This window comes from Colwellia sp. 6_MG-2023, assembly GCF_030547765.1.
Lineage (GTDB): Bacteria > Pseudomonadota > Gammaproteobacteria > Enterobacterales > Alteromonadaceae > Colwellia.
The window spans coordinates 1-103,750 of record NZ_JAUOPP010000018.1 but is presented as its reverse complement, the minus strand read 5'-3'; the positions used below and the strand labels follow the sequence as shown (position 1 = coordinate 103,750).

Here is a 103,750-nt window from a genome sequence, read left to right as displayed (position 1 = left end):
GGGGTGGCTAAAGGGACTTGAACCCTCGACAACCGGAATCACAATCCGGGGCTCTACCAACTGAGCTATAGCCACCACTGATTTTTACTAATATTGTTTCTAGGTTTGAAACAATGCGCGGATTTTAATGAGTTATCGTGCTTTGTGCAAGTAAAAATAATAATTAATCGAAGAGATTTGCTATTATTTTTCTTCGATTAATCTTACTTGCTAAAAATAAGGGCCTATTCGCGCTTTTATTACGATAAATACAGGTATAATATTATGCTGTTGCTTGTTGATACGCCCACGTTAACCAAGGTAGTAAGGCAACTAAATCAGATTTTTCAACGGTTGCACCAGCCCAAATACGTAAACCTGCAGGGGCATCACGGTAAGCACCTATATCAAAAGCAACACCTTCATGCTCGAGTAAGTTAATAATTTTTTTCACTTGCTCAGCATTCGCTTTTAATTCAAAACATACACTGGTATTTGAACAAATTTCAGGTCTTTTAGCTAAGAAGTTTATCCAGTCATTCTGCGCCACAAAATCCGATAGTACTTTTAGGTTAGCTTCACTTTTTGCAACCGCCGCAGACAAACCGCCAATTTCATCAACCCAATTTAATGCATCAAGGTAATCTTCAACGCATAACATGGACGGTGTATTAATGGTGGCGCCTTTAAAAATGCCATCAATTAATTTATTATTTTTGGTTAAAGCAAAGATCTTAGGGATTGGCCAAGCTGGTGTATACGACTCTAATCTTGCTACCGCTCGAGGACTTAAAATTAACATGCCATGAGCCCCCTCACCACCGAGCACTTTTTGCCAGCTAAAGGTTGCCACGTCTATTTTGTTCCAATCAAGATCCATAGCAAATACAGCACTAGTGGCATCGCAAATGGTTAATCCCGTGCGTTGCTCACTGATCCAATCGGCATTTTCAACTTTCACGCCTGACGTTGTTCCGTTCCAAGTAAAAATAATATCGTGGTCAGGATTGGCTTGCGAAAAATCAGGTAAATCGCCATATTCACCAGTAAAGATACGAGTATCGTCTAATTTCAGCTGTTTAGCGATATCTGTGCCCCAACCCGAGCCAAATGACTCCCATGCAAAAACATCTACTGGCCGCTGACCTAGCAATGACCACATGGCCATTTCCATAGCTCCTGTATCTGAGCCTGGGACAATACCCACTTTATAACCTTCTGGTAAGTTTAATAAACGTAAGGTTTCAGTAATCGCTTTTTGTAAACGTGCTTTACCGATAGTACTACGATGTGAACGACCTAAACTATCAGTATTAAGTGCAGCAAGATCATAACCTGGACGTTTTGCACATGGGCCTGAAGAAAAGTTAGGGTTGGCCGGTTTAATGTTCGGCTTAGTGTTCGGTTTCATTAATGTTCCTTGATCAATTGATCATTATCGCTACGTAGCTTATATAAATAAACTGCACCACAGCGAGCTCTGTTTAAGTGGGTAAATAGTGCCTCAATTTGCATAAGTATTCAATAGAATTGATATGATTTTACACAACAGATAAATCACCTTACACCTTTATCAATTTATCAAAATTACTGCTAAGATTAATATCAGGCTAACCGCAGGAAAACCTTATGTCACTAGATAAAATTACCGCACAAATAAAAGCACAGGGAGATAAAATTCCACCTGTTGAGTTATGGAATCCTGATTATTGTGGTGAAATGGATCTACAAATAAAAGCTAATGGTGATTGGTTTTATGCAGGTAGCATTTTTAAACGTCCTGCCTTGGTAAAATTATTAGCTTCTGTGCTAAAAAAAGAGCAAAACGACTATTACCTTGTTACGCCAGTTGAAAAAATAAAAATTACCGTTGAAGATGTTCCTTTTGTACTAACGCAATGGCGCTGGCAAGATGACAGCAAATCAACCATGGTAGTAACTAATAATGTTGGTAATGAATTTATACTGGATGATAACCATCCAATAACAAGCAATGATAATGGTGAACTCTATGTCACTGTTCGACGTGAATTGTTGGCCAAGGTACATAGAAATGTTTATTACCAATGGGTAGACTTAGCCAAAGAAGTTAACACAGGCAAAGACACTGAATTAATCTTTAACAGTGCTGGGTATCAATTTAGTTTGGGAAAAATTTAAAATTGCGACTAAAATTGCGACTTAAGTTAAGCTGACGTCAGCTTAGGATACCGTGAATAACTTAAATAATATAACTTAAATTAATATGACTTAAATTAATATTTTATTCTATTTTAAGTCATACGCTAGTTGGATAGTTTTCCTACTTTAAGGACAACAACCATTATCTAAGTCCCCCCCATTTAAGGCTGACATTCTATCTCTAGAGATTATTAACATAAGGTAATTGATATTAAACGATAAATTATGCGTTATTAACATAAGTTCATTGTAAGTAGAGACATATATATGATAATAAAGTAATGGTATATATTATTTTAGGGCTTTTTGTGCGTTTTAACTTTTTTAACGTGGCTTGCTCCTTTTTTATGTACTATTCGCCCATCAGGTCTTAAACACCCGATCTTAATGGTAAAGTTTCAACTATAAGGAACAACTTATGAAGTTTCACATGCTCGCGTTAGCGGTATTATCAACCACTCTTTTAGGGTGCGGTTCGGCTGAAATACCAACAGAACAAAAAGCGGAGCAAAAAATAGAACAACCTAAGCCACAAGCTATGGTGGTAACAGCTAATCCTCATGCTACAGCAGCTGGACTAGAAGTGTTAAGAAGCGGTGGTTCGGCAGTAGATGCAGCTATCGCTATTGAGTCAGTATTGAGTCTTGTTGAACCTCAAAGCTCCGGTTTAGCTGGTGGTGCATTTATGGTGCATTACGACAATGAAACAAAAACATTAGCTGTGTATGACGGCCGTGAGTCAGCACCAAGTGGCGCTACACCAGATATGTTTATGTTAGAAAATGGTGATTCTATGCCATTTATTCAAGCGAAAACCAGTGGTTTATCTACCGGTGCACCAGGAGTTGTAGCTATGCTATCTATGGCTCATAAAGATCATGGTACATTAGAATGGGGCAGCTTATTTAGCTATGCAAGTAAACTAGCCACTGAAGGCTTTGAAATTTCTCCACGTTTATACGGTATGTTAGAGCGTTTTGGCAAATTTATCCCAAGTACGCCTGAAGAAGGCCCTACCGATGCTTTTGAATATTTTTATGACGATGCGGGAGCTCCTCACCCAACTGGCTATCTCTTAAAAAATCCTGAGTACGCAAAAACACTAGCAATTATTTCTAAAGACCCTACGGAGTTTTACCATGGCGATATTGCTCAAAAAATAGCGGCTATGGTTCAACGAGAGCCTAGAGCGGGTTCTTTAACTGCTGAAGATATTGCCGCCTATAAAGCTGTTAAGCGCACTGCATTGTGTCAAGATTATCGAGATGCTCAAATATGTGGCGCGCCGCCGCCGTCATCTTGGTTAGCTGTTGGCATGATTATGGGCATTTTAGAAAATGGTCCACGCCCAAGTGCGGCAGGTCCTGATGATCCAAAAAATTGGGCTGTTATGGCGCAAGCACAACAACTCGCCTATGCCGACAGAGATCAATTTATTGCCGATCCTAACTTTGTCGATATGCCTATTACGGGCATGTTAAATAAAGAATATTTAGCGAAACGCGCTCAACTTATTTCAGATAAAGCCACCCCCCTGACATATGCGGTAGGCAATCCTTGGGCATACAACGATTCAGCTAGTCAAACAACGGCCGGTATTGATGCTACACAAGATGTACATGGTACAACTCATTTTGTCATTGTAGATACAAAAGGTGATGTTGTGTCGATGACAGCAACGGTTGAAAGCATTTTTGGTACTACGCGTATGGTTGGCGGTATGTTTTTAAACAATCAACTTACTGACTTCTCTTTTCAACATCATGATAAAGACGGCAATGCCATTGTAAATGCGGTTGCGCCAAACAAGCGACCTCGTTCGTCAATGTCGCCATCAATTGTGTTAGATAAAGAAGGTGAATTCTTAATGGCAACAGGCTCTCCAGGTGGTAACAACATTATCGCCTATACCGTTAAAACCTTAGTAGGTGTGTTTGAATGGGGTTTAGATCCACAAGCTGCTGTTGACTTACCCAATATGGTTGCCCGAGGCAAAACCGTTCGTTTAGAAAAAGATGCTGCTCCAGAGTCATTAATTTCAGCAATGAAAGACATGGGCTTTGATGTTGATTCATCACGAGGAGAAAATTCAGGATTAAGTGTGATTATGCGCAAGCCTGATGGCACACTCAAAGGTGCAGCAGACAAGCGACGAGAAGGCGTAATAGGAACACTTTAAAGCTGCTTTCCTTAACTAACTTCGATTAACTAACTTAGAAACTAAATAAAGCGAATTATAGATAACGTTAGTTACCAAGCATTTGATTATATATGCACTCTCATTGCAAAGCCTGATTCTTTATCAGGCTTTTTCTTTCAGTTTTATACAAGTGTTAACTTTAAAACATGATACTTGGCTAAGTTAAATAACCCGAGAAAAACGTTGTTGGTTAATATGCTTTTTCATATAGGCATCAAAGCTCATACAAATATTACGGATAAGTAATCGAGCTTTTTGCTCAACTTTAATTTCTTTCACATTATTTTCAACTAAACCGTCTTCAATAAATGATGTTAATAACGGTAAATCTTCAGCAAAATAGTCATCAAAGTTGATATTATATTTTTCACTAATCTTTACTTTGCTAACATAAAGGTTACACATTAACTCTCGAATAACTTCACCACGTAAAATATCATCGTCAGTTAAACTAACGCCACGCTCAAGTGCATGTTGTTGGCTTTCAATCGCGTTATAATAGCTTTTTAAGTCTTTAGTATTTTGACCAAACGAACGTCCAATATTGCTGATCGATGACACGCCAAGCCCCAGTAAATCACAACCGCCTTTGGTAGTATAACCTTGAAAATTACGATGCAAAGTACCATCACGTTGAGCAACAGAAAGCTCATCATTCGATTTAGCGAAATGATCCATACCAATAAAATCGTAGCCATAACTACAAAGTGTTTCTATTGATAACTTCATTAAGGCAAATTTTAGTTTTACATCAGGCAGCCATTCATCACGTAACTTACGCTGTGCAGCAAAGCGACTTGGTAAATGGGCATAGCTGAACAATGAAATACGATCAACGTTCCACTCGTGCACTTTGTCTAAAGTATTTTTGAAGTTTTCTAAGGTTTGATGCGGTAAACCATAAATTAAATCGACATTAACAGACTGAAAACCTACCGCTTTTGCATGACCAATAAATTCACCAATAAACTCGGTTGACTGCACACGGTTTATTGCTTTTTGTACTTTTAAATCTAAATCTTGTACACCTAAGCTTAACCGGTTGAATCCTAATGAAAATAAGTGTTCGGCTAAATCCATCTGAATTTCGCGAGGATCAATCTCAATACTCATTTCTAATTCATCAGAAAAATCGAATTTTTCTTTTAATAGTGTCACCAAGGTTGTAATTTGTTTATGTGTTAAAAAGCTTGGTGTACCACCACCCCAGTGTAGCTGTTTAACTTTATACTCATTAAATAATGGGGCTTGTAGGGCAATTTCTTGCGCTAAATAATCAAGGTATATATCAGCTTTATCACGGTGGCGAGTAATTACTTTATTGCAACCACAGTAATAACAAAGGGTATGACAAAAAGGAATGTGCACATATAGCGATAATTCACGGTTAGATGAATCTTTTACCGCTTGAATAAAGTCATCATGCTTGAACTCATCATTAAACTCTAACGCAGTAGGATATGAGGTATATCTAGGGCCGCTGGTGTTATATTTACTGAGTAATTGATGATCGAAAAATTGACTTGCTTGCATGATGTTACCCGTAATTTATCTAAGCTAAAGCGATTAATAACGCGTATTATACTTAGATTAATTTCGAGTTTATTGATTCAACACAAGCAATGATCGAAATGTGTAAGTTATTTAAACTTGCTTCTTATGTTAAATAACCCACATTAATGTCTGTAGTTACGTAACTGAATTTGAAGCCTTTAAGGCACTGATTCTTTCTGTGACATACTGTTTCAATAAGCCAAGATCTGTCACAATATCATCATGTAATTTTGCTTCACTAGTCATACGTTGATAATCTTCTTTCATCCGCTGTTTTTTATCGAGTTTTTTTCTATCACCAAGAATTGAAAGGTGCTTTATTTCTTCATATTGTTGAAATATCGCAGGAAATTGTTGGGATAATTCACTGCTCAATTTTAAAGAATCAAGTAATACTGACAAACGCCAACATCCCTCACTAAAATCACACTGCTCTTCTTGCATAGCACGTACAATGATTTGCACACTAGCAAGTATTTTATCATCATGCTTAGCTAAGGCTTGCTGACGCAGTAGTTCATTTTGCTGTTGGGCGCGTTTTTGTACACTCAATTGTTTCAACAATTTACCTGCATAAAATGCTAAGCTTAAAACGATAATTACCGCAACAACAACGGCAATAAACCAGTAGGGATTCATATTCATTAACCTTAGCTATTATGTTATTTAGTTGAATCAGGTAAAGTGGAATTGTCTAACTTATCCCATAAATCTTCTTCAGAGCTAATGCTCGTGTTGATGATTTCGTCTTCTTCATCATCTAATTCAGCGCTTATTTCTTCATGACGTTCCATCATGTTGTTAAAGTAGTTAACTTCTTCGTGCGTTAAATCGATACCATCTTCTTGTTTAGCCAAAATAACTTGTAACTGCTCATCTTCTTCAATATTAGCTAATTCTTGCGCTAAACTAAGCTCCACATCAGTATCATCATTTACAGAACGTAATGCGGCAATAGGATCTTGTTTCGGTTTACTGGTTTTTACTTTAGCTTTAACTGGCTCATTTTTAGCTGGCTTAACAGGAGCGCCTAAATCGATAGCTTTTTTACTGCCAATGCGAGGATCTTTATTCAGATTAGCCTTTTGCTCTAAATTATTATCTAGCTGTGCTTCTTGTTGACGGTTACCCGGCTTTTTACCTGTTTTTTTACGCACTCTTTTTTCAATATTAGATAATTCAACTTTACTTAATTTGGCTTTCGCTGTTGGCGCGCCACCTGGTTTTCTAGATTTTTTTGTACGAGACATGAATATGATACTTTTTTAACGATTAATTGCGCTATTTTACGCCATTAACCGTTAAAAAGTAATGGATAGTTTCTAGTTTTGGATAACCGTATGAATGGTTTTGAATAATGTGCTTTTCTAACTGCTTTTATTCATGCAACCAAGCGGCATGTCGTGGTGCTTTTTTGGTTTTCGACCACTCTTCAACCATATCATAACCCACACGATTCAATTCTTTATATTGCTCTGGCGTACCTGTGTTAGCAGCTAACTCTAAACGATGCCCGTTAGGATCAAAAAAATAAATTGACTTAAACACCCCATGATTGACTGGCCCTAAAACATCGACACCTTTACTTTCCAATGTTTTTTTTGCTGAAATGAGTGCTTCAACACTTTCAATACGTAAGGCTAAATGTTGTACCCAAGCCGGTGTATTTTCATCTCGTCCCATATCAGGCGAGTTGGGAATTTCAAAAAAAGCGAGCACGTTTTCATTGCCAGCATCTAAAAAGATATGCATGTAGGGATCAGGCGCTTTAGTCGAAGGAACTTCATCTTCAGCAATTGCTAACACTAAATCCATGTTCAACTTATCTTTATACCAATCGGTTGTTTCTTTGGCATCTTTACAGCGATAAGCGACGTGGTGAATTTTTTCAATATTTATCATCATTAGGGCTTCTTAAACTTAGCTAAAGTATGATCTAATTTTAATCACACCTTAGTTAAGTTCGCTAATTTTAGCCCTATTTAAGTACTTATGAAACGTCAGCAATTCACTACGCTTGATTGTATAGAAATTATTACAACGCTAAGTTATGTTCGATTTGAATATCTAGACTCGAATAGCTAAATTCCATAGCTAAGTTTTAGAGCTAGGCAAGTATTACTGTTTTATCACCATTCAAACAGACGCGTTGCTCAGCATGGATCCTTACCGCATGACTTAAGGCTGTTGCTTCTAAATCATGGCCCATATGAACCATCTGTTCGATAGTGAAAGTATGATTAATTGGTTTCACTTCTTGCGCAATAATAGGTCCTTCGTCTAAATTAGCTGTTACATAATGCGCTGTTGCACCAATAACTTTTACACCACGCTTATGTGCTTGATGATATGGGCGAGCCCCTTTAAAGCTTGGTAAAAAAGAATGATGAATATTAATAGCACGACCCGCTAATTCTCGACATAAATCATCAGATAAAATTTGCATGTAACGTGCAAGTACCAGTAAATCCGCATCACATTTATTCATTAACGAGAGTATTTCGGCTTCTTGCTCTACTTTTGTCTCTTTCGTAATTGGTAAATAATGGAAAGGAACACCATGCCATTTAGCAAGTGGCTGGCAATCTTGGTGATTAGAAATGACGGCAACAATATTAATGGGTAAAACACCTGATTTCCATTTAGTTAATAATGATACTAAACAGTGATCATCCTTTGAAACAGCAATAACGACGTTAGGTACATCGTTTTTATTACGAAGCTTATATTCCATATTGAGTGGTTTAGCTAACTCATCTACAGCTTCTATAAACTCATTTGCTGATACCGTTAAATTTCGATCATCGAAGGCGATACGCGAAAAAAATGTTTCTGTATAAGGGTCACTATATTGCGAAGTTTCAGTAATAAAAGCGCCATGCTCAAATAAACTTTGTGAAACTTTTGCTAAAACGCCTGTATTATCCGGACATTGCCAAGTAAGAATATAATGATTAGGTGTGGTCATGATGATATTTTGCTACTGAAATAAAAAGAAGCGATATAATTGGCTATTTTGATGAATTATTCCAGTATTTTCATAGTCTTTTTGGCTATATCTTTTACTCTTGTGCTCCTTCACTAGATAAATGATGTCTTTTCAAAATATAAAGCTGCGCAATTATCTCTCTTGCCCAAGGAGTTTTACGTCAAAACTTTAAACTAGATTGAATATACGTGCTAACTAACAATAATTAATATTATAACAAAAATACATCAAAAAAAGGCACCACACTTTTAAACAAGTTAAAAGATATGATGCCTTTAGTTGACTGAATAAACAGAAATAACAAGCTAGGAGTTATTTAACGCTTATTGCTCAAACTATAGAGCTTAGTATTGCAAACAATGGATGCTTAAGAGAAATACTTCTCTAAATCATCTGCACCGCCAATATGTTTTCCGTCAATGAAAACTTGTGGCACAGTGTCAGCATTAGTGATTGCTCGCATAGCTGAAATACTAATTTCATCGCCTAAGGTTAATTCATCAAAAGCTAAACCTTGTTTAGCTAATAATGTTTTAGCTCTAGCACAGTGTGGACAACCTGGTTTTGTAAACAAACTAACTTTCGTTGTTTGAACTGCTTCAGGGTTAATGTAAGCAAGCATAGTGTCAGCATCAGAAACTTCAAACGGGTCGCCTGGTAAATCAGGTTCAATAAACATTTTTTCAATAACACCGTCTTTAACTAGCATAGAATAGCGCCAGCTACGATTACCGAAACCAATAGCATTTTTAGCAACAAGTAGACCCATACCATCAGTAAAGTCACCATTGCCATCGGGGATAAAACTAACATTTTCAGCATCTTGATCTGCAGCCCAAGCGTTCATCACAAAGGTATCATTGACTGATACACAAATAATTTCATCTACGCCATTTTGCGCAAATTTACTTGCTAGCTCATTGTAACGCGGTAAATGCGTTGACGAACAAGTTGGTGTAAAAGCGCCAGGTAATGAAAAAACAACAACGGTTTTTCCAGCAAAAATTTCTTGGGTATCGCGTTCACTCCAACTGCCATTAACGAACATTGGAAATGTTACTGAAGGAACTTTTTGACCTTCTTTATTTTCGAAATTTGCATTTTGAGCAGACATTTGTATTCCTTATTTGATACTAATTTATTTAAATTTACATGTTGGCATTTAATGAAGCTATTATTTAGTAAAAAGCATAATAATTAAAGTGATTTAAATAGATACTCTTAATCTAAAAAACAAATACACGATAATTATACTAATAACTATTGTAATAACACTCTGTATATTTACAAGGCTGATCGACCAGAGAATATCATTTGATATGTAACAGAAAAAATATTCAAGAGGAACAAGCTAAATTCTCTATTAACTTGCAATAGCAATAAAATATGCTTACTTGGCAAATAGCGATAAAGTTGCTATCAATAGTGCACAATAATATTAGCGTAAAGTAGACACTATAATGCAATTACCGGAAGACGGAGTTTATACTATTGAGCGGCAAAGTAATATTTTACTTATTGATATACAAGGCGCTTTTAATGACACTGTTTCTGAACAGTATCACCAAGATATAAAAATTATTACCGAAAAAATGAGTGATGAGCCTTGGGCTTCTTTAATTTCTTTTCAAGATAACAGCCTTTTTACCCCAGAAGCAGAACAAAAATTGGTTGAAACAACAGAATATCGTGTTGATAACGGCATGATTGCAATTGCTGCTGTTATTATTAATAGTGCACATGCTGATATTTTACAAATGCAATTACAACGCGTATATCAAAGCTGTTCTATTCAATTTAATTTTTTTAGTGATATAAAGCCTGCTCGAAATTGGCTAAATAGTTTTATAAACTAAAGACTTCACCTTTGTTAACAGCACTTTTTATCGTAAGCTTTATACTAAGTTGATTCCATTTATTAGATAACGTTTACCTATGCAATTATCCTTACAACCTGCTACCTTAATTAAGCGCTACAAGCGTTTCCTTGCTGATGTGACATTAGCAGATAACTCACCTATTACAATGCATGTTGCCAATACTGGTGCGATGACTGGTTGTGCTGAACCTGAAGATACGGTTTGGTATAGCACATCTACTAATCCTAAACGTAAATATCCCCACAGTTGGGAGCTAACACAAACTAAAAAAAATCACTTTATCTGTGTGAATACGATTCGAGCAAATGAACTAGCAGAAGAAGCAATTCTCAATGGTACGATTACAGAATTACAAGACTTTACAAAATTAGAAAGAGAAGTGAAATACGGGGAAGAAAATAGTCGTATAGATATTTTATTAAGTAATCCTAATAACGCTAATATTACTGGCACTATAAAAGCGAAAACCTATATTGAAGTAAAAAGTGTTACTCTACTTGATGGCGATCAAGGCTACTTTCCCGATGCCGTTACAGCTCGAGGACAAAAACATTTAAGAGAGCTAATGAGTATTGTAAAAAGTGGTCATCGAGCCGTATTATTATTTACCGTATTACACACAGGCATCACAAGTTTTAAAGTTGCCGCACATATTGACCAAAAATATGCTGACTTACTACAAGAAGCGATTGAATCAGGAGTTGAAGTATTGATCTATAAAGCAAAAATAGACTCTGAAAACATATCATTATCTGAACAACTTTTTTATAATCAAGCATTCGAATAATTACGTATTTTTATGAGCAATAAAATACTGTTAAGTTTGTAAATAGCCCTTTTACAGAACACTTAACAATATAAGATCAATAAACTTTAGGGCTATTTGTTTTTTTCAATCAAGCCATGGTTAACGGCGTATCGTACTAATTCTGCTAGCGTTTCGACTTTTAATTTCGTTTTTATATTTCGACGATGCGCATCAACGGTTCTAAAGCTAATATCTAGCTTACGGGCGACTTCTTTGCTTGATAAGCCACTCGCCACATGTGAAAGAATAACTTGCTCACGTGTGGTTAACCTTTCATTATCAGCTTGCATTGGATTTTCAATTAACATTTTTGAGATAGAGCTACTAAAATGAGTATTACCTTTAGCTACCGCTTTGATCGCAAAGTAAACTTCTTCAGACGAGGTATCTTTGAGCACATAACCACTAGCGCCAGCATCAATAGCACTTCGAACAAATTCTGGTCTATCATGCATACTAAAAATAAGTACACGCGTCTCTGGAAGTTGCTCTGATATGATCTCAGTCGCATCGATTCCGTTCATTTTCGGCATACTTACATCCATGATAATAACATCAGGCTTTAACTCTTTTGCTTTACTTAAAGCCTCAGCTCCGTCATCTGTTGCCCCCACAATTTCAATATCATCATAAAATGCTAAACATGCCGTTAAACCACCTTGTACCATAGGGTGATCATCAACAAGCATGACAGAAATTTTTGACTTATTATTATTATCTATCATCGTCTTTCGTTCTTATTGTTGCTGCGTTGAAATGATTTACAAAACTAGCCATTGGTATTTTGACGGTAATAAGTGTACCTTTTTTCGATGATTTTATGTCAAACTCACCTTTATGATATTGAACTCTCTCAGCTAAATTTCTTAAGCCAATGCCTTCATAGGAAGTATTATTATTTTCAATATCAAAGCCTTTACCGTCATCTTTTATTGTTAATATTAGCCAGTCATCCTGTATTGATAAACTTATAATAACACTTTTGGCCTCTGCGTGTTTTTGAATATTCGTTAAGGTTTCTTGCACCACTCTGAAAAGGGTGGTGTTGATAAAGTCAGGTAATAATTTTCTTAATGTAGGTTTGAATACTTGAATCGCTACACCAGTCCGTTTAGAAAAATCTTGCGCGATAGACTCGATGGCAACAGATAAGCCTAATTCGTCAAGTACTTGCGGGTGCATATGATGAGAAATTCTGCGTACTTCTTGAATAGCGAAAGCGAGATTTTTTTCCGCATGCGTAAGCGGCTCTGGTTTTTCTTGTTTATTTTTAAGTAGCGTCAACCGAGTTGCTTCTAAAGAATATTTTATGGAAACCAATATTTGAATAATACCGTCGTGTAACTCTCTCGATATATGACGATTTTCTTCTTCTTGAACATCAATAACTCTTTGGCCTAATTCATTTATTTTTTCTTCAGCCCTTTTCTTATGACTAAGGTTGACCGCAATACCAAAGAGAAAAATAAAGAAGATAGAGGATAGTGCGACCACTAAAATAATTTTTTTGGTTCTGTTGATATGTCGGCTAATTTCATTTTTAGTTTCATTGAGTTGTTTATATACGTCATCTAAATAAACGCCTGTTCCTATCATCCAATCCCAACGCTCTATCATGGTTGAATAACCCATTTTTTCTGAAGGTTGACCTTCCGATGGTTTTGACCAGTTGTAGCGATAAAAGTCGCCACCTTTTTGCGCATTTTTTATTAATACTTGAATGATCATTTCACCGTTGTCATCTCTTAAATCCCACCAGCTTTGACCAACTCGATTAGGCTGTTTGGGATGAACGACACTATTGCCATTGGTATCATAAATAAAGAAGTATCCATCGTCTCCGTTATAGAGCATATTTTCAACAATATCCGCCACTACGCCTTTTACTTTATCGTCATTATTTTTGTCTATAGGGTACATATGCTCTACAGAAGTAAGCGCAATAGAAGTGTAATTTTTTAGCTCTTGCTCTTTTTGTTTTATTAAAAAGATTTCAAGCTCTTTTACTGTTTTCACCGAAAGCTCTCGATACTCATTAGAAACCAAATAATAAGTAATGATTGAGGTCAAAATCACCTGAAAAATAGCAATATATAAAAGTCGTAGTGGTAGTGTCATAATTTACCTTTGTTATTTAATCAAGGAATCTTCTTGTTGATTATTATAAAAGAATGCAAATAACCATTTGTATTCGGCCGGTCAACTATCATCACAAATATTAGAAGACTTTACTATCAACTGATACTGAACACGTACTATTACCTACGTATTAATACCTAGTATAGATCGTATAACTAGGTAGGTAAGTAAGTGTTTATACGAATAGTTAACATGCCCCATTTTTGCGAGAGTATACGAACTTTAATAAGCGTATTAAACGCAAAATGGGGAAGATTACAATGTCAAAATCAATGATTATAAAAGCGTTGTTAGTTGCATCAGTTGCATTTTCTGGACTGGTAAATGCTGCTGGCGATGAGAAAGTTAGATGGCGATTAGCTGAAACATGGGGGCCTAATTTCCCTATCTTCGGTGATGCACCAAAAAATATGGCGAAGTTAGTAAAAGAATTATCTAACGGTCGTTTCACTATTCGAATCGATTCTGCTAATAAGCATAAAGCTGCTTTTGGTATATTCGATTTTGTTAAAAATGGCCAATACCAAATGGGTCATTCAGCATCATATTATTGGAAAGGTAAAGACTTTAACACTATGTTTTTTACCACGGTTCCTTTTGGTATGACAACGGCTGAACAATACGCCTGGTTCTACCATGGTGGCGGTATGGAGCTAATGAAGTCGGTTTACGACAAATACGGCATTATGTCGTTCCCTGGTGGTAACACAGGTAACCAAATGGGTGGTTGGTTCCGCAAAGAAATCAACACGGTTGAAGATCTTCAAGGTTTGAAAATGCGTATTCCAGGTTTTGCTGGTGAAGTATTAGCTAAGTTAGGTGCTAAACCTACTAATATTCCATCAGGTGAGCTATACACAGCATTAGAACGTAATACCATTGACGCGTTAGAATGGGTTGGACCTTCATTAGATTTACGTATGGGCTTCCATAAAATAGCACCATACTATTACACTGGCTGGCATGAGCCTGCAACTGAACTTCAGTTTATGGTAAACCAAAAAGCTTATGATAAATTACCTGAAGATTTACAAAAAATATTAGTTGCAGCAATGAAGTTAGCGGCATACGACATGTATACCCAATCAACGCATGAAAGTGGTAAAAACTTAGCAACAATCCAAAAAGATTTCCCTAATGTGAAAATGCGTACATTCCCTAAACCAGTAATGGACGCAATCCAAGTTGCTAACAGTGAATTACTTGCTGAATTTGCAAGTAAAGATCCTAAAACTCAAGAAATTTTAGACTCAATCAAAAGCTACCAAGAACAAGTACGTGCTTGGACAAACTTCTCTGACCGTGCCTACTTAGACAGCTTTAGCGCTAAGTAGAACGTCCCTCTAATCTATAGTTACTTACTTTGCTTAAGTAAGTAACTATGGAGGTTATTATTATGAAAACCTTATTAAATATCCTTGAAAAATTTATCAACGCTGTTGGCTCGCTCTGCAGTGTATTAATGATCTTGATGATTCTGAACGTCTTTTACGATGTGGTAATGCGTTACTTCTTTAATGATGTCAGTATTGCAATGCAAGAGCTTGAATGGCACCTTTATGCGGCTATGTTTATGTTCGGTATTGGCTATACATTGAAAGAAGATGGCCATGTCAGAGTTGATGTTATTTACGATCAACTGTCTAAAAAATCACAAGCTATCATTAATATCGCCGGCTCTTTATTATTTGCCTTACCATTTACATTATTAATTTTACATTTCAGCTGGGACTATGCACTAGAAGCCTACACTATGGCTGAAGGCAGTGCAGATCCGGGTGGATTACCTCATCGCTGGATTATCCGTAGTGTTATTCCTGTTTCATCTATTTATTTACTCGTTTGTCTTTTATATGTAGTGCTCACTCAAATTAAAAGCCTTTCAACTCTTGTTCCAGAAAAAGGAGAGAAATAATGACGGGTTTAATTTTATTTGTCGTCGCTTTACTATTTTTATTCTTTGGCTATTCAGTTGCTTTTACATTTGCTGGCGTATCAGTATTGGTGGGTGTACTTGCCTTAGGCTTAGATCTTTTTTCATTTATGCCGTACCGCATTATGAGTGTAATGGAGAATACCACCTTAATGGCAATTCCTATGTTCGTTTTCATGGGGATCGTTTTGCAAAAAACGGGCTTAGCTGAACGTTTACTAGAATCTTCAGCGAAGCTGTTTGGTAGTATTGCTGGTGGTGTTGCTATTTCAACGATTATTGTTGGTGCTTTATTAGCGGCTTCTACCGGTGTTGTTGGCGCGAGTGTTGTGGCAATGGGGGTTATATCTTTACCAGTAATGCTTAAGAATAAATATCATGAACCTACTGCGGCTGGTGTTATTTGCGCCTCAGGTACTTTGGGTCAAATTATTCCACCTTCAATTATTTTAATTATTCTTGGCGATGTGATGGGTGTTCCTGTTGGCGACTTATTTAAAGCTGCTGTACTTCCAGGTATGTTACTCATTGTTGTTTACACCATTTATATTTTAGTTTTAGGTAAAGTTAAACCTGAATATTGTCCTCCTATGGAGATCACTGAAAGTAAAGCTGAACTTTTAGTGCAAGCGACAAAAGATATTATTCCACCATTATTACTTATCGTAACGGTTTTAGGATCTATTTTTTCAGGTATTGCAACGCCAACAGAGTCTTCTGCCATTGGTGCTTTAGGCGCAGTTGTTTTAGCTGTTTTCTATCGTAGTTTTTCTTTCAAGAAATTAAACGATGTATCTAAAGAAACAGTAAAAGTAACATCGATGATCTTCGCTGTACTAATTGGTGCAACTGCATTTTCTATGGTATTTAGCTACTCGGGTAGTGAATATATTGTTGAAGAGTTCTTCTTAGACTTACCTGGCGATAAGTGGACATTTTTATTGATGTCTATGTTAGCGATATTAATTTTAGGTTTCTTTATCGATTTTATTGAAATAGCGTTTTTAGTTGTACCTATTTTGGTACCTGTCGCTATGGTTTTAGAAATAGATTTGGTGTGGTTTGCCATTTTAATTTCAATGAATTTACAGACATCCTTTTTAACACCACCATTTGGCTTTAGCCTTTTCTATCTAAAAGGTGTAGCGCCGCCCTCACTTAAAACAACAACAATATATAAAGGTGTAATTCCTTTTATCCTAATGCAGATAATGGTTCTAGCACTGGTCTTATTTTTGCCTGAATACTTTATCTTCACATAAGAAAAACATAATAAAAAACATAAAAAAAATTGGGGATATGATAATGAAAAAAACAGCACTCTTTTTAGCAATTGGCAGTTCTTTATTGGTGACAAATTCAGCTATAGCTGATGTATCAGTTTACGGACGAATTACTTACAATATGCTAAAAGATGATACCTCGAAGGATGTATATTTTGGTCGTCATGAATTTGCAGAATCAAATTTTGGCCTTAAAGGCACATTTGATTACGGTAATGTAAAGTTTGGTGCTCAGTTAGAGGTTGGTTTAGATGAAGGCGTTTCTAATGTCCTTCACACTGAGGGAAATTCACGTACACGTATCCAAGAACTATCTATAGCCGGTGATTTTGGTAAAGTAAAATTAGGTACAGGTGCGGGGATTACTTGGATTATTTCTGATGTTGATCAATCAGGTACTTGGTGGTCAGATCCATTAGGGATGAGTCAGCGTTTTGGTGCAAGTCGTCGCGGTCCAGCGGCTGAGAGTCAAACACCACTTGTACAAGCTCAGTCTATTTTTAATGAGCGTATTATTTATGAATCACCAACCTTTTTAGACGGTGCTAAATTCTACGCCCAAATGAGTGAAGCGAGCGGCTACGAGGTGGCAATTAAATATGTCGCTAATGGATGGCGAGTAAATATTTGGAATGTGGATTACGGTGATGTTGATCGTGATGATGACCCACAAGCAAATATAGATGAAAATTCTACAGCAGGCTTCTTAGGCGCAACAGAAGGCCGAGGTATACTTGCTGGTTATAAACATTCATCTGGTGTTAACTTTACTGCTACTTATGGCACAGCGGATCAGGTTGATGACAGTACAAGAGAGTATCTCAACTGGAAATTAGGCTACACCAAAGATAAACATGCCGTCAGTATTAGTATGGGTAATTACAGCTCTGAAGATGCTGCAGGCGTATCTGGTGCTGACCATACTCGTACAACATTAGCGTATAACTTTAAACCCTTAGCTGGTGTACAATTATGGGCACAAGCAACAAAAGGCGATACTGATGATCAAGAATCTTTTAACGCTTTAGTTTTAGGTGGTTTAGTTAAGTTTTAATCATTATTAATTAAAGGGTAGCATGGTATTTTACCTGCTATCCTTTACTCGTTATTTGGAGAAAAACGATGAAACATACGCTAGGTATCGCTATTACATTATTAACTATAAGTTCTGCTACATTAGCTGATAATGAAATGGAAAAAGAGCCAGGACTATTTACCGGTAAAAAAGGAGCATTTACCATACTAAAAACTGATAACCTTACCGCTGAAGCACAGCCTCAAAAGCACGCTGAACAACAAGGCAACACTTCTGTAGAAGATATCATCCCTACTGCACCGGCATTATCAAAGAAAGCTGAGTTCGCTTTATTCAAAAAATGGAAAGAACATAAAGAAAATAATACTGCACAATACCAAGAATTTTTATTGTGGTTAGAATATAAAGAAATTAGCCACTAATTATTATAGTGGCTACTCTTCATATAACTCATAGTAACGAGGTTTAGCGCTTAAAATGGGCCAGTAGTTAATTCCGGCGTTTGCCAAAAACTTTTCCAAATATTATTACCATGCAAATAATAAATATCATCACCATGGAATATTGCTCGGTCATCCCAACCAGAAATATATGTTGGCTCTAATGCCATAAGAGCATTCACACTGCCCTTATCAACTAATAAGGCATCGGTATCATCACCTGTAACCTCAATAAGTTGTAACGCATTATCTCTAGTCCAAATATCTATCTCATTACCTGTTTCAAGATTCACTACCGTTTCTGTCAACCATTTTTCAACGGGTAAACCAAAACGATGTGTGCCATTTGGCATTTTTAAGTAAGTCAGTGCATGATAATTATATTCAACAGGCGTATAACCATCCTTATAAACAATCGAATTAATCTCAAGAGGATTATTCATATTACTAACATCGAATAAACTAATTTTAGCTCCTTCGATAATAGGGATACTTTCTGCACTATCAATCGCGATAGCATCAATGAACACCATTCTATTAGGATCAACATTCTGCCCGATACCCACTAACAAGTTATCAGAGATCGGATGTAAATAAGAAGAGTAACCTGGAATTTCGAGCGCACCTGCTATCTTTAATTGTTCTGTGTCACTAAGATCAAGTACATATAGTGGATCAGTATCTAAAAAGGTAACAACAAAGGCTTTGTTTTCAAAAAAACGAACAGCTTTGATATCTTCTTGTACGATACCCTCATTATTTACTTTACCTATCTTATTTGGGTAGGTGTCATTCGGAAGTTGCGCAACAAGCTTTAACTGGTTGCCTGATGGACTAAGAATATTTAGGCGATGCTCATAACCAACACTTTGATTACCTTTAGTGGTAACAACCCTTAAATTATTGTCTTTTTCACTAAACCTAAGGTTTGATAACCCCCAATTAAAACGACCATCTAATGTACCAGAGGCAACATAATCAATATCCTGTTTCGCAATTGAAAATTTATGAATAATAGATGTTTCTGTCGTTTGGTTATTTTCATATTGATAATCCGTGCCATATAAATAGACAGACGTAGGCGTAGCATAAAGCCCTGATACTTGCGTGTTGATGCAAACTGAAGAGATGCTATCAGGTTGAGTTAAATCAACGGTTGTTAAGGTTACAATACCATTAAAACCGTCTTTATCGGTTGAGTTTGCTGGTAAATAACAATTTTCTGGTTCAACTAAGTTACTGGTATTACCTTCTGAATCTGTTAACTGTGGGAGAAAATCACTAATATTAGACGCAAATACATGTTGATAATTTTCCAGTTTTTCAGCGTCAGTTGTTGCATAAGGAAGTCCTGAAACATAAGGTGAGAAACTACTCACAATATACAACACATTATCGACACGTCGACTATCAATGATAGAACCATCCATAGTATAAGAAGTTGTTATATTAGGTGCTGCTTGATTGCTAACATCTAATAACGACAAATTGAAATTTTGTTCTGTAGGAAAGAACAGATCAATAGCAATAGTTGAAGTTAGCATGCTATTAGCAATAGAGTAATCATAAATATTCGACAATACAGCCAGTGTATTTTCTCTCAAATATAAGCTATTAATCGATGAAGCGGCTTTGCTTACCACAGTGTTGGACATTTCCCTAAGGCCACCTTCTTCATTGCGTTGCACAATGCGTATTGATGTTTTTGATGTCTCTTGAGTCGCTCCTTGCTGTTGATAAGAGTCATCATTGGCAATATACATATATTCGCCGTCATATTTTAAGCGGTCACCTTCAGCTACCCCAGCTTCTTGGTTGATCGTCAATGAATAATTACTTTGTTGACCGCCTTCATTACTTATCGATTCAGTAGCGTTGGCAGTATCAGCATTAATGGGCTCTAAAAAACCAGTTTTTTGAGTACTATTAAGATAAACCCCATTTTTTAAATGGTGCTCAAAATCTGTTGGATTTGCAGCTTTTAAAGGAGTTAACGCTATAGACATATCATTAAGCGAAGGAACTACTTGAATATTTTCTTCAACAGGTGCTTCTGTTTTTTCATCGCTACCACAACCGACTAACAGAAAAAAATAACCGAGAAGTATTAGCTTTTTATCCAACATTTTGTTCTCCATGTAATTCATATATAATTTATACTAATGAACATTATATAACGTAATTAATACTTACTGGATTTTTTATATTGTTATTAAATGCAACCAAATGTAATTGGATGTAATTGAAGCTAGCAATAGTGTCAAACCGTGGTAAATTATACAGTAATGTCGCTCAAGATACCTCTTTCATAAATCATGAATAAAAACGTATCTTTTATTACTGGTTATACCCCTTAAACTTATATTTGGATCGATTTATTCAAATGTTTACCAAGGCTAGCTTGAGTGTATATACTCTAAACCAAAGGTAGCTTATTACTTGAAATATTTTTTTTTACTCTTATTACTCTTTAGCCAATATTGCCGAGCTGATTGTAATCAAGAATCTGACCAGTGTGCAATTGTTGGAGAATGGAATTTTGCAGTTTCAGTAGGCGCTGGTGTCTATACTAATCCTCTAAATGGTGGTGATAATACTCCTTTAATCCTTATTCCTGAAATCAGTTACTATGGTGAGAAAATATTTTTTGAAAATAACACCTTAGGTTATACCTTATTTAATGGTCAACAGTTGGTTGTCAGTACAATTATCCAACTAAACCATGAAAAAGCTTACTTTACCCGCTGGCATCCTCAAAATATTTTTTTAGACAGTAGTGCTCCAAGTAATATTGTTGATAAGGATGAAGTAGACAATGCTGAGGGCAACAATGACAATGACAGTATTATACCAGAAATTACTATTGACGATGTTTCAAGTAAACGCTGGGCTGTAGATAGTGGCATTCAGTTAAATTGGTTTATTGATTCAAGCACTGATGTTGAAGTGCAAATTCTCCACGATATAAATAATGTCTATAACGGGTTTAATGGCCAATTTCAATTAAATCGGATGCTAAAATTTGAGCAGTTACCCAATACAAGAATGTCATATAGCTTTGGTACGAATGTTAACAGTAAAAACTTAGTCGATTATTTCTATGGCGTACCACCAGCACAAGCACAAAATAAAACCCAAGCCTATCAAGGGAAATTAAGTATTAACCCTTACTTCCGCTTAGCGCTAGTACATCAAATATCTGCAGATTGGAGCGCAAAATTTAATGTTAAACGTGTATTTTTAGATAGTAATATGACTGATAGTCCTTTAGTAAAAGATAATCATATTAATACTATTTTTGCAGGAGTCACCTATGACTTCTAGCAATGTTAAAAATATTCTTGGTTTTCTGATATTAAGTAGTTTGTCACAATCAGTAGCCGCATATTCAGACACAAAATTAGTCATTAAACCTACGGTTTGTATGGTAAAAAAGCTTGGCGATACCTGTAAAATGACAGTAAAAGTAGCCTGGCAAAGCGAGCAGTTAATCGATGCTTGCCTGTTTCAAAATGATTTACGTTTAACTTGTTGGCAAAATGCTCGTGATATTAATACAGATATCGAAATTTATCTTGATCAAAATATGCAATTTACCTTAAAAAACGATCAACAAATATTTGCCAACCAAAACGTAAAAATTAATACGGCAATACCGAATAAATATCGTCGTCGGTTACGTGCAAATTGGAGCTTTTTCTAATGGGACATATATTACTTGTCGAAGATGATTTACGTTTAGCTAATCTTATTGCTAAATTCTTGAAACAAAATGGTTTTCAAGTATCGATGCTTCATCAAGGAGATAATGTTGTCAATTTTCTACAAAAACACTCTCCAGATTTGATTATTTTAGATGTCATGCTACCCAAAGAAGATGGTTTTTCTGTTTGCCGTAAAATTCGTAATAGCTATGCTCAGCCAATAATATTTCTAACTGCAAAAGACAGCGATTTTGATCATGTACTGGGTTTAGAAATAGGTGCCGACGATTACATCATCAAACCTGTTGAACCTCATGTGCTTCTAGCCAGAATAAACATGCTGATGCGTCGTAAAAAACACAGTGAAAAAATGTCAGTAGACAATTTAACCTTTGGCCAATTGAGTATATTTAAAACATCGCGACAAGTAACATTATCATCTGAGCCAATTGAGTTGACTAGCCACGAATTTGAACTACTTTGGTTATTGGCAATTAATGCGGGGGAGCCACAAAGTAGAGAGTATATTCATAAGCAAATGATCGGTCGAGAATATGATGGTTTAGATAGAAGTGTTGATGTTAGAGTCTCGCGCTTAAGAAAAAAGCTAGGTGATTGCACTAAAAATCCATATCGTATTATTACTGTTTGGGGTAAAGGTTACTTGTTTAGTAGTAGTGCTTGGGAAGAAAACCATGCTTCTAACATACAACCCAATGATAACCACTAGGCTGGTAGCATAATTTTGAATCGCCTTTTCATCAATTTATACCTAGTTATAATCATCGGTTTATTATCAATTAATTGGCTATCTGAGCAACTTTGGTTGCACTTTGTTGATGCAGAAACTCCCGCTAATCAACAATGGCATCACCTTGAAAAAGTGGCAAAATTTTTACCTTTATTACATCAAGAAAAGTCGCAATCAACTGGTTCAACAATCAAACTCCTTAGCACAGCACTTGAAGTACCAATAGTAGTAGCCCCCATGAGTGACTTTTCTTGGCTCAGTGAACAAGAAGAAAAATTATTATCAGGAAATATAGTATTAAATTATGATGAACAAGATAACGTTATTCTCTATGTTAAAATTTTAGATAGCCCAACTGTTTACCAACTAGGACCATTCACTAGAAATAACCAGCTAGAAACTCATAATCAACACTTCAAGTGGATTTTCTTATGTATTTCTTACTTATTACTCGCCGGTGTTATTGCCTTATGGACTAGACCTTTATGGCGAGACTTAAATCAACTGACCGATATGGCTGGAGATATTGCCAATGGTAAGCTGGATGTCGATGTATCGACAAATCACCACTCTCCAATCAAGCAAATTGTCATCACCTTTAAAGATATGGCTCATCGAATTATTCGTCTATTATCGGATCAAAAGCAATTGGTTAATGCAGTTTCTCATGAATTACGTACCCCCTTATCAAGACTTAAATTCTCTCTCGCTATGCTTGAAGGGGCAAACGAAGCGCAGCGTAAAGATATGGCACAAGATGTTAGTGAGATAGAAGCACTGATTGATGAAATGTTAAGTTACGCCCGTTTAGAAAATATTAATCAAGATATTAAAAAGTCACCGGTGGAATTAACAGCGTTAATAACTCATCAAGTCTACAAGTTGCATAGGCTTGATGATTTGCAAATAAAATGGCAAACACCTAAACCCTGTTATTATCATTGTAATGAACACCTGCTTGAACGTGCACTACAAAACTTATCAACCAACGCTCTACGTTATGCGAAAAGTACGATTGAAATAAGCTTATTAGTATCCAAACATCACATAGAAATAATCGTTGAGGATGACGGACCAGGAATTGTTAAAGAAGATAGAAGCAAAATATTTAAACCTTTCTTTCGATTAGAATCGCACCGCAATCGCAGTGAAAACCAAACAAAAGGGGGCTATGGTTTAGGCCTTGCAATTGTTCAAAGAATTTGTGAATGGCATAAAGCAAGCTGTACGCTAAGTGATTCGACGTTAGGTGGATGTAAATTTGTAATCACTTTACCTAAAGTAACCTGAGCTCGGTTTAATAAATTAAAAACATCTTAAACCGAGTTCAGGTTAAAGTAACTTAATAACGACATCGATTACCACCTGGATTTAGAGCATTAGAACACCTAAACTATGCTGGCAAAAAAAAGCATAGCCGGTTACCCAGACTATGCTTTATTTTCTAACACTAAAAATTTTAATATTAATACTTTGTAGTTCAGGTCACTTACTTAAAACTTGTAACTTATGCCAACTTCTAATGAGCGCTCTGGACCAACATAAATACCTTGGCGTAAACCAGTAATGTAACGTTTATCTGTCAAGTTCTTTACAGCGCCAAATAAACGTAAATTATTAGCTAAATTATATTGTGCCGTTAGATCTAACAACGTATAAGATGGCATTAAACCACCCCAAATTCCGCCTGCCGCATCTGTTGGGATCTCTTCAATATTACTCGCATCACCATATTGTTCGCCTCGATGATGAACAGTTAAGGCTGTGCTTAAGCTTTCATATTGGTAGTTCAATATAAGATTAGCGACTATTTTTGGCGCATACGGTAATCGATTACCTTGGTTTTCACCACTTTTAAACTCTGAAGTAGGAACCCAAGTAGCGTTAGTATCAATACTGAAACCACCACCCAGGTTATAGCCTAGCATGAACTCCATACCTAAATGCTCAGTTTCACCACCGTTAGACTGTGATAAGTTTGGATCGCTGTTACCCGTCACTACCTGATTACTGAAATCCATAGCAAAGGCAGCAACTTCATAATTGATATCGCCCTTATTACCACGAAGCCCTAATTCATAATTAGTTGAACGTTCGCCATCTAAATCTTGATCGGTAAGACCATCAAGTGCCACACCATTAGAAGCAGGTGAAAATGCACGATATACGCCACCATAAACCTGTGCTGAGTCGCTTAGGTTATAGGTTACCCCAACACCTGGTAAAACTTCAGTATTGGTCGTTTTAGCTGTGCTATTATCTTCAGTTAATATCAGACGCTTTTGCTCGTATGATTCAACTCGTAAGCCTGGAGTAATCGCAAAACGTTCACTTACTTCAATACGTGTTTGTGCATGTGCAGCATAACTGTCTGCAGAATCAATTCTATGTCGATCATTAACACCTGTGCGATCAGCAGCGCGTGTAGCTCGGATTCGCGTATCATTTGATTCTTCTTGCATAAAGCGTAAGCCGAACTCACTATCTGCTGTCAGACCAAATAACTGATGATCGAGTGTTAAGCGAGTTTCTATACCCACACGTTCGAATGAACGGTTATTACCCGTTAACGTGTCTTGATAAACCCATCGTCCAGCATCGTTTGAAGCATCAGTATCAACATCATAACGCCAATAATCACGGCTTACTTCACTCCAATACACTAACGTTTTCAAAGTAGCTTGCTCAGAAATAGCTAACTCATGGTTAATATCAAACGCGGTACGATCTGTTAAAAATTTATCATCTGCTCCTGGGTTGTAATCAGCACCAGCTAAATAATCATCCTTTAACAAACCACGATAAGAAATATCAGCATCATTTTCATAACGTGAAATTTTAAGACCAATTTTTTGACCATTAGCTAAAATAACACCAGCCTTAGCCATAACATCAGTCATTTCATAGCCTTTATCCATAAAACCATCACTGGTAGCATGTGTTGCCACAACACCAGCAAAAGCATCACCTGATTCGTTCTTGCCACCAGCTTCTAAGCTGATTTCTTGCATATTAAACGAACCAGCTCGACCTGTCAGCATAACACCATCATCAGGTGTTTTTGTTTGATAGTTTACTACACCACCAATAGTTGATGGACCATAGCGAAGTGACGATGAGCCTTTCAATACTTCAACTTGCTCTATGCGTTGAATACGAGGATTGAAGTAACGCTCATTACCAATAAATAAGCCAGGTGCTACAGGAACACCATCTTCTAACATAAGAGATTTAGATTCACTCGCAGATAAGCCACGAATACCAAAGTTGGCCACAATTGAGGTTTCTTCTTCACTTTTAGTGTTTATACCCGGAATACGACGTAAAATATCTTCAGTAGATAGTGGTTGAATTTTCTCAATTTGTTGACGATTTACCACTACAACAGATCCGGTATGATCTAATATTACCGAATTGGCATTACCTACCACATCAATAACTTCCATTGCTGGCATAATTGTTTGGCTTTCGTTTTCTTCACCACCACCTTGCTGTTCAGCAACTGTATTTAATGATACTAAAGCTAATGTAATTGCTAGCGATAGCGATGACTTTGTGGTCCGCATAATGAATATCCCCTAAAAATTTAAATATACTTGTAATAAATGAGCGCAATTAGAGCATAAAACAAAATGCGAATCAATATCATTGGCCTTGACTTTAGCTATAAATAAGTAAGTAGATAAGTACGATGAAACAACACTAATGCTCGCAAGGAATAACAAGCTAGCTAATTACATTACACTTTTTAAAAATTTAAAAAGACAAAAAAAAACCTGTCAGTATTTCACTGACAGGTTTTAACCCTAAGGTTTATGCGATTAAAGTAATAAGTTTCGTGATTAAACGAACGGATTAACTTTAATAATAGTTTCGTTACGATCTGGACCAGTTGAAATAATATCAACAGGAATACCAGTAACTTCTTCAATGCGCTTAATATAAGCAAGGGCATTAGCTGGTAAATCATCAACTGATGTTGCACCAACTGTATTTTCAGTCCAACCTGGCATTTCTTCATATACCGGTGTGATCTTATCGTAACCTTCAGCAGCCGTTGGCGGCACAGTGATAATATCGCCTGATTCAGTTTTATAACCAGTACAAATTTTTAAGGTTGTTAAACCGTCAAGCACATCAAGTTTAGTTAAACAAAAGCCTGTCACACTATTAACTTGAACTGCACGATGCATTGCAACAGCATCAAACCAACCACAACGGCGTTCACGGCCCGTAGTTGCTCCAAATTCATGGCCAACAGTACCTAAATGATTACCAATTTCATCATCTAACTCTGTAGGAAATGGGCCTGAACCAACACGAGTAGTGTAAGCTTTAGTGATACCAAGAATATAATCTAAGTGACGTGGACCAAAACCACAACCAGTAGCAACGCCACCAGCCGTTGTATTTGAAGATGTTACATAAGGATATGTACCATGATCAATATCAAGTAATGTTCCTTGAGCCCCTTCAAACATAATAGAGTCGCCTGCAATACGTGCTTGATCTAAGATTTCTGAAATATCAGCAGTCATCTTTTTAATCGTATCAGCAACAGCAAGTGCATCCGCAAGTACTTCTTCATAATTCACTGGTTCAACTTTATAATAGTTAACCAACGAGAAGTTGTGATATTCAACAATTTCTTTTAATTTAGCAGCAAAGGTCTCTGCACAAAATAAATCACCAACACGTAAACCGCGTCGTGCAACTTTATCTTCGTATGCTGGACCAATACCACGCCCTGTTGTACCAATAGGCTTATTACCGCGTGCAACTTCACGAGCAGCATCTAACGCATTATGGTAGGGAAGAATTAGTGGACATGCATCACTAATAAGTAAACGTTCACGAACTGGAACGCCCTTAGCTTCCAACATGGTAATTTCTGTCATTAAAGCTTTAGGACATAAAACTACACCGTTACCAATAAGACATTTTACGTTATCACGTAATACACCTGATGGAATTAGATGAAGTACGGTTTTTTCACCGTCTATCACTAAAGTATGGCCTGCATTATGTCCGCCTTGATAGCGAACAACATATTTTGCTTTATCGGTTAGTAAGTCAACGATCTTACCTTTACCTTCGTCACCCCATTGGGTACCTAGAACAACTACGTTTTTGCCCATTTTTGACTATTTCATAAGAAAATTAGGCGGGGATTCTAACAAAAATCAAATTGTAGTCCAAGAACAAATAACTGTTTATTTAATAATTATAAAAATAGCCTTTGATGTTAAGGGCTTATCTTTATTCTTTTTTAACTAATATTATGAACTATTGTGATAAACATAGCTTAAAAATCGTAAATATAAAAAACGCTAACATCATATTGCGGCTGTTTATCAATGTGTCTCGCTATTTTAGCCCGCAACATTTTATACATTTGATAATAAATCAAGTAACCTGAGCTCGGCTTAATATATTCTTCGCTAACAACTACTTTTACTTGGTCTATCCTTTGCTCATACTTTCGTTGTGGATATAAAAAAGCCAGCAAAAATGCTGGCTTTATAGATAAACAAACTCAAAGTAATTTTACTCTCAGATTATTTGTTTGAACCGTCTTTTAAATAGTGGAAAAAGTCACTATCAGGTTTAACAACCATGATATCACTTTTGCTATTAAAGCTATTCTCATAAGCTTCTAAACTACGATAAAAACGATAGAACTCAGCATCTTTACCATAAGCAGATGCATATATTTTAGATGCTTCTGCATCACCCTCACCACGTGTAGTTGAAGCATTCTTTTTCGCTTCAGCTAACATAAGAGTAACTTTAGCATCAATCGTGGCACGAATTATTTCCGACTGCTCTTGACCTTGTGATCTATGTTCTTTTGCTACAGCAGTACGTTCAGCACGCATACGATCATAAATAGAGTTGCTAACCTCAGTAGGTAAATTAATAGCTTTAATACGTACATCTACCACTTCAATACCAAGATCTTCACGGCTACTTTCTGCACTTTCTAATGCTTGTTTCATTATTGCATCACGATCACCTGACACGATTTCTTTAATCGTTCTATTACCAAATTCAGTACGAAGACCATTGTTTACTTTCTGCTTTAGTAAGGCACGAGCATTTTCAACTGAACCTGATGTACGTAGGTAATAAGTAGAAAAATCAATAATGCGCCACTTAACAAAAGAGTCAACCATTAAATCTTTTTTCTCTGATGTTACGAAACGATCTGGCGCTTCATCTAACGTCTGAATACGTGCATCTAGCTTACGTACCGATTCAATAAATGGAATTTTAAAATGTAAACCTGGTTCAAATACCAACATTTGGTCCGATACCGAATCACGTTTAATTTTTGAAAACTGGAACACAATACCACGTTGACCTTCATAGATAACAAACATAGAAGACACAACTAAGATAAATACTAATGCGACAATAGCAATAATAAAGTTTTTCATAATCTAGTTACTCCCATTATTGAATCTATCACTTCGACCAGAAGTTGATGGTGAAGAGTTCACACTTGGCTGCTCTTGTGGCTGTGAGTATGGTTGAGGCGTTGTGCGCTGAGTAGTAGATTGCTGCTGCATAATTTTATCAAGTGGTAAATACATCATATTATTTCCACCATCAACATCAACCATTACCTTACTGGTATTACTATAAACTTTTTCCATCGTTGCAATATATAAACGCTGGCGAGTCACTTCTGGTGCTGCTTGATACTCAGGTAGAATTTTTTCAAAACGAGCAACTTCACCTTCTGCATCTAATACAATTTGTCCTTTATAGGCAAGCGCTTCTTGTTCCATACGTTTCACACGACCACGAGCACGAGGTTCAATGCCACGCGCATAAGCTTCAGCTTCACGTAAAAAACGTACTTCATCTTCTTGTGCAGCAATAGCATCATCGAATGCATCTTTCACTTCATTAGGCGGACGAGCATCTTTAAAGTTAACATCAACAATAATCAAACCTAAATTAAAAGGCTCTATAATTTCTTCAAGCTCTTTCCACACAGATTGGCGAATAATTTCTCGACCACTAGTTAGAATGTCATCCATTTTTGCATGGCCAACAACGTAGCGTAACGCACTATCAAGCGATTGATTCAAACTATCGTCAGCATTAGTAACACTAAATACATAATTACGTGCATCCATCACACGGTATTGAATTTGCATTTCAACTTGAACAACATTTTCATCTTGCGTTAGCATAAAACCTGATGACTGCATTTCACGCGTACTTTGCATATCGATAGGGATAATACGGTCAACAAAAGTCCACTTCCAGTTAATCCCTGGATCAACTGTGCCAGCATACTGGCCAAAACGCAGTACTATGCCTTTTTCTGCTTCTTTGATCGTATAAAAACCACTAAATGCGTAAACAACTATTGCAATAATAAGTACTAAACTTATACCAATAGTAGACATGCTTTTACCTGAGGGTGATGACCCTCCTGAAGAATTTCCGCCACCTTTGCCTCCAAAGATGCCACTGACTTTTTTACCTAAATCATTAAGTAACTCATCTAAGTCTGGTGGGCCTTGGTTCTTACCACCTTTATTTTTCCAGGGGTCTTTATCATTATTCCCCGGTTCATTCCAAGCCATGTATTTCTCCGCTAGGTTAGTAATTATTAAAATATTTATTGATGATTCTATCAAATAAATTCAAGTTTATGATAAAACGATCGCTTTTATAAGACTCAATATGAGTATTAACACATTAATTTACAATATATGCCCTATTGAAGTTGAAATTAGGGTTTTAATTGGACATATTGTTCAATGTCATTGCCTTCTTGTTTGACTAGTCGATTCCATTCTCGTTTAGGTAGTTTTAAATTAAGATGACAGTTACCTTCATCATCATAATGCTCATTTTGAATACTGTTTAATCGATATAATATTCCACGAAGTTTTCCCGCTGTTGGCGGAATAACTAACATAGTTTCAACTATTTGACTTCCTAGACGTTCAGTCAGTGCGGTAAAAAATAAATCAATACCAATATTAGCTTGAGCTGATAGCCAAACTCTTATGGGCCGCCCTTGATAATCTCGGTCTATTCTAGGAGCAACATCATCTAAATTATCAATTTTATTACAAATAATTAATTGTGGAACTTCATCTGCTTCAATTTCAGATAAAACATGCTCCACCTGTTCAATATTTTCACTTCGCCTATCATCTGAAATATCCACCACATGAATTAATAGCTCAGCTTCACGGGTCTCTGTTAATGTCGCTTTAAATGCAGCAACTAAATCATGAGGTAAATGACGAATAAAACCAACGGTATCAGCTAAAATTACACCACCAATACCCTCAAGCTCAATTCGTCGCAAGGTTGGGTCAAGTGTTGCAAAAAGTTGATCAGCGGCATAAACATCTGATGCCGTTAATAGATTAAATAGCGTAGACTTTCCTGCATTAGTGTAGCCAACTAACGATATTGTTGGCAATTCAGCACGCGTTCTTGAACGTCTGCCTTGTTGTCTTTGTCGTTCAACCTTTTCTAAACGTTTACCAATCATCACCATACGTTCACTTAATAAACGTCTATCGGTTTCTAATTGCGTTTCGCCTGGTCCACGTAAACCTACACCACCCTTTTGGCGCTCTAAGTGAGTCCAGCCACGAATTAATCGACTACTCATATGTCGTAATTGTGCTAATTCAACTTGTAACTTACCTTCGTGTGTACGCGCTCGCTGCGCAAAAATATCAAGAATAAGTGAAGTTCTATCTACTACACGGCACTGGCATAAAGCTTCAATGTTTTTTTCTTGGGAAGGCGATAAACTATGATTAAATAGCACAACATTAGCGTCAAATAAACGAACAGCTTCTGCTATTTCTTCGGCTTTTCCTGAGCCAACAAAAAATTTAGGGTGTGGAGTACTACGTTTACCAGAAATAACGGTTAACGCGCTTACGCCTGCAGAAGAAACTAACATTTTAAATTCAGTTAAATCTTCACGGGTACTTTCATCTGGGAAGTCGAGGTGGACAAGCACTGCTTGTTCACCTGCTTGATAACGGTCAAACAACTGCATTAAACCTTAGAAATAATGACTGTCGAGACAGGATAAAAAAATTCTCTAAAAAGTCACATTCAAATAACGCGAATACCAACCTATGCGTAAAAGATAAGTTGTTCTGAGTAAAATTTAGCACCAAAATATAAGTAACTTTACTCTTCTGACTCTGACTGATTAGCCGCCGGTGCTGTGTTTACTGCACGTGCTGGTACTACGGTTGAAATAGCATGTTTATATACCATTTGACTAACGGTATTCTTTAATAGAATCACAAATTGATCAAATGATTCTACCTGCCCTTGTAGTTTAATACCGTTGACTAAATAGATTGCAACTGGAATACGATCACGACGTAACGCATTCAAAAATGGGTCTTGTAAAGATTGACCTTTTGCCATTTTATGGCTCCTTTTTCTTATTATTAAATAAAAGTTATTAACCAAAATTATTTTTGATTAATGATAATTTTTGCTATTCCCCAATACATAACCAGTTAATTATACATCAATATTTTAATATTGCTTAATGATTACCAGTATATTTATCTTTATTGAGAATATTATTGTAACTATTTACGTAGTGAAAACTGTCGCTAAACAGACAAAATATAGCTTTAACTAACCAATTATTGCTAAATAATGTGATACAACAACTGTTTTCACCTTTATTTAACCTAATAAAATGTCATTAAATTTTCATGTTTATTAGGTTTTTTATATCAATCACATTTACCAACGGCAGCTAACACTTTTGACAAATTCATTTCATCATCTGTTGTTAACCATTGCAATTCAGGCCAACTTCTAAGCCAGGTTAATTGGCGCTTAGCCAATTGCCTTGTAGCACACACACCTTTGAAAATCATTTCTTCATGATCATATTCACCGTTCAAATATTGCCACATTTGACGATAACCAACACAACGGATTGAAGGTAAATTTTCATGTAAATCATTGCGTTTTTTTAACTCAATAACTTCCTTTTCAAATCCTTGCTCTATCATTTGTTGGTAGCGCAACTCAATTCGTTCATGCAAAGTACTGCGCTCTTTCGGTGTGATGGCAAATTGTAATATATCGCCATCGAGCTTATTACCTTTAATTTGTGTCAATTGTGTCAAAGTATTACCTGTTAAGCGAAATACTTCTAATGCACGAATTAATCGTTGAGGATCATTTGGATGAATTCTTTGTGCCGAAACGGAATCAACTTGCGCTAATTGCGCATGCATTGCTTCCCACCCATGCTCTACAGCTTCCCTTTCTATCTGTTGACGCACTTCACTACTTGCCGCAGGTAGTGGTGAAATCCCTTCAATGAGACTCTTAAAATACATCATAGTTCCCCCAACTAACAAAGGAATACGATTATTAGCTCTGATACTCGCTATTTCAGCTAATGCATCATGACAGAAATCAGCAGCAGAGTAGCTTTGCGCTGCATCACGAAGGTTAATTAAACGATGAGGGTATTTCGATAATTCATCCGCGCTAGGTTTGGCTGTGCCAATATCCATATCTCGATAGATTAAGGCTGAATCAACGCTAATAATATCGCAAGGCAAAGCATCAGACAAAGCCATAGCTAATGCGGTTTTACCCGATGCTGTTGGCCCCATTAAACAAATAACAGGTGGTTGCTTGGCTACATTTTTTGTCGACACTAAATTGGAATCTCATGTTAACTATACTGGTAACTTAACTAATGTGTTACGTCCAACTCAGTAATAGATATTAATTGCTTAACTTGAGATGTAAGGTCTAGCGGGACAGATTTCAAGAGTACGGCATCTATTTTTTGTATTGATAGTGTTTTTTTTGCTTCTAGCCATAAAGCTTGGGCTTGTTCTTCACTATAGTGTTGAGCAACCATCACACTAGCTAGCGCAGCAATGATACTTTTATCACGCTCTTTTGGTTGTTTGTCACCGTGGTCAAATGATAATAATTTTTCAATAATTTTGATAAAACTTGTACTTACATCTTGTTCTCGTAATAAAGCTGGAAACTGTCGTATCTGTAATCGCCCTTTACTACCCTTATCGTTTACAGTCACAACAATGCCCGCTAACGCCAATTCAGCCTGATAGTGTTGTATTGCTCTCATTTGCTGCCCTGATAGTTTTATCACAACAGGCAATAATAAAGGTTGACTAATTAACCCTTTATTAGGTTTTGTTTCACTTAACTGCCAATGTAAGAGAATTTTATTTTTGTGTAATTGGTACGCTAAGGTGGCTAATGAAAGTAAGCGCAAACTGCTGTCTTGTTTGAAAATACCATATTGCCCTTGCTCAATAGCAATAAAGAACGTTTCAACATGGTGTTGGACTTTCAAAGCAGTAATCGGGTTCGAAAGTTCTCCCTCTGCAACCTTGTTTGTAGGTTCACTTTCATTATGTACTATTGGAGTCATCAGTTTTTGGTAATTTTCTACCGCAGACTTAGTTATTCTTGGACTAGTAGTATAATTATTGGTTGTCGCAGAACGCGGACTATATGCCTTTTCATTTATTTGTTGCGGGCTCATTTGAGCTAATGGTTTTATATAATCAGGACGATCATATTGCACACTTTCATGTATTGGTTCAACTTGATTCTCTACTGGCAGGTGCTCTTCCTGAAAATCTAACAGCTGATTATTTTCCATTAATGCTTTATGACACACAGAGTAAATAAAGTCATGAACATAGCGACTTTGATGAAAACGCACTTCATGTTTAGCTGGATGTACATTCACATCAACTTCACGGTGATCAAGAGTTAAAAACAACACAAATGCAGGATAAGTATCTGGTGGTAATAAGTCGGCATAGGCTTGACGAATCGCATGATTAATTAACTTGTCACGCATCATTCGGCCATTAACATAGCTATAACAAAGATCATTTTGATTACGTGCAAAGCTTGGTTTTGCTAACCAGCCAGAAAACAACATATCATCATGCTGACAGTGAACTTCTACTGCATGTTCAACAAACTTTTGACCACATACCATAGCAACACGCTTGGCACTTTGTGCTTTAGTCATTGCAGCGCGATATTGACGAATTATTTTTCCGTTATGTGTTAAAGAAAAACTAACGTCAAAACACGCCAATGCAATGCGCCTTATCACTTCATCAATATGATTAAATTCTGTTTTTTCAGTACGTAAAAACTTACGCCTTGCAGGTGTATTAAAAAATAAATCTAATACTTCGATAGTTGTACCATCGGGATGTGCGGCAGGTTGTATACTCACAGCCATATCACGACCTTCAGCACTCGCTTGCCATGCTGTTGCTTGGGCTTTAGGTTTAGACGTTAAAGTTAATCTTGCCACTGAACTGATACTTGCTAATGCTTCACCACGAAAACCGAGACTGTTTATCGCCTCTAAATCACTTAGATCTTTTATCTTACTTGTTGCATGACGACTTAATGCTAATGTTAATTCGTCTTTGGCAATACCAGCACCATTATCACTAATACGAATACGTTTAACACCACCTTTATCAACCTCAATATTTATATTGGTTGCGCCTGCATCTAAGCTATTTTCAACAAGCTCTTTAATAACTGAAGCAGGTCGTTCTACGACCTCTCCGGCCGCTATTTGGTTCGCTAATCGTGCTGGAAGTATCGCTATTGTCATGATTATTCTTATTTTTTAGGTTTTAAATTTACAATACAGTGCTAACCTGCACGGGGAATTTTTAAAGTCTGACCAATACGAAGCACATTAGATTTTAAGTTATTGACCGCTTTAATTCTGGCCACAGATATCTTATAACGTTGCGCGAGTACCGACAAAGACTCACCACTACGTACTTTATGCTTTCGCATGGTCGTAGCTGCTACTAAGGTACCTTGAGGAGCATTGCTCGTAAAATAACTATCAACCGCTTTAAAAATAGCATTCGCAAGTTTGGTTTGATGAGCTCGGCTATTGAGATTTTGTTCTTCTATCGGGTTAGACATAAAGCCTGTCTCGATCAAAACAGAGGGAATATCAGATGATTTCAAAACGGCTAAACTCAAACCTTCAGGTTCTTTTTTATGGAGTTTAGTTACTTGTTTTAATTCCTTAATAACATGCAATGCAAATTCATAACTACTGGCCATAGTGTATTCTTTTTTCATATCAGCAAGCGTAAAAGCTAAGTTTTTATCTTTTGTTAATTTAATGGTATCGCCTGCTCCACCGAGTAATTCTGACTCATCTTGCCTATTTGCAATCCAACGAGTAAATTCAGAATTAGCCCGTCTAGATGATTGTACTAATACTGAAGCACCACTCGGTTTAGACGATATAAAAGCATCAGCATGGATAGAAATAAGTAAATCCGCTTTGTTTTCTCTCGCTAGCTCTGTTTTTCGACTATGTGTTACATAGTAATCGCCGGTTCTGATCATCGCCGCTTTAAAGCCTTCTCGTTGATCAATCATCTTAGCTAACTTTTTAGCAATAGATAGCGTTACCTTTTTTTCATATGTTCCCTTAGCACCAATAGAGCCTGGGTCTTCACCACCATGCCCTGCAACAATCGCAATAACGATATCTCGCTTACCACTCGAACTGTTAGTTTCTGTAATAGGGCTTGATTTTTTTTTATCATGTAAATCAATAACTAAACGATCACCATACTGTCCAGCAGGTGCCAAAGGAAAAACAGTTAATGGATACTTTTTTGATAGTTCTAATACTAGTCGAGTACTGCCTGTTGATTTGGCAGTACTGGTACGAAATACTTGAATTCGTGGATCATTTTCAGCTAATTTTGTGAGCGCAACATTATTTTTGGTGTTTTTAAAATCAATAACTAAGCGGTCCGGTTTACTTAAAGTAAAATATTTATAATCAGGTTTACTTTTCAGATCGAAAACAATACGCGTATTTTCTGGTGCCGGCCAAACACGAATACCATCAATACTATTAGTGCTTGCTAAGGCATTATTTGTACATAAGAGTACTACAGCTAATAAAAGCCAAAATACAATAGACGCTATGGAGGGTAATAAACGCATAACCAACCTTAAAAATTTTTAATTACTAATCTTAAGTGATATAAATGCTCAAGATATTCTCACAAAACCTATCAGAAACTGCTTTAGCAATCATCACATTAACCATATGTTAATGCCAATTGCTGTAAAACATCCTCACCTCGTTTAGAGCAAGCTTGTAAATCGATCACTCGTTGCTCATTTTGATAAACCATATTAATGATTATATCCTCATTAGCCAAGAGGCCAGCGCCTTTTTCTGGCCATTCAATAAAGCAACAACAATTATCAGCAAAATAATCGCGAATCCCCATATATTCTAATTCTTCAGGATCTCCTAGACGATATAGGTCAAAATGATAAACTTGCCACGGCGGTAATTCATACGGTTCAACTAGGGTGTAAGTTGGGCTTTTAACGTTGCCTTTATGCCCCATTCCACGTACAAAACCACGTGTAAGTGTTGTTTTTCCAGCCCCCAAGTCACCATTTAAAAAAACCACCAGTGATTGTTGGGCTTGTTGTTGTTCATTTTGCCACTGTAATACTTTAGCTAAGCTATCGCCCATAGCAATTGTCGCGGCTTCATCGGGTAAAAGGTACTCTAACTTTTTCATTTTTTCTCAAAATTTTCTATTAATCGTTAGGTTAGCTATTCTATGCCTAGAAAGCTTACAATAGTATGAATAGGTGATATTACATTAATCATAGTAACTGATAATAATATCATCTGATGCGCCATGAATATAGACAGGCTCGGAGGTAACTATAAAATATTTATGCTCTTATAAAAGTAAATATTATTTGGTTATTTAGCCGATGGAATAAAGTCACCAACCACAAAAATACTAACCGGTAAAGTGAAGTATTCTGACACTTATATTTTGCTCGAGATTGTTGTGGTAAACTCATCAATCATTTACACCTAGCAGCTATACTAAACCATACTTTATTTGTATTGGTTATTTTATTTAAAAAATGACAAAAACAATCCCAGATACTCATGCTATCAACTATTCCCAATTGGCTGAAAAAATCCAGTGTTGGGGTAAGGAATTAGGCTTTTCTCAATTAGGTATTACTGATATTGACCTATCCCAACATGAAAGAAGCCTTGAAAAGTGGTTAGCAAATGGTTATCACGGCAATATGGAATATATGGCGCGTCATGGTTTAATGCGTGCACGTCCTGCAGAGTTGGTACCAGGAACGGTTAGAGTTATTAGTGTTCGATTAGACTATTTGCCTACTGACGCCAAGTGCGCTCGTATTTTGAAAGCGAAAGATCACGCTTATATTAGCCGCTACGCATTGGGGCGAGACTATCATAAACTGATGCGAAAACGGCTACAGTCATTAGGCAAAAAAATTGCTGAACATTGTGAAGAGTTCAATTTTCGTCCATTTGTTGATTCAGCCCCCATATTAGAACGTCCCCTTGCTGAAAAAGCGGGTTTAGGTTGGGTGGGTAAGCATACCTTATTACTCAATAAAGAAGCTGGCTCGTGGTTTTTTCTTGGTGAACTGCTTATAGATATACCACTGCCAATAACATCAATTAAACCTAAAAACACAGAAAGATCGGTCAATGACTGTGGCAGTTGTGTTGCTTGTATAAAAATATGCCCAACCAAAGCTATCGTAGAACCTTATGTCGTTGATGCCAGACGCTGTATTTCTTATTTTACCATTGAATCTCCTGATCCTATTCCAATAGAATTGAGACCATTAATGGGTAATCGAATTTATGGTTGTGACGATTGCCAACTTATTTGTCCTTGGAACAAATACGCAAAACTGAGTTTAGAAGATGATTTTCAAGCGAGAAATCAACTGGATGAAATAACACTTTTAACGCTATTTTCTTGGAATGAAACTTACTTTTTAGATGTTTTTCAAGGTTCGCCGATACGACGAATAGGGTTTCAAAGCTGGCAACGTAATATTGCCGTAGCATTAGGTAATGCTCCTTGGGATGCTGAAATTGTTCAAGCATTGGAAGATAAGTTACCACTTGCTTCCGAATTAGTTGCTGAGCATATTCATTGGGCTATAGCACAGCAAAACCTAAGTAAACCAAATAAAGACGTTATGAATAAAAGCCCGATTGAACGACTTAATGCTAGATTAATTCGTTCAGTAGAAAAAGGGCTTCCTAGAGATGCATAATCGTTCAACTATACAGGTTTAAAAATGTCCAAGGTAGATTACAATACCTAATGAAATGACTGTTAGCTAAATATTTAAAGCGTTTCTGCGTATTCGTCGATTTCAGTTAATACAACTCGAGTTTCTTTTAGTAAGGCATTAACCTTTTCTAGGCTACTAGGTATTTCGACACCGCTTAATAATTTTGACCATTGTGTACATAATAATTGTAGCCGAGGTGCTGAGAGTATTGCAGCATTTAACGCTAATGCCGCAATAGCAACGTGTGCTTGCGCTAACTCTTTTTCTTTTATCGCCTCAATTAACGCATCAAGCTGTTGGTGATTATCTTGGGTATACTCGTCAAGCATAAACAATGCTAATTCAACAGTACCTTGATGTTGTAAATAGCGAGCAAAGTCAAAAACAGCAGCGTTATCTGTTAATAATTGCGTAACTTCAGTAATAACAACATCATCAGAACCTTCTTCTGGCAAAGCCAATTTATCTTGATTGCTCGATTTATTTAGTGCAAGCTCTCCCTTTATATCTCTTTTTTTCTTTAGCCACGGTGCCAATGCTTCAGCTAACTCTACCAATGTAATTTCATCGGTAAAATTCAATTGATTAATAAGCCATTGTGCGAAAGGTGCTCTATTTTCAACCTTAGGTAACATATCAGTTAAGGATAAAACCCCAATACTAATATTTGCTGTAGTTGCTCTTTCAATTAAAGCTGATTCAGGAAATTCCGTAACCAGTATGTTGTATACACCTGTTTTCCAAAGTATTGCTTGTTCATACTCATTAGCAACGATTTTCACATGAAAACCAAGCCAATGTAGTAATCGTTGTAAGTTTTGATAGGCTTGTGGCGATTGCACAGCAAGTAATAACGGCAACTCGGCCGGTAATGCTTCATGAGAGACAAAGGACTCATAAGGAAATAATTGATTCGTTAAACGGTCGCCTTTTAGCAGCATCAAGATATTTTCAACAAAACTATCTTTACAAAATATTTGCTCTGCTTGATTATAAAAGCCGAAGCGCTCATAGTTAAGTTCACTTGATTGAAGCACCATCAACTTAGGTTTTACAGACTCAGGTAATAAGTTAATCTGTTGAATAATGAAATCAAGCTGAGTTACTGCTATATCACTTGTGACCACGACGACATCAAATTTCTTGCGATTAAGCTTTTCTTCAATAAACTGACTTTTAAAACTATCAAACTGGGTGATTCGTTCAAGTTTGCCATGGGCAGATAAAACAATAGTTGCAATCAACTCAGCTAACACCACATTATTTGACAATACCATGATGTTAGTGCCGTTTAAGGTGATTTTTTTGCTAACATCTTCAGGCGCAGCAACGGCTAAAGGTAAATCAAAACTGAGTTGATAGCCATCATCAACAAGTTCCGCACTAATATTTTCACCATGCTGCTTAGTAAGTAGCAGATTAAAAGCATCAATTAACGGTGAGTTTATGCGCGAAACAGATTCAGAATTTAATAACTGCATAATTAAGGTAGGCAGCGTTTTTAAAGGGCTTGTGTTGACAATAACCGACAAGTTTACTAATTGTTGTCCTTCATCCTTATCCTGTAACTGAGCCTGTAATAATAATTGGCTTGCTCTACAGTTCGTTAATACGATATCAATAAGTAAACTGATAAAATGCTGAAATACATTATCGTCAACTTTTACCTTACTGAGTAAGCGCTCATCACAACGTACGAACAATTTGTTGTCATATTTATGCTGTTCTTGTTGCTTGTTAAATAAAGCAGCATATATCTCATCAATTAAATTCACATCGGTCAATGTCAAACGTGATTTATCTGATTTCATTTCTAACGCTAGATGTAAACCTGAAAATTGCTGATATAAACACATTAATTGCGTTATTAAATGCTCCTTATTGGTAGTTAATGGGGTGGCATTTAATACATTAACATTTAGGCAATATTCTTGATGTTGTTGTATGACTTGTACTATTAATTTCTTTAAAAATTGATAACGTTGCATTTCATCAAATATTTGCAAGGTTAAGCGTAATTTTTGCTGTTCTGCATTTTGATGTAGCTCTTCAATAGTTTTTTCTTGTTGTGATAACGCTTGTTCAATAGCTTGATATTTATTTAATAATACCTGCCATTCATCTTCATTATGCTGCGGCTCTTCATGACTTTCTAAATGACCTGAAGTTTTCTCTAAATGATCGATTATGACTTGCGTTTCAATGCAATTAGCAACAACACTTTTATTTGGTGCGTTATTAATGGTGTTGACAATGCTCTCAACACCTTGCTGCGCTGAAATCTTAATTTGCTTGTGTAATCGCCATAATAAAAAGAAAAAACAAAGTAGCGACAGAGCAATACTAGCCAACAAAATATTAACAATATTTTTTTCTGATAATTCTATATTATAACTAGCCAAAAAAACCTTTATAACGCTGATGTCACCGGTTTGAATATCATTCTTGTAAGGGGTTAATAATAGCCGCTTAACACCTTCTTGTTGCTCTTTTAAATTAGTTTGATAATCTTGAACTAAACGAATATAACTTTGCCATTTAGGTATTGATTTTTGTTCTGTTAATACTATTTTTTCCAACGTATCAAACTGCTGATTAACATCAAGAATTCCCTTTATTAACCCATCACTTATAATTTGTTGATGCTGAGTAAACAATTGCAGCATCTGAAGACGTAATTCCTCAAAAACGGTTAGCGATGTATTGGTATTCAATGCTTTAAACCGCATTAAAACATCAATTAATAACGTTTTTAATTGTTGTAAATCATTCGATTTTTGAGCCAGTTGCACATATAGATTAGCTCGACTGTAAGTCACTCTATTTTTTGCTTGCTCAACTTCTAATTGTTCATTTAGTATTTTTTGGCTAGCAAATTGCTCATCGATAACTTGCTGGATAGAAAAAAGCACTAGTTGCAATTGAATAATGCTGCTTTGCCTTAGCTGCTGATTATAGGTATAGCTGTCTTGCACACGTGAAACAACATCTTCAGCAAGTAAGTTTTTATCTAACCATTGTTGAAAAACTTGTTTATTGTCGCTATGCGCTTGCAGTAAGTTACGATTTAATATAATTAACTCATCATGTAACTTAACCAAATTGCCAGTATTATCCGGTTGGAGTATATCTTCAATTAATTGCTCGACTGCTTGCAACGCGTTAATTTGTTTTAACGCTTGTTTCATCGGTATTAATTGATTTTTGAGTGTCGCATTGTCCTGCACATTAGTTTGGTAAAATAAGGCAGAGGTTAAGCCTATCGTAATGATGATTAAAAAACATAATGCTACAAATTTAAACCTAAATTTTTGATAAAAAAGCTTTAATTTAATTTTCTTATGGTGTTGCTTCTGCTCAGTGTTATTTTCAATATGCTCTGCAACGCCGTCAATATTACTCATAGTGGTTTTTTATTCTACATCCCTTAATGACGTTAGTTTATACCAAACTACAATGATAATAATAGATTGATAAAGATTAAGTGAATATTTTTACTAATTTACAGACGAAATATAGTGAGAGCATAGCGCACATCAAGTTGATGTGCGCATTAAATAAACTGACTTTTACAATATTATCACTGGCACTTATATTCAATATTAAGTTAACGCCCAAAGAGTGATAAATGATTAGTTAAATTTTGAAAAAGTGCTCTTGGTAGACTTTTAACTCGGCGATAGACTCTCTAATGTCATCTAAAGCTAAATGAGCTCCCGTTTTTACTACTTTATCTAATACTTCAGGTTTCCAGCGACGAGCAAGCTCTTTCACTGTACTTACATCCAAATTACGATAATGAAAATATTCTTCAAATTCAATCATATACTTATTAATAAAACGTCGATCTTGACCAATACTATTACCACACATTGGTGAAACACCTTTCGGCACATATTGTTGAACAAAGGCAATAGTTTGAGCGGTAGCTTCAGCTAGGCTAATCTTACTCTCACGGCATCGTTTAGTTAAACCTGACTGACCATGATGTTCAATACACCATTCACTCATATTGTCTAACACATCATCTGATTGATGAATGGCAAAAACGGGGCCTTCAGCTAAAATATTTAACTGACTATCAGTAATAATAGTAGCAATTTCGAGCACTACATCAATTTCAGGCTCTAACCCAGTCATTTCTAAATCAAGCCAAATTAAATTGGTATTGTTACACGTCATAAATATCCCTTAAAAATTGCACAAGCAATAGCTAGTAATTATCAGTATAATAGCGAACAAATAACTAGGATTAAACAAAATGATTAAGACTTGTGGCTAAGAAAAAATTAACTAATGGTCAGCAAAGACGCATTAAAGCTAATCACGACAAAAAATTGCACACGAAAGTAAACGCTAGTGGCGGTAAAGTTCAGTGGGAAGATGAAGAGCTAGGTGCTACTCAACAAGGTATTGTGATCAGTAGATTTGGTCAACATGCGGATGTAGAGGGTGATGATGGTGCAATATACCGATGTAATTTACGCCGTTCTATCAAAACTTTAGTCTGTGGCGATAAAGTACTTTGGCGTTTAGGCAAAGAAACTCAACATAGCATTTGTGGCATTATTGAAGCCGTGCATGATCGTGAGACTGTATTAAGCAGACCTGATGTTTATGATGGCGTAAAACCTATTGCAGCTAATATTAGCCAAATTTTAATTGTTTCTTCTGTATTGCCGGCATTTAACAGTGACATTATTGATCGCTACTTAGTTGCTGCTGAGCAAACGGGCATAACGCCAGTTATTGTCTTAAACAAAATAGATCTACTTAGCGAGCTAAGCCAAAACGAGCAAGATGAAATTGAACAACAATTACAAATCTATAGAGAAATAGGCTATCAGATACTTTATGGTAGCAGTCAAACTAATGAAGGTATTAGCGAAATAAAAACTCAATTGAGCCAGCATATTAGTATTTTTGTTGGTCAATCAGGTGTGGGAAAATCAACATTAGTGAATGCTTTAATGCCAGAGCTTGGCGTAGTTACTCAAGAGGTTTCACAAAACTCTGGGTTAGGGCAACATACAACAACTGTCGCTCGATTATATCATTTTGAAGAAGGTGGTGACTTAATTGACTCCCCAGGGATTAGAGAGTTTGGCCTATGGCATTTAACGCCTGATCAAGTCTTTAACGGCTTTAAAGAGTTTGAGCAATTTCAAGGACTATGTAAATTCCGAGATTGCAAACATAAAAATGATCCTGGTTGTGCATTGACCTCAGCTGCCGAGGATAAAATTCACCCTAAACGACTTGCTAGCTTTACCCGTATTATCGCCAGCTTAGGTGACAACAAATTAACTTCACGGTTTAATGATTAATTACCAAATAAATTAAAACTAAGTAAATAAAGGAAAAAAAGTGTCTTCACAGAATCAATCTTCAACGACTAAGTTCAGCGATAAAATTAAGATTGCCTTGCAATATTCCATGCCTAAGCATGCTATTTCTCGTTTAGTGGGAAAATTAGCTGCTGCTAAAATGGGTTGGTTAACCACTAAACTCATTGATATGTTCATCAAGGCATACAAGATCAACATGAATGAAGCAAAATTAAAAAATGCAAAAGATTTTGCCACCTTTAATGACTTTTTCACGCGCGAATTAGAAGAAGGTGCCCGTACTATTGATTCAGACTCAAGTACTTTATGTTATCCCGTTGATGGCGCAATATCTCAGCAAGGAGATATTGTTGAAGGAAGATTAATTCAAGCCAAAGGCTTTAATTACAGCCTTACCTCATTGTTAGGTGGTGATGCTAGAACGGCCGCTCCTTTTCAAAAAGGTAAGTTCTCTTGTATTTATTTAGCACCTAAAGACTACCATCGAATTCACATGCCTATGGCGGCTACATTACGTGAAATGATTTATGTACCTGGTGAGTTATTTTCAGTGAATCCATTAACTGCGAATAACGTTCCTGATTTATTCGCGCGCAATGAGCGTGTGGTAACAGTATTTGATACCGAGCATGGTTCTTTCGCTATGGTACTGGTAGGCGCAACTATTGTCGCAAGCATAGAAACAACGTGGGCAGGCACTATTACACCACCAGCAGGAAAGGATATTTTCAGATGGCAATATCCAGCAAAAGGGATTGATGCAATTACCTTTGAAAAAGGTGATGAAATGGGCCGTTTCAAGTTAGGCTCTACTGTTGTCAGTACCTTCGCCCCCAACATGGTTGAATTTGCCGCTAATGCTAGACCTGAAACCGTGACAAGATTAGGTGAGCATTATGCAGATTTAGTCGAAAAAAGTGATGCTTAAATTAAGGGTTGCTCATTAATTCCACAAAGTATAGGATTAGCAACCAAGTTTTACGATTATATTCGTAACCACTTTTACAACTAAAATTCCAACCCTCTGGGCATAAAATAAAATTAATAATTGGGGCAAGAAACATGGCACGTGAAAAATCCGCAGTGAAGCCAACAGAAGCTGAGTTATCATTACTCAATATTCTTTGGCAAATGGGGCCTGCTACCGTCAGACAAATTCACGAAGAAGTAACTGAGACACATAAAACTGGTTATACAACCGTACTAAAAATACTACAAATAATGCATGAAAAATCATTAGTAACTCGTGATGAAACAAATAGAGCACATGTTTATGCTGCCGCAAATAGCGAAATGCATACACAATCATCGTTAATAAAAGACTTAATCAGCAAAGCTTTTGGCGGCTCAACCTCTAAATTAGTGATGCGCGCTATCGATGAATCAACATCTGCAGAAGATATTAATGATATTCGTCAACTTCTAAATTCTTTAGAAAAAGAAACTTAACAGTAATAGCTTAACAATAAAAATGTTAGATAACGTATTTACTAGCCCATTGCTAACTAGTTTAGCACTCACCTTATTGCACTTTTTGTGGCAAGGGTTATTAGTGGCTATCGTACTAAAATCAGCATTACTTATTTTCAATAATAGTAAACCTCAATTGCGTTATGCCTTATCTGCATTTGCTATGTTGATTAATTTACTACTACCACTGATAACTTTTATTGTTATTTATCAAACAGAGGTTTCGTCAACTCACTTCTTTGTAAACTCTTTTGCGTTAAATGAATTTATACAAGAATTAGAACAACCTGATTCGCTATTTAATTATAAAGAGTTAATAGAAACCCTTAATATATTATTGCCTTATTTATCAATTTTATGGCTGGCAACTGTGACCTTATTAGCAAGTAAGTTATTAATAGAAATATCTACTGTTAATAAACTTCCGCTCCAAGGTACGGTAGAGCCAAGTGATAAGTTACAAAAGCGCTTTGATGAATTGGCAAAACAAATCAGTCTACGCATATTGCCACGACTATTGATTTCATTAAAAGTTGATGTGCCAATGGCCATTGGCTGGCTTAAACCTGTTGTACTAATTCCTGCTTCAATGATCAGCGGTTTAAATAATGCACAACTTGAAATGTTGATTTTGCATGAACTTGCCCATATTCGACGTCATGATTACCTCGTTAATTTTTTACAGACGTTGGTCGAGATATTATTGTTTTTCCACCCGGCGGTATCATGGGTTTCTAAACAAATGCGTAACGAACGTGAATATTGTAGCGATGATATTGCCGTACAACACTGCGGTGACGCAATAGCTTATGCACACACATTAGCAGATACCGCTTCTTTATGTACTAAAATTCACAATAATACGATACCTAATATGGCCATGGCAGCGTCAGGCGGTGATTTAAAACAACGTGTTATTCGTTTAGTTGACCATCATTGCGCTCCCAATAATAACATCAGTAAATGGTTTGCTAGTGCTACCATTATTTTCTCGATAGTATTGCTGTCAAGCAAACAATTACTGACTATGCCACTGCTGGACCTTTGGCCAGATGAAACACCGTGGAAACAAACAACCAAAAGTGAAGAAAATCAAAACACGCTCAACAATAACGTAACACTGCTCTCACCTATTTTTAGTGAAAATCTACCTAGTATTACAACACCATCACCTAATAAACCTGCTGATAACACCTTTAAAACGGTATTAGGTAAAAAAGAGCTATCAACGAATAATATATTAACGACTTTAGTATCTGTAGATAGGCCAATAGAAAAAAAATCAGACATGGATATTATTAAACGTAATTCATTAGCTTTAAATAATTTACAGCCTAATTCCAATGAACCTATTCAGCTAAAGAATTCATCGCAAAATACTGCAACTGAACCTGAACAATTAAGTAAAAATAATGTAAACAATGATTCATTAATGGTGACAAAAGCATTTGAACGAACAACGTCTAACAGCGCTTATCAACAAGAGCTAATACAATTAAGAGATGACTCACATTTATCGAATACATTTATTAGTAATCATGCCAGCAAAAAATCTCAGCACAATTCGGTGCTAAATAATGAGTTTACTACTAATGCCGATAAGAACGAGACATCAAAAGAGTCAAGCTTATTAAATCATGCTATCAGTAAAACAGCTGTTACTTCAGCTAGTGCTCATATAGAACCAGAAGATAAAGTTATAACTATTGCACCAATTAGACGTAATGCGAAAAAACTAAAATCTGTAAACCCTATTTATCCAAATATCGCCAAACGTAAAGGTATTGAGCTTGAAGTGGAAGTGAACTTTACTATCGACATTAATGGTAAGGTTAAAAACCTTCAATTTATCAATCAACAAAAAGTCAGTTATTTTAAAAATTCAATTCGTTCAGCAATAAGACAATGGCGATTTCTACCCGCTAAAGTTAACGGGAAGCCGGTAGAAAGCCAAATGTCTAAGGTGTTTGCGTTTAGTTTACATAGTTAGCTTTCACTAACATCTTCACTTTTTGCCTTTTTATTTTTTCCTTTTCTTTGCATCTTGCTTTTTCTTTGCTCCATCTTACTCTCCCACTTTACTTGCTGCTCTGGCGTTAAGACATTAAACATTGCATTTCTCGTTTTTGCTTTGGCTAATGCCATTTGCGCAAACGTTTCTTTATAAGAGTCATGTAAAGCGATATAGGTTTGTTCATCAAATTTTTCTGCTTGTAGCAATAGTTTTTCAGCTTCTTTGAATTGTTTTATTTCTGCTCGTAAAGAAACATCTTGCTCTTTAGCTGCAGTTTTAATCGCTTTCATCTGAGTTTTTTGTTCTTCAGAAAGGCCAAGATATTTACTCATTTTTTTCATCATATCTTTACCTCTATGATGACGTTCACTTTTTTGATAATGTTTATGTGATTTAGTCTCCACATTATCTTCTGATGATACATTGGCGTTAGACATACCGGTAAAAGCTAATACGGCACAGACTGCAGAAATAGAAACAATAGTTTTCATTGGTTTAGTAATATTCATTGTTGGCTCCAAAGGTTAAATAAATTTCACGAAAGCTAGTATAAGTAATTCAATGCAAAGAAACGCAAAGCCAATGTAAAGATTAAGTAAAGGTTACACAATGAAGTACAAGTTAATAATGATTAAGGTAAAATGATTGTACTTCTAACATAAGGTAAAAATTCTCTTGAATAAAAAGCACATATTATTAATTGATGATGATCATGAGTTAGCAGAGCTTTTAGCCGATTATTTAGCTCAGCAGGACTTCCTTGTTCATTGTTGCTTTGACGGTCAGTCAGGACTTGAGCAGGCATTCACGAATCAATACGATTTAATATTACTTGATGTAATGATGCCCAAACTTAATGGTTTTGAAGTATTGAAGGCGCTGGGTCAAGAGCATAAAACGCCAGTTTTAATGTTAACAGCTAAAGGCGATCATAACGATAAAGTTAGAGGCTTAGAATTAGGCGCTGATGATTACCTAGCAAAGCCCTTTCACCATCAAGAGTTATTAGCACGTATAAATGCCATCTTACGCCGGATTCAATTAGCGAGCCAACAAGGCCAGTCTCCCCTTGAAGCAGGTCACGAACAAGAAAAATCTATTTTAACCGTAAATGATATAGCACTAAACCATGCTATCCGAGCAGCTTCTTGCCATGATAACCCAATTGAACTCACAGGTACTGAATACCAAATATTAACCTTATTATTGGAAAATCACGGCAAAATTATTTCTAAAGATACTATTTCAGAAAAAGTATTAAGCCGAAAGCTTAGTCCATTTGATCGTAGCATTGATGTACATATTGGTAATATTCGTAGAAAATTTCTACCATTTTGTACCACTGAAAAAATAAAAACCGTCCGCGGTGCAGGGTATTTATTCTTAACAGGTGAAGATAGTTAACATGTCCCTAATCAAAGCCTCCTCTAAAATAAAAACCTTATTATCTTCATTTACCATTAAACTATTTGTCTGGTTTTGGCTCATTGCAATTACATCTATAATTAGCACACGCTGGATTTCACAGCAGCTATCCAATGATGTTATTCGTGAAGTAGTTAGTCATAAATCAAAACCTGATGAACTTTATCAGCTCAATAAAATGGCAAAACGTATCAAGCGTAATAAAGCAGAAAATATTGAGCAATTCTTAACGCTACAAAAAAAAAGACTTGCTCTAACCCCATTTAATATTTGGTTAAAAAGTATCGATGGTAATTCAAGGATTGTTAGCGCTATCCCATTACCGAAAAATTTTCAACGCGTATTAACCGATTACCTTAGCGAGAATACTTTTACGCAACCCACAACTAGCTTTTTTTCGCATACGGAAATAGTAGGCCCCGTACTAATCAATATTAATAATCAACCTTATCAACTATTTATTTCGCGTAAAGTTCACAAACCAAACATTAGTCAAATTGTTCAATCACTTCCCTACTGGTTGCGTATTGTGACGCCAACCTTGATTAGCTTTTTACTTTGTTTGCTACTAGCACATTCATTTAGTAAGCCTATTCGATTAATTAAAAAAGCGACAACAAGATTAGGCCAAGGTGATTTTGATTCACGTGTTGAAGGCGTAGGTCAGCTTAGCGGCGAGTTAGAACAATTAGCTAATAGTTTTAATAAAATGGCAGAGCAATTACAGCAACACCAAAGCTCACAAAGACGCTTATTAGGTGATGTTTCACATGAACTACGATCACCTATGACAAGGCTTCAGATGGCTCTGGGGTTAGCACAACAAGAATCAACAACGCCACAAGCACGTGAGCAATATTTACAACGTTGTCAACGAGAAATAGATAGATTAGATCACATGATTGAAAATGTATTAGTGCTATCTCGCTTAGAGAATACCTTGCAAAAAGCAGAGTATGAACAAGTTAACCTTTCAACACTAATACAAAATATCATAAACGATGAACAATTTATTGCGGATAAAAAGTCGATCAGTATTAACTATAATGCTCCCGCTAAAATAATGTTATTAGCTGATCAAACCTTACTCACAAGTGCCATTAGTAACGTACTTAACAACGCGGTGAAATATAGCCCAGAGCAAAGTACTATTAACGTTCAATTATCGATAGACAAGCAAAAAGTTATTTTAGTCGTTAGCGATAAGGGTAATGGTGTACCTGAAGAATCATTAACGCAGCTGTTCACACCATTTTATCGAGTTAATCTTGCCAGAGATCGGGCGACAGGTGGAACAGGCTTAGGTTTAGCAATAGCGAAACAAGCCATTATCACACATCAAGGTGAAATTTTTGCTAAAAATAACGCAGATAATGGTTTATCTGTTATTATTGAACTTCCTTATTTTGAATAAAAATATATTAACAAAGACGTATTTACTTATCTATGAACACACCTGCTTCTACTCCAAAAAAATCACTGTTTTCACATAAATTACTAAAAATAATCCCCGCAATATTTATAAGTATCTATCTGATTATTTGGGGTATTTCATCTCCTGTTAGTAAGTACTTTATTGAACCTGTATTACAAGAACAGGGATTAACACTATCGTCTGAAGCGAGCATTTACTACAACCCCTTTTTAAGCCAATTAACGATTAAAGATTTTGCATTATTTAGTAATGAAGAAAAAAAAGTATTTTCTTTAGATAAGTTAACCGTTCGCTTAACCTTATATCGTTTATTATTCGACGAGGTTGTCGTTAGTGAATTTGAACTAAATGATGCTTATCTTAACGTTGTAAAAACGCCTTCTCAGCTAATCATTGCAGGTATTGATTTAAATAAAGAAAGTGATGCTACACCTGAAGAAAAAACACCTGAAACTGTATCAGAGCCACTTCCATTTCAGCTAATATTGCCACGATTATCATTAAATACAGTCAATATTGAACTCAATAATAACGAGATTAATCACCAGATAAACATCGATGAGCTATTAATTAGCCAAGTAAAAGCTGATCTTAAATCTCAAACGGCGCTCTTAAGTCTGCAAAGTGTTGTCGATGGCACAGCACTGGAACTAACAGCTGATGCAGTGTTTGATAACGGACAAGGTGAAGTAAATAGTCAGTTATCACTCAACGGTTACCCAATTCAAAAAGTACAACCTTACGTCGCCGAACTATCTGAATTAAGTGGTTTGCTTTCTTTTACAAGTCAGCAAAAGCTAACTATCGCGTCAGATATAGTTAAATTACATGTGAATAAAGCTGAACTTAGCAACACAGACCTTATTGTTGGTTATCAACAACAATTTGTTACCCTTAAAAACTTTGAAACAAATATCGATGATCTACTGCTGACACTCAGTGGCGATGAAATTACTGAGTTAAGTGGTATGAGCCAAGTAACGCTGAATGATGCAGAGGTGCATTATGAAAAAGCCAGTCAAAAATTAGCTTACATTAAGCAATTAGCATTACAAGATATTAGCTTTTATTTAACTAACGGCGAGCCACAAGTAAAAATAGCAAATTTTATTGTTGACGAAATTTATGGGTCAAAAAATGAAGATACTGTACATCCCCCTATCGTGACTTTAAAACAATTTAGTGTCAAAGATGTATTTGCTAATGCCAAACAACTCTCTATCGATACAATCATTTTAGATAGCTTACAAAGTAACCTAATTTTAAATGAAGAAAGTGCGTTAGCTAACTTAGTGTCATTACCTATAGCAAAAGATGGATCTGAAAAAGATGAAGCGCAAGAAGAAATGGTCGCCGTTGTTGAAGTTGCAGACCCAACACAAGACGCTCCCTTTATTATTTCATTAAACGAGTTTTCATTAATAAATGATAACCAGCTAACACTGTTAGATAATAGTGTTGAACCTATGATGCAAAGTAAAGTGATTATAGACACACTAACACTAGGTGCATTAAGTAATGCAGTTAGCAAACAAGAAGAGCAAACACCATTCGAATTAAAAGGCCGCATTAATAAATATGCTCACTTTGATTTTAAGGGGTTCACCCTGCCCTTTTCTCAAACTCAAAAACATCATTTAGAAGGCTCTTTACAAGAACTTTCATTACCAGCAGTTTCTCGCTACATGAAAAAAGCAGTAAATATGGAACTAAAAAGTGGTCAACTCAATACTGATATTAATGTGACGCTAACAGGGGAAGAGCTTAATGGTAAGATCCTTATTCTATTACGAAGTTTAGAAACAGCGGTAGCAGGCAGTGATGAAGCAGGCTCTCTGATTGAGCAAGGCGCATTACCTTTTAATATGGCGCTTGGCATGCTTAAAGATGGTCATGGTGATGTAGAGCTTGATGTGCCGCTATCAGGTTCAACCTCAGATCCAAATTTTGGTATGAGTAGTATCGTCACTTTAATAACCCAAAAAGCTATTTGGATGGCTACAAAAGAGTACGTTATGACGACATTCGTCCCTTATGCAAATGTTGTTTCTGTTGCGATGAGCGTAGGTGAATTTGCCTTAAAATTACGTTTTGATGATTTAATATATCAAACCAAACAAATAGAACCAAATGAAGCACAACAGGCCTACTTACAAGGTTTTATCGCCTTAATGCAAGATAAAGAAAAAACCCGAGTAAATATTTGTGGTATTAGTGTCCCCGGCGATATTAATCTGAGTGCTGGCACCAAAATAACAGATGCAAAACATATTAATCAACTCAAAGAAATTGCCGAGCAACGAGAAGCCGCGTTTAAAGATTATATTATAGAGCATGGCGGCATTGCTTCATCAAGGCTGTTATTATGTTCTCCTAAAATAGACAGTAGCGAAAACGCACAACCGCGTATAGAATTATCTGTTTAATCATTTCCTGTTTATTTTACTAAGCAAGCTTAGCTCTACATTAATAGAGCTAAGTTTCCTCATTAACAATAGTATCAGCAATTATTATATTAACTTACCAGCAACCTTATATTGATTGATGATAGAAATACGCAGTTAAATACACTAAGATAATATTATTATATTTTAAACGCACTTTATTGTTAGCACATTCAGGTTTAGGGGATATATTTTATTGTTTTTTAATAAATTTACATGTTTTATTATATTTCTTACTGGCATTATTTTACCTGCTTTCAGTAATGAACGTCCTTCACAACTAACTAACGAATACTCTGTTGAAATGTTAACAGCAGAAGATGGTTTTGTTGCGTCAGAAATCTACTCCATTATTCAAGATACTCAAGGGTTACTTTGGTTTGGTACCGGTGAAAATGGCGTTATGTGCTACGACGGCCGTAAAGTCACTCTTTTTGAGTCTGACGGTATTAGTACTACTGGTTTATCCCATAATTATGCTGGCAATCTGATGTTAGACCGTGAAGGAAAGATATGGATCGGTACATGGGGAGGTGGCGCTAACCTGTATGATCCTACTACCGGAGAATTTAAATATTTTATTCATGATGTAAAACGTGCTGATTCTATTTCATCTAACCGCATACAAAGCTTGTATCACGATCAAGAAGGTACTATTTGGTTAGGCTCCTATGAACATGGCTTGAATAAATATCTTGGCGGTAATAGCTTTGAGCACGTTCAAAAAGTTGAAGGCACCGAATCAAGTTTATCTCATAATAGAATATGGGATATTGAAGATAACGATAGTGATAGCCTTTGGATAGCGACGAGCTTTGGCTTAAATTTATATAATAAGCGGAACCATACTTTTTCCCATTTCCTCCCAGACCCAGAAAATTTAACGCCTACAGGCGCAAACGAAATTAGAAGCATTTTAAAAACGTCAAAAAATAAAATTTATGTTGGCACTCAAAAAGGGCCCTTTATATTTGATAAAGTAAATAGTACTTTTAGCTCATTAGAAACGTTAATCGATCAAAATTTAGGTCAAGTCAATTCAATGATTGAAGACCATAAAGGTAATATTTGGTTTGTGACGAGTAAAGGCTTATTTCATCAACTACACTCAAGTTCCCACATTGAAAAATTTGAGCTTGAATACAGTCATGGTTTAAGAATAGCTTTTGAAGATAGCTCCAGAACATTATGGGTTACTAATGAGAATCACGGTATTTACAAAATAATACCAAAACGAAAATTTAAAACTATTAATAGTAATAATTTAACAGCTCCTAATGGCATCACTGCTGATCCTAATGGCGATGTGTTAATTGCATCATCATTATCTGCCTTGTATAAATGGCACGTATCATCACAAAAGTTAGAAACATTATCACCAAATATTTTTAGTAATGAGAATAGCTATGAAGGAAATAGGTTATTCGATAAGCCTATTATGGTTTCAGATGGAGTAAACAGTATATGGCTTGGACAGGATGATGGCTTAGCTAAATTTAACTTCATTACTAAACAAGTTCAATTAGTAAAATATCCTCCATCAGATCCACATTACAAACAGTTTCGAGAGATACGAGCACTTAACATTGATCGTCATGGCATTATTTGGATAGGAACATATAAAAACGGTATTTATCACTATAATCCATCAACTAATAGTTTCACCCACTTAGATGACGCTTTGGGCCTATCTCACCCAGAAGTATTAAAAATATATAAAGACAATGAACAAAAGATCTGGGTTGGTACTGGTGATGGGTTAAACCTTTGGGATGAAGAGAATCAAAAGTTTACTATATTTAAGCATGATATAAATAAAACAGGTAGTTTATTAGGGAAGATCGTCCAAGATATCTATCAATCACAAGATGGGAAATTGTGGATTGCCACACAAAAAGGGCTTAATTTATATACTTCTAAAACTAAAACGTTTAAACATTTTGGCAAGAAAAATGGGTTACCTACATCATTAATCCGTGCAATTACCGACGATAACAATGGCAATTTGTGGCTAACAACTAACAAAGGAATTTCAAAATTAAATCCGCAAACCGAAGAGGTAACTAACTTTGATCGCTATAGTGGGTTATTAGGCCTAAATTATTACCCTGGTAGTCTAGTAAAAGCTGCTAATGAAACTCTCTTTACCAGTAGTCAACGAGGTGTTGAATTTTTTAGTACCTCACCTATTGAAACAAATGATCATGAATTTAATATTGTATTAACTGGTTTCAATAAAATGGGGAAACCTGTCAAACTTGATACACCTCACGCTTATATCAGTGAAATACAACTATCTTATCTTGATTATTTTTTCTCTTTTGAATTTTCGGTATTAGACTTTGTTTCTCCCACTAAAAATATGTATGCCTATAAATTAGAAGGATACGATGAAAACTGGATTGACATGGGCAATAGGAATATAGTTTCTTTTAACAATTTAGATGGTGGTACCTATAAATTATTGGTGAAAGCAACAAACAGTAGCGGTAAATGGGGCAAGAAAATATTGTCCATTGACCTCGTTGTATCTCCCCCTCCCTGGAAAACGTGGTGGGCTTATAGTCTATACGTATTAGTTTCTATTCTAACGATATTTATCTTTATTTATTTTAGAACACGACTACAACAAAAAGAAATTGATAGACAGAAAAAGTTTGTTGTTGCACTTGAGGAGCAAGTCATGGAAAAAACTGCGTCATTGAATGCCCAAGCTAAAGACCTTATAGCAGTAAATAAGCAATTAGAGATACTTACCTATCAAGATGGCTTAACCGGTTTATATAATCGACGATATTTTGATAAACGCTTAACTGAAGAGATAAGTAGACATCGCCGTCAAAAACAACCGCTTTCGCTTATTATTGCTGATATAGACCACTTTAAACTTTTTAATGATTTTTATGGACATCAAAAAGGAGATGAGTGTCTTAAGCAAGTAGCTCAATGCATTATTGAAAATGTAGCCCGTATTACCGACGCCAATTGCCGTTATGGTGGCGAAGAATTTGCCATTATTCTACCAAATACCTCAATAGCCGAATCAACTCTTGTTGCGGAACGCTTATGCTCGGCAGTAGAAAATCTGAAAATTGTCCACGAAAAATCAATAACTAGCGCATTTATTACCTTAACATTAGGTGTTGTCACTGTATCTCAAGCACAAAAAACCTCGGTAGATTCAATCGTGTTAAGTGCTGATAAAGCACTTTATCTTGGTAAATCCAATGGCAGAAATAACGTAACACGCGCCGAATAAAATCATAAAAATTGGTTCTGTTATTTTACTTCCATTATTTCTGGTTTATGCACATAGTTTGCACATTGTTTAGTTATGCTTAAGCATTGTTGAAAAGTGTGAATATTGCGATATTACACTTGATTTATCCCGACTGGACTAGGATCGTATTTTCAAATGAAAATTCAAAATAAATTATTTTTGATTTTATTTAGCTTTAGTTTTTTACTCGTCGCTTTATTAGTCTTCCTGATGCAATGGAGCATTGGTAAAGGCATGATTAACTATGTAAATACCAAAGAAATAGAAGCGCTAGAGCCCGTGGTAATCGAGCTAGCTAAAGAATATCAGATAAAAAATAATTGGCTTAGCATGAAAGGACGTCATGGTAAATTTATCCGCTTAGTTTCCAAGCAACTTGCTGACAGTAACTTTACCTCAAAACAAAAAAGTCGCTCACCTGAACATTTATCTTTTCGTCGCCCGCCACCAATGCGTCCTGCAGAAGAACAAGGTCGGCCACCTAGAAATGACTTCCATGAGGGAAGAACACCACCACCCCGAGAAAATGAAGCATTTTATGCATTACTTGATCATAATAAAAACCTGGTGGTTGGTAAATATATTGAGGAAATTGAATACAGCAAAACAGAAGTAATCGTTGATGATACTATCGTAGGCTATTTTGCTGTTTCTAAACGTAATCAACTTACCCAAGGTTACGAAGTCGACTTTATTGAACAGCAACAATATTACTTATGGATTATAGCATTATTTGTTATGAGCCTAGTTGCCTTAGTAACACTACCATTAACGCGACATTTAGTTGAACCTCTAAAATTAATTACCCAAGGTATGCATAAACTCACCCAAGGTGACTATCAGCAATCCATCAACTTAAACAGAGAAGATGAACTTGGCAGATTAAGTAGGGACTATAATGAATTAGCACATTCTTTGGCAGAGAATGAAATTACCCGAAAACGTTGGCTCGCTAATATTTCTCATGAATTGCGTACTCCTGTAGCTATTTTACGTGGTGAATTAGAAGCTATGTTAGATGGAGTTAGACCACTAAATAAAAAAAATATTGCTTCAGCAAATGATGAAGTAAAACACCTTCAACGATTAATTGACGATTTAAATTTACTTACCAGTGCTGACATTGGAGGAATGCGCTATCGTAAGAAAAATGAAGAATTAACACAATTAATGCATAGTGTAATAGATACATATCATAGTTATTTGAATGACGCTGGTATCAAACTTACTACTGACATTATCGATGAAAAAATTAATGTCTTCATCGATAAAACTCGCCTTTGTCAATCATTTGAGAATATCATTAATAATGCAATAAAATACTCAACCGCTACATGCTTTAACATCTCTTTAAGCATTGAAAATACTAATCATAGCTCAAACGTATTGATAAAATTTGAAGATAATGGTGTCGGCGTAGACGATATTCATTTGAGCCATTTATTCGAGCATTTATACCGTGTTGAAGATTCTCGAAATAGAAAAACTGGCGGCTCTGGTTTGGGTCTGTCGATATGTCGGCATATTGTCATGGCACATCAAGGAGAAATTACCGCTGAAAACTCACCTCTTGGTGGTTTAGCCATTATTATTAAGTTACCTATAGTTTAATAATACATAATTCACTCACACTTATTCCTGTTTGAGAGTACTAAAATGTCAAATTCAATATTGATTGTAGAAGATGAAATTAAACTTGCAGAGTTGTTAGCTGATTATTTCAAATTGACCGAATATGAGCCTCATTTGATTCATCATGGTGATGAGGTTATTACTTGGGTAAAAGAGCATCAACCTAGCGTGATTTTACTCGACATTATGCTACCAGGTAAAAACGGCATAGATATATGCAAAGAAATTCGTCAATTTTCTAATATTCCTATTTTACTCGTCACCGCAAAAGTTGAGGAAATAGATCGATTATTAGGGCTAGAATTAGGTGCAGATGACTATATATGCAAACCCTTTAGCCCGCGCGAAGTTGTTGCTCGAGTTAAAGCCGTTTTAAGAAGAACCCAAACAATTCACTATAATACCGAAATACTCAAACTTGATGAACACCGTTTTACCGTTGAGTTCCACAATCAAGAAGTTGCCTTAACCTCGGTAGAGTTTCAATTGTTAAAGCCTTTAGCAAACAAGCCTGAAAGAATTTTTACCCGTGAACAATTAATGCAAAACATGTATTCAGATCAACGTATTGTAAATAATCGCACTATTGATAGTCACATCAAAAAATTGCGCAAAAAGCTCGCTGATATAAGTGAAGGAAAAGACTGGATTCAATCTGTTTACGGTACAGGTTATCGCTTAATGTTGTAGCTTACTTGAAATTATAAAGCTTTACAGTATTAATACCGTGCCTTAATTAACGGAACTTCTGCGTAATAAATATCCTTTTTATTTTGTTTTATTTATTAATGATAGCAATTCTAAAACTTCCTCTTTTCTTGCACATTATTTGCAATTTCTGTTGTTAATATTACTTTGAAAAATAGCTTTGCATAGTAATTTTGAACATGGTTATTCACAATATTAACCATGCAGCAACAGGAGATTTTATGAATATATATATCAAGCAGGCAATAGTCGTTACATTATTAGTCTTAGCCTCAAACCAAGTATTAGCAAAAAACACTCAAAATGACGGAGATAGACCATCTCGCCCTACTTTTGAATCCATAGATAGTAATAGTGATGGTGATATCGATTTTGATGAGTTTTCATCTCATGAACTGCCGCATGGTGACCATCAAACCGTATTCGATGAAATAGATACTGACAACAATGGCGTGATAAGTAATGAAGAATTTACTAACCATAAGCCGCCAAGACCACAAAATCGTAAGGGTAACTCATAATGATTAATAACATTAGCTCTAGCATGCAAATGCCACAACAAAGAACAGGACAAAGTTTAACTGAAGATCAACAAAGCATTCTGAGCGAAACATTATCGCAATATGATGCAGAAAATTTGAGCGAATCAGATGCCCTTAACATTGTCGAAACCCTGTCACAAGCTGGAATTCAGCCTAGTGGAGCAATGGAAAAAGCGATGTCTGATTTAGGTTTTGACGCAAAAAGTATTGGTGACATAGCCAACGTATCTGAAGACGGTAACAGACCACCGCCACCGCCGAAACAAAGTACGGAAGAAATTACTTCAATGGTTGATTACTTAGCAGAACTAATGGAAGAAAAGTTAGCAGCAAGCAGCAGTAACGAACTAAGCGATGAAGATAAGGAATCTATCTTAACGCAAGTTTACCAAAAATTTGATATTGAAGATGGTGAATCCATTATTAATACCACTGCATAAAACTTACACTGATTTTAATATTTAGCTTGTTTATACCCGTTACCATTCAAGATGCAGGTTTCAGTGGGAACTAAAAACAATTTAGGCAAGGCATTAAGTTTACGTCATGGTTATTCCCTTACTAAAGTTAATAACGCGGCATAAATTGTTTTTAGACCCATCGAAGAAGCGCTTGAGCAAAATCACTTCTTCGTTAGTGCTTTTTATAAGGGAACGACCATTATTACAAAACACTGCCTTGAATTGATATCGCTCAAGCACTCTGAAATACGCATATTGATTGGTAACGGGTATATATTCAGTGTTGTTCTGAAAAAAGCGTTGCTCTTATAAGGGCAACGCTTTTTTAATTTTGTCATATTATTGTAACATTCCTCATTTGTTGCACATTGTTTGCACCGTCTCTTAATAAAGTGTCCTTCTCGTATGACTTTTTAAGAAGCTAACAAATGAAATATTCACCTCTCTTATCTTATACTTTATTACTCAGTAGCAGCTTGTTATTCGGCTGTGGTGATTCGAGTAGTGAAGATAGTTCTACTGAAAGTGACCCAACCGTCAATGATTCAACTGAAATAACACAACCCTCAACGTTTTCAAGCTTGATTATCAATGAAATTGTCGCCAGCGCTGCAGATGATGGTAACGATTGGATTGAGCTATATGCGCTTGAAGGCCCAGTAAATTTATCAAGTTATAGTATAGTGGATGATAGTACAGAACACGCTGCTCAAGCATTACCTGATATTACATTAGCTCAAGGCGACTTTATTGTTATTCAAGCCATTGATGAAACCGACACCCCACCTACCGATGGTTATTATGTAACATTTAAACTAGGTAGTGATGATGCTGTCACCTTATTTAAAGATGATGTGCAAGTAGATCAATTAGATTGGGAAGAAGGCGATGCAATCGAAGGCACTAGTTATGGGCTATTCATTGATGGCTCAGGGAGTGAGCAAACGTTATCACCAACCCCTGGAGAGGCTAATATAGAATACACTGCCACTGAAGTAGTTATTCGCGATGTAATACTTAACGAAGATGCACCACTACGTATTAATGAAATTGTCGCTAATGATAGTGACGGAGGTTATGACTGGTTTGAGCTTTATGCTACTGGAGATACTGCGGTTTATTTAGGTGACTACACCATAGCAGATGAAAATAATGAATTATTTTCTCTACCTAGCATAACACTGAATCCAGGGGAGTTTTACCAAATATATGCGACAAGTGATGAGATAGAAAATAGCGAGACCGTTAACTTAAAGCTAGGCTCAAGTGACCAATTAAGCTTATATCAAGGCGATGATCTGGTTGACCAACTAAAATGGAGTAAAGGACAAGCATTAATTAATTATAGTTATGGTCGCTTTCCTGATGGCAGTGACGGAACCCAAACACTGAGACCTTCACCTAAAGCTTATAACAGCACAGCACTTCATGGCCCATTATTAATTAATGAAATAGTGGCAAGTGATATTGATGGCGGCAATGATTGGTTTGAATTATATAACAATGGCACTACCAATATTTCTCTTGCAAATTATCAAGTTATTGATGAAAGTGATGACATTGATCCCGTAACACTACCTGACGTTGTTTTAGCGCCTAATGAATATATCGTTATCTACGCAACAGATGAAGATCCTAATGATTATTACGTTCCTTTTAAACTAGGTAAAACAGACGAATTAAGTCTTATATTAAATGATGAAACCGTTGATTATATCGATTGGGACGACAGTGATGTTATTGCTGGCTTTAGTTATGGATTAAGCGATAGTTCCAATAGCAGCGAAACCAGCTGGGATAAAGACTTTTTAACACCAACACCTGGTAGAGAAAATGAACTAGCGACCGCTTTTAACTTAAGTGTTGTTAATGATTTATACATTAATATCAGTACCGAAAACTGGCAAGATATTTTAGAGAACCCGCTTGACGAAGAATACCATGAAACCAGCATCACCTTTAATGGTGTAACGTTAGACAGTGTTGCTATTCGAACTAAAGGTGGTTCCAGTTTAAGCAGCGTTGCACAATCAACCAGTGACCGATATAGCTTTAAACTTGATATTAATGAATATGTTGACGGACAAAAATTCTTTGGTCTGAAGAAGTTTACCCTTCAAAACTCTTTTAACGATCCTTCTTATATGCGTGAAGTGATCGCCTACGAATTGCTAGATGAAATGGGCGTAGCAACACCAAAAAATTCTTATGTTAACTTCTACGTCAACGGTGAACTATTTGGCTTATACCTTATGGTTGAAGCGATTGATGGTGAATTTTTAGAGAATCACTTCACTAACTCGAATGGTGACCTATACAAGCCAGACGGTACAGGTAGCGATCTGCTCTGGATAAATGGTGACATTGATAGCTACAGTGACATTAATTTACAAACCAACGAAGAAACCACTGATAACGGTGCCTTTATCAATTTTGTTGAACAAATGGATAATGGCTCTACTGACGTAATTGATACTGATAGCTTACTTAGATATATGTCAGTTAGTGTTGCCTTATCAAACCTCGACAGTTATCACGGTACTTTAGCGCATAACTACTACATTTATGAACAAGATGGCGTCTTTAGTTTCCTACCTTGGGATTTTAATGAGTCTTTTGGCACATTTTCTATGAACTGTAATGCCGATATGAGAGAGCTTTATATCGACGAGCCAACCAGTGGTGCTCTGGCTGATAGACCTATGATTGCTAATGTATTCGCCGATGATGACAGCTTAGCTATTTACCATGAATATTTATGGCAATTAATTGACGGGCCTTTATCAAGTGGTACTTTCAGTGCACGTGTCACAGAAATTGCAGATTTAATTCGTGAACATGTAGCGAACGATCCAAGTGCTTTTTATGGTGAAGCTGCATTCGAGCAAAACCTTAATTCGACAGTGAGTAACTTTTTTGGCTTAACCGAGTTTGTCGACTACCGTGTAGAGAATATGACTAAGCAATTGCTAGGTGATCTTCCTTCAACCAATAATGGTAGTGGTTTTTGTAGTAGCTCAGTTGGTGGTCCACCGCGTTAAGACTCAATAATAATTATAGTGACAGAAGCGAGCCCTCTCATATAACTCTCAATTCTGTCTCTGTATTCCCCGTCTATCACTATTAATTTTGAGCGAGAAACCAATGGAAATTATGCAACCTAATTTTGATCATGGTAACAACAATGATTTTTTTCAAAGCCCTGATTTACATATAAAAAACAAAATAAATATTGATGAAGCGAGCGTATTAGCAGATACAAAAATTTCGCCCCATCCATCATTAGAAGAAGCATTAAGTTTATTTAACAGTCATGGCCTTAATGACCTTGATGCGGCTAATTTAATGAATAGGGTGGATAGTAAATTTATTCTGCCATTAGCATTTTTACCTGATTTACTTATACAGTTAAAAAGCTCATATACCGTACTTGAAATAAACAGTAATCGAGTTTCTAGTTACCACAATCAGTATTTTGACACACCTAATATGTCACTGTACCACGATCACCATAATGGTAAATTAAACCGCTATAAAGTACGTCGTCGTCGTTATGTTGATACGAATACTGAATTTTTAGAAGTAAAACTAAAAAACAATAAAAAACGTACCATCAAAAGTCGAATTAAGCTTGCTGGTGAAGAAAATGAGTATGCTCGATGTGCGCAATTTATTGATAAAAAAATGCATATCAACGTTAATACCCTAGATATCAGCCAACAAGGTGGCTACAAGCGTATTGCATTGGCTAACGAAGCACAGGCAGAACGACTAACGCTAGACTTTGATCTTTGGTACCAAGACCGCAGAGGAAATAACAACGTAAAACTTCCTGGTTTTTTTATTGCAGAGCTTAAACAAAATAAAAAGTCTAAACGCTCACTTTTTTATCAACTAATGAGCACCAACAATATTTTTCCTACTTCTTTTAGTAAGTACTGTATTGGCTGCGCATTGCTATACAACACGTCAATAAAATCGAATCAATTTAAAGCCATTTTGTCACATATAGAAAAACTTAACCGCATTGAGCAAACTTCATTTTTAAAGAGTAATTAGTATGACTGAATTAGACATCATTTTTATCACCCGTTTTTTCATAAACTTAGCGTCATTATTTCTATTATGTTACGCCTGTTATTATCGCGTTAACAAAAACTCAACCGTAGCAAGTTCCTTTGTTTTATTTGGTGTGGGTATTTTTGTGATCACTTACCTTCTACATGGCGTTGATATGTCTATGGAGTTTTCTTTCGGACTATTTGCTGTTTTCACTATGCTCAGATACCGCACTGAATCGATTTCTATTAAAGAAATGACTTACTTGTTTTTAGTAACCGCGATTGCTTTATTAACATCGGTTGGTCAAATGAACTTAATGGATTTAATGACACTTAACATTGTGATTTGTCTGCTCGCTTTTGTAATGGACTCCAAACTATTTAGCAAAGGTTATCTAACACAGAGTATTTGTTATGAACGAATAGAAAACATAACGCCTGCAAATAGAAATATATTGATTAACGACTTAAGGGTAAGAACGGGCTTACAAGTTGAAACTGTAGAAATTGAACATATCGACTTTCTACGTGATACCGCTCAATTAACGGTGAGTTATAGCCCGCAAGCCAGCAATGCGACTCATACAGCTTCACAAACTCTAATTAAAACGAGCTAGAGGTAATACTATGAACCAGACTCCCTTACTTGCAAAATTAATAACATTTACATTATCTTGCTGTGTACTTAGCCCAATATTACAAGCAAAAAGTAATGATGTTGATATCAGTGGTTACGTTATGATTGATCATAACGATTTTGACGATTCCTTTTTAGAAAATGAGGGCGAGCCAACAAGCGAAACAGCTATTCGTCGCGCTCGACTTAGCTTTAAAAATAAAATTGATGATAATTGGAAAACAAAACTACAACTAGGATTTTCGGATGACACAGCAGAAATTAAAGACGCGTATCTAAAATATAGTGGCTGGCAATGGGCGGATCTTACCTTAGGACAACAAAAAGAAGGCTTTGGCTTAGAAAAGTTAACCAGTTCACGCAACACCATGATGATGGAGCGCAGCTTAGTTACCGAAGCTCTTAGTCCTGGACGTTCTATCGGGGCCAATTTATCGGGTGATTTCTCATCGTTTACATGGCAACTTGGTTATTTTAGACCCGACGAAACTCAAAGTAGTTCAGCGATAACAGGCCGATTGACTTGGCTTCCTTGGCAACAAGAAAATAATCTGGTTCACCTCGGTGTCGCATTTAGTGAGCGCGATCTTGATGGTAGTGAATATCGTATTAATGAACCGCTTGAAGTCAATTTTTCTGATTCTTTATTTGAAGGTACAGATCTATTAGCTGAAGATGTTTCTTTACAAGGAATAGAATTTCTATGGCAACAACATGGTTTTACGACAACGGCAGAATGGCAGAAAGCCCGAGTAACTGATGTTAATTCACAAGAGTATGATTATGAAGGTGGCTACTTACAAGTAAGCTATCAATTGTCGGGTGATAACCGAGAATACAAAAAAGGTGAATTAGGCAGGGTCATTACACCAGGTTGGGAGTTAACAAGCCGATATAGTCAATTGGAATTAGTTGAAGAAGCAGAGAAAGCACAAATTTATTCGGTCGGCGTAAACTATACCATGGACAAAAACCTGAAATTTATGGCTGACTATATAAAAACCAAGCAATTAAAAAACAGTAGTGAATTTGACGCAGGAAATGCTATTACTTTAAGAGCACAATATACTTTCTAATTTCAAGTTTATTGAATAAGTAGCGTTTTAACTAGTATTACCACTAGTTAAAACGACTTCAAGCAAGTTAGCTAGGCTACTGACTAAGTTTATCGCTATTCTAGCTTAGTGGCGCAAGTAATGAACTTAAAATATCATCAGTTAAGCTTAGTTTGTTATCACTTACTTCTTCTGATAATAGTGCTTTAGCTAACTCTGCTTTATTTTGTTGTATTTTCTGAATCTTCTCTTCTATCGAATTTTCAATAATATACTTGTAAACAAAAACCGGCTTATTTTGTCCAATACGATAAGCCCTATCCGTCGCTTGATTTTCTACTGCAGGATTCCACCAGGGATCAAAGTGTATCACTGTATCAGCCGCTGTTAGGTTTAAGCCGACACCGCCTGCACGTAAACTAATTAAAAATACTGGAACTTCGCCTGCTTGAAATTTATCAACAACTTCTTGCCTATTTTTGGTTGATCCTGTTAATTTAACATAACCTATATTCGCTTTTACTAACTCATCTTCAATCAGCGCAAGCATACTGGTAAACTGAGAAAATATAAGTATTTTACGACCTTCAGCAATTTGTTCAGGTAGTGTTTCCATTAAGTAATCAAGCTTAGCAGATTGATTAACTTTTTCAGCTCCCTTAAGTGATAATAACTTAGGATGATTACAAACCTGTCTTAACTTTAATAACGCGTCTAGCACTTCAATTTGACTGCGTTTTAAACCTTTATCAGCAATAATATCTTTTAAACGGCTATCCATTGCTAAACGAACAGACTCATACAATTCAGCTTGTTTACCCTCAATACGTAACGTTTGAATAATTTCCGTTTTCTTGGGTAGCTCAGTCGCTATTTTGTCTTTCGTTCTGCGTAAAATGAATGGTTTAATACGTTGATTTAATAGCTGTTTACGCTCTTGCTCTCCGTGCTTTTCAATTGGGGTTCTAAATAACTTAGTAAATTGCTTTTGCCCGCCTAAAAAACCAGGTAGTAAAAAATTAAATTGTGCCCAAAATTCGCCTAAATGATTTTCCATAGGCGTACCCGTTAAACATAATTTATGCTTGGCCTTAAGCAGCATAAACGATTGATATAATTTAGTTTTAGTGTTTTTTATATAATGTGCTTCATCAAGAATCAAGTAATAAAATTGTTGCTCGCAATAATGTTCTAAATCTTTAGTTATCAAGGCATAACTGGTGATAATTACATCAACCTGTTGTTCAATGCCACCATCTCCTTCAAGACAACCAAAATGCTGTTTACGTTTTGTACCATGTAATATCTGATAAGAAAGTTCTGGGGTAAATTTTTCTATTTCATTTGCCCAGTTAAAAATAACACTCGTCGGTGCCACAATTAATACAGGTTTAGTCATTCGACCTTGCTGTTTTTCAATTAGCAAATGCGCCAAAGTTTGAATGGTCTTACCTAGCCCCATATCATCAGCCAAAATACCATTTAATTGATATTCTCGCAAAAACTGCAGCCAATTTAATCCTTGCTGCTGATAAGCTCTTAATGTTGCATTTAAGCCTTCTGGTACAGTAACCGAATCAACTTGTTGAAAGTTTTTTAATTTATCAGCCAGTGCTCTTAATTTAGTTGTACCAGTTGCGACCATGCCTTGGTCATCCAGCATGGATAATGTTTGATGACTTTGAAAGCGTGACAACTCCATAGTCCCGTCTTTATTTAACGCATTAGGCATAAACAATTCAATAAATTGTTTTAAAATTGGCTGAACACTTTCATAGCGTAAGGCAACAAATTCGCCATTTTCTAAATCAACATAAATAGGTGAATTAGGTTCAATAAGTAATTCTTTATCCTTAACTCCCTCTTCATTATCAATACTTTCTTCGTTAAAAAGTGCTGATCTAGGCAATTGTTCAATAGCGCTAATCAAAATAGGGAATGCTGGCATTTTTTTACCATCAATAGTCAAATTTAACCCTAATGAGAAAAAATCATGATCGCCCGTTTCAATTACTTCGGCATCAAATACGCTATCAGTGCTTAATGCTTTATAATGAAAATCATCAGTAAAACTTATATGCCAGCCTAATTCTTTCAGCAAAGGTAATTTTTGATCTAGAAAGCGATGCCAAAAATAACGGCCTTGCATTAGCATTAAAAATTCCGCTGGTTTTTCTTTCTTTAAAAACCCCTGATGGGTATACGCTTTACGCTTAGGCTGCACTGAAAAATGCAAGGTGTCGAGTTTATCGACTACCGATTGTTCAAAGGCTAAATCTCGATACAGCTTAGTATTGTTAACAGTATCACTAACAGTGGCATCTTCATTATGCGGATTAACTAATTGACCTTGATAAGAAAAACTAACTTTTACATATCCTGACTGAGGCTCCGCTCTTGCCGGTGTCGAAAAATGTAAATACACCTCAGGTCTCGTTAATTCTTGTGAGAATTGCGTTTTAGGTTTAGGTAAACGTTGCGAGGCATCTCCTAATGACATTGAGAGTTTATTTATTACCCAAGGTAGTTTATCTTCTTCAAAAATAGGCGAATTAAGTAAATCAGCTTCAAAATCACATTGCGTATTAGTTTTAATTTCTCCAAAGCAATTATGTTCTTCATCGTAATAGCACAGTGGTTGTGCTTTAATAATATGTATACTCGTTGAAGGCTCTTTTAAAACCAGTTGTAGAGTATGTAAGCTGTTATCTAGTGATAACCATTGCCAGTTTGCCTCTAACGGCTCACCTAAAGTAATCGCTTGATCTAAGTCATAATTGGCATGCCAAAAACAACGTTTAGTGTTAATTATGCGTTCAAACAAATCAAAGTATTTAATATTCTCACCAAATTGATTCGTTCGCATAAGCTCGGTAAGTACTGCTACATCATCATTATTGGCATAAGCACTATTAATTAATGATGTAGTAGAATATTCACTAATAAGCGATTTACTCCAACCACCACTTTTTTTCGGCCGCGTAGATTTAATTTCTAAGGTAAGATAATCGTCTTCGTTATAGCTATTTGGCTTTAAGAAATAGAGTAAGGATTTTTGTTGACTATTAGATTGATAACGACTCGGCTGTGCTTGAAAACGATTAATCCATTTTTCAATCACTTTTTCAGAAGAAGCGGTACTTCTTTCATCAAAGTTTTGGAGAATAAAGCACTGTGCTAACGCCGCGCCATGTTTACAATCTCGGCCAATATAGCAATCACAATAACTGGCAATAACACCGGACTTATTATTAAAAACTAAACGCGTTAAATAACTATTCTCTCGAGAACGCTCACTAAAAACGACACCTCGAATAGTTTCTCCATCAAGGGCGCAAGTTTTCACACCTTTGTTTTGAAAAATCCTTGTTCCTTTTTTCCATTCATTTAGGGTAAAATTTTGTTCAAGTAATTCAGGTGTAAATGTATTGTTAGCCATAAATTTTTATTATTAACTCTTCAACTTAGCCACACTTATCGAAAAGTGTCTTTGAAATATGATGTTCATTTTCCATGTGAAATATCATGGTAGCACTAAAGCCTTAGAAGCATCTAGTCCTCTATTATCATACATGTTGTATTGTTATTCAGTATAATTTTAAGCTAAGTTGTTAATTATTTAATAGTTATCAACTTAGCGCTAAGCAATAAAAATTAAGTTAAATTAAAACAGATAGTTAGATTGTTTATTTCCAAGTATCATCACCTAAAACAAGCACTAGCTTATAAAAATTTATCTCTACAACACGCTAAAGTTAACGTAAAAGCCTCTATTGATAATTATTATTTTAAAGTATATACACTATTTTTATTGCCTATAGTAATGATAATGGTTACCATTTAGATAATTATTACTGATGGTTATGCTTTTTAAGGCGTTATGATGTTTACAAGAAAAAAAATATTGCTTTGTTTATCTCTGTCTACTTTTATTGTTTCCGATAATTTATCCGCTGCAACAAAAGAAAAAATAGAAACAATTGAAGTTGTTGGTCGAGCCCAGCAATATTACTTAGAAACTGAAAGTAAAATTGGTACTAAAACCGATTTATCATTATTAGAATTGCCACAATCAGCACAAGTACTAACAGAACAACTTATTATTGACCAAGCAGCACGAGATATTACCGACCTTTATCGCTCTATTGCTGGTGTTAGTGAATTTAGCTATTCAGGCGTTACTTTTCGCGGGTTTCGTGATGATGCAAACGTTTTTTACGATGGCGTTAGAGGCGATCCTTATTCAGGCTTTGGTGTGCCACAACTTTTCAACGTTAGTCGTGTTGAAGTGCTAAAAGGCCCCGCTTCAGCATTATATGGTGGTGGTGAGCCAGGCGGCATGATTAACTACGTGACTAAAAAGCCAAGTTTTAATGAAAAACGTGTATTAAAGTTTACCCTTGGTGACAATGCAACTTACGGTGCATCATTAGATCTAACCGGTGGGTTGTCTGAAGATATTGCTTACCGCCTAGGTGGTTTTTATGAACAAGAAGATAGTTTTAGAAATAATGCAGACGCTAAAAATACTGAAATAGTAGGTGGTTTAACCTTTAATCTTAGTGATGCAACGACATTAACAACCAGTGTTGACTGGATTAAACAAGACTTAGGCGGTAATCGCTTACGTGGTGTACCTACCGATGATCAAGGTAACTTTCTTGTTGATCCATCGTATAACGCTAATGAAAAATTTGACTACCAAAATATGGAAGCCCTGGTGTTACAAGCAAGTTTAAATCATTATTTTACCGATGATTTTTATGTCAATACCACATTTCGATATTTAGATAACGAACGCGATCAAGCCTACCATGAATCTCGTGAGTGGGTAGATGTAAACAGTGATGGTGAAGCTAATATTGACGACCAAACCATTAAACGTGAATACCGTAAACAATACCGTGCCAATGAAGAAAGCAGTTTAACAACAGACTTTGTTTATACCATTGACGGCGACCATATTACTCATCAATTATTATTCGGGGCAGATATTCATCATGTTGATACAGAATATGATTACTTACGCGCTCGGTACGAAGCCGATGGTGTCGCAAATCTTAATATTTTCACACTAAACTATGGTTTAACGGACCCTTCAACATACAACTTAACAGACCAAGGTGGCGATGGTGTCAAAACTGATCGTTATGGTATCTATGTACAAGATGTTATGAAATTTAATGAGCAATGGACATTTATCGCCGGTCTTCGTTACGACAATTTTAAAGAATATAATAAAGCCACAGATTATAGCTACTCTGACCATGGTGTAACACCACGCGCTGCCTTAACGTATCAACCACAAGAAAACTTGTCTGTTTATATCAACTACTCTGAGAGTTTCAATCCTGTATCTTCAAGCGATCAAGAAGGCGTTGCTAATGAAGGGTTACTAGCGCCAGAAACAGGTAAACAAACTGAACTTGGCATAAAAAGTTCATGGTTAGATGGCAAAATCATGAGTACTTTTGCTATTTATCGCATTAATAAACAAAATGTTGTGATGTCAAACCCTGACGAAAATGCTGGTGATAACGGAATTCCTGAATTACTTAATATTGGTGAAGTAGAAAGTAACGGATTTGAATCGACCCTAGTTGGTGATCTCGGTGACAATATCACAATTACCGCTAACTACGCATATAACGACACTATAGTCATTAAAGGTGTAACAGGTGATACAATTACCAACTCTTTTGGTGATGGCAGTAAATTTACTAATGCACCAAGGCATCAAGCAGGATTATGGACTCGATATGCAATAAGCACTATTGATTCATCAATTGCCTTTGGTGTAAATTATGTTAGTAAACAATATAGTTTAGCTGGACAAACGGTTAAACCTTTTACCGTGTTTGATATGAGTTGGACAACAAGATGGGACGATTTGCTATTAAGCATCAATATCGACAACCTTTTAGATAAAGAGTATGCCGTTAGTGGTTTCAGTCAGCGTAATGGTCACTTCCCTGGTAGTCCGCGCAGCGTTATCGGTCAATTAACTTACCAATTTTAATCCCTTAAGGAAATGACGCTTAAATTTATTTAAACTCACCCTTCTATTTTATGACACAAAAAAATTGGTTTTCACTACATCATTGGGCAGGCTTTCATTTAAGCCTGCTGCTTTCTTTTGTGTTAGTAACCGGAACATTCGCAACCATTTCAACTGATTTAGACTGGTTAACTAATTCAGCTATTCGAGCAGAACACCAAGTAACCTATGACCAAAAATTAGATTGGCCAACATTATTGACTCGCGTTAATTATCACTTCCCTGAAACCAAAATAGACAGTATTAATAGACCGCAATTACCATGGCATAATGTTGAAGTTATCGCACGTGATATTAAAGGTGAACGATTTAGAATTTACCTCGATGCATTTGATCATCGTATTACAGGTGAAGGTCTATGGCTTAATTGGCAACGATTTTTTCGACAAGTACACCGACATTTAATGTTACCAACACAGTGGGGAATTACTATTGTTGGTTTCCTAGGCTTAGCAATGCTATTGCTATTCATCTCTTCATTTTATATATATCGACATTGGTGGCGATATTTCTTTGCATTGGGTCGTATAAAATCAAGTTTCCATGCAAGTAAAACATTAGTACCTTCCACAACACCACGAAAAGAAGCTAGTACAAAGCGTCTATTTTGGGCTGAATTACATAAAATTATTGGTTTATGGAGTTTATGGCTTGTGTTGATCATTAGCCTCACAGGCACTTGGTATTTAGCTGAAAAATGGGGAGCTAATGCTAGTTATCCAATCATAGAAAATAAAGTAACAACAGTCCCATCAACGGAAATAACATCTCCATCTACAACAGCATTATCAAAGGCTGTTGAATATATAGCAACAAATCACCCTCACTATATTATTAACCAAATACGCTTTATTCCTGAACAACAACGGATTGAAATTGATGGACAAGAACATGCCTTTTTAGTCAGAGATCGTGCTAATAAGAAAGTATTTGATAGCCATAGTGGTGAATACATTGGTGGCCGAGAAGGCGATAAATTAAATTGGCACTTGCGAATATCTGAAGCTGCAGACCCACTACATTTTGGTACATTTTCAAATTGGATATACCGGTATGTTTGGTTTGTCTTTGGTCTTGCCTTAAGCTTTCTTAGCTTTAGTGGCATTTACATGTACTTCTTACGATTAAGACAAACCGGAAAATTGAAAAACGTAGAAGAAACGAGTGCTTTGCGCATTTTATGGCTTAAAACTCACTGGATAAAATGGCCTTCACTTGCTTTACTGATTGTTTGTACTGCTCTCGTTTTTATCGACTTTGTTATTGGCTAAACGTATAAAATTCTAGTTTATCTATCTAGTTTGAAACTGAAGGGTAATTAATTGATTTTTAAATTCAACTCAGTGTTTACCTCCAGCCTTAATCCCCCCAAAAAGCGGCTATCCATTGCTTCACCCAATTACTGAACAGCGCTTAAACTCGACAGAATACCTCGTTAAATCAGATATATATTAAAGTTAAATAGGCTGACGTTAGATTAAATAGAGGTAAACTCATTATCAAGTTTTGAACTATTATTTTTCAGCATAACTGCGACAATTTACCACATTTTATTTTTATTTATTCTCTTTATAATCTCCCTCAGCTTACATTAAAAAAAGGAAGATAAATTGAGAAGCATATTAAAAACAACATTATTAACAAGCTCTTGTTTAATTACAACAGCTGCTCAGGCGCATGTTGGCATAGTTGCAGGCCCTCACTTTTCTAATACAACAAGTATTGTTGAACTAAGTATTCCACATGGATGTACCGATGAAGTTTCTGGCGCTGAAGATACTATACGTATTGTCGCTAAAGTCCCTTCAAGCATTACATCAGTTCATGCCATTGATGCGGTCTTTGGTCAAGCAACAGCTGTTGAAGCTGACCAGGGTTATAACGAAATCACTTGGGTTAAAACAGCGGGTACTGAGCGAGATAGCGACACTCAATATTACACGGTAAGTTTTAGAGGTAAATTACCCGATGCAATATTCAGCACGGTATTTATTCCAGTAACACAATACTGCCTCAATGATAACGATCAAGAAATCTCTGTTAGCTGGGATACTGAAACCGGTAATCATGATCATGGTAGTAGTGGAACAGCTAATCCTGCGCCATCTTTAATGGTCATGCCTGCCCGTGCTCCAGGTTGGAATCAATATACGACAGGTGCAGATCAGCATTTACATGATATGAGCATATTTGATGATGCAGAAATTGTTTGGTGGAATGACGAAGCATACAGTAGTAATTCTGTCACTCAAGCGTTGATTGAAGCAGAAGGTAAATTAACATTAAGTGAAATTCACGATAATGCTAGTTTTTGGGTGAAATATTAAGGAGCAATAATGAAATATATTTTGCTTATTATAGCTGCATTTTCGTTGATGGCCTGTGATGATAGCTCAAGTCCTAAAGCATCAGCTCAACCTGAAACAGTACCAAACGAACAACCTGAAAGTGCGTTAGCAACAGCTGGCTTAATACCAGAAAGTAAAATGGTGACTTTGTCGGCACCTAATGCACAAGAATTACCAAAAGAGCTATTTGTACCTCTGTTAAATTAAATTTTAATAACAAACGTGGTTACTTTTTATAGAAGTAACCACGTTTTATTGTACCTTTGCCGGTGGATAAATAAATTTAACTGCTAGAGAGAGCATCTTTCAAGTGTTTTGAGAGCATAAATTTATCACGATCAAATAAGGTGCTTATTTGGTTTAAGCTCAGCCATTACTCTATTACTCTTATTTTAATCTTGATGAAGCTTGTAAGTAATTGAGTTAAATTTACTTAATATATAGCCATTATCCATTTACCTATTCTTTACGTAATATTCCTGATTTAAGTTGCTAGTTAATTGCAAACAACAGAATCATTTACAGCAACTTCCCACCAACGCCTTTAAACTTCTCAATAAACGCCGCTATTTTCTGAAAAACTGTTTGTTTCTTGGTTTTGAATTGCGGGTTAAGCGGACTCATTTTAGGCAATGTAGAATTTAATTCAGTGCCATTTTCACTGGCGTATTCACGCTTTGAAGAAGTTGATATATAACGTTTAGCTTCAGCTATATTCAAACCCTCAGATTTGATTAATTCATCCGCTTCACTTTGTTGCTCTGCTTGTGCGAATTTAAAGAAGGCATCAATGATGTTGGCTTTTTCTCGTCTCTGCCAATCACGGATATCGTTGTAAACGACGTATCTAATATTTTCAGTATTTACTTTATCAAGCAATATTTGTTACATGCTTATAAAGCAATGGTAAACTTTCTTAAGATCTATTTTGACAAGGATATCATTCATTATGCTCCACAAACAAAGAAACTAATGCCTGATTAATATAGTAATTACTTCGACCTATTTTTTCTTTGTGTAATAAACCTATTTCTACTAATTGTTCTAAATATTTAGCGGCTGTTAAGCGCGTTACATCAAGGTCATTCATAACAAACTCAATTTTTGTATAAGGATGATTAAACAAGTTGTTGAGTAGTTCTTGACGATATATCTTAGGTAATTCTTTACGGATTTTTTGTTTAAACTCTCGCATAAGTACTTTAATGCTTTTAATCATAGCAATGGTTGCTTTAGCTGTTTCAGCTATACCTTCGAGCATATATAACAACCACGGCTCCCATTCACCACTGTCTCGCACAGCTTGCAATTGTTGGTAGTAACCGGCCTTATTTTCAATTAAGTAACGACTTAAATAAAGTACGGGTAAATCAAGTAATTCTTGTGCCACCAAATACAACATATTGATAATACGACCCGTTCTACCATTACCGTCGTAAAATGGGTGTATGCTTTCAAACTGGTGATGGATTATTGCCATTTTTACCAGTGGATCAGCTGTGCACATTTCATCGTCATTGATATATTGCACAAGGTTATCCATTAAGCGTTCAATATCTTGTGGGTGTTGTGGTGGCGTGTATATAACTTCAGCGGTTTGAACGTTTTTAAGCTCTGTGCCCGGTAATTTACGTAAACCGGCTTTATTTTTTTCTAACGTTTGTTGAATTTCAAGAATATCAGATAAGCGAATTAACCCTGTACCACGAACTAAAGCAAAGCCCTGTCTTAATGCAATGGCATAGTCTTGAACTTCTTTGGTGGTTGGATTTATTGCCGCTTCAGTAAGTAGCTCCGCTTTGAATAGTTCGTCGTGAGTGGTAATAATGTTTTCAATTTCAGAACTGTGCTTTGCTTCTTGCAGGGTAAGCGTATTTATTAAGATAGCTTCGTTAGGAATTGATTCTGCAACCCCTTTTAATTCAGCTAAGTAACGATGGGCAACAGCCGTTTTTTTAAGTACGGCTCGTGTTTCCCATTGTTCTATATTAGCTAACGGTAATTCACCCATGCTGTATCCAGTTTCGATTAATTTAGAATATGTATATAAATAAAGTTAGTCTATACATATAAAATTTATATGTATAGAAAATCTATCTTTTTATACATTTAATCAATACATGTATAAATTTTTAATTTATTTATGCATGTTGTAACTGTGTGTAATGGTATGTTCAACAATAAAAAAGCCTCAGAAACTGAGGCTTTAATAGCTATACAGAAAGATATTGAACTTCACAAATAGCTATTCAATATTTGCTATCTGTTCTCGCATTTGTTCAATTAATACTTTTAATTCAACTGCACTAGCAGTAATGTCGGTATTAATCGATTTTGAGCCAAGGGTATTCGCTTCACGATTAAATTCTTGCATCATAAAGTCTAAACGACGGCCTTGAGCGCCACCCTTCTCTAATATTTTTTTAGTTTCGCCAACATGACTATTTAAACGGTCAAGTTCTTCGGCAACATCCATTTTTTGAGCCAATAAAACTAATTCTTGTTCAACGCGTCCTGAATCAAGATCAATCTGGGCATCAGTAAACTTTTCAATAATACGATTACGCTGCCAAGCAATGACTTCAGGCATAAAGGTTTGTACTTTATGAGCTTCAGCAGTTATCGCATCTAAACGCTGTTCAATCATACCTTTGAGATTTTCACCTTCACTAGCACGAGCGGCAATAAAATCTTTAAGCGCTTGATCAAACGCGGCAAGTAATTCAGCCTGAATAGCAGACATATCTGATTCAGGAGCCTCCATAACACCAGGCCAACGCATTACTTCAAATGGATTTATTTGGCTGTTCAGTGTTTGCTCATTAATCCAATTAGCATGTTGTAAAAGTTGTAGTGCAAGATTTTCATTTAATGCTAGCTCACTTTTATTAGCAATATTGGCATTGAAACGTAAATTACACTCTACTTTACCGCGATTAAGCTGTTTACGAAAACGTTCGCGTAACACAGGCTCTATACCGCGAAATTGTTCAGGTAGGCGAAAATAAGTTTCTAAAAAACGTTGATTAACTGAGCGAATTTCCCAAACGGCGTTTCCCCAATCACCTTTAACTTCTACACGAGAAAAAGCAGTCATGCTGTAAATCATAGTTAACCCTTGTTTATATTGTTACAAATAAAGGTAAATTATGCCTGAGCTTGTTTAATCTAGCTAGCGCTTCACTTAGTTAAGCTTATTATTGAAGTCACGATAAGCTTAAGTTAACTAATATAAGCTAACACCAGTTTTTTTTAAGACTGCAGCAAGCAATTGTAATATCGCTTCTTTTCAGAATGTGCAACGTTGTATTCTGCATAATGTAGCCTTATATCTATCTTTATTATAAAAATTATATATAGGTTATCTTTGTTATAACTTTTATTTTGATGATAATGATAATATCAATTAGTGTTTATTATTTAACCTCGACTTTCTTGTATAATGCTCCAACCCGAATAGAGGTTACTTCTTTAGCTGTAAACTAATCATTAAGGGGACTCTATGTTAGAACCTATCCAACAAAATGTACGCGATTTAGGTACTCTATTAGGTAAAACCATTGCTGTAGATCAAGGTCAGCAATGGCTACAAAGAATAGAAACTGTGCGCTTAGAAGGCAGAGAAATAGCTGCTGGTGATGTTGCTGCTATTGCCGCATTACAAGAGAAATTTGCTCATTGTGGCGAAAAAGAACTACTTATTTACGCTAGAGCTTTCAGTCAATTTTTAAATTTATTAAATGTAGCCGAACAACAATACACTACCAGTGAAGAAGGTTTGAGTGAATTAGACCTTGCCCATCCTCTTGAAGAGCTTGAAAGTCATATTACTAACGTTAGCCCTGATGTAATAACAGCGGCACTGAAAAAGTTAAAAATTGAACTCGTACTCACAGCACATCCTACAGAAATTAACCGTAGAACCTTTATTCACAAATACAATCAAATCGGCCAAGCGTTAAATACGCCCGACAATGCATTATCTCCTCGTATTGAAGAGTTAATTGAACAAGCCTGGCATACTGATGAAATTCGACAACAACGTCCAAGTCCACTCGATGAATCCCGTTGGGGGCTCAATAGTATTTCAGACAATTTTTGGTATGCTATTCCTCAATTTATGAGGGAACTCGATGATTTTTCTTATAAAGTCACTGGACAGCGTTTACCTGAAGAATATACACCAATCACTATGGCTAGTTGGATGGCAGGTGATCGCGACGGCAACCCTTTCGTTACCGCAAACTTGAGTAAAGAAGCCTTAATTAATGCTAGATTAATGGCATGTACCTTGTATTTACGTGACTTTGAAGCGCTCTATTTAGAGCTTTCTATGTCAAAAGCCACTGCAGAACTAACACAAGCAGATAAAGATTCTCGTGGCCCTTACCGACAGCAAATAGTACCTGTCATTCAACTATTAAAAACTTCTATTGAACAGTTAAAAGAGGGCTATACAGAAAGCGTACTATCAAATTCTGAACAATTGCGCCAGCCATTACAAGTATGTCGTAATAGCTTACTAGCAGTAGGGCTAACCAATGTTGCTAACTCACTAATACTTGATCTAATTCGTAAGGTAAATAGCTTTGGTATTTCGTTAGTTAAGCTTGATATTAGACAACATAGTGAGCGACACGACAGTGCACTAGCTGAGGTAACAGCATTATTAAACCTTGGCAATTATACCGATTGGGATGAAAATAAACGACGTGAGTTTTTACTCGCCGAGCTTCAAAATCCACGCCCTTTATTACCCAAACATAATTGGACAGCAGACACACAAGAGGTATTTGATACTTATGCATTAATTGCCGAGCAACCTGCAGAGCTTTTTGGTATTTATATTATTTCAATGGCCAGCCAAGTAAGTGATGTTTTAGCGGTTAAATTATTACTTAAATCCTTGGGTGTGCAATGGAATATGCCAATAGCACCATTATTTGAAACACTTGAAGATTTAGATAATGCACCACAAGTGATGGCAGAGCTATTAAGCATTGAAAGTTATCATGCTACTTGTGATGGGCAACATAACGTAATGATTGGTTATAGTGATTCATCTAAAGATGCTGGGGTACTGGCTGCAACTTGGGGTCAATATAAATGCCAAGAAAAACTAGTTGAGGTGTTTTTTGAGAAAAACATCGAGCTAAAATTATTCCATGGTCGCGGTGGTACAATTGGTCGTGGTGGAGGTCCAGCGCATGCTGCAATCGCCTCACAGCCGCCAGGTACTTTAGATGGTGGATTACGTGTAACTGAGCAAGGTGAAACCATCCGACATAAATTTGGTACGCCTAACTTAGCTAACCGTAGTTTACATTTATACGCATCAGCCATTTTAGAATGTTTAATTAATCCACCGCCAGTGCCAACACAAGCATGGCGAAATATCATGGATACCATGTCTGAGACAAGCTGCCAAGCTTATCGTAAATATGTACAAGGTAATGACGACTTTGTTAAGTACTTCCGTCAAGCGACACCAGAGCAAGAACTGTCGTCTTTACCGTTAGGGTCACGTCCGAGTAAACGTAAGTCAGATGGCGGGATTGAATCGTTACGTGCTATCCCTTGGATTTTTGCTTGGAGTCAAAACCGCTTAGTTATTCCTAGCTGGCTTGGTTTAGGAACGGCGATTAAAGAGGCTTATCAAGACAACGAAGTTCTAATTAAAGAAATGTTACAACAATGGCCTTACTTCAACTCTCGTATTTCATTAACTGAAATGGTCTACTTTAAATCAGACAGTAAAATGTCTGCCTTGTATGACACTTCTTTAGTCGATAATTCACTTAAATCTATGGGTGATGAATTACGTGAGCAACTTGTACAAGACAAGCGAACCGTCTTAGCTATATTAGGACAAAAGGAAGCCTTAGAAAATGACCCTTGGAACCAGAACTCTTTTGAGCTTCGTCGTCCTTACTTAGCACCTTTGCACCTTTTACAAATTGAAGCCCTTAAGCGCTTAAGAGCACAACCTGAAAATACAGAAAACGAAAAAGTATTAATGGTGAGTATGGCGGGTATTGCTACAGGAATGCGTAATACAGGTTAAATTAAAATAATTGCTTATTGGTAACCTATATTTTATCAAAAAGGGCATAGTGTTCACTATGCCCTTCTTTCAAACATTATAGATAATGATTAAGCTTAGCTTAATTAAGTTAAGTTAAGTTAAATTAAATTAAATTAAATTAAAGATTACAATAACAGCCCTTGGCATTATTTATAATTAAATTAGCATTAAAGCCTTTAACATAATTTTTTAGCACTATATCAACAATAGAGCGCCCTGCTGAGCATTCAAGACCTTTAGCATAAGGGCCTAAATAAATTAACTCCCCATGCTCATCTAAAACTAATACTGCTGGCGTTGATGGAATAATATGACGTTGTTTATCTGAAAGTTCTATATTTTTTATTTCAAAATCATTCTCTATAGAATACTGATTAGTCGCTTTTTTATGATCTTCACTATAAACAGCACAAGCGCAATCTTGACTGGTGAAATGTATGATAGTTTTCTTGGATAAATTATTCTCTAATACTAAATTTGATTTTATTTCATCAACAATAACCGCCGAATCCCCGCTTAATCTATTTTCTGGATCAAATAAACTTAAGCTGTCATAGAGGAAATATTTAGCAGCAATCACAATAAAAATTAACCAAATAATGAAGACGATATATTGATATCGTCCCACATTATTATCTACTTGGCTCATTAAATTAGTAATTTATACAGTTAAGAAAAACGTTTCACACTATCATTCAGTACAACAGCTGAGTGATTAATATGGTCTGATTCTTCTTTAAGTTGCTCTATGCCTTTTACGTCATCTAACGCAAGGTTTTTCATATTCTCTGTATTTTGAGAAATACCATTAATCACTGAAGACTGCTCTTCCACTGAGGTAGCAACTAATACGGCAATATCAGTTGAATTGGTAACTAAGCCAACAGCACTCAATATTTTTTCACTCGTCATTTCAGAGACTGCAATAATAGAATTTACCGCTTCAATACACTGATTCATAGATTCAGTTGAAGATTGAGAAGAACTGTTAAGTTTTATTAAAGTGTCACTTATTTTATCTGTACTTTCTTTAGTTCGATTAGCTAAGGCTCTCACTTCATCAGCAACTACAGCAAAACCTCTCCCTTGTTCTCCAGCCCTAGCGGCTTCAATTGCGGCATTTAATGCCAGTAAATTTGTTTGATCAGCAATCCCCGTAATTTCATTCAATACAGTAGTGATCATTAAACTTGATTCTACTAATCCCTCTATTTCGGTATTCGTTCGGTTAAGTGATGAAGCAAGCTCATGATTATGTTGATTTATATTATTAATATTACTACTTGTTTCTTGAGTTAACTCATTAACTTGATTCATTTGATCACTCAATTCTGCCGTTTCATTAGCAATTGAATTAATAGTGACGACAATTTCTTCAATAGAAGTAGCTATCATGTCCGTTTCTTGCTTACGTGAATCAGCTGATAGTGTCAATGCTGCTTGAGTTTTCAATAAATTATTTGAGTGTTCAACTAATTCACTAGTTTGATTTTTAACTTCAGAAATAACATTTTCAAGTCGCGATAAAAGCTTATTAAAACTACCTAACACTTTATTTCTCTTATCATTCGATCTAACAGATAAATCAATTGAGTCTTCATGTGCGGTTAATTTTTCAGTGACTGTCGATAACTCTGTTCCAACAAAACTATCATCATATAAGGTTTTAGCAATAAACGCGGCAATAGCGGCTTCGACTATCGCATAAACAGCATGGATGATTACAGTAGAAAATTTTAACTTGTCTTGGTCAAAAATATATACAGGCATGTCACTGCTTTGCATGAAATAAAATGAAAAATGATGAGCTGCAATGACAACAATGGCTGAAATAAACACGCGCCAATCTCTAAAAATTACCAATAACGCCATTAAAATGAATATTTCGAAGTGAACTTCAATTAAGCCGTTCAGTTGATGAATATGCAAGGCAGCATAAACCATTGCAGCAATTGCTGCGGTATGTTTTGTTAACGTTGCTTCTGGCGCTGTTTTAATTAGCCATAAAACAATTAACGTGGTTGGTAAACCTATAACAATCGCTTCTAAAAAAGTATTATAAACAAACGCTATCGCGATTGATTCTAAAAAAAGAATTGAGAACAATGCTATAAAAAGTTTACTTGTATTAGTCATAAATAATTGCCTACGATCTACTTAAAAAATAAAAAATCACAAAATTATTTAATATAGTCAATTGTATAAATCCATATAAAACAAAGACCCAAATAGAACTTAATTAAAAAATTTACGTTACCTTCAGTATAAAACGTTTTTATAAAATGGCGAATTTCGCCTTTTAAATAAAAAGATGCGATCTTTGCCAATCAAATCTAAAGATCTTATCTCGTTACAATATTTTTATCCACTACTGTTAGACTTTATCCGTCCGTATAAATTAAGCGACCATTACTATTAAAATTTAAATTAACATATTACCTAACGTATAGGTAAAACAACGAGATCTAGTTTTTGTTAACTATATTTCAAATTAATCCTTGCTGGATTATAATAGTAAGCTTAATTAATAGATTTTTCATTTTAGGAATACAACATGCGCCCAAGCGGTAGAACATTAGGACAAATACGTCCAGTAACTATAACTCGTCAATTCACTAGTCATGCAGAAGGTTCAGTATTAATTGAATTTGGCGATACCAAGGTTATTTGTACTGCCTCGGTTGAAGAAGGTGTGCCGCGTTTTTTAAAGGGCCAAGGTAAAGGTTGGGTTACAGCTGAATATGGTATGCTGCCTCGCTCTACTCACACACGTATGCGCCGCGAAGCATCTTCAGGCAAGCAAAGTGGTCGCACGTTAGAAATTTCTCGTTTAATTGCTCGTGCCTTACGTGCTGCGGTCGATTTAAAAGCCTTAGGTGAAAATACAATTTCTGTTGATTGTGATGTTATTCAAGCAGATGGAGGAACACGTACTGCCTCTATTACCGGTGCTTGTGTGGCACTTGTTGATGCACTTAACTATATGCGTGCCAAGGATATTATAAAAACTAACCCGCTTAAACATATGATTGCCGCCGTATCTGTTGGTGTTTATAAAGGTGAGCCGGTATCTGACTTAGATTATGCTGAAGATTCAAATGCCGAAACAGATATGAATGTTGTTATGACAGATACAGGCAAGTTAATTGAAGTTCAAGGTACTGCTGAAGAAGAGCCTTTTAGCTTTGAAGAAATGCAAGCGATGTTAAGCCTTGCTAAAAACAGTATTAATGAATTATTTGAAATACAAAAAGCAGCGTTAATTTAGCCTGATATCAATAGGAAAGAATAAAATGAAAGATTATCAACGTGACTTTATTGAGTTTGCTTTAGAAAAACAAGTATTACGTTTTGGCGAATTCACATTAAAATCTGGCCGTACCAGCCCATATTTTTTTAACGCAGGTTTATTTAAAACCGGTGGAGATTTAGCCCGGTTAGGACGCTTTTATGCAGCAGCATTAGTTGATGCTAATATTAATTTTGATCTAGTATTTGGCCCTGCTTATAAAGGGATTCCTATTGCTACAACAACAACTGTCGCGTTGTTTGATCACCATAACGTAGATGTTCCATATTGCTTTAACCGTAAAGAAGCAAAAACACATGGTGAAGGTGGCTCATTAGTTGGTGCTGAGCTAAAGGGAAAAATAATGTTAGTTGATGATGTTATCACCGCTGGTACTGCCATCCGTGAATCGATGGAAATAATTAAAAGCCATAACGCTGAGCTTTCAGGTGTATTAATTGCGCTTGATCGTCAAGAAAAAGGACAAGGTGAATTATCTGCTATTCAAGAAGTTGAACGTGACTTTGGTACACAGGTGATTTCAATTGTAACTTTAGGTGATGTAGTCACCTTTCTTGAAGAAAAATTAGCAACTAACTCAGAACATGACCAAAACACTCAGTCCGAGTTAGCAGCTAGCTTAGCGAGTATTACTCAATATCGTCAAGCTTACGGCATTTAATTTTTTAGTTATTCAGTAAAACAAAAAGCCTACACACTTGTAGGCTTTTTATATTTTAATTAGGTTTATTTACACTACTAATAACAACGAGGTAGTGAAGTTAGCAATGTAATTAAGCGGTAAGTTCAAAATTATATGTTGGAGCCTTTTCATAAGCTTTGGTTATATCGGAATAAAAGCTTTCTATTCTTAATGAACGTTGAGTAATAGCGTCGGCTTGTCTATTTGACGATGAAGTTTCTATTACCGAAATATTATCATTTTCCTCACTATCAGTTGCTGTTTTAGCAGCACCTTCTTCTTGCGCTAACTCAACTAATAATTCCGATTGTGCTGCAAGTATTTGCTGTGTGGCAGCGCTTGCTACACTTCTATCTTGCGCGGAAGGATTCGCAGGGGCTAAGGCTGCCGAATACACTTTTTGCATTTTGGTAATCGTTGCTCGAGGATCACCATTTACCGGCGCAACATCTACCGAGACTTCCCCGGCTACCGCATACTTTTTACCATCAGGCCCTTGTTCATAAGAATAGCTAGGTGAACCTGCAATAGCCCCCCCTACAGCCGCATGTGCAGCTTCATGAGCCCGAACTTCTTGATCTCTAGCTTTAAGCTCACTAATAACTTTTTCTTGTTCTGGGGTATATTCTTCATTACCATCAACTGAATCACCACCTTCAGATTTAGACAAATCTTGTGATCCAGGTTTTTGCTCATTTCCTTGGCCCTGTTGGGCATTGTCTTGTTCATTTTGCTCTGTAATACTGGAATTTGCTAACTCTGCCTGTTCCGTAATACTGGCAAAATCGATATCAGCATTGTTTTGAGCAGGTGTTCTGCCACGCTCTTTATCAGATGCTACTCCTTTCTCTGCAGATGACTGGCTGGTCGGTGCTGGTTGGGTAATAACTTCTCGTTGATTATTTTCACGGCGCAAGCTTTCGGTGTGCGGATTAAGCACAGTTGGTATAGATAAATTTGGTACTTGCGGGGTAATGTTCATAATTAAATTATTCGAGACAGTTAATTATATTGATAAAATCAACATTCAGAGAATACTTGTAATTTACGCTGTTACGTCAAGCAGAGTACCTAAGCTTTCGTCTGCTGTTTTTATTACTTCAGTTGCAGATTTAGCTTGATACTCGGCAACTTTTAACTCAACTATTGATTGATTTAATTCAGGTACTTTATTCGCATTACTAAATGACTCACTACTAAATGTAGTAGTGTCTTGACCATCTATTTCACTAACTGCAGAATCACGAGCGACAGTTGTTTCAGCAACTATATCTACCGCTGCTTTATTGGCCATTTCAGTGGCATTTTGAAAACCTTGCACACCAGAATTAAATGCTGATTGAATTTCCATTAAATCTACCTCTCTAGGTTTTATATTAACCTTAGTTACACTGACCAATTATTAACCAAAACACTTAAAAAGTAAAGTTAATTTAGTTTAACAAAATGACTTCTTCTCATACTTACAAGCCATCGAGTCAGTACTACTGTAAAATCATCAAGATGTGAAATAAATGGTGCATGAGAAGCCTGCTTAAAACGATAACAATCGCTAGTAGGCGCCAAGTGTTCCACTTGCTCAATGACGGCTTTAGGAACAAGACTATCTGCGTCACCATATAAACGAAGAAATGGTTGCTTTATGCTATTTAGTTGCTTTCTATAATCACTGCTTTCTAACAACTTTAATGACTGCTCAAGTGTCGTTTTATTTGCCATAGTATATTGAAAAACTAACTCACTAATTTTATTAATATCTTGGCGAATAGCTGAGCTCCCCATTGCTTGTATTTTTAAAAAATTACCAATCGTTTTTTGAATATCTACTTGGAGTTGGTGATGAAACCCCTCAAGAACTTTTGCCTTAATGCCTGGCCATATCAATTGGCTTTCTTCTATTTTTTGGCTTTTTTCTTCCAGAAAATAAGGGGAGCTTGCAATAGTCACTAAAGCCAGTACTTTTTCTGGGTAACTAAGTGCCATTTCAGTGGCAATTAACCCACCTAAAGACCACCCTATATAAACAGCCTGTTCTGTGATGCTACCAACAATAGATTGGCAAATATTCGTTATTGAGTAAGGATTTATTTTTTTGTTAACATTATTACCAAAGCCAGGTAAATCAATGGTAATTATATTAAAATCATTAAAAAAACTATCCGGTAGGCTATCAATAAAAGGCTGCCATACTGCTGAATTTAGTCCCCAGCCATGAAGTAGAACTAAAGAGGTTTTTTTATGAGAAGTTGGAGTTTCTATTCTGGGAAAAATGGAAATATTGAGAGTTTCTGCCATGCTTATCCTTAGTAGAATTAATTAATGCGCTTTATTTTACAAAATGGAACGACCAATGGCATGGAAAAAAAGAGTACAAATGCTCTATCAACGTTTTTTATCCACACTAGGCCAGTGTGATATATGCGGTAATTGCCTACACGATATAAGTTCCAGCCAACAAAAATTACTCTGTCCATCTTGTTTAAATGATTTACCCATGTTTAATCAAGCAATTGTACAAGGTGATTTACTTAATTGGCCGGCAATAAATAAAGCATTACCCAATATTAACTTCGACCATTTAATTTGCTTAGCGCCTTATCTGCCCCCTTTCACTCATTGGTTACCACAACTAAAATATCAAGGGCGATTTGAAATTGCCTCCCTATTAGCAACCTTACTTGCACAACAATGGAAAGAACAACACTTAACAACGTTAACTTCGCCGGCTGATCTTATTTTAAGTGTGCCTTTACATATTAATAAGTGGCAAATTCGCGGTTACAACCAAGCACATTTACTTGCACAGCCATTGGCTCAATCTTTACAGTTACCTTACGATGAAGTTACGTTAGTTCGTACTCAAAATAATACCAGTCAAGTTGGAAAAACCGGTAAAGAAAGGCGGCAAACTTTAGCTAACGCTTTTACATTAGCTAAAGAATTACCCAATGATATTAAACATATTATTGTTGTTGATGATGTATTAACTACCGGCAGCACAGCCAATGAAATCAGTAAAATATTAAAACATGCGGGCGCTAGTAAAGTAACTATTGTCACGGTTTGCTTAACCTTACCGCACACAAATCATTAATAATATTTACCTTGTTGGTGCATTAAAAGCTTTAGCAAAAAACAAACTATTTGCCAATAATTTTGCACTTCCTAACCAATAGCCACGAAAGGCTAATACATCAGCCGTAGCAATAACACGACCTTGCCCATAATTATGCGCAACAAGCGCTGAGTTATCCGCGATAAGGTTAACTAGTTTTTCGTCTGTATAACCACTTAACAATGGCTCTTCATGATATTTTGCAACCGTTAGGAAAGGTTGCTGCCTTGAATTCATAATGAGGGTGCTATTTCTAAATAAAGGTAACTGTTTATCGGTATAACCAAAAGCAAGGGGGTGTGAGGTATCAAGCTCTGTAGCAAAAATAGCGCCGGCTATACGTTTTTTCGCGCTAAGCTGTTCTTTGTCTTGGTAAGTTAATCCTTGACTATTAAACAACTGATCAATCTCTTGTTTCCCTACAAAGCTAGCAGATAATATATTTTGTTTAGCTAGCCACTGTGCACCACTTTTTTGAGCAAAAACTACACCGCCTTGCTTAAGCCATAGCTTCAATTGACTAACATGACTATCTGAAAGAACTCTATAGTCACCATTAACTAAAATTACATGACTGTAATTTGATAAATCAACCGTTGATAAACGAGAATGCTCAATAATACTAACGGGAATTTGTAATATTTCATCAAGATAATAACGAATTTCGCCTGCTTCGTATTGAGAGATCCCATTACCACCTAACAATAGTACTTTTGGCTGTTCTAAAGTTTTAAATGAATTACTACCCAAATCTATGCCTTGACTAGTTAAACCACTATTAATTGTTACTAACGCTATATGAGTTTCATGTGCTAGCTCAGCTAAGCTTTCACGCCAATTCGACGTTTGCTGAATACCGGCAGGAATAATAATAGTACCAGCTGCAAATACTCTCTGCTTACCATCAACTTGACTAACAAATTCACTTGTTGCTACTTTAGTTTTGATCTTTTTATTTTGTAATTTATTTAGTAGCTTAGGTGCTAAAAAATGATGCCATTCAAATGCATACGCATAATCTGTATCCTTAGTAGATAACTTGCTTACATGAGCAATATCTTTTGAAGACCAAGGCTCTTTTTTCAGTGTTAAACCTCTAGTTTTATCGAGAGCTTGAAAATCAATATTCATTGCTAGCGGCATAGTCCAGCCGGAAACATCATAAAAAGTATTATCTGGAAAATCAGTTCCTTGGGTAAATAAAGCTTGAATAACTCGGTATTGGCTTTGCACTATAGGTACATAATAACTTGTTTCTTTAGCATAATTTTTTTCTTTATAATTAAAGTCTTCTGCAAGTTGATACACGTTAATTTGATGCTGTGCTAATTTATCTAGTAAAGTATTTAAGCGATAAGCATCTTGCGATTCGCTAAGTAAATAACCAGTAAACTTTTCTTTTTTAGCTTTTTTAAGCGCTTGTTGATAAAAATCTTGTCTATAGTCTTTAAGTACTTGACGGTTTTCCCATGCACCTTCAATAGTTGAAAGCGATGTTAAAACATGGTTTTGAATACCATATTCAAATGTTAACAAACCATTAATCGTATCTTGTTGCATACCTCGAGAGCTAGCTTGCTCAAATAAAATACCAATACCAGCATTAATATCAGGATAAGTTGAACCTTTCCCATAATAAAAGTCATCAAAATTTTCTTCGCTATAATATAAACGTTGAGCTGAATCTAATGCTTTTGCATGAAACTTCGCTAGTGCTTTAGTTAGCGTCACATTTTTTCTAGGTGTTAGTGGGTGTGTTCTGCTTGCAATACCTGGTTGAAAAAAATAACTACTGTTAGCGCCCATCTCATGGTAGTCACCTAACACATGAGGTTGATATTGATGAAAATACTTCAGTCTGTGTTGACTTTCTTGTTGCGTTAACAACAACCAATCTCGGTTAAGATCAAACCAAAAATGATTAGTTCGGCCACTAACCCAACCTTGGTGATGTTCAATAGTTTCAGGATCACTATTACCCGCAGAGCTTCTATAGGTAGCCGCCCAATTCGCAAATCTATCCATTCCATCTGGATTAATGCTCGGCTCTAAGACAATGATCGTATTCGCTAGCATAGTTTCAATACGTTCTTCTTCACTAGCCGCTAAATAATAAGCCACTACCATAGCTGCATTAGCCCCAGTAATTTCATCGCCATGAACACTATATCCTAACCATATGACCAAGGGTTCATTGGCATTATTTGATGCTTGGGTTTGGTAGGGTACATGCCTTTTTGCTAGAAGATTATCTAAGTTAACTAAGTTTTCAGGACTTGAAATAGTCACTAAAAATTGCTCGCGTTGCTGTGGCGTTCTACCGATAGAAGTCATTTTTATACGTGTAGAATCTTGCGCTAGCGTATTAAAGTATTGCTTTAATTGATCATGTCTTATGTGACGTTCACCTATTCCGAAACCTAACGTTGTACTTGGTAAAGGGGTACTTGAATTAAATGTAGCTTGTTTCGGTAAATATTCTTGTACTGGTTGAGCGAAAGAAATCCACGTAGGAATGACTAAAATAAACAAGGTAAACAAACGATATAATGACATAATAACTTCCAATTTGATGAACTCAGCTAAAATAGCAAATAAAAGCATAAAAATCATTAGCGCATAGCAATATTGCAAAGTAAAATACCTATACTTGAGTAAAACGCTCAAGTATACTCAAGCTATTAAGTCCTCATAAATATCTATTTTGCGATGGCTTGATTATATTTCCTGTTTCAAACTGAAGAGCACAAGCGAGTTACTGTATTATGATCACTATATCCCCTACCGCCCAAGAGCATTTTATTAAGCTATTATCCCAACAAGCAGAAGGGACCCATATTCGTGTCTTTGTTGTAAACCCGGGAACCGCTAAGGCAGAATGCGGTGTATCATATTGCCCTGCCGATGCTGTAGAGCCTGATGACATAGAATTACCATTTGATGGATTTTCTGCCATGGTTGACGCTGACAGTAAAAGCTTTTTAGAAGAAGCCGAGATAGATTTTGTTACTGATCAAATGGGCTCTCAATTAACCCTTAAAGCGCCAAATGCTAAATTGCGTAAAGTTGCTGATGACGCTCCATTATTTGAACGTGTTCATTATTTTTTACAAGCGGAAGTTAACCCACAATTAGCAGGACATGGTGGTGAATGTACTTTAGTTGAAATTACCGATGACGGCTATGCTGTATTACAATTTGGCGGTGGCTGTAACGGTTGTAGTCAAATAGATGTTACCGTAAAAGATGGTATTGAAGCTCAGCTCATCGAAATGATGGGTGATGAAATTAAAGGCGTAAAAGATGCCACAGAACATGAACGTGGTGATCACTCTTACTATTAAATTAGTTTATGAATAATTTATTAGCCAAATTAGGTCAAGATCCCGCACGAAGTCTATCCATTTTTTTGCGTGGGCTTGGCCTATTTAGCCTAGGTTTATTATTTATTGCTTTCGGTTACTATTACCACCACTTGTGGCAAGTAGCTGGTCTGATTTTAATTGCTCTAGGTTGTATAATTTCCGCTTGGGGTTATTTAGGTATTTTTGCTAATCGCTGGTTTAATATTCTAAATAAACACAAAGATAAAGAACTTTCTTAATGCTTCATCTAATTCAGAAGTACTGGTCTCATCTTACAGTAATACTCATTGTCGCTATTACTACATTATCACTATGGCCTGCAACTCATTTACCGAGTGTGCCAGGCACTGATAAAACACACCATTTCATTGCGTATGCTGCATTAGTTTTACCAGCGGCATTACGATACCCAAAATATTCTTTGTATTCTGTTCTTAGCTTTATTACATTTAGCGGTGTAATTGAATTAGTTCAACCTTATGTTAACCGCTATGGAGAATGGTTAGATTTATTAGCTAATACTGTAGGGCTTATGTTTGGTTGGTTGTTAGCAAAAATAATACTATTTTTTACGCAAAAAAATGCTTAAGTAGTCTATTACTAGTCATTTCGGTAAAAAAACGGTATTTTAGGTTATCAGTGCGACAAGAGACACCTCATGAAACTTAATTTTATCACCTTATTGTTATTACTTTTTCACTCAACTAGCTTTGGTGCTGTTATTTTACAATACCATCATGTTAGTGACACTACCCCTAAAAGTACCAGTATTACCCCTACTCAGTTTGAAGTGCACCTAAAATACCTGCAAGAGCACAATTTTAATGTTATTCCCCTATCTCAATTGATAGATAAAATTAAAAAGCAACAACCATTAAAAAATAAAACAGTAGTCATTACATTTGATGATGCATACCTTGACATAGAAACAAATGCTAAGCCATTACTTGATAAATTTAATTACCCTTACACTATTTTTGTGAACCCAAGTGTTATTACTCAAAGTTCATCTTCTTACCTTTCATGGGAACAACTTAAAGCCCTAGCTGATGAAGGAGTCATTATTGCCAACCATGGCTTTACTCACGACTCTATGACCAGAATTCCAGACAATCTAACGCAAACTCAATGGTTAGCTAAACAGAGTGCACTCTTATTAAAAGCAGAGCAAATAATTGAAGAGAAAACAGGTCAAAGTTGGCGATATTATGCATATCCTTATGGTGAATACAGCCCTACCATACAAAACTGGGCCAAAGAGAATGATTTTATTGCCTTTTCACAACAGTCTGGTGCTGTTGGACTAAATACAGATTTAACCAGTATACCGCGCTTCCCTGCCTCAATGCCTTACGATGAAATATCAGCATTAAGAGATAAACTTAATTCTTTACCTTTTACTATCAAATTAGAAGGCAAAGAAGCTGAAACTATCTTTGAGCACAAACAAATTTCACAAGTTACTTTTACTATAGAAACTGACGACTTTTATAAATCAGGTCTAAATTGTTATATTTCCGGCTTAGGTAAACAAAAAGTACAATGGCAAGGAGATAATAGTTTTACTATCAAATTTAACGGTGACTTACCTGTAGGCCGAGTACGTTGTAATTGTACCGCTGCGAGTATAAATAACCCAGGGCAATACTATTGGTACTCGAAGCCATGGTTTATTTTACAACAAGGTGGAGCTTGGTACAGCCTTTAATAGAGCGCGACTATTTTTTTATAATCACTGAGTAATTTCTCACTATCAATGGCCGGTACTTTGCCAACTTCTTGCTCAGGCTTAAATATAGACGATATATTTCCATCAGGATTAATGAGCACTATTGACGCACTGTGATCAACCAAATATCCTTCACTTTCATCGCTAATAGCGTACATTAAACCTAAATTACGTGCGAAAGGAAATAGCGCACTATGCTCTCCCCTTAATGCAATGAATTCATCGTTAAAATAAGGTATATATTGGTTTAATTTTTCTTGAGTATCTCTATGTGGATCAACAGTTACTAACAATACTTGGCTGTTGCTCGCTATCGCTTTTAAATCATCATAAATGAAACCTAAATTTTGTAATGTAGTAGGGCAAATATCAGGACAAGAGGTATAACCTAAAAATACTAATGACCACTTATCTTTTAATTGAGCTTTAGTAAATAACTGACCGGTATGATCCGTTAATTCAAAGGGCTTAATTATTCTGGGCTGTTGATAATACAAAGCATGCTCTGGTTGCTCAACATTATTGACTTGTTGAAATGCCAAGACTCCAATAACAGCGGCAATAAAACCGCCGATGTAAATTACATAATTTTTCATACCTTAGTTTCTCTAGCCTATTGGCAATAAATAATGATCAAGTAACAAAATAATAAATAGCAACATCAAGTGGATAATAGAAAACTTGAATGTATCCATAGCCGTATTTTCATCAGCATTAAATTTAAGCTTCCACGCATAAGCAAAAAAGATAGCATTAAGTACTACAGCACCAATTAAGTATAGCCAATTACTCATGCCAACTAAATAAGGCAATAAACCCACAATAAATAACAATACGGTATAAAGTAAAATCTGGGTTTTCGTAAAGCTAATACCATGCGTCACAGGTAACATGGGGATATTCACTTTCGCATATTCATCTTTACGATGAATGGCTAAGGCCCAAAAATGCGGCGGTGTCCAAGTAAAAACTAATAGAACCAATAACAAGGCATGTGGATGAATTTCATTTGTCATAGCTGTCCAACCTAGTAACGGCGGGATAGCACCAGCGAGACCGCCAATAGTAATGTTTTGTGGAGTTGCACGCTTCAAATATAAGGTATAAACAAAACTATAGCCCACTAACCCTGATAACGTTAAGTAAGCCGTTAATGGATTAACTAACCCATAGAGTAGAATGAAACCCAATAAGGCAATACTAAAAGCAAACACGATGGCATTATTAGTGGTGATTCGACCTTCAGGTAAAGGTCTATTATGTGTTCTGCCCATAACCGCATCAATTTTTTCATCGACAATGTGATTAATGGCCGCCGCTGCAGATGACAATAACGCAATACCTAACATAGCAGGTAGCAATAGTTGCCAAGGCAAACCGCCTGGCACAGATAAACTCATGCCAACTAACGCGGTCAATACTAACAAAGCAACTACTTTTGGCTTAGTAATATCATAATAAGCTCGCCACCTAGAAATCGATATAGTAGGTATTTTTGTATTATTTAGCACTTCATCAGACATTATATCTCCTTACCTTATACTCTATGGTACAAGCGATAAGTTAAATTAATAAGCGTTAACATTAAGCAGGCCGCTACCACGTTATGCGCAACAGCAATGCCAAGCGGCAATGACAAGACAATATTAGAAATTCCAAGTAAAACCTGGCTTGTTAAAGCAACCCCTACAACTAATGTTGCTACTTTAAGGGCGTTGGTTTTAGCTCTAAGGTAAACCATTATCATCAACCAAGTTAAATAGACTGTAGTAATAATAGCGCCAAAACGATGCGTCACATGAATAGTGACACGATCCTCATGAGGCAAGTGCCCAAATTCATAACTTTCCTGTGCGGGTGGCACTAAGTCAAAAGAGTTTTCAAAAGTCAGTTGCTCTTGCCAGCCCGGCTGACAAATAGGTAATTCAACACAACTTAACGCAGCATAATGAGATGACGTCCAGCCCCCTAATCCTATTTGCCCAACCAAAACAATAATACCAAGCAAAGCAAAGCTGCCATATTTTTTTACTGGAGCCTCACTGACGCTTATTTGAGTTTTTCGTAAACGTAAATGCAACAAAAATAGCAAACTCAAAGTAGTAAAGCCGCCAAGTAAGTGAGCCATAACCACTATTGGCATTAACATCATGGTTACTGTCCACATACCTAATACAGCTTGAAAAATAACAACCGCTAAAATAAGTAAAGGTAGGCGTAAAGGTGTGTTTTGATGACGATTTTTAAATGACAAAAAAGCAATAGCGAGAATAAACAAACCTAATGCACCAGCGAAATATCGATGGATCATTTCATTCCAAGCTTTATGAGGCTCAACGGGCCGTTCAGGAAATGCTAATTCAGCTTTCGCAATTTGCTCTGCTGTTTTAGGTACATCAAGTTGTCCGTAACAAGTAGGCCAGTCTGGGCAGCCTAGTCCTGCATGCGTCAGTCTTGTATATGCACCTAAAGCAATAACAATAAACGCTAACACAATACTCAGAATGACTAACTTTCTAAGTATATTAGTGTGATCGCTATTCAGTGCTACATTGCTCATATTAACCAACCTTTGAATATTTAAGAATTTTTTTCATATCAGCTAAAATCTGTTTACCGAAATGTGGTAATTGCTTAGTGTCATTAGGTATTTCATGGCTCATAAAAACATTACCAAGGGGGTCAACCAACCATATTTTTTGTTCTGTTATAATTGTTTTAGCTTTACTTGGGGTTGCTACTAGCTGCCACTGACTTTGTGAAAGGTGTTGCAGTTGATCGTTAGACAGCACAGACTGATACAGAGCAACAGGGGTAACTCTAGGCATATATTTACCCAAAGCTACATAAGTATTATGAACAGACTCTAAAGTATGTTGACAGTTTTCCTCACAGTTCAATGGGAGGCTATAAAGAATCAACCACTGATGTTCAAACGCTGAATTGTCGATTCCTAATTTATCAAGCGTTAGCTCCTCAGTTAACAAAGTCCCCTTATTCGTTACACTTTTTGCCAACCACTCGCCATCTAAAGCAAGTTTAGCCAATATAACGGGTAACAAAAAAACAACAATCATCAATAAAAAGCTTCGACGATTACTCTTTTTAATGGTTGCCTCTTGAACACCTGATACTTCATTGTGTACTGAATTCATATTATTTCGCCTTACTATTATTTTTATTATCACCCTTACTTATACTAAACTTAGCCCATAACATTAAAAGTAACCAAGCTATCGCCAAACTAAACCACTGAAAAGCATAAGCACGATGTTTTTCTGGTGGCATCACTATAGGTTGCCAATTTTTTTCAAAGCCTATTTTTTCACTTTCGTCTAAATAAATAACAAAAGGCAATAACTCTCGCTTGAGTAAAGCTGAAAACTTATCTAATTCAATTTGCTGCACTCTTAATGGCCAGCTTGCTTGAGAAAATACTTGCTCTACTAATTGAATACCTACTTCTATTAAACGAATATGCCCTTTAAATTTATATTGCCCACTCAAGGCTGATACATCCGGTATTTCTTGCCTATTTATTGATCCTTGTATCCAACCAAGACTTACCAATACTGCGTGTTTACTTGTTTCTGCTACTTGGTAGACCCGATACCCTAAACGCCCTTTACTCACTTGGTTATCTAATAAGAATACTTTTCCTTCATCAAAGCTTCCTTCGATATATACAGGGAAATCGTTGATTTTATTTAAAGAACTTCCATTATTTGAGAGGGTTAAAACCTGACTTAGTGAGATTGGTTTTTTAGCGCTTAGTTTGTCAATCTGTGCTAATCGCTGCTCTTTTTCTAATGCCCTACTAATTTGCCAAAAGCCAAGCTTTACTAATGTTGAAAAAACGAGCACAGTAAAGACTAGCCAAAGTAAATTATGCTTACTAAAATAATTTGATCGCTTTTGATCAATACTTAAAGGTGTACTACTTGGCATCAAAAATAAAATCCTTACAACAAGTTAATACTTAGGATATTGAGTGTATGTTATTTAAAATTATTATTATCACACTTATGCTATTCATGGTTTACAACCTCTTTCGTGCTTTATTTATTATGAATAAAAAGCCCGATCCAAACCAACCTTCTATGACTAAATACATTGGCCGGAGATTAATGGTCTCGGTAGCGATAGTGATTTTAATACTAATAGGGTTACTCACCGGCCTAATTACACCAAACCCAAGACCTTATTAAAGTTAATATTTTTATAATTTTTGATAAATAAATTCGTTAGAGCAAAGCGAAGGCACGGAGTTGACGCCAATTAATGAGTACCTTCAATGCAGTTATTACAGATTTAGCAAAGTATTTAACATCACAAAATGTAGACGAATAGAAAAAGTAGTACCCACACTACGTCAACAAAATGCCAGTACCAACTTGTTGCCTGAAATGCAAAATGATTTTCAGGTGTAAAATGTCCTTTTAACACTCTAAAGAACATAACAATTAACATAATGCAGCCTAGTGTTACATGTAAACCATGAAACCCAGTTAACATGTAAAAGGTATTACCGTAGATCCCACTTGTTAAATACAGTTGCATTTCTTCAGAATAACCATGGGAATACTCTAAAACTTGTAGACTAATAAAGGTCAAACCTAAAATAATAGTAAATCCTAACCAAGCTTTTAGCTGTGATCGCTTATTTTTTTCTAGCGCAACATGGGCAAAATGTGCGGTAATGGAAGAAGTTAATAATAGGATAGTATTAATTAATGGTAATCCATACCATCCCATAGCAGTAGTTTCGGTGCCTCCAGGTGTTTTAATTAATGGCCAACTAGCAGTAAACTCTGGCCATAAAACAGCCGCTGTTTCCGCATTATTTCCAGCACCATCTAACCACGGTATAGAAAAAGTACGTGCGTATAATAGTGCGCCAAAAAAGGCAGCGAAGAACATAACCTCAGAAAAAATAAACCAACTCATTCCTTGTCGAAATGAATTATCCATTTGACGACTGTACTTTCCAGCCATCGATTCATTAATAACATTACTAAACCAGCCAACTACCATATAAATGACTAAAGCAATTCCCGCTAGTAGCAAATAACCACCATAACCACTAACTTCATTTTTAATATCGGTAACATAATTAGCAGCCCCGACAGCAATCATAAATAATGCAACTGCACCTACAATTGGCCAATGGCTTTGTGATGGTACGTAATAACTTTCATATTCTTTGGTTGTCATTTTTATTACCTCTTTTACTCATAATATTTATAAGCGTGATAAATAGTTTATGAGTCTTTTTTTTCAGTAATATCATACAAAGTGTATGATAATGTCAGGGTGTGAATATCCACAGGCAAATCAATATCAACATAAAACTGTAAACCCATCTCGACTTCTTCACCACTTCTTAATGGTTGCCGCTCAAAACAAAAACACTCTATTTTTTGAAAATATCCAGCGGCTAAGCCTGGCGAAACGGAAGGGACTGCTTGCCCAGTAATATCATGATTCGCTTCATTTTTAGCAAAGAAATTAACGAATTTCATTTCACCTGGGTGTACAGAAATTTCATTAATTATAGGTTCGAATTGCCAAGGAATTCCTTTCGCCATTCGCGTAATAAATTGCACCTTTATTGTACGTGACGTATCAATACCATTATCAGAATAAACTACGGCTACATCATTGGTCTTACCGTTTAAGCCCGTAATATCACAAAAAACATCATACAAAGGCACAAGTGCAAACCCGAAACCAAACATAGCAAATACCATGAATACTAACTTTTTAATAACTTTACTGTTATTCGGTTTAACAGGTTTTTGCTCTGCATTTTTGCTCATAACTAATCCACCTTAGGCGGCGTACTAAAGGTATGATATGGAGCAGGGCTTGCCACGGTCCATTCTAACCCCTCTGCGCCATCCCATGGTTTTGCTGGTGCCTTATCTCCACCTCGAATACACTTAATAACAACGGCTAAGAAAATCAATTGTGATAAACCAAAAGCAAAACCACCAATGCTGACCCATTTATTAAAATCAGCAAATTGCAATGCATAATCCGGAATACGTCTAGGCATGCCAGCTAAACCTAAAAAGTGCATTGGGAAGAAGAGTAGATTGACTGAAATTAATGAACACCAGAAATGCCATTTAGAAAGGGAGTCACTATACATATGCCCTGTCCACTTAGGTAACCAAAAATACGCTCCGGCATAAATAGAGAATAATGAACCAGTTACAAGTACATAATGAAAATGCGCAACCACAAAGTAAGTATCGTGGTATTGAAAGTCTACGGGAGTTAATGCCAACATTAAGCCAGAAAACCCCCCAATTGTGAACAAAATCACAAAGGCAATTGAGAACAACATTGGTACCTCAAAAGTCATTGAACCACGCCACATTGTTGCGACCCAGTTAAATACTTTCACACCTGTGGGCACGGCAATCAGCATAGTACAATACATAAAGAACAGCTCACCAAATAAAGGCATACCCGTGGTGAACATATGGTGTGCCCAAACAATGAATGACAACAGTGCAATTGAGCCAGTGGCATACACCATAGAGCTATAACCAAATAACTTTTTACGAGCAAAGGCAGGAATGATAGTTGAAACAATACCAAATGCCGGCAAAATCATAATATAAACTTCAGGGTGTCCAAAAAACCAAAAAATATGCTGGAACATTACAGGATCACCGCCCCCAGCAGCATTAAAGAAGCTAGTTCCGAAATAAGTATCGGTCAACACCATAGTAACAACACCCGCTAACACCGGCATAACAGCAATGAGTAAATAAGCCATTATGAAAAATGTCCAAACGAATAATGGCATTTTCATGTAAGTCATACCCGGTGCACGCATATTCATAATAGTCACAACAATATTAATTGCGCCCATAATTGAAGATACCCCCATAATATGAACAGCAAAAACAAAAAATGCCGTGCTACCATTTGAATATGTTGTCGATAAAGGCGCATAAAATGTCCAACCAAAATTTGGCGCACCGCTTTCCATAAAAAATGAACTAAGCAGAATGGCAAATGCAAAAGGAAGAATCCAAAAACTCCAGTTGTTCATTCGCGGTAATGCCATATCCGGCGCACCAATCATCATGGGCAACATCCAGTTAGCAAAACCGGTAAATGCTGGCATTATGGCACCAAAAACCATTATAAGACCATGAACAGTAGTTAACTGATTAAAAAAGTCTGGCTCTACTATTTGTAAACCTGGCTGAAATAATTCAGCACGGATCACCATAGCTAAAGCACCGCCAGTTAATAACATGATAAAAGAAAACCATAAGTAGAGAGTCCCTATATCTTTATGGTTTGTTGTATATAACCATCGCTTAATACCTTTCATTTTATGATCATGATGTGCATCATCAAGCGATTCATCTATTGTATGTGTCGTCATCTCTTACTCCTCGCTTACCGCTTTAACATCTGAGCTTTGTACTAAATCACCGGTTTCATTACCCCAAGCATTACGCTCGAATGTAGTAACCGCGGCGATTTCTTTTAAACTGAGTTGTTTCCCAAACGGAGGCATCATACCCTTGCCGTTAATGACTAAAGTTAAATGCTCTTCAATAGAGCCTTGAGTGGCAATAGCACTCCCTTTAAGTGCAGGAAATGTAGGAGGTAAGCCCAATCCTGTAGGCTGATGACATGCAGCACAATGAGCAAGATATACGGTTTCGCCAAGCTGCATTAGTTCTGCTTTACTCATAGAAGAGCTTAATGATGCCTTCTCTGCATTTTCAGCTTGAGCAGTCAATGCGTGTTGTTCATCCAACCATTTATCATAGTCTTCGCTAGATTTTACTTCGACTACAATCGGCATAAAACCATGATCTTTGCCGCAAAGCTCAGCACATTGACCGCGATAAACTCCAGGCTCATCAACATTTGTCCAAGCTTCATTTATAAAGCCGGGATTAGCATCTTGTTTAACAGCAAAAGCAGGAACCCACCAAGAATGAATAACATCATCAGAAGTAATTAAAAAGCGCACTTTTTTATTAGCAGGAATAACTAAAGGCTTGTCCACTTCAAGTAAGTAATCTTCTCCTTTTAGAGCACCATTACCACTAAAGCTACCGTCCTGATTTTCATACTGCTCGCGCGGGGTAGACAATACCGAGTAATATTCAATATTTTGATCAAAATATTTATAATGCCACTTCCACTGCGAGCCTGTAACTTGAATAGTGACATCGGAGTTATCATTATTTTCCATGTCAATTAAGGTACTAGTTGCCGGAACGGCCATTGCGATAAGAATAACGACAGGAATTGCCGTCCAGAGTATTTCTACTTTAGTGCTTTCATGAAAGTCAGCTGCTTTTGCTCCTTTTGATTTACGATGGAAGATCATAGACCAAAACATCGCTCCAAAAACAACAACCCCAATACCAGTACATATGTAGAGTGCTAGCATATGTAAATCATACACCTCCCTACTAACTGCCGTTACGCCTTTAGTCAAATTTAACTGTGAATCTGACCAAGCTGAACTGGAAAATAAGCTTAAACAAACAAGACAAATTTCCATCCACCAACGTTGATTACTTCTATTCACTCAACCTCTCCCCTATCAATATTTACTTCGTTTTAAATAAAATCGGTGTAATAATTCACCGTTTAAAACAACATATAAAAATAGAAAACAGAAAAGCAGCAATGTACATCAAAAATCATTTAACTGATGATCTGTTAATTTAGTTATTATTATTTTCTAATTAAGCACTTAATTTGAAATTTATTAAATTAACTGACGTGATATGACTAACTCAAATGACATAAACGTAAATATTTAAGTTTAGCTATCGAATTAGCGCATTGACGTCTTTTTTATTCTTATTCAGTTTTTTGCTAGTTATAGCAATCTCACTAGCTATGTGATCATTTCTACTTGCTAAAATCACCAACTACATCATTATTTATTTAATAATTAGAACAACTAGTTATTGAAATAAATGCCTTGTATTTGGCTGTTTTTTCTACGTATAAAATTGTTCACTTAATTAATGAAATTGGTATTAATTTGTTCGATTCACCTTCTAGAATCGCTCAAAACTTAACCTAGGTCAAATTATAATTTAGATAAAAGCTAATATAATCAATAGAGTAACTACTCTAAGCTGTCTCTATAGCATGACTGGTATAGTCTATGGGAATTTTGGCTATTGATATAATCAATAATTATTAATTGATTATTTAACAACCAAATTTGAGAGGTTTTTATTTAATAAAATAAAGCTAGTGAATATAACTAATAAAAATTGTCACTAAGGTATAGCAACAATTAAAAAATATAAAAAATAAAACTTACATCCAATTGCCGTTACGAATAATACCAACAGCAAGCCCTTCAATGTAGAAATCTTGAGAACTAAGATCTACCTTGATAGGTTCAAAATCTTCATTTTCAGCTTGTAAATAGACGATATTACCATCACGTTTGAAGCGTTTGACTGTCACTTCATTTTCTACTCTAGCAACAATCACTTGACCATTTTGCACGTCAGTTGTTTGATGTACTGCTAATAGATCACCATCTAAAATACCAATATTTTTCATGCTTTCACCATTTACTCGTAACAAGTAATTAGCCACGGGATGGAATAAACTACCACTCATTTGATAATGCTCTTCAACATGCTCTTCGGCTAAAATTGGCTCACCAGCAGCTACTCTACCAATAAGAGGAAGACCTTCTTCTTCAATAAACTGCTCAGATAACCGTATGCCACGAGATGTTCCTGGCAACATTTCAATATAACCTTTTTTTGCTAATGCTTTTAAATGTTCTTCTGCTGCATTGGCAGATTTAAAACCAAAAAAACTCGCTATTTCGGCTCTAGTAGGTGGCATTCCAGTTTCTTGAATTTTATCTTTAATCAAGTCAAATATTTGTTGTTGACGATTAGTTAACGGCTTTAATTCATTTGTTGCTAGCATTAGCTTTTCCTTTCTAGGTAAAGACCTGTATTTATTCACAACTGTCATTATATACAGCCAACTAATAAACGCAAGGGGTTACTAAGAACCTTAGGATCATATTCTTAGAATATGGACTTAAAATTATCAATATAATTAACGTGATAGGAGAATGAATCAGTTTAAAACCTGATCATTTACTTTAATGAACAGGCTTGATAAATACACATGCGTATTTATCAGTTTTATTTGAACAAAATAATTTTGGGAAAGCAGAAAACAAGTTAATCAATATTAATTGAGTGCCAATCCAGAAGAGAATGCGAGTAAGCATTTGATCTACAAAAATAAAAGATAGTGGCTCTCTTAATTATAAAGTGAGCCACTAATCAAACTAAAAAACTAAACGGTAGCGACCACGGCTATCAGGCGTACCTAAAAAGGTAAGGAATGACGACGAATGTCGCCTGTTCTTATTAGGCGAATAAATTCGCCCCTACGGTGATGTCGATCACCTTCGCCTAACAATGTTTTTTGTTAGGGCGTATGTAGCGTAAATGTAGGGGCGACTTCGGTGCCTGTTCTTATCATTAGGCGAATAAATTCGCCCCTACGATGATGTCGAGCACCTTCGCCTAATAATGTTCTTTGTTAAGGCATATGTAGGGTGTATGTAGGGGCGACTTCAGTCGCCTGTTCTTATTAGGCGAATAAATTCGCCCCTACGGTGATGTCGAGCACCTTCGCCTCACAATGTTTTTTGTTAGGTCGTATGCAGGGTGTATGTAGAGGCGACTTCAGTCGCCTGTTCTAATTATTAGGCGAATAAATTCGCCTCTACGGTGATGTCGAGCACCTTCGCCTAATAATGTTCTTTGTTAAGGCGTATGTAGGGGCGACTTCAGTCGCCTGTTCTTTTTATTAAGGCGAATAAATTCGCCCCTACGGTGATGTCGGTCACCTTCGTCTAACAATGTTCTTTGTTAAGGCCTATGTAGGGTGATTAGCCAATTAAAAAACTAAACGATAACGACCACGGCTATCAGGTGTGCCTAAAAAAGGTAAGGCGTCGTTAAGGGCGCTTGGAAACTTAGGGCCTGGCTTTAAATAACCTTTGCCAGAAGCTTTACCATTTTGACCAACAGATGCGGTAAAGGTTAAGCCTAAATCATTTTTTGGCGACATAACCAAAGTTAATACGCCGTTCGCGCAGCTAATGTCTGCGTTGAGTTGACCTAATGGCACCGTTTTATCTAATGCGGTTATGCCTGCTTTCGACCATGCACCATTACCTGTTGCACTAATACATTGGTTGTTTTTAGTGAGGTCAATTTCTGCTGCAGATACCGTTAATTCAACATCACCTTGCGCTAGCATAGGTAAAGGCAGTGGTAACTGCTGTGCTACTTCGTTAGCACTTACTAGCAAGTTAAGATTGGTTAGAGTGGCTTTTTCTGAGGAAAGCGCTAAGTCAAACTTGCCTTCAGGACCTGCTTTAAATGGGTCACCAAAAGT

Annotated in this window: 87 protein-coding genes and 1 tRNA gene; 43 read left to right on the top strand and 45 right to left on the bottom strand. The window is 36.1% G+C overall.

Features of this window, described 5'->3' with window-relative positions:
• Positions 1–2 precede the first annotated feature (2 nt).
• Positions 3–75, bottom strand: a tRNA-His gene (locus Q4503_RS12520).
• 187 nt (positions 76–262) lie between these two features.
• Positions 263–1,390: a phosphoserine transaminase gene (locus Q4503_RS12515; protein ID WP_215973939.1), complete on the bottom strand. Its 1,128-nt coding sequence runs from the start codon at positions 1,388–1,390 to the stop codon at positions 263–265.
• A gap of 218 nt (positions 1,391–1,608) precedes the next feature.
• Between Q4503_RS12515 and Q4503_RS12510 the strand changes: the two genes are divergently transcribed.
• Both Q4503_RS12510 and Q4503_RS12505 read left to right on the top strand, forming a co-directional pair.
• The gene (locus Q4503_RS12510) at positions 1,609–2,139 is read left to right on the top strand and encodes a DUF1285 domain-containing protein (protein ID WP_215973940.1); all 531 of its coding nucleotides are present in this window, start codon (positions 1,609–1,611) and stop codon (positions 2,137–2,139) included.
• Between the two features lie 439 nt (positions 2,140–2,578).
• Complete coding sequence (locus tag Q4503_RS12505; RefSeq protein WP_303602470.1) at positions 2,579–4,339, top strand: gamma-glutamyltransferase family protein; 1,761 nt, start codon at positions 2,579–2,581, stop codon at positions 4,337–4,339.
• Positions 4,340–4,522: 183 nt separating this feature from the next.
• Here Q4503_RS12505 and hemN read toward each other — a convergent pair whose 3' ends face one another.
• The 6 genes from hemN to Q4503_RS12475 form a co-directional block, all read right to left on the bottom strand.
• On the bottom strand, positions 4,523–5,893 hold the full coding sequence (gene hemN, locus Q4503_RS12500; RefSeq protein ID WP_303602469.1) for an oxygen-independent coproporphyrinogen III oxidase: 1,371 nt from the start codon (positions 5,891–5,893) through the stop codon (positions 4,523–4,525).
• A 156-nt stretch (positions 5,894–6,049) separates the two neighbouring features.
• Positions 6,050–6,553, bottom strand: coding sequence for a DUF2489 domain-containing protein (locus Q4503_RS12495; protein WP_215973943.1), 504 nt, complete (start codon positions 6,551–6,553; stop codon positions 6,050–6,052).
• A gap of 23 nt (positions 6,554–6,576) precedes the next feature.
• Positions 6,577–7,164 (bottom strand): Der GTPase-activating protein YihI, encoded by a 588-nt coding sequence (yihI, locus tag Q4503_RS12490; RefSeq protein WP_303602468.1) that lies wholly within the window; start codon positions 7,162–7,164, stop codon positions 6,577–6,579.
• Between the two features lie 127 nt (positions 7,165–7,291).
• Complete coding sequence (locus Q4503_RS12485; protein WP_215974026.1) at positions 7,292–7,816, bottom strand: VOC family protein; 525 nt, start codon at positions 7,814–7,816, stop codon at positions 7,292–7,294.
• 205 nt (positions 7,817–8,021) lie between these two features.
• A complete protein-coding gene (purU, locus tag Q4503_RS12480; protein WP_215973945.1) occupies positions 8,022–8,882 on the bottom strand; it encodes a formyltetrahydrofolate deformylase in 861 nt (286 codons plus the stop codon).
• A gap of 388 nt (positions 8,883–9,270) precedes the next feature.
• Entirely contained in the window at positions 9,271–10,017 is a 747-nt protein-coding gene (locus Q4503_RS12475) for a glutathione peroxidase (RefSeq protein WP_215973946.1), read from the bottom strand.
• Between the two features lie 346 nt (positions 10,018–10,363).
• Between Q4503_RS12475 and Q4503_RS12470 the strand changes: the two genes are divergently transcribed.
• Both Q4503_RS12470 and sfsA read left to right on the top strand, forming a co-directional pair.
• Positions 10,364–10,759, top strand: coding sequence for a hypothetical protein (locus Q4503_RS12470; RefSeq protein ID WP_215973947.1), 396 nt, complete (start codon positions 10,364–10,366; stop codon positions 10,757–10,759).
• A 79-nt stretch (positions 10,760–10,838) separates the two neighbouring features.
• Positions 10,839–11,570 carry a DNA/RNA nuclease SfsA gene (sfsA, locus tag Q4503_RS12465; protein WP_303602467.1) on the top strand — a complete coding sequence of 244 codons (732 nt, stop codon included), beginning with the start codon at positions 10,839–10,841 and terminating at the stop codon, positions 11,568–11,570.
• Positions 11,571–11,662: 92 nt separating this feature from the next.
• On the opposite strand, the gene Q4503_RS12460 is transcribed toward sfsA, so the two are convergent.
• Both Q4503_RS12460 and Q4503_RS12455 read right to left on the bottom strand, forming a co-directional pair.
• Positions 11,663–12,316, bottom strand: coding sequence for a response regulator transcription factor (locus tag Q4503_RS12460; RefSeq protein ID WP_215973949.1), 654 nt, complete (start codon positions 12,314–12,316; stop codon positions 11,663–11,665).
• Positions 12,306–13,709 carry a cache domain-containing protein gene (locus Q4503_RS12455; protein ID WP_215973950.1) on the bottom strand — a complete coding sequence of 468 codons (1,404 nt, stop codon included), beginning with the start codon at positions 13,707–13,709 and terminating at the stop codon, positions 12,306–12,308. Before Q4503_RS12455 ends, Q4503_RS12460 begins: the two co-directional genes overlap by 11 nt.
• Positions 13,710–14,002: 293 nt before the next feature.
• Between Q4503_RS12455 and Q4503_RS12450 the strand changes: the two genes are divergently transcribed.
• The 5 genes from Q4503_RS12450 to Q4503_RS12430 all read left to right on the top strand — a co-directional run bounded on the left by Q4503_RS12450 (position 14,003) and on the right by Q4503_RS12430 (position 18,404).
• Entirely contained in the window at positions 14,003–15,064 is a 1,062-nt protein-coding gene (locus Q4503_RS12450) for a TRAP transporter substrate-binding protein (protein ID WP_252727613.1), read from the top strand.
• A gap of 62 nt (positions 15,065–15,126) precedes the next feature.
• A complete protein-coding gene (locus tag Q4503_RS12445) occupies positions 15,127–15,645 on the top strand; it encodes a TRAP transporter small permease subunit (RefSeq protein ID WP_215973952.1) in 519 nt (172 codons plus the stop codon).
• Positions 15,645–16,925, top strand: coding sequence for a TRAP transporter large permease subunit (locus tag Q4503_RS12440; protein WP_215973953.1), 1,281 nt, complete (start codon positions 15,645–15,647; stop codon positions 16,923–16,925). The genes Q4503_RS12445 and Q4503_RS12440 overlap by 1 nt, the downstream gene beginning before the upstream one ends.
• A 43-nt stretch (positions 16,926–16,968) precedes the next feature.
• Positions 16,969–18,000: a porin gene (locus tag Q4503_RS12435; RefSeq protein WP_303602466.1), complete on the top strand. Its 1,032-nt coding sequence runs from the start codon at positions 16,969–16,971 to the stop codon at positions 17,998–18,000.
• 68 nt (positions 18,001–18,068) lie between these two features.
• Positions 18,069–18,404, top strand: a complete 336-nt coding sequence (locus tag Q4503_RS12430; RefSeq protein ID WP_215973955.1) for a hypothetical protein — start codon at positions 18,069–18,071, stop codon at positions 18,402–18,404.
• A gap of 50 nt (positions 18,405–18,454) precedes the next feature.
• On the opposite strand, the gene Q4503_RS12425 is transcribed toward Q4503_RS12430, so the two are convergent.
• Positions 18,455–20,548 carry a beta-propeller domain-containing protein gene (locus Q4503_RS12425; RefSeq protein WP_303602465.1) on the bottom strand — a complete coding sequence of 698 codons (2,094 nt, stop codon included), beginning with the start codon at positions 20,546–20,548 and terminating at the stop codon, positions 18,455–18,457.
• 313 nt (positions 20,549–20,861) lie between these two features.
• Between Q4503_RS12425 and Q4503_RS12420 the strand changes: the two genes are divergently transcribed.
• Genes Q4503_RS12420 through Q4503_RS12405 form a run of 4 tightly spaced genes read left to right on the top strand, consistent with a single transcriptional unit; the run spans position 20,862 to position 24,167 of the window.
• Positions 20,862–21,746: a MipA/OmpV family protein gene (locus Q4503_RS12420; RefSeq protein ID WP_303602464.1), complete on the top strand. Its 885-nt coding sequence runs from the start codon at positions 20,862–20,864 to the stop codon at positions 21,744–21,746.
• Positions 21,736–22,125, top strand: coding sequence for a DUF3019 domain-containing protein (locus Q4503_RS12415; RefSeq protein ID WP_215973958.1), 390 nt, complete (start codon positions 21,736–21,738; stop codon positions 22,123–22,125). The genes Q4503_RS12420 and Q4503_RS12415 overlap by 11 nt, the downstream gene beginning before the upstream one ends.
• On the top strand, positions 22,125–22,856 hold the full coding sequence (locus tag Q4503_RS12410; protein ID WP_215973959.1) for a response regulator: 732 nt from the start codon (positions 22,125–22,127) through the stop codon (positions 22,854–22,856). The genes Q4503_RS12415 and Q4503_RS12410 overlap by 1 nt, the downstream gene beginning before the upstream one ends.
• Positions 22,857–22,871: 15 nt before the next feature.
• A complete protein-coding gene (locus Q4503_RS12405) occupies positions 22,872–24,167 on the top strand; it encodes an ATP-binding protein (protein ID WP_303602463.1) in 1,296 nt (431 codons plus the stop codon).
• Between the two features lie 203 nt (positions 24,168–24,370).
• On the opposite strand, the gene Q4503_RS12400 is transcribed toward Q4503_RS12405, so the two are convergent.
• From Q4503_RS12400 to tsaE, 10 genes are all read right to left on the bottom strand, one after another.
• Complete coding sequence (locus tag Q4503_RS12400) at positions 24,371–26,443, bottom strand: TonB-dependent siderophore receptor (protein ID WP_303602462.1); 2,073 nt, start codon at positions 26,441–26,443, stop codon at positions 24,371–24,373.
• 276 nt (positions 26,444–26,719) lie between these two features.
• The gene (locus Q4503_RS12395) at positions 26,720–28,015 is read right to left on the bottom strand and encodes an adenylosuccinate synthase (protein ID WP_303602461.1); all 1,296 of its coding nucleotides are present in this window, start codon (positions 28,013–28,015) and stop codon (positions 26,720–26,722) included.
• 420 nt (positions 28,016–28,435) lie between these two features.
• Positions 28,436–29,317 (bottom strand): protease modulator HflC, encoded by an 882-nt coding sequence (hflC, locus tag Q4503_RS12390; RefSeq protein WP_303602460.1) that lies wholly within the window; start codon positions 29,315–29,317, stop codon positions 28,436–28,438.
• Positions 29,318–29,320: 3 nt separating this feature from the next.
• Positions 29,321–30,481, bottom strand: coding sequence for an FtsH protease activity modulator HflK (gene hflK / locus Q4503_RS12385; RefSeq protein WP_215973964.1), 1,161 nt, complete (start codon positions 30,479–30,481; stop codon positions 29,321–29,323).
• 149 nt (positions 30,482–30,630) lie between these two features.
• Entirely contained in the window at positions 30,631–31,923 is a 1,293-nt protein-coding gene (hflX, locus tag Q4503_RS12380; protein ID WP_215974027.1) for a ribosome rescue GTPase HflX, read from the bottom strand.
• 143 nt (positions 31,924–32,066) lie between these two features.
• Positions 32,067–32,312, bottom strand: a complete 246-nt coding sequence (gene hfq / locus Q4503_RS12375; RefSeq protein WP_215973965.1) for an RNA chaperone Hfq — start codon at positions 32,310–32,312, stop codon at positions 32,067–32,069.
• 320 nt (positions 32,313–32,632) lie between these two features.
• Positions 32,633–33,532, bottom strand: coding sequence for a tRNA (adenosine(37)-N6)-dimethylallyltransferase MiaA (gene miaA / locus Q4503_RS12370; RefSeq protein WP_303602472.1), 900 nt, complete (start codon positions 33,530–33,532; stop codon positions 32,633–32,635).
• A gap of 83 nt (positions 33,533–33,615) precedes the next feature.
• Positions 33,616–35,550: a DNA mismatch repair endonuclease MutL gene (mutL, locus tag Q4503_RS12365; RefSeq protein ID WP_303602459.1), complete on the bottom strand. Its 1,935-nt coding sequence runs from the start codon at positions 35,548–35,550 to the stop codon at positions 33,616–33,618.
• Positions 35,551–35,591: 41 nt separating this feature from the next.
• Entirely contained in the window at positions 35,592–36,923 is a 1,332-nt protein-coding gene (locus Q4503_RS12360; RefSeq protein ID WP_303602458.1) for an N-acetylmuramoyl-L-alanine amidase, read from the bottom strand.
• Positions 36,924–37,021: 98 nt separating this feature from the next.
• On the bottom strand, positions 37,022–37,519 hold the full coding sequence (gene tsaE / locus Q4503_RS12355; protein ID WP_215973968.1) for a tRNA (adenosine(37)-N6)-threonylcarbamoyltransferase complex ATPase subunit type 1 TsaE: 498 nt from the start codon (positions 37,517–37,519) through the stop codon (positions 37,022–37,024).
• Positions 37,520–37,880: 361 nt separating this feature from the next.
• Here tsaE and queG point away from each other — a divergent pair, with 361 nt between their 5' ends.
• Positions 37,881–39,071 carry a tRNA epoxyqueuosine(34) reductase QueG gene (gene queG / locus Q4503_RS12350; protein ID WP_215973969.1) on the top strand — a complete coding sequence of 397 codons (1,191 nt, stop codon included), beginning with the start codon at positions 37,881–37,883 and terminating at the stop codon, positions 39,069–39,071.
• Positions 39,072–39,145: 74 nt separating this feature from the next.
• On the opposite strand, the gene Q4503_RS12345 is transcribed toward queG, so the two are convergent.
• Together Q4503_RS12345 and orn are read right to left on the bottom strand one after the other, a co-directional pair.
• On the bottom strand, positions 39,146–42,496 hold the full coding sequence (locus tag Q4503_RS12345) for a hypothetical protein (RefSeq protein WP_303602457.1): 3,351 nt from the start codon (positions 42,494–42,496) through the stop codon (positions 39,146–39,148).
• A gap of 232 nt (positions 42,497–42,728) precedes the next feature.
• Complete coding sequence (gene orn / locus Q4503_RS12340; protein WP_215973971.1) at positions 42,729–43,274, bottom strand: oligoribonuclease; 546 nt, start codon at positions 43,272–43,274, stop codon at positions 42,729–42,731.
• 92 nt (positions 43,275–43,366) lie between these two features.
• Between orn and rsgA the strand changes: the two genes are divergently transcribed.
• The 4 genes from rsgA to Q4503_RS12320 all read left to right on the top strand — a co-directional run bounded on the left by rsgA (position 43,367) and on the right by Q4503_RS12320 (position 47,900).
• Positions 43,367–44,419: a small ribosomal subunit biogenesis GTPase RsgA gene (gene rsgA, locus Q4503_RS12335; RefSeq protein WP_215973972.1), complete on the top strand. Its 1,053-nt coding sequence runs from the start codon at positions 43,367–43,369 to the stop codon at positions 44,417–44,419.
• A gap of 109 nt (positions 44,420–44,528) precedes the next feature.
• Positions 44,529–45,368 (top strand): archaetidylserine decarboxylase, encoded by an 840-nt coding sequence (asd, locus tag Q4503_RS12330; protein WP_303602471.1) that lies wholly within the window; start codon positions 44,529–44,531, stop codon positions 45,366–45,368.
• Positions 45,369–45,502: 134 nt separating this feature from the next.
• Positions 45,503–45,889 carry a BlaI/MecI/CopY family transcriptional regulator gene (locus Q4503_RS12325; protein ID WP_215973973.1) on the top strand — a complete coding sequence of 129 codons (387 nt, stop codon included), beginning with the start codon at positions 45,503–45,505 and terminating at the stop codon, positions 45,887–45,889.
• A 22-nt stretch (positions 45,890–45,911) separates the two neighbouring features.
• Positions 45,912–47,900 carry a M56 family metallopeptidase gene (locus Q4503_RS12320; RefSeq protein WP_303602456.1) on the top strand — a complete coding sequence of 663 codons (1,989 nt, stop codon included), beginning with the start codon at positions 45,912–45,914 and terminating at the stop codon, positions 47,898–47,900.
• On the opposite strand, the gene Q4503_RS12315 is transcribed toward Q4503_RS12320, so the two are convergent.
• Complete coding sequence (locus tag Q4503_RS12315; protein WP_215973975.1) at positions 47,897–48,433, bottom strand: Spy/CpxP family protein refolding chaperone; 537 nt, start codon at positions 48,431–48,433, stop codon at positions 47,897–47,899. The genes Q4503_RS12320 and Q4503_RS12315 overlap by 4 nt on opposite strands.
• 166 nt (positions 48,434–48,599) lie before the next feature.
• On the opposite strand from Q4503_RS12315, the gene Q4503_RS12310 reads away from it, so the two are divergent.
• From Q4503_RS12310 to Q4503_RS12255, 12 genes are all read left to right on the top strand, one after another.
• A complete protein-coding gene (locus Q4503_RS12310; RefSeq protein WP_215973976.1) occupies positions 48,600–49,328 on the top strand; it encodes a response regulator transcription factor in 729 nt (242 codons plus the stop codon).
• Between the two features lies 1 nt (position 49,329).
• Positions 49,330–50,763 carry an ATP-binding protein gene (locus tag Q4503_RS12305; RefSeq protein ID WP_303602455.1) on the top strand — a complete coding sequence of 478 codons (1,434 nt, stop codon included), beginning with the start codon at positions 49,330–49,332 and terminating at the stop codon, positions 50,761–50,763.
• A gap of 32 nt (positions 50,764–50,795) precedes the next feature.
• Positions 50,796–53,210, top strand: coding sequence for a DUF748 domain-containing protein (locus tag Q4503_RS12300; protein ID WP_303602454.1), 2,415 nt, complete (start codon positions 50,796–50,798; stop codon positions 53,208–53,210).
• Positions 53,211–53,424: 214 nt separating this feature from the next.
• The gene (locus tag Q4503_RS12295) at positions 53,425–56,487 is read left to right on the top strand and encodes a diguanylate cyclase (protein ID WP_303602453.1); all 3,063 of its coding nucleotides are present in this window, start codon (positions 53,425–53,427) and stop codon (positions 56,485–56,487) included.
• 156 nt (positions 56,488–56,643) lie between these two features.
• Complete coding sequence (locus Q4503_RS12290) at positions 56,644–58,119, top strand: ATP-binding protein (protein ID WP_303602452.1); 1,476 nt, start codon at positions 56,644–56,646, stop codon at positions 58,117–58,119.
• Positions 58,120–58,164: 45 nt separating this feature from the next.
• Entirely contained in the window at positions 58,165–58,830 is a 666-nt protein-coding gene (locus Q4503_RS12285) for a response regulator (protein WP_215973981.1), read from the top strand.
• 239 nt (positions 58,831–59,069) lie between these two features.
• Entirely contained in the window at positions 59,070–59,369 is a 300-nt protein-coding gene (locus Q4503_RS12280; protein ID WP_303602451.1) for an EF-hand domain-containing protein, read from the top strand.
• Positions 59,369–59,830: a hypothetical protein gene (locus Q4503_RS12275; protein WP_303602450.1), complete on the top strand. Its 462-nt coding sequence runs from the start codon at positions 59,369–59,371 to the stop codon at positions 59,828–59,830. Before Q4503_RS12280 ends, Q4503_RS12275 begins: the two co-directional genes overlap by 1 nt.
• A gap of 449 nt (positions 59,831–60,279) precedes the next feature.
• Positions 60,280–62,892 (top strand): CotH kinase family protein, encoded by a 2,613-nt coding sequence (locus tag Q4503_RS12270; protein WP_303602449.1) that lies wholly within the window; start codon positions 60,280–60,282, stop codon positions 62,890–62,892.
• Between the two features lie 103 nt (positions 62,893–62,995).
• Entirely contained in the window at positions 62,996–63,910 is a 915-nt protein-coding gene (locus Q4503_RS12265) for a polyphosphate polymerase domain-containing protein (protein WP_303602448.1), read from the top strand.
• 1 nt (position 63,911) lies between these two features.
• On the top strand, positions 63,912–64,529 hold the full coding sequence (locus Q4503_RS12260) for a DUF4956 domain-containing protein (protein ID WP_303602447.1): 618 nt from the start codon (positions 63,912–63,914) through the stop codon (positions 64,527–64,529).
• 10 nt (positions 64,530–64,539) lie between these two features.
• Positions 64,540–65,625, top strand: a complete 1,086-nt coding sequence (locus Q4503_RS12255; RefSeq protein ID WP_303602446.1) for an OprO/OprP family phosphate-selective porin — start codon at positions 64,540–64,542, stop codon at positions 65,623–65,625.
• A gap of 100 nt (positions 65,626–65,725) precedes the next feature.
• Here Q4503_RS12255 and Q4503_RS12250 read toward each other — a convergent pair whose 3' ends face one another.
• The gene (locus tag Q4503_RS12250; RefSeq protein ID WP_303602445.1) at positions 65,726–69,043 is read right to left on the bottom strand and encodes a DEAD/DEAH box helicase; all 3,318 of its coding nucleotides are present in this window, start codon (positions 69,041–69,043) and stop codon (positions 65,726–65,728) included.
• Between the two features lie 444 nt (positions 69,044–69,487).
• Between Q4503_RS12250 and Q4503_RS12245 the strand changes: the two genes are divergently transcribed.
• From Q4503_RS12245 to Q4503_RS12230, 4 genes are all read left to right on the top strand, one after another.
• On the top strand, positions 69,488–71,623 hold the full coding sequence (locus Q4503_RS12245; RefSeq protein ID WP_303602444.1) for a TonB-dependent siderophore receptor: 2,136 nt from the start codon (positions 69,488–69,490) through the stop codon (positions 71,621–71,623).
• 50 nt (positions 71,624–71,673) lie between these two features.
• The gene (locus Q4503_RS12240) at positions 71,674–72,933 is read left to right on the top strand and encodes a PepSY domain-containing protein (RefSeq protein WP_303602443.1); all 1,260 of its coding nucleotides are present in this window, start codon (positions 71,674–71,676) and stop codon (positions 72,931–72,933) included.
• A gap of 339 nt (positions 72,934–73,272) precedes the next feature.
• Positions 73,273–73,989, top strand: a complete 717-nt coding sequence (locus tag Q4503_RS12235; RefSeq protein WP_303602442.1) for a DUF1775 domain-containing protein — start codon at positions 73,273–73,275, stop codon at positions 73,987–73,989.
• Positions 73,990–73,998: 9 nt separating this feature from the next.
• Positions 73,999–74,217, top strand: coding sequence for a hypothetical protein (locus Q4503_RS12230; RefSeq protein WP_303602441.1), 219 nt, complete (start codon positions 73,999–74,001; stop codon positions 74,215–74,217).
• A 312-nt stretch (positions 74,218–74,529) separates the two neighbouring features.
• Here the strand turns inward: Q4503_RS12230 and Q4503_RS12225 are convergent, their stop codons facing one another.
• The 3 genes from Q4503_RS12225 to Q4503_RS12215 all read right to left on the bottom strand — a co-directional run bounded on the left by Q4503_RS12225 (position 74,530) and on the right by Q4503_RS12215 (position 77,119).
• A complete protein-coding gene (locus Q4503_RS12225; RefSeq protein ID WP_303602440.1) occupies positions 74,530–74,889 on the bottom strand; it encodes a hypothetical protein in 360 nt (119 codons plus the stop codon).
• Positions 74,890–74,950: 61 nt separating this feature from the next.
• Complete coding sequence (locus tag Q4503_RS12220) at positions 74,951–76,021, bottom strand: Fic family protein (protein WP_303602439.1); 1,071 nt, start codon at positions 76,019–76,021, stop codon at positions 74,951–74,953.
• A gap of 234 nt (positions 76,022–76,255) precedes the next feature.
• Positions 76,256–77,119, bottom strand: coding sequence for a YicC/YloC family endoribonuclease (locus Q4503_RS12215; RefSeq protein ID WP_215973993.1), 864 nt, complete (start codon positions 77,117–77,119; stop codon positions 76,256–76,258).
• Positions 77,120–77,512: 393 nt separating this feature from the next.
• On the opposite strand from Q4503_RS12215, the gene ppc reads away from it, so the two are divergent.
• Positions 77,513–80,074, top strand: coding sequence for a phosphoenolpyruvate carboxylase (gene ppc / locus Q4503_RS12210; protein WP_303602438.1), 2,562 nt, complete (start codon positions 77,513–77,515; stop codon positions 80,072–80,074).
• 139 nt (positions 80,075–80,213) lie between these two features.
• On the opposite strand, the gene Q4503_RS12205 is transcribed toward ppc, so the two are convergent.
• Together Q4503_RS12205 and Q4503_RS12200 are read right to left on the bottom strand one after the other, a co-directional pair.
• Positions 80,214–80,675, bottom strand: a complete 462-nt coding sequence (locus Q4503_RS12205; RefSeq protein ID WP_303602437.1) for a DUF6436 domain-containing protein — start codon at positions 80,673–80,675, stop codon at positions 80,214–80,216.
• A gap of 89 nt (positions 80,676–80,764) precedes the next feature.
• Positions 80,765–82,231, bottom strand: coding sequence for a methyl-accepting chemotaxis protein (locus Q4503_RS12200; protein ID WP_303602436.1), 1,467 nt, complete (start codon positions 82,229–82,231; stop codon positions 80,765–80,767).
• Positions 82,232–82,649: 418 nt separating this feature from the next.
• On the opposite strand from Q4503_RS12200, the gene rph reads away from it, so the two are divergent.
• Both rph and pyrE read left to right on the top strand, forming a co-directional pair.
• A complete protein-coding gene (rph, locus tag Q4503_RS12195; RefSeq protein ID WP_215973997.1) occupies positions 82,650–83,363 on the top strand; it encodes a ribonuclease PH in 714 nt (237 codons plus the stop codon).
• Positions 83,364–83,388: 25 nt separating this feature from the next.
• Positions 83,389–84,066, top strand: a complete 678-nt coding sequence (gene pyrE / locus Q4503_RS12190; RefSeq protein ID WP_215973998.1) for an orotate phosphoribosyltransferase — start codon at positions 83,389–83,391, stop codon at positions 84,064–84,066.
• Positions 84,067–84,178: 112 nt separating this feature from the next.
• Here pyrE and Q4503_RS12185 read toward each other — a convergent pair whose 3' ends face one another.
• The 3 genes from Q4503_RS12185 to bioH form a co-directional block, all read right to left on the bottom strand.
• Positions 84,179–85,069: a putative metalloprotease CJM1_0395 family protein gene (locus tag Q4503_RS12185; protein ID WP_303602435.1), complete on the bottom strand. Its 891-nt coding sequence runs from the start codon at positions 85,067–85,069 to the stop codon at positions 84,179–84,181.
• A gap of 63 nt (positions 85,070–85,132) precedes the next feature.
• Positions 85,133–85,438 carry a hypothetical protein gene (locus Q4503_RS12180; RefSeq protein ID WP_303602434.1) on the bottom strand — a complete coding sequence of 102 codons (306 nt, stop codon included), beginning with the start codon at positions 85,436–85,438 and terminating at the stop codon, positions 85,133–85,135.
• A 77-nt stretch (positions 85,439–85,515) separates the two neighbouring features.
• The gene (bioH, locus tag Q4503_RS12175; protein ID WP_303602433.1) at positions 85,516–86,382 is read right to left on the bottom strand and encodes a pimeloyl-ACP methyl ester esterase BioH; all 867 of its coding nucleotides are present in this window, start codon (positions 86,380–86,382) and stop codon (positions 85,516–85,518) included.
• A 55-nt stretch (positions 86,383–86,437) separates the two neighbouring features.
• Here bioH and Q4503_RS12170 point away from each other — a divergent pair, with 55 nt between their 5' ends.
• A complete protein-coding gene (locus Q4503_RS12170; RefSeq protein WP_215974002.1) occupies positions 86,438–87,181 on the top strand; it encodes a ComF family protein in 744 nt (247 codons plus the stop codon).
• A gap of 6 nt (positions 87,182–87,187) precedes the next feature.
• Here the strand turns inward: Q4503_RS12170 and Q4503_RS12165 are convergent, their stop codons facing one another.
• Positions 87,188–89,758 (bottom strand): M14 family zinc carboxypeptidase, encoded by a 2,571-nt coding sequence (locus tag Q4503_RS12165; protein WP_303602432.1) that lies wholly within the window; start codon positions 89,756–89,758, stop codon positions 87,188–87,190.
• A 209-nt stretch (positions 89,759–89,967) separates the two neighbouring features.
• Here Q4503_RS12165 and nfuA point away from each other — a divergent pair, with 209 nt between their 5' ends.
• The 4 genes from nfuA to Q4503_RS12145 all read left to right on the top strand — a co-directional run bounded on the left by nfuA (position 89,968) and on the right by Q4503_RS12145 (position 92,275).
• Positions 89,968–90,546: a Fe-S biogenesis protein NfuA gene (gene nfuA, locus Q4503_RS12160; RefSeq protein WP_215974004.1), complete on the top strand. Its 579-nt coding sequence runs from the start codon at positions 89,968–89,970 to the stop codon at positions 90,544–90,546.
• 8 nt (positions 90,547–90,554) lie between these two features.
• Complete coding sequence (locus tag Q4503_RS12155; protein WP_215974005.1) at positions 90,555–90,806, top strand: hypothetical protein; 252 nt, start codon at positions 90,555–90,557, stop codon at positions 90,804–90,806.
• The gene (locus Q4503_RS12150; protein WP_303602431.1) at positions 90,806–91,156 is read left to right on the top strand and encodes a VanZ family protein; all 351 of its coding nucleotides are present in this window, start codon (positions 90,806–90,808) and stop codon (positions 91,154–91,156) included. Before Q4503_RS12155 ends, Q4503_RS12150 begins: the two co-directional genes overlap by 1 nt.
• A gap of 69 nt (positions 91,157–91,225) precedes the next feature.
• Positions 91,226–92,275, top strand: a complete 1,050-nt coding sequence (locus tag Q4503_RS12145) for a polysaccharide deacetylase family protein (protein ID WP_303602430.1) — start codon at positions 91,226–91,228, stop codon at positions 92,273–92,275.
• Here the strand turns inward: Q4503_RS12145 and Q4503_RS12140 are convergent.
• The 5 genes from Q4503_RS12140 to Q4503_RS12120 are packed head-to-tail and all read right to left on the bottom strand — an operon-like array spanning position 92,272 to position 96,244.
• Positions 92,272–92,892: an SCO family protein gene (locus tag Q4503_RS12140; RefSeq protein WP_303602429.1), complete on the bottom strand. Its 621-nt coding sequence runs from the start codon at positions 92,890–92,892 to the stop codon at positions 92,272–92,274. The two genes, Q4503_RS12145 and Q4503_RS12140, sit on opposite strands and share 4 nt — an antisense overlap.
• 12 nt (positions 92,893–92,904) lie before the next feature.
• The gene (gene cyoE / locus Q4503_RS12135; RefSeq protein WP_215974009.1) at positions 92,905–93,819 is read right to left on the bottom strand and encodes a heme o synthase; all 915 of its coding nucleotides are present in this window, start codon (positions 93,817–93,819) and stop codon (positions 92,905–92,907) included.
• Positions 93,820–93,833: 14 nt separating this feature from the next.
• Complete coding sequence (locus Q4503_RS12130; protein ID WP_215974010.1) at positions 93,834–94,856, bottom strand: heme A synthase; 1,023 nt, start codon at positions 94,854–94,856, stop codon at positions 93,834–93,836.
• 1 nt (position 94,857) lies between these two features.
• Complete coding sequence (locus Q4503_RS12125) at positions 94,858–95,451, bottom strand: hypothetical protein (protein WP_215974011.1); 594 nt, start codon at positions 95,449–95,451, stop codon at positions 94,858–94,860.
• A 1-nt stretch (position 95,452) separates the two neighbouring features.
• A complete protein-coding gene (locus Q4503_RS12120) occupies positions 95,453–96,244 on the bottom strand; it encodes an SURF1 family protein (protein ID WP_215974012.1) in 792 nt (263 codons plus the stop codon).
• Between the two features lie 47 nt (positions 96,245–96,291).
• Between Q4503_RS12120 and Q4503_RS12115 the strand changes: the two genes are divergently transcribed.
• The gene (locus Q4503_RS12115) at positions 96,292–96,504 is read left to right on the top strand and encodes a DUF2909 domain-containing protein (protein WP_215974013.1); all 213 of its coding nucleotides are present in this window, start codon (positions 96,292–96,294) and stop codon (positions 96,502–96,504) included.
• Between the two features lie 121 nt (positions 96,505–96,625).
• Here the strand turns inward: Q4503_RS12115 and Q4503_RS12110 are convergent, their stop codons facing one another.
• From Q4503_RS12110 to Q4503_RS12085, 6 genes are all read right to left on the bottom strand, one after another.
• Positions 96,626–97,510, bottom strand: coding sequence for a cytochrome c oxidase subunit 3 (locus tag Q4503_RS12110; protein WP_215974014.1), 885 nt, complete (start codon positions 97,508–97,510; stop codon positions 96,626–96,628).
• A gap of 47 nt (positions 97,511–97,557) precedes the next feature.
• Positions 97,558–98,115, bottom strand: coding sequence for a cytochrome c oxidase assembly protein (locus tag Q4503_RS12105; protein ID WP_303602428.1), 558 nt, complete (start codon positions 98,113–98,115; stop codon positions 97,558–97,560).
• Positions 98,116–98,117: 2 nt separating this feature from the next.
• Complete coding sequence (gene ctaD, locus Q4503_RS12100) at positions 98,118–99,707, bottom strand: cytochrome c oxidase subunit I (protein WP_303602427.1); 1,590 nt, start codon at positions 99,705–99,707, stop codon at positions 98,118–98,120.
• 3 nt (positions 99,708–99,710) lie between these two features.
• Entirely contained in the window at positions 99,711–100,874 is a 1,164-nt protein-coding gene (gene coxB / locus Q4503_RS12095; RefSeq protein WP_303495334.1) for a cytochrome c oxidase subunit II, read from the bottom strand.
• Between the two features lie 749 nt (positions 100,875–101,623).
• Positions 101,624–102,256 (bottom strand): transcriptional repressor LexA, encoded by a 633-nt coding sequence (lexA, locus tag Q4503_RS12090; protein ID WP_215974017.1) that lies wholly within the window; start codon positions 102,254–102,256, stop codon positions 101,624–101,626.
• A gap of 990 nt (positions 102,257–103,246) precedes the next feature.
• Positions 103,247–103,750 (bottom strand): type II secretion system protein N (locus Q4503_RS12085; RefSeq protein WP_303602426.1); only part of this gene is annotated, 504 nt, incomplete at its 5' end.

What these genes read in the sequence shown, in the direction of transcription:
- Q4503_RS12515 (WP_215973939.1), bottom strand. Translation starts at nt 1,390, where the DNA reads ATGAAACCGAACACTAAGCCGAACATTAAACCGGCCAACCCTAACTTT.
- Q4503_RS12510 (WP_215973940.1), top strand. Translation starts at nt 1,609, where the DNA reads ATGTCACTAGATAAAATTACCGCACAAATAAAAGCACAGGGAGATAAA.
- Q4503_RS12505 (WP_303602470.1), top strand. Translation starts at nt 2,579, where the DNA reads ATGAAGTTTCACATGCTCGCGTTAGCGGTATTATCAACCACTCTTTTA.
- hemN (WP_303602469.1), bottom strand. Translation starts at nt 5,893, where the DNA reads ATGCAAGCAAGTCAATTTTTCGATCATCAATTACTCAGTAAATATAAC.
- Q4503_RS12495 (WP_215973943.1), bottom strand. Translation starts at nt 6,553, where the DNA reads ATGAATCCCTACTGGTTTATTGCCGTTGTTGTTGCGGTAATTATCGTT.
- yihI (WP_303602468.1), bottom strand. Translation starts at nt 7,164, where the DNA reads ATGTCTCGTACAAAAAAATCTAGAAAACCAGGTGGCGCGCCAACAGCG.
- Q4503_RS12485 (WP_215974026.1), bottom strand. Translation starts at nt 7,816, where the DNA reads ATGATAAATATTGAAAAAATTCACCACGTCGCTTATCGCTGTAAAGAT.
- purU (WP_215973945.1), bottom strand. Translation starts at nt 8,882, where the DNA reads ATGACCACACCTAATCATTATATTCTTACTTGGCAATGTCCGGATAAT.
- Q4503_RS12475 (WP_215973946.1), bottom strand. Translation starts at nt 10,017, where the DNA reads ATGTCTGCTCAAAATGCAAATTTCGAAAATAAAGAAGGTCAAAAAGTT.
- Q4503_RS12470 (WP_215973947.1), top strand. Translation starts at nt 10,364, where the DNA reads ATGCAATTACCGGAAGACGGAGTTTATACTATTGAGCGGCAAAGTAAT.
- sfsA (WP_303602467.1), top strand. Translation starts at nt 10,839, where the DNA reads ATGCAATTATCCTTACAACCTGCTACCTTAATTAAGCGCTACAAGCGT.
- Q4503_RS12460 (WP_215973949.1), bottom strand. Translation starts at nt 12,316, where the DNA reads ATGATAGATAATAATAATAAGTCAAAAATTTCTGTCATGCTTGTTGAT.
- Q4503_RS12455 (WP_215973950.1), bottom strand. Translation starts at nt 13,709, where the DNA reads ATGACACTACCACTACGACTTTTATATATTGCTATTTTTCAGGTGATT.
- Q4503_RS12450 (WP_252727613.1), top strand. Translation starts at nt 14,003, where the DNA reads ATGATTATAAAAGCGTTGTTAGTTGCATCAGTTGCATTTTCTGGACTG.
- Q4503_RS12445 (WP_215973952.1), top strand. Translation starts at nt 15,127, where the DNA reads ATGAAAACCTTATTAAATATCCTTGAAAAATTTATCAACGCTGTTGGC.
- Q4503_RS12440 (WP_215973953.1), top strand. Translation starts at nt 15,645, where the DNA reads ATGACGGGTTTAATTTTATTTGTCGTCGCTTTACTATTTTTATTCTTT.
- Q4503_RS12435 (WP_303602466.1), top strand. Translation starts at nt 16,969, where the DNA reads ATGAAAAAAACAGCACTCTTTTTAGCAATTGGCAGTTCTTTATTGGTG.
- Q4503_RS12430 (WP_215973955.1), top strand. Translation starts at nt 18,069, where the DNA reads ATGAAACATACGCTAGGTATCGCTATTACATTATTAACTATAAGTTCT.
- Q4503_RS12425 (WP_303602465.1), bottom strand. Translation starts at nt 20,548, where the DNA reads ATGTTGGATAAAAAGCTAATACTTCTCGGTTATTTTTTTCTGTTAGTC.
- Q4503_RS12415 (WP_215973958.1), top strand. Translation starts at nt 21,736, where the DNA reads ATGACTTCTAGCAATGTTAAAAATATTCTTGGTTTTCTGATATTAAGT.
- Q4503_RS12410 (WP_215973959.1), top strand. Translation starts at nt 22,125, where the DNA reads ATGGGACATATATTACTTGTCGAAGATGATTTACGTTTAGCTAATCTT.
- Q4503_RS12400 (WP_303602462.1), bottom strand. Translation starts at nt 26,443, where the DNA reads ATGCGGACCACAAAGTCATCGCTATCGCTAGCAATTACATTAGCTTTA.
- Q4503_RS12395 (WP_303602461.1), bottom strand. Translation starts at nt 28,015, where the DNA reads ATGGGCAAAAACGTAGTTGTTCTAGGTACCCAATGGGGTGACGAAGGT.
- hflC (WP_303602460.1), bottom strand. Translation starts at nt 29,317, where the DNA reads ATGAAAAACTTTATTATTGCTATTGTCGCATTAGTATTTATCTTAGTT.
- hflK (WP_215973964.1), bottom strand. Translation starts at nt 30,481, where the DNA reads ATGGCTTGGAATGAACCGGGGAATAATGATAAAGACCCCTGGAAAAAT.
- hfq (WP_215973965.1), bottom strand. Translation starts at nt 32,312, where the DNA reads ATGGCAAAAGGTCAATCTTTACAAGACCCATTTTTGAATGCGTTACGT.
- miaA (WP_303602472.1), bottom strand. Translation starts at nt 33,532, where the DNA reads ATGGGGCCAACAGCATCGGGTAAAACCGCATTAGCTATGGCTTTGTCT.
- mutL (WP_303602459.1), bottom strand. Translation starts at nt 35,550, where the DNA reads ATGACAATAGCGATACTTCCAGCACGATTAGCGAACCAAATAGCGGCC.
- Q4503_RS12360 (WP_303602458.1), bottom strand. Translation starts at nt 36,923, where the DNA reads ATGCGTTTATTACCCTCCATAGCGTCTATTGTATTTTGGCTTTTATTA.
- tsaE (WP_215973968.1), bottom strand. Translation starts at nt 37,519, where the DNA reads ATGAAAAAGTTAGAGTACCTTTTACCCGATGAAGCCGCGACAATTGCT.
- queG (WP_215973969.1), top strand. Translation starts at nt 37,881, where the DNA reads ATGACAAAAACAATCCCAGATACTCATGCTATCAACTATTCCCAATTG.
- Q4503_RS12345 (WP_303602457.1), bottom strand. Translation starts at nt 42,496, where the DNA reads ATGAGTAATATTGACGGCGTTGCAGAGCATATTGAAAATAACACTGAG.
- orn (WP_215973971.1), bottom strand. Translation starts at nt 43,274, where the DNA reads ATGACGTGTAACAATACCAATTTAATTTGGCTTGATTTAGAAATGACT.
- asd (WP_303602471.1), top strand. Translation starts at nt 44,529, where the DNA reads ATGCCTAAGCATGCTATTTCTCGTTTAGTGGGAAAATTAGCTGCTGCT.
- Q4503_RS12325 (WP_215973973.1), top strand. Translation starts at nt 45,503, where the DNA reads ATGGCACGTGAAAAATCCGCAGTGAAGCCAACAGAAGCTGAGTTATCA.
- Q4503_RS12320 (WP_303602456.1), top strand. Translation starts at nt 45,912, where the DNA reads ATGTTAGATAACGTATTTACTAGCCCATTGCTAACTAGTTTAGCACTC.
- Q4503_RS12315 (WP_215973975.1), bottom strand. Translation starts at nt 48,433, where the DNA reads ATGAATATTACTAAACCAATGAAAACTATTGTTTCTATTTCTGCAGTC.
- Q4503_RS12305 (WP_303602455.1), top strand. Translation starts at nt 49,330, where the DNA reads ATGTCCCTAATCAAAGCCTCCTCTAAAATAAAAACCTTATTATCTTCA.
- Q4503_RS12300 (WP_303602454.1), top strand. Translation starts at nt 50,796, where the DNA reads ATGAACACACCTGCTTCTACTCCAAAAAAATCACTGTTTTCACATAAA.
- Q4503_RS12290 (WP_303602452.1), top strand. Translation starts at nt 56,644, where the DNA reads ATGAAAATTCAAAATAAATTATTTTTGATTTTATTTAGCTTTAGTTTT.
- Q4503_RS12285 (WP_215973981.1), top strand. Translation starts at nt 58,165, where the DNA reads ATGTCAAATTCAATATTGATTGTAGAAGATGAAATTAAACTTGCAGAG.
- Q4503_RS12280 (WP_303602451.1), top strand. Translation starts at nt 59,070, where the DNA reads ATGAATATATATATCAAGCAGGCAATAGTCGTTACATTATTAGTCTTA.
- Q4503_RS12275 (WP_303602450.1), top strand. Translation starts at nt 59,369, where the DNA reads ATGATTAATAACATTAGCTCTAGCATGCAAATGCCACAACAAAGAACA.
- Q4503_RS12270 (WP_303602449.1), top strand. Translation starts at nt 60,280, where the DNA reads ATGAAATATTCACCTCTCTTATCTTATACTTTATTACTCAGTAGCAGC.
- Q4503_RS12265 (WP_303602448.1), top strand. Translation starts at nt 62,996, where the DNA reads ATGGAAATTATGCAACCTAATTTTGATCATGGTAACAACAATGATTTT.
- Q4503_RS12260 (WP_303602447.1), top strand. Translation starts at nt 63,912, where the DNA reads ATGACTGAATTAGACATCATTTTTATCACCCGTTTTTTCATAAACTTA.
- Q4503_RS12255 (WP_303602446.1), top strand. Translation starts at nt 64,540, where the DNA reads ATGAACCAGACTCCCTTACTTGCAAAATTAATAACATTTACATTATCT.
- Q4503_RS12250 (WP_303602445.1), bottom strand. Translation starts at nt 69,043, where the DNA reads ATGGCTAACAATACATTTACACCTGAATTACTTGAACAAAATTTTACC.
- Q4503_RS12245 (WP_303602444.1), top strand. Translation starts at nt 69,488, where the DNA reads ATGTTTACAAGAAAAAAAATATTGCTTTGTTTATCTCTGTCTACTTTT.
- Q4503_RS12240 (WP_303602443.1), top strand. Translation starts at nt 71,674, where the DNA reads ATGACACAAAAAAATTGGTTTTCACTACATCATTGGGCAGGCTTTCAT.
- Q4503_RS12230 (WP_303602441.1), top strand. Translation starts at nt 73,999, where the DNA reads ATGAAATATATTTTGCTTATTATAGCTGCATTTTCGTTGATGGCCTGT.
- Q4503_RS12220 (WP_303602439.1), bottom strand. Translation starts at nt 76,021, where the DNA reads ATGGGTGAATTACCGTTAGCTAATATAGAACAATGGGAAACACGAGCC.
- Q4503_RS12215 (WP_215973993.1), bottom strand. Translation starts at nt 77,119, where the DNA reads ATGATTTACAGCATGACTGCTTTTTCTCGTGTAGAAGTTAAAGGTGAT.
- ppc (WP_303602438.1), top strand. Translation starts at nt 77,513, where the DNA reads ATGTTAGAACCTATCCAACAAAATGTACGCGATTTAGGTACTCTATTA.
- Q4503_RS12200 (WP_303602436.1), bottom strand. Translation starts at nt 82,231, where the DNA reads ATGACTAATACAAGTAAACTTTTTATAGCATTGTTCTCAATTCTTTTT.
- rph (WP_215973997.1), top strand. Translation starts at nt 82,650, where the DNA reads ATGCGCCCAAGCGGTAGAACATTAGGACAAATACGTCCAGTAACTATA.
- pyrE (WP_215973998.1), top strand. Translation starts at nt 83,389, where the DNA reads ATGAAAGATTATCAACGTGACTTTATTGAGTTTGCTTTAGAAAAACAA.
- Q4503_RS12185 (WP_303602435.1), bottom strand. Translation starts at nt 85,069, where the DNA reads ATGAACATTACCCCGCAAGTACCAAATTTATCTATACCAACTGTGCTT.
- Q4503_RS12180 (WP_303602434.1), bottom strand. Translation starts at nt 85,438, where the DNA reads ATGGAAATTCAATCAGCATTTAATTCTGGTGTGCAAGGTTTTCAAAAT.
- bioH (WP_303602433.1), bottom strand. Translation starts at nt 86,382, where the DNA reads ATGGCAGAAACTCTCAATATTTCCATTTTTCCCAGAATAGAAACTCCA.
- Q4503_RS12170 (WP_215974002.1), top strand. Translation starts at nt 86,438, where the DNA reads ATGGCATGGAAAAAAAGAGTACAAATGCTCTATCAACGTTTTTTATCC.
- Q4503_RS12165 (WP_303602432.1), bottom strand. Translation starts at nt 89,758, where the DNA reads ATGTCATTATATCGTTTGTTTACCTTGTTTATTTTAGTCATTCCTACG.
- nfuA (WP_215974004.1), top strand. Translation starts at nt 89,968, where the DNA reads ATGATCACTATATCCCCTACCGCCCAAGAGCATTTTATTAAGCTATTA.
- Q4503_RS12155 (WP_215974005.1), top strand. Translation starts at nt 90,555, where the DNA reads ATGAATAATTTATTAGCCAAATTAGGTCAAGATCCCGCACGAAGTCTA.
- Q4503_RS12150 (WP_303602431.1), top strand. Translation starts at nt 90,806, where the DNA reads ATGCTTCATCTAATTCAGAAGTACTGGTCTCATCTTACAGTAATACTC.
- Q4503_RS12145 (WP_303602430.1), top strand. Translation starts at nt 91,226, where the DNA reads ATGAAACTTAATTTTATCACCTTATTGTTATTACTTTTTCACTCAACT.
- Q4503_RS12140 (WP_303602429.1), bottom strand. Translation starts at nt 92,892, where the DNA reads ATGAAAAATTATGTAATTTACATCGGCGGTTTTATTGCCGCTGTTATT.
- cyoE (WP_215974009.1), bottom strand. Translation starts at nt 93,819, where the DNA reads ATGTCTGATGAAGTGCTAAATAATACAAAAATACCTACTATATCGATT.
- Q4503_RS12130 (WP_215974010.1), bottom strand. Translation starts at nt 94,856, where the DNA reads ATGAGCAATGTAGCACTGAATAGCGATCACACTAATATACTTAGAAAG.
- Q4503_RS12125 (WP_215974011.1), bottom strand. Translation starts at nt 95,451, where the DNA reads ATGAATTCAGTACACAATGAAGTATCAGGTGTTCAAGAGGCAACCATT.
- Q4503_RS12120 (WP_215974012.1), bottom strand. Translation starts at nt 96,244, where the DNA reads ATGCCAAGTAGTACACCTTTAAGTATTGATCAAAAGCGATCAAATTAT.
- Q4503_RS12115 (WP_215974013.1), top strand. Translation starts at nt 96,292, where the DNA reads ATGTTATTTAAAATTATTATTATCACACTTATGCTATTCATGGTTTAC.
- Q4503_RS12110 (WP_215974014.1), bottom strand. Translation starts at nt 97,510, where the DNA reads ATGACAACCAAAGAATATGAAAGTTATTACGTACCATCACAAAGCCAT.
- Q4503_RS12105 (WP_303602428.1), bottom strand. Translation starts at nt 98,115, where the DNA reads ATGAGCAAAAATGCAGAGCAAAAACCTGTTAAACCGAATAACAGTAAA.
- ctaD (WP_303602427.1), bottom strand. Translation starts at nt 99,707, where the DNA reads ATGACGACACATACAATAGATGAATCGCTTGATGATGCACATCATGAT.
- lexA (WP_215974017.1), bottom strand. Translation starts at nt 102,256, where the DNA reads ATGCTAGCAACAAATGAATTAAAGCCGTTAACTAATCGTCAACAACAA.